This window comes from Pseudomonas sp. Pseusp15, from assembly GCF_059492165.1.
Genome location: NZ_CP168523.1, coordinates 59733 through 175075 on the forward strand (window position 1 = coordinate 59733; position 115343 = coordinate 175075).

Below are 115343 nucleotides of genomic sequence, written 5' to 3' on the forward strand. Positions count from 1 at the left end.
ACCGTGACCCTGATTCACCGTCGCGAAACGTTCCGCGCCGAGAAGATCCTGATCGACAAGCTCAATGCCCGGGTTGCCGAAGGCAAGATCATCCTGAAGCTGAACGCGACCCTGGACGAAGTGTTGGGCGACAACATGGGCGTGACCGGTGCTCGCCTGAAGAACAACGATGGCAGCTTCGACGAAATCAAAGTCGACGGCGTGTTCATCGCCATTGGCCACACCCCGAACACGTCGTTGTTCGAAGGTCAGCTGACGTTGAAAGACGGCTACCTGGTTGTACAGGGCGGCCGTGACGGCAACGCCACTGCCACCAGCGTCGAAGGTATCTTTGCTGCCGGTGACGTGGCCGACCACGTTTATCGTCAAGCCATCACCTCGGCCGGCGCCGGCTGCATGGCGGCACTGGACACTGAGCGTTACCTCGACGGCCTGCAGAACGTTTCGTTCTGATTCCTTAGAAAACAAAAAAACCGGCTTCGGCCGGTTTTTTTGTGGGCAGACGATTCTGCCTCAGGACAATTTCGCCAGGCACGCCTCAAGAATATCCAGCCCTTCTTCCAGCACGGCGGCCTCAGTGGTCAATGGCGCGAGCAGCCGAATGATGTGGCGCGACTTGCCGCTGGGCATCAGCAGCAAGCCCGAGTCTCGGGCCAGCGCCAGCAGTTGTGTCAATTGCGCCGAAGCCGGTGTGCCGTCGGCGTTGATCAGTTCGATGCCGCGCATCGCACCCACGCCGGTCAAACGGCCCAGATACGGTGACAGTCCGCGTGCCCGCCAGGCTTCGTAGCGGCTGACAATCGCTTCTTCCTGCTGCGTGCCCCAGGCATGCAGATGTGCATCACTCATTTCGTCCAGGGTCGCCAGCGCGGCGGCGCAGGCGATGGGATTGCCTGAGTAGGTGCCGCCCAATCCGCCCTTGGGCAAGTTGTCGACTAGCGACTTGCGCCCGACAACCGCACCCAGCGGCACGCCACCGGCAATGCTTTTACCCAGCAGGATCAGGTCCGGCTCAATGCCCAGTCGCGAAAACGCAAACCGCTGGCCGGTGCGGCCGAAGCCGGACTGGATTTCATCGGCAATCAGCAAAATGCCTTTGTCATCACAGAAACGCCGCAGCGCCTGGGCGAATTTCACATCCATCGCCAGAAACCCGCCTTCGCCCTGTACCGGTTCGACGATAAAACAGGCCACGTCATTCACGTCGATCTCGACGCTGAACAGCCGATCCATCGCCTTCAGGGCCTCGGCGCAGGTCACGTCATTGTCTTTGCTGGGGAAGGGCAGGTGGTACACCGGCCCCGGCAGCACGCCGACTTTCTGCTTGTAAGGCGCGACCTTGCCGTTGAGGTTGAGAGTGGCCAGCGTGCGGCCGTGGAAGGCGCCGTCAAAGGCAATGATCGCGGTGCGGCCGGTGGCGCCGCGGACGATCTTCAGGGCGTTTTCCGCCGCTTCCGCGCCGCTGTTGGTGAGCATGCCGCTGACCGGGTAATCCACTGGAATAAACGCGGCCAGGCGATCCATGAGTTCGATGTAAGGCACATGGGGAGCCGCGTTGAACGCGTAGTGGGTCAGGCGGGTGGCTTGTTCACGAATGGCCTCGACGATGCGTGGATGGCAATGGCCGAGGTTCAGTACGCCGATTCCCCCGACAAAGTCGATGTAGCGCTTGCCATCGGTGTCCCAGACTTCGGCATTTTTGCCGTGGCTGAGACTGATGGGGTGAACAATGGAAATCGACTGACTGATGGTTTCGCTGCGCATGAATGGCTGACTCTGAAGAAGGGATGCTTCTTTTTATCTAAGCCGCGAGCAGAGGTGTCCGGCAAACGAAATAAAGTTGCCGGGTCAATCTTAAAAGTCGGGATGTGCCCTGATACCGATCGATGGCGACGCATAATCTGTGGCGAGGGAGCAAGCCCCCTCGCCACAGGTTTAGCGACGAGTCAGTGGCTGCTGAGCGAACTTCACACCCGCCAAGCCATGGGCAATCAACGCCCGGATATTGCCGTGGTCGCTGCCTTCGGGCGTAGCTACCACCGAGCGATAATGCTCGCCAAACGCCAACAGCGCTTCTTCATCGCTCAGACCTTCCAGCAGCGCCAGGCCCAGTGTCTTGCACGAGCCTTCGTTCTGCCCGGCTGCGTTTTCCACGCCACCGTTGTTGAAAGCCTGGGGCTGGTAGTCATAACCGGCGGCAATGAACGCCAGGGTGTCGGCGAAAACGTGTTCGCCACTCTTGAGGCTGGCGCGCAGGGTGTTCAAATCACTCATTGGGTTTTCCTTTGGCGAACGCCGCTTGTTGGTCGGCGCTGGCTTCTTTCTGGTATTGGGCTTTCCACTCGGCGTACGGCATGCCGTAAACCACTTCGCGGGCTTCATCGAGGCTGACGTCGATCTGGCGTTCGTCAGCGGCGGCCTTGTACCACTTGGACAGGCAGTTGCGGCAGAAACCCGAGAGGTTCATCAGGTCGATGTTCTGCACGTCCTTGCGGCTGTCCAGGTGGGCAACCAGCCGGCGAAAGGCGGCGGCTTCAAGTTCCAGGCGTTGTTGATCGTTCATGATGGGCTCTGTGCAATCAAATCGTGGCGCGGATGATAAAAGCCTGGCGAGCGATACGCCAGACGCGGTCAGCGGCTGGCAGCCAGGGTAATCGACACCGACTCGGCGAAGCGCAGGGCGTGGGGCTTGTCGACTTCGACTTCGGCATACAGCACCGACTCGTTGGTCATGATCAGGTCCAGCAGCTCCTGGGTCAGGCGCTCGAGCAGGGCAAAGCGATTGCCTTCCACGTGGGCAATGATCGCCTTGGTGATGGTGCGGTAGTTCAGCGCGTGATCGATGTCGTTGTCACGCACGGCGTCCTGAGCGGCATACAGGATGGTCAGGTTGATCAGCACATCCTGCTTGTTGAGGATTTCGTCCTCGTTGATCCCGATGAAAGTTCGCAAACACAGGTCCTTGACCCGGATGCGTGCCATTCCTGGTTGAAGTTGTGGCATTGCTACTTGCTCCGTCCAATCAATTGCAGGAACTCCTGGCGGGTGTTGCTCGACTCGCGGAAGGCACCGAGCATCACCGAGGTGTTCATGGTCGAATTCTGTTTCTCGACGCCGCGCATCATCATGCACATGTGCTGGGCTTCGATGACCACCGCGACACCGGCGGCATCGGTCACTTGCTGCACGGCCTCGGCGATTTGCCGGGTGAGGTTCTCCTGGATTTGCAGGCGGCGGGCGAACATATCCACAAGCCGTGCAATCTTCGACAGGCCCAGCACCTTGCCCGTTGGAATATAAGCCACATGCGCCTTGCCGATGAAGGGCAACATGTGATGTTCACACAGCGAGTACAACTCGATGTTGTCGACAATGATCATTTCATCGTTGTCGGAGGCGAACAGTGCGCCGTTGACGATCTCTTCGACGCTCTGTTCGTAACCGTGACACAGGTATTGCATGGCCTTGGCGGCGCGCAACGGGGTGTCTTGCAGCCCTTCGCGGTCGGGGTTTTCACCCAGGCCGATAAGGATCTCGCGATAGCTCTGGGACAGGGCGCTGTGGGGCAGGGATAACGTCATGGGGACATCCTCGCGGGGGCGGCTTATTTGACGTGCCGTCCGCCATTGACGGTCAGGGTCGTGCCGGTGACATAAGGGTTGTCGAGCAAATAGCGCAGGCTCTGGTAGATCACTTCGCTGCCGGGCTCGATGCCCAGTGCGGATTTGGCCAGGACCCTGGCGCGGTACGCCGCGTCGTCGTCGGGATTGAACAGTAGCAGGGCTGGCGCGATACCGTTGACCTTGATGTCTGGCGCGTACTTGGCGGCAAAGGACAGGGTCAGGCTGTCGAGCCCGGCTTTGCTGGCGCAGTAGCCGATGTGCTTGCTGCTGCCCTTGCGGGTCACGTCATCGCTGATGTGCACGATGTCGGCGGGGCTTGAGCGTCTGAGTAAATCGGCACAGTGCAGGTTGATCAGGTAGGGCGCCAGCATGTGCACGCTGAACATGCGGGTGAAGGCATCGGCTTCGGCGCCCGGGTTTTCGGCCAGCCATTCGGAGGCGTTGTGGACTATCGCCCGCAGGCTGTCGGTGTGGTTCTTCAATTCACCGATGAACGCGAGAATCCCGGCCTCGCTGGAAAAGTCCGCGAACACCGCTGTTGCTCCCAGATCGCGCAGGGTCTTTACGCCGGGGCGTTCGCTGCGGTAGCTGAAAATGACCGGATGGCCGTCTTCGAGCAAACGCTGCGCACAGTGCAGGCCGACACGCTGGCCGGCACCGGTGATGAGGATGGGGGCTGCGGAAGAGGTCATGAACGGCTCGCGTCGCGGTTAGAGCAAAACTATACCAGCGACGGGAGTCGTGCACCTACGCTCCTGCAAGAGTTACTGATTTTGGGTAGTAGGCGTTGCGGGCAACGGTTGTTGCGGTGCGGTGTTCAGCCAGCCGGCCAACAGATGGGTCGACAATGGAATGAAGAAATAAACCATCAGTGGTGTCAGGCACAGGGTGCTGACGAACACCCGGGCCAGCAATCCCGTTTCAGCCAATAACGGTCCCAGCACAAAGTTGAACAGCAGGGACACCGGAAAGAACGCCAGCCAGATCGCCACGGCCTGCTTCCAGCGTGGCGGGCGTTGCCCTACCGCACCGAACCAGCCATCGATGCCACTGACCCGATGCTCCGAAGGATGGGCAAACAGATTGCTGCCGCGTCCCAGCCAAGCGGTACGCGACGCGGAATGCTCCCAGGCGTGCAGGGTCTGCTCGTCGGCGAAGCGGAAAATAATCTGGAATTCGTCATCCTCGGGCGGCGGAGCGAGCACGCCAGAACCGAGATAGCCGGGGAAGTCGGTGGCCAGTTGCTCGCCTTCGCGCAACCAGGCCATCAGGTCCTGATAACGCCCATCGGCGACACGACGCGCAACCATCAGCGTGACGGGTGAAGTAGACATTGTGTATCTCCGTAAGGCAAACGCGTCGCTCCGGATAGGAGTTTCGCCAGGCACAGCGCCGGGGTAGTGGGCTGCGTCTTGGGACAAGCAAGGATTATTCCTGATTGCGTCTGGAACTTTCGTTCCAATTAGTTCAGCGACGTGTTGAATATCACTGGGGTATGAGAGTAAAAATGTATCAAAATATTAATATGGATCCAAAATCCCTGTGCTGACCGACATTGCGCCTGGCTTGCCCCCCATTACCTCCCTGATTCGAGAAGAGCTGTTCCCGATTCGTGAGGTCGCGCGGATGACAGGGGTCAACCCGGTCACGCTCCGAGCCTGGGAGCGACGCTACGGGCTGATACAGCCCACCCGCACCGAAAGCGGGCACCGCTTGTATTCGATGACCGATATCGAGCGTGTCCGCAGCATCCTCGGCTGGATCGAGCGCGGTGTCGCGGTAAGCAAGGTTGGCAAGATACTGGCCAAGACCGAACCGCTCCAGGTGCTGGAGCGGATCATTCCCGACGAGCTCGTTCAAGCCGACTACAGCCAATGGCAGCAGCAGGTCAAGGCGGCAGTGAGTGTTTTTGACGAAGTTCAGCTGGAACACGTCTACGGTCAGATCTTTTCCAGTTATCCGCTGACAGTTGTGTTTCAGGACATCCTGGTTCCGATCTGGAAGCTATTGCTACAACGCCAAGATGCGTTCGGTCAGACCAGCGAGTGGCTTTTTCTGGATGGCTTTCTGCGGTCTCGAGTATTGCAACGCCTGCTGCTGGTGCGTGTCATGCAGCCGCGACGAGTGATTGTCTGCGCCTTGGCCGACCAATGTCGTGAGCTCGAAGTATTGGTCACGGCGCTCTATCTGAGCAGCATCGATTCGGCTATTCAGTTGTTGGCGATCGGGCAGCCCTTTGATGAGTTGATCTTGGTTTGTGAGAAGATCAAGCCCAGGGCGCTGGTGCTGATTTCCAATCACGCGCCGGCTGCCGAACTGCCTCGACGTTTGAACCGTCTGGCCATGGGCCTGGATTGTCAGCTGTTTCTGGCCGGGGATGCGTCCGACCTGGCGCAAGAAAGTCTGGCCGGGTCGTCGGTGGGTTGCCTTGGAAACGAGGGAGGGGTGATGCGCCAGCGTCTGAAACAGTTCCTGGCGGGAAACCTGGATACCTGAGATTCAAATATGCAAAGCAGGATGGGTCAGGCGATGTTGCTGAAGGATGTACTGACGCAGACGCTCGGTTTCGTCCTTGTCACTCTGGCTCAGCTCGTAGGCGTAGAAACCTTGCTCGGTCTCACGCTCCAGGGTGCCGCGCAACGCAATCCGCTCATAGCCTGACGGGCTGAACCACAGCGCGAAGTGCTTTGGCGCTTTGGTCTTGTTGCGAACTTCCAGCAAAACCCCTTTGAACGATATTTCGTGCACCCACATCGTGCCGGGTTGCCCCTTGGCATTTTCCAGCGCCACTGGCTCTTCGAGCGCCAGGCGCCATGGCCGAATCATTGGCCCGTCTTCATAAATGCTGGGGACACCGAGGCGTAGATGCATTGCGTGAAACTCATCTTCCACCAGGTGCAGCGGGAAGGTCATTTGCTGATTTTCGAAAGTGGCCTGGATGGTGACTTGCTCATGAGCGGCCAGGCGTGTGAGCAAATCACGGATCTGCGAGCCGCCATTGACCAGCAAACTCGACGTCGCATCCCGCACATTGAGTTGCGGGTTGTGTTGCATGGTCTGGATAAAGTCCAGCTCATCCTGGGTCAGGAGTGCGTCGCGCTGCATGATTTGCTCGAAAGAAATAATTACAAAGTCATCGGTGATTGTAGTAAATGACCACTAATTCGCAGATTGGTTTGATCCGTTCGTCGACTTGAGATCAGCAAGTTCTGCCTGTACCTCGGCCAATTGCGCTTCCAGCTGTGCAACTCGCTGCTGTGCCTTGACCTGAACCGTGACGTCTTTCTGCACACCGACAAAATAGGTTTGTCCGTCGTGCGGGTTTTTTACCGTGGAAAGCGACAGTTCGTTCCAGAACGGGGTGCCGTCCTTGCGGTAATTCCTGAGAATTTCCCGGCAGGAACCGCCATTGCCCAACGCCTGGCGAATCAATGCGAGGGCGGGCTGATCCCGGTCTCCTGCCTGCAAAAAGCGGCAATCCTGATAGAGGATTTCTTCACTGGTATAGCCCGTCAGGCGTTCGAACGCCGGGTTTACGTAAATCAGGATGTTGTCCTGTTCGCCTTCCTTTTCGGCAATCACGATGCCGTCGTTCGACGCGTCGATCACCATTTGCAGCAGTGAGGCATTGATCATCGCAGAGTCCTTTGCGTATTGATGGGGACGCTGCATTCTAAAAGATCAATGAGGGCTGTGCTGTTAATATCTTGGCCTTTTACTCAGCTTCAGGATCAGATTGATGAAAGTCGCCATCCTTTCCGGCTCGGTGTACGGCACGGCTGAAGAAGTCGCCCGCCACGCCGCAAGTCTATTGAACGCCGCCGGTTTCGAAACCTGGCACAACCCGCGCGCGACACTTGCCGATGTTCAGGCCTTTGGCCCAGAAGCATTTCTGGCGGTGACTTCGACCACCGGCATGGGTGAGTTGCCGGACAACCTGCAACCATTGTATTCGATGATCCGCGATCAATTGCCCGCCGCCTGGCGTGGCTTGCCGGGTGCCGTTATCGGGTTGGGCGACTCGAGTTACGGCGATACGTTCTGCGGTGGCGGTGAGCAAATGCGTGAGTTGTTCGGCGAACTGGGCGTGCATGAAGTGCTGCCGATGTTGCGTCTGGACGCCAGTGAAACGGTAACGCCGGAAACCGACGCCGAGCCTTGGCTGGCGGACCTGGTCAACGCTCTGCGGGGCTGACCGGCTTTTATTGGCGGCAGTGTTCTGACATGGATCCAGGCTCCCCCGCGCACTGACTCGCTCGGCCACCAAGCTGGCTGCCAATGCAACTAGCCGATCTCCGGGGGCTGACTAGACTGCTGTAACGTCAGTGAACATTAAGAACCCAGAACAATAAAAAGAGATCCTTGCCGTGAGCGTAACCCCCATCCAGTCGCCACACAGTCTCCAGGATAAAGTCAGTGCCGCCGAGTGGCAGACCCGCGTCGACCTGGCGGCCTGTTATCGTCTGGTCGCCCTCCACGGCTGGGACGATCTGATCTTCACGCACATTTCAGCCAAGGTGCCAGGCACTGAAGACTTCCTGATCAACCCGTTCGGGATGATGTTCCATGAAATCACCGCGTCGAGCCTGGTCAAGGTCGATCAGGCCGGCAACAAATTGATGGACAGCCCCTACGAGATCAACCCGGCGGGTTACACCATCCACAGCGCGGTGCATGAAGTCCGGCATGACGTCGTGTGTGTACTGCATACCCACACGGCGGCCGGCGTGGCGGTATCGGCGCAGAAACAGGGCATTTTGCCGATCAGTCAGCAGTCATTGTTCGTGCTGTCCAGCCTGGCTTATCACGCCTACGAAGGCGTGGCACTGAACCATGAAGAGAAGGCGCGGCTGCAAGCCGACCTGGGTGAAAACAACTTTCTGATGCTGCACAACCACGGTCTGCTGACCTGTGGCGGCACCATCGCCGACACGTTCCTGATGATGTTTACCTTTCAGCGCGCCTGCGAGATTCAGGTGCTGGCGCAGAACGGTGGCGCGGAGCTGATTGCCATTGAACCGCAGATTCTGGCGGGCGCCAAGGCGATGATCGCCGGCGTCACCAAAAGTGCTCAAGGGATGGGTGGCGCGCTGGCCTGGCCGGCGCTGCTGCGCAAACTCGATAAACAAGACCCGGGTTATAAACTCTAAATGGCACTCGCCGAAATTCCTCTGTGTGTCTGGCGTAAGCGCGGCCAGACGTTCGTCTTCCGCGATCAGACCATCCGCTATTGGGTAGCGGGGCAGGGCGAGCCGCTGTTGTTGATCCATGGCTTCCCGACCGCCAGTTGGGACTGGCATTACCTGTGGCAGCCGCTGGCGCAGCGCTATCGGGTGATTGCCTGCGACATGCTTGGCTTCGGCGATTCGGCCAAACCGGTGAACCACAACTACAGCCTGCTGGAGCAGGCCGATCTGCAACAAGCGTTATTGGCGCACTTGAACGTCGAGCAACCCGTTCACGTGTTGGCACACGATTATGGCGACAGCGTGGCCCAGGAGCTCTTGGCCCGGCACTACGAAGCACGCGCTCATATCGCCAGTTGCGTGTTCCTCAATGGCGGGTTGTTTCCCGAAACCCATCGCCCGGTGTTGATGCAAAAACTCCTGCTAAGCCCCTTGGGCTGGATGATCGGGCTAGCTTTTACCCGTGACGCTCTGGTGAAGAGTTTCAAGCAGATTTTCGGTCCGCAGACCCGGCCCACCGAAAGTGAGCTGGATGATTTCTGGAGCCTGGTCGATAGCAATCACGGGCAGCGGATCATGCATAAATTGATCGGTTATATCCCGCAGCGGCGGGTCCAGCGTGAGCGTTGGGTCAGCGCCATGCAGCGCGGCGAGGTGCCGCTGCGCGTTATCGATGGTGAGGTCGATCCGGTTTCCGGTGCGCACATGGTGGCGCGCTATCGGCAACTGATTCCCACCCCGGACACTGTCCTGCTGTCCGAGATCGGCCATTACCCACAGATCGAAGCGCCGGCGCAGGTGCTCAAGCACTATCTGGAATTTCGCGATCAGTTGATTTCACCGCCGCTCAAGTTGGCGTGTTCCTGACTATCCCGCTGCCTTATCGCGCACCATTCAGCCGCCCCCGTGTTCATTGTGACCGGCAGCCCCGTGCCCGACACTCGCACTAATAGTCCCTGGCCTGCTGGAGTTCCCCATGAATGAGTCTGTGCGCTTCGAAGATAAAGTCGTGATTGTCACCGGTGCAGGCGGCGGCTTGGGGCGAGCGCATGCATTGCTGTTCGCCAAACAGGGTGCCAGAGTGCTGGTCAATGATCTCGGCGGCTCGGCTCAGGGTGAAGGCGCCAATGCATCGGCGGCTGATCGGGTGGTGGCGGAAATTCGTGAAGCGGGTGGCATCGCCGAGGCTAATCATGACTCTGTCACCGACGGAGACAAAATCGTCCAGCATGCCCTTGATACGTTCGGTCGTATCGATGTCGTGGTGAACAACGCCGGCATCCTGCGCGACAAGACCTTTCACAAAATGGACGACAGCGATTGGGACCTGGTTTACCGCGTTCACGTCGAAGGCGCCTACAAGGTCACTCGCGCCGCCTGGCCACACATGCGTGAGCAAAACTATGGCCGCGTGATCTTCACCGCGTCGACCTCGGGCATCTATGGCAACTTCGGGCAGTCAAACTATGGCATGGCCAAACTCGGCCTCTACGGCCTGACCCGCACACTGGCTATCGAGGGCCGCAAGAACAATATCCTGGTCAATGCCATCGCCCCCACGGGTGGCACCCGCATGACCGAAGGCCTGATCCCGCCGCAAGTATTCGAGCAACTCAAACCGGAACTGGTCAGCCCATTGGTGGTATACCTGGCCAGCGCGCAATGCCAGGAAACGTCGGGGCTGTTCGAGGTCGGTGGCGGCTGGATGGGCAAGGTGCGCTGGGAGCGCAGCCTGGGCGCCGGGTTCGATCCGCGGGTCGGTTTCTCGCCGGAGGATGTGGCGGCGCATTGGCAGCAGATCTGCGATTTCGAAGGCGCGGCGCATCCGAAGGACAACATTGAGGCGCTGAAGGAAATGATGGAGAACTTGCAGAAGTATTCCCTCTGACGCTGATTGCGCGACATCTGGCGGGGCTTGCCTGAGCCCCGTCATCTCCTCCCGACTACTCCCTGCCTGAAAACCTTTCGCCCATAAAAAAGGCCGCTGCAAACGCAGCGGCCAAAGTAAGACGTGGATCCAGGAGCTACAAATCAACGTCAGTGAACACAGGGCGATGAGTCGAAAAAATACGCTTCAAATCATCTGGATTCTGTCGCCAACGGGGTGGTCTATCATCCCCGTTCTTTGTGCTTTCGGGCCGTTTTCCGTGAAAGCCAGGCAAGAATAAGGTATTGATCACAAAGGAAAAATAGCGATTTCTGACATGCACTGTTACAGTCTTGGCAACAGTCTTCGGCTGACCTTTTGTAACAGCTGCCGCTAGCTGCGCCAGCTGTTACACATCCAACTTCAACCATGTCCCATGCACTGCACTGATAACCCTCCATCCAGCCCATCCATACCCCGCGCAAAACCCCGCCCCATGCGGGCCTTCATCCTTTGGAGGTACATCGCGAATACCTCCTTGGTGCGCTTATCGCTCCCGGCGAGCGGCAGTAGGGTGGGGTCTTCTGTCACTCACCGGGGAAGACGCATGACAAAAACAACAATGCGCGCCATCTTCAAACCGCAAGCGCTGGCCGCTGCGGTGGCCTTGGGCTGCTGTGCCCAGGCGCAGGCTGTTTCATTCAACATCGGCGAAATCGAGGGGCAGTTCGATTCCTCGTTGTCCGTCGGCGCGAGCTGGGGCATGCGCGATGCCGACAAGTCGCTGGTGGGTACCGTCAATGGCGGGACAGGCCAGTCTTCGACCGGTGATGACGGACGCCTGAACTTCAAGAAAGGCGAAACCTTCTCCAAGATCTTCAAGGGCATCCACGACCTCGAATTGAAGTACGGCGACACGGGCGTTTTCGTCCGTGGCAAGTACTGGTACGACTTCGAGCTCAAAGACGAAGACCGCGAGTTCAAGCAGATCAGCGACAGCGGTCGCAAGGAAGGCGCCAAGTCTTCCGGGGCGGAGCTTCTCGATGCCTTCGTTTATCACAACTATTCCATCGCCGATCTGCCGGGCACCGTGCGTGCCGGTAAACAGGTGGTCAGCTGGGGTGAAAGCACCTTCATCGGTAACTCGATCAACAGCATCAACCCGGTCGACGTTTCGGCGTTCCGGCGTCCCGGCGCTGAGATCAAGGAAGGCCTGATTCCGGTCAACATGTTGTTCGCTTCCCAGGGCTTGACCGATCAACTCACGGTGGAAGGTTTCTACCAACTGGAGTGGGACCAGACCGTCGTAGACAACTGCGGCACCTTCTTCGGTAACGACGTGGTGGCGGACGGTTGCAACAACAACTACACCGTCGGCAGCCCGGCGATTGCACCGCTTGCACCACTGGCGGCAGCCTTTGGCCAACCTATCCAGGTCACCCGTGAGGGCGTGATCGTGCCCCGTGGCGGTGACCGCGATGCACGGGATTCGGGGCAGTGGGGCGCGGCTTTGCGCTGGCTCGGTGACGACACCGAATACGGCCTCTACTTCATGAACTACCACAGTCGCACACCGACCGTCGGCACCACCACCGCCGGGCTGTCCACATTGGCCAGCCTGCCGGGTATGGTCAGCACTGCCAACCGTCTGGCCCCGGGCAGCGGTTCGGGCCTGGCGCAAAGCGTAATGCTCGGGCGCGGCCAGTACTACCTCGAATACCCGGAAGACATTCGCCTGTACGGTGCGAGTTTTTCCACCACGTTGCCCACCGGCACTGCCTGGACCGGTGAAATCAGCTACCGGCCTAACGCTCCAGTGCAGGTCAACACCAACGACCTGACCCTGGCGTTGCTCAACCCGATCGCCGGCGGCGCGGCATCGCCTGTTGCGACCCGGCCTGGCGCCGACAATACCGGTTACCGCCGCAAGGAAGTGACCCAGGTGCAAAGCACCCTGACGCACTTCTTCGATCAAGTGCTGGGCGCCCAACGGCTGACCCTGGTCGGTGAAGCGGCGATGGTCCATGTCGGTGGTCTGGAACCGCGGAGCAAGCTGCGTTACGGCCGTGATTCGGTCTACGGCCAGTACGGTTTCGGTGGCGATACCGACGGCTTCGTCACCTCGACCTCCTGGGGCTATCGCGCCCGGGCGATCCTCGATTACGCCAACGTGATTGGCGGGATCAACCTCAAACCCAACCTGTCCTGGTCCCATGACGTCGCCGGCTACGGCCCCAACGGGCTGTTCAACGAAGGCGCCAAGGCGATCAGCGTCGGTGTCGATGCCGACTACCGCAACACCTATACCGCAAGCTTGAGTTACACCGACTTTTTCGGCGGGAATTACAACACCCTGACCGACCGCGACTTCCTGGCGCTGAGCTTCGGCGTGAACTTCTGATCTGGCTGAGAAGGATGATGTTAATGCGCAAGATGATTCTGCAATGCGGCGCTCTGGCACTGAGTCTGTTGGCCGCCAACGTGATGGCTGCGGTCTCGCCGGAAGAGGCCAATAAGCTCGGCACCACCCTCACGCCGCTGGGCGCCGAGAAGGCCGGCAACGCCGATGGGTCGATCCCGGCCTGGACCGGTGGCATCCCGAAAAACGCTGGTGCGGTCGACAACAAAGGCTTCCTGGCTGACCCGTTCGCCAGTGAAAAGCCGCTGTTCACCATCACCGCCGCAACGGTCGACAAGTACAAGGACAAGCTTTCGGACGGTCAGGTGGCGATGTTCAAGCGCTACCCGGAAACCTACAAGATTCCGGTCTACCCAACCCATCGCACCGTGGCCGTGCCGCCGGAAATCTACGAGTCGGCCAAGCGCAGCGCGCTGAACGTAACCAGCATCAACGACGGTAACGGCCTGGCCAATTTCACCGGCAATCGCTATTACGCGTTCCCGATTCCGAAGAATGGCGTCGAAGTGCTGTGGAACCACATCACCCGTTACCACGGCGGTAATCTGCGACGGATCATCACCCAGGTGACCCCGCAGACCAACGGCAGCTACACGCCGATTCGCTTCGAGGAAGAGATCGCCGTACCGCAACTGATGAAGGACCTGGACCCGGACAAAGCCGCCAATGTGCTGACCTTCTTCAAACAGTCGGTAACCGCGCCGGCGCGGCTGGCGGGTAACGTATTGCTGGTGCATGAAACCCTCGACCAGGTGAAAGAGCCGCGACTGGCGTGGATCTACAACGCCGGTCAACGTCGAGTGCGCCGTGCACCGCAAGTGGCCTACGACGGACCAGGCACCGCCGCTGACGGCCTGCGGACTTCGGATAACTTCGATATGTTCTCCGGTGCGCCAGATCGCTACGACTGGAAACTGATCGGCAAAAAGGAAATGTACATTCCCTACAACAGCTACAAACTCGATTCGCCGAGCCTCAAGTACGATGACGTGGTGAAAGCCGGGCACATCAACCAGGACCTGACCCGCTACGAGTTGCACCGGGTCTGGGAAGTGGTCGGCACGGTCAAGCCGAGTGAGCGGCACATCTACGCCAAACGCCACATGTACCTCGACGAAGACAGCTGGCAAGTGGCGCTGGTGGACCACTACGACGGTCGCGGCCAACTGTGGCGAGTGGCCGAAGGTCACGCCCAGTACTACTACGATCACCAGACTCCGGCCTACACCCTCGAGGCGCTCTACGACATCATCGCTGGCCGATACATTGCCCTGGGAATGAAGAACGAAGAGAAGCACAGTTTCATATTTGGCTTTGACGCCAAGGCTGCCGACTACACACCGTCGGCTCTGCGCGCCGAGGGCGTTCGGTAAGGGTTTTGATACATTGGCATCACAAAGGCGACCGCTGGGTCGCCTTTTTTATGGGCGCCAATCAGCGCGCTGAATACCTCTCAACAAGCGGGTTGGAGAGGGTTAGGGTTGTCGGACAATTATAAAAAGGCACGCTGCAATGACCGCCATGACCCCGTGTCTGGACCGTTCTGGATTCCTGCCCCGCCTGTCCTCTCATCACCTGTCGCGGGCTCGCTTGACCGAGCCGCTACTGACCTCAACGGCCCGGGTGAAATTACTCTGCGCCCCCGCCGGCAGCGGCAAGAGTGCGCTGCTCGCCGAGTGCCTGTTGCGGGCGCCATCCCGGTGCCGGGTGCATTGGCTGCCCTTGTCTGGCGTGGTGTCGAGCGCGGCCGATTTTCGTCATCGTCTGGCTGAGGTGCTGGGGTTGGCCTCGTCGGGTGAAACCGAATTGCTGAGCAATCTGGCGCGATTGCAGGCGCCGACCTGGCTGTTCCTCGATGACTACTGCCGTCTGCCGAACCCGGAGCTGGACTCGTTGCTGGATCGCATGTTGGCGATCGGCAGCCCGATGCTGACCTGGTGGCTCGGCACTCGCCGCCGGCCGCAATGCAACTGGCCACGGCTGTTGCTTGATGATGAATTGTACGAGTGCGAGAGCGCTTCGCTGGCTTTTACTTCAGGTGAAGTGGAGCAGCTGTTGCGTCCCTGGGTGCCGGATCAGGCCAACAAGGTGGTCAGTCGGGTCATCCAGCGCACCGGCGGCTGGTGTGCCGGTGTGCGGATCGCACTGTTGCAGAAGTGCGACTGGTCGCGTCAGGACACTCCCCAGGGACGGGCGGACACTTTGCTCGATTATCTGGAGCACGAGTTGTTCAGCTCGCTGACGCCTGAGTTGAGCGAGGCCTGGCGCGTGCTGGCCCACTTGCCACGCTTCAATGCCCGACTGTGCGATCACCTGTTTGGGGCCGGGGAGGGCGCGCAGTACCTGAGGACCTTGCAAGCACTGGGTTGTTTTATCGAACCCTGGCGCGACTCCACCGACTGGCTGCAGGTTTTCACCCCGTTCACCCAATTGCTGCGCGATGAGCAATGGCCGGCCGGACGCTCCTGGCATCGGCGGGCCTGCCAGTGGTTCTGCGCCGAGCAGGACTGGAAATCAGCCTTCGAACAGGCATTGCTCGCCGAGGAATACGAAGTGGCGGTCAGCCTGTTGCAGCACTTCAGTTTCGAGCATCTGTTCGAGGAGCAGACAGTGGTGCTGTTGTTGCGTCTGCATGAGCAACAAGGCGAGGAGCTGATGCTCGGCTCGCCGCAACTGATCGGGCTGATCACGGCGGCATCGCTGTTTGCGGGGCGGTTTGAGCAAGCCGGAGCCTGTATCGAGCAGTTGTCGCGATTCGTCCCGCAGCCGTCGGCGATTCTGCAACGGCAGCTGATCGCACGGTGGCAGGCCCAGCAGGGTTGGCTGTTGCATTTGCAGGGGCGGATGGAGGGCTCGCGTGCGCATTTTCTCGATGCGCTGAAGGACCTTGGTCCCGAACTCTGGACTGTACGTGTGATGTGCTTGTCGGGGCTGACCCAGCAAGCATTGCTGCGTGGGGAGCTGGAAGTCGCCCAGGCAATGAATCGTGAAGCGTTGTGCCTGGCGCGTGCGCAAGGTTCACTGGTTTTCGAAGGACTGCTGGAACTGGACCATGCGCAATTGCTGGAGCAGCGTGGTGCTCTCCAACGTGCCGAGGACTTGCTTGCCAATGTTCACGCCATGTTCACCAGGCAGCAACGCGATGCCGAACCTTTGCTCGGACGACTGGCGTTGCAGCGTGGCCGTTTGAATCTGTCCCTGGGACGCGATGCACAGGCGAGCGAGTTGTTTGAAAGTGGCTTGCGGATCTGCCTGCGCAATCACGACAAGCGGGTGCTGTACGGTTTTCTGGGGCTTGCGCAATTGGCGGCCAATCAACGTGACTATGACTTGGCATTTGCTCATCTGCGCGATGCTGAACGGTTGATGCAGCAGCGGCAGAGTCCTGACACCGTTTATCGTGGCGTACTGCTGCAAGTCAGCAGCCATTTCTGGCTGCAGCAGGGCCGGCCAGAACTCGCCTGTGAGGCGCTGAGTCGCGTCTTGCGCCACTATCTGGGCCAGGCGCGGCAAGCACCTCCGGCAACTTTGCTGCTGATTGCCCGGATTGAGTACCTACTGGTGTTGGCCCAAGTCTATTTGCACCGGAGCGAGGCCCCATTGAACATCCTCGCTCGCCTGCTTGATCAGTCGAAGCGCTCCGCTCAGTTGACGCTGGAGGTGGAACTGTTGTTCGCCAGGGCCGAAGTCGCCTGGTTGAATAGTGACCTGGTCAGTGCCAACGAGTTTTTACGCAGTGGATTAAATCTGGTGGAGCGATGTGGTTTGCGGCAGGCGCTGCGCGAACTTCAATTACGCCAGCCTGACCTGCTGTTGGCACTGGGAATGACGGAGCCGAACATTGAAGGCGTGGCATATACAGGAGGTAATAATCCGCTTAGTCAGCGCGAGGTCGAAGTACTAAAGTTGATTGCGTTGGGTAATTCGAATCAACAGATTGCCGAGCAATTATTCATCTCGTTACATACGGTCAAAACGCATGCTCGACGCATTCACGGTAAGTTGGGCGTTGAGCGCAGAACTCACGCAGTTGCCCAAGCACGATTGCTTGGGTTGTTGGCGTGATGTAACAATTGATTGGCTGTTTGTGGCACGACATTGTTGTCGCTGCAACATAAGTCGAAAAGAAATTCGACTGTGATGTTGGTTTTTTTTGATTTAGTTTCGCTGAAAGTTGGTGTGTGCAAAGTGCGCCGCTTTCAATTGACTAAATCAGGATTGTGTATTTATGGAAGGTAATAAACTCGAATCGGTTTCAAATAAATTTATCGGCGTAAACGAGGCCGTTGAACAATTGTCCGAGCAATTGAGCCTCATCCCGTCATTTGCGTCTTTGCTACAAGATTGTCTGGCGGAGGACATGTGGCGGTTGGTGCCGGAACTCTATGTTTCCAGGGTGTTTATCAATTATCGCGGTGCTGCGACTGCCCAAGAGCCGACAGGCTCACTGAATAATGTATTGATGGAGTGTCTGCTGCGCGGAAGTGCACCGAATTATAATCCAGACCAATATGGTGTGTACGATTGGCTGAACGATACGGACGAAAGCGCCCGACACGCTGATCTGGATATTGGGACAGTGAGTCAATTTATCGCCGAATTGCTCCGGACGTTGCCTGCAAAGTTTGTCGTGGCGCTGGATCAGTACTGGGCACGTAATATGGGCAACAACGTGATGCGTAAAGGCCTTCTGCGAAGTTATGCAGTCAAACTCTTCTGGCAGGAATTGAATAGCGTAACGCAAGAGGGCGGTGTCACACCGGAAGACGAAAAAAAGATTTTCGCGTTGACCGGTCCTCTGGTTCCCAGCGCATTTTATGGCGTTGCTGTCCAACTGCACGATGGCGTCTTCAAAACATTGGCTTCGGCTTTTGTCATGCGTCTGGATGGTCAGTCGTCAGGGGCGATTGTTCCTGCGGCGGACAGTGCCATGATTTTATATACGGCAAATGCAGGGGTGGAAAAGTTCGCTACGTCGGCAGCGCTGCATCAAGAAGTCCGGAAACGCCTGAGTACGCCAGCGAGTCGTGGCGAATTGCTGAAGGACTTGGCAGTTGAAGACGCGCAGAAGGTCGAGGCTGATCCAGAGATTCGTTATCCACGAATTGATACGGATATATTCGGTTTTGGCACAGACGCGCTGTTGGCAAAAAAACGTGCTGACATCAGTCGTCAACTCAAGGGGTTGAGTGGCTCGCGCACGGACAAGGAGAATGTGATCCGAGAAGTTAACGCCCTCCTGCCCTTGAAGGAGCTGCTTGAAAATGCGAAACATCGCACCGCCGCGCTGATCAAGTTGATCAGTAAAAATGCGTGGCCTGAATGGTTGAAGCGCAGTAGCGAAAGGGACCAGAAGATTTATGTCGATCTGGAGCGCACCCTGCTTCAAAGTGAAGTAGATCTGCATCAACGAGTGGGTCATGTCGCGTCGCTGAAAGCCTATACACGAAACAGTGTTCAAGACTTTATTTTTCGGCGTGCTGCACTGCATGTCGATCCTGATTTTGTCCTCGTGACCTTGAACTACAATTTCCGTATGGGCGTGAAGGAAATCAGGCATCAAGAAACGAAAACGTTAACCGAACTTTTTATGTACGGTTTGCATGATAAAGCCGCCCGCTATCAGCTCAAGATCAACGGCGAACATGCGCGGGATTTGACCCCTTCATTCATCGAGTCGGCCATCGAAACGCTCGATGTGCGGATGAAGTACGCAGCGCTGCGGAACGCTGCCTATAAAGAGCCAGAAGTACAAGACGCTATCCATGAAAACCTGGCAAGAGTGACGGCCTTGTCGGTATTCGCCGCCGGGCTGCAAGGTCATTTGAAGGCGCAAAGTCTGGATATGGTGAAACGTTGCAATCTCGGCGATACATCATTGACCACTCATGGTCTTTCTTTTCGTGATGATTATCAGGCATTCAAGGAACTCACCGTTTATACGTCTAAAAGCAATGGTGCGCTTGTTCCTTGTGTGTTATATGCGCCAGGCGCGCCGGGAGGTAAAGACTGGTTTGAGTTCGATAATGTTTGGTTGCTCAAGGAGCACGTTGCGAAATGGGTGCTTGTTCCGGGCGGTAAGGATTACTTGATCGATCAATGCCATTTGAAGGATCGCAGCAAGCTGGTTGACGAAATAGATAAATCTGGAGCAGCGGCCATAGCTGGTCAAGGGTCAAGAATCAATACTGTTACATGGCTGTCTCTTCCCCAAAGACGCTTCGAAGACAGTGTCAGGCAGTTACTGGCATGGGCGCAGTACGAGGTCGAATTTGTTACGCCTGGTTGGTTCAGGCAAGCGAAGCTGTCTGAACGGCAATGCCTGGCTCGACTGACTACTGAACAAAGCGCCATTTATGAACTGGCGAAAGATAAGGTGAATGTACAGCCGTTTCAGGTGTTTGCTCGGGAATTGGTGAAAAAGCAAGTCAATGACTATTTACGCCGCTCGGGGCCACACCCGGAAATCGATCCGGACCAGGTTGAGATCACAATTGCAGGTCATCAGCCAATGACCCTGACTCAACTGTTTATTAATTGGGAAATCTGGCGCAGCGACACCAGTTCTTTTGTAAAGGCTCTTGCGTGGTTTGACACGGTGGTCAAAAGTCTGGTCAATGTTCGTGATCAATTGAGAACGGCTACGTTCAGGTCAAGAGACGGCACCTCGGTGGGAAGGCTGAGTGCAACAGTGATCAACGACTTGATTGGAGTGTTGCCAGGGGATCAATACATCGATTATTTGAAGCGCACTTTCCTCAATCCCGGGGTCGGAGATCTGTCAACAAGACCTGAGGTGTATGGCAAGCTCAAGCAAAACAAACTCCAGTTCGATGCTCTGACTCAGAGAATGCAAGGCAATTTGAGCGTGGAGCAATATACCTGGCTGAATGCGGTGCTCGAAGAGTTGCACATTACTGCAAATACTGCCAATGGCGAAGTCTACAGGTTTGTCGTCAACGGCAAGCGCGTTGAAGGTGGGTACGTCTTTGCTCGCAAAGGCACAACTGAAAAGATTATTTATCTGCCAGCGGCTTACGATGGCAAGAACTTTGTTTCACTGGAATCTTATGCCGCGGAACTGAAGATGCACGCGCGATGGGATATTGTTAAAAGTGTCCGAAGTAGAGATCAAGAGGTTGTGCGCGCTTATTTGTTCGAGGTTCTGAAGGGATACCATGATTTCACGCTAACACCCGGACGGCCTATCCGCTTATCGGATGACTACGCGCCGATGATCGAGCTTTTCATCGCCGAGACGGATGACCAGACGACCAGTCTTTCCGAAGCATTCTGGCGCGACACGCTAATTGTTGCCGAATTTGCGGTGGACATTGTTTCGCTCTTCATTCCACCGGTCGGGGTCGCAGCCACGTTATTGAAGGCAACGCGATCAATTGTGCTAGGGGTAATCGCTCACCACAACGGGTATGAAAAACAGGCAAACGGGCATTTTTCAGCTGCATGGGTCGGGTTGATTTCTCTCTATGTGGGTACCGTTGCGGGCATTGGCGGTGCAAATGCCGGCCTGAGTCTCCTTTCCAGAATCAACGATTTTGCCGGAATCGTTTCAACCGTTACCGGTGTTGAGGTCGGCGTAAATTATCTGACCTATGTGGCGGGTCGGTCTCTCGCGAATACAACCGGTTCGGTAACAACCTCTATTCGCTGAGCAGGGAAAAGAGTGGATTAATAGCGGGCGGTGATATTTCCGCTTTATTACGTCACGTTTCAACCTGGTAACCCATCCGCCAACTCACGGCCCGCGTCGCTGCCAGCAATCGCTGCGCCGCCGGGCCGTTTTCGTCGGCATGGAACAACGAGGTCGGGCCGACGATGGTCATCACCGCCGCCACCTGGCCGACAGCGTTGAACACCGGTGCCGACAACGCATCCACTCCCGGCATCAGCAACCCATGCACATGATGCAGGCCGCGTTCGCGGATCTGTTCGCATAAGGCTGCATAGGTCTGATCGTCTGCCAAGATGTGGTCAGTGGCGTTGTGAAGTTCCTGATCGCGCAAGTCCACGGTTTCCCGCTTTGGTAGGTAAGCGCCAAATACCAGGCCAGTGGATGAACTGAGTAACGGCAATACCGAGCCCAATTGCGTGACCACCGTCACCGCTCGCACCGCCGGCTCGATGTGCACCACCGTCGCGCCCTGATTGCCCCACACCGCTAAAAAACAGGTTTCATTCAAGTCATCACGCAACTCGGCCAGAGGCAGAGCGGCGACTTTCAGCACGTCCATACTGTTCAGGGCAGCCAGGCCGACTCGCAGCGCTTCACGGCCCAGGCCGTAATGGTTGGTGGCGGGGTTCTGTTCGGCAAAACCGCTGGCGATCAGCGCTTGTAGATAACGGTGAACCTTGCTCGCCGGCATCTGCACGTGTTCGGCCAGACGCGACAGCGAGGTCGAGGGCGATAGCTCGGCCAGTGCCTTGAGAATGTCAGTACCGACCTCGGCCGAGCGGACTTTCTGTTTATCGTTATTGCGCGGCGTTTCCATGAAGGCGGTCTGATCCCGGGACGAATGGGCGTCTTTATATCTTGACGGTCAATACCAATCAAATTACGTTATGCGTAATTGAATTACGATAAAAATAACTTCCCGTTCAGGAGGCTCCATGAACCTCGATTCAACGGCGCCAGCGCTGGCTTATCAGTCAGGCTTTGGCAACGAATTCAGCAGCGAAGCGTTGCCCGGCGCACTGCCCATCGGCCAGAACTCCCCGCAAAAAGCCCCTTACGGCCTGTACACCGAGCTGTTCTCCGGCACTGCGTTCACCATGGCCCGCAGCGAAGCACGCCGGACCTGGATGTACCGCATTCAGCCGTCGGCCAATCACCCGGCATTCGTCAAACTGGATCGGCAACTGGCCGGTGGTCCGTTGGGTGAAGTGACCCCCAATCGCCTGCGCTGGAACCCCTTGGACATTCCGACCGAGCCCACCGATTTCATCGACGGGCTGGTGAGCATGGCCGCCAATTCGGGCGCGGATAAACCGGCCGGGATCAGCATCTACAACTACCGCGCCAACCGTTCCATGGAGCGAGTGTTCTTCAACGCCGACGGCGAACTGCTGCTGGTACCGGAACTGGGCCGCCTGCGCATCGCCACCGAACTGGGCGTGCTGGAACTGGAGCCGCTGGAAATCGCCGTGTTGCCTCGCGGGCTGAAATTCCGCATCGAACTGCTCGATCCGCAAGCGCGGGGCTACGTGGCCGAAAACCACGGCGCGCCACTGCGCCTGCCGGACCTGGGGCCGATCGGCAGCAACGGTCTGGCCAACCCTCGCGACTTCCTGACCCCGGTGGCGCATTACGAAAACCTCAAGCAACCGACCACCCTGGTGCAGAAATTCCTCGGCCAGTTGTGGGGCTGCGAGCTCGATCATTCGCCGCTGAACGTGGTCGCCTGGCACGGCAATAACGTGCCGTACAAATATGACCTGCGTCGCTTCAACACCATTGGCACGGTGAGTTTCGATCACCCGGATCCGTCGATTTTCACCGTCCTGACCTCGCCGACCAGCGTGCACGGTCTGGCCAACCTCGACTTCGTGATCTTCCCGCCACGCTGGATGGTGGCCGAGAAAACCTTCCGTCCGCCGTGGTTCCACCGCAACCTGATGAACGAATACATGGGCCTGATCAAGGGCGAGTACGATGCCAAAGCCGAAGGTTTCGTGCCGGGCGGCGCCTCGTTGCACAGCTGCATGAGCGCCCACGGCCCCGATGGCGAGACCTGCACCAAGGCAATCAACGCGGAACTGGCGCCGGCTAAAATCGACAACACCATGGCTTTCATGTTCGAGACCAGCCAGGTGCTGCGCCCGAGCCGATTCGCCCTGGATTGCCCGCAACTGCAAAACAATTACGACGCCTGCTGGGCCTCGCTGCCCGCCACTTTTGACCCGACCCGGAGATAACCCATGACTCAGACTTCCATCACTCGTAGCTGGGTTGCCTCCGCCAACGGCCACGCGGATTTCCCGCTGCAAAACCTGCCGTTGGGCGTGTTCAGCGTGAAGGGCGGGGCGCCGCGCAGTGGCGTGGCGATCGGCGACCATATCTTTGATCTGGGAGCGGCACTCGATGCCGGGCTGTTCGACGACGGTGCCGCGCGAACCGCCGTCGAAGCCACCCGTGGCGGCCAGTTGAATGCGTTTTTCGAGCTGGGTCGCGAGGCTCGCGTCGCCCTGCGTGAACGCTTGATCGAGTTGTTCAAGGAAGGCAGCACCCTGCACGGCAAGATCGAAGCCCAAGGCGCAAAACTGCTGCCGCTGGCGGCGGATTGCCAGATGCACCTGCCGGCGAAGATCAACGACTACACCGACTTCTACGTCGGCATCGAGCACGCGCAGAATGTCGGCAAACTGTTCCGCCCGGATAACCCGTTGCTGCCGAACTACAAGTACGTGCCGATCGGTTATCACGGCCGCGCCTCGACCATTCGCCCGTCCGGCACCGACGTGCGGCGTCCGAAAGGCCAGACCCTGCCGGCCGGTCAGACCGAGCCGACGTTTGGCCCGTGCGCACGCCTGGATTACGAACTGGAACTGGGTATCTGGATTGGCCCGGGCAATGCCATGGGCGACTCGATCGCCATCGGTGACGCCGCCGATCACATCGCCGGTTTCTGCCTGCTCAACGACTGGTCGGCGCGGGACATCCAGGCCTGGGAATACCAGCCGCTGGGGCCGTTCCTGTCCAAGAGTTTCATCACCAGCATTTCGCCGTGGGTGGTGACGGCCGAAGCGTTGGAACCGTTCCGTCGTGCGCAGCCGGCGCGCCCGGAAGGCGACCCGCAGCCGCTGCCTTACCTGTTCGACAAACGTGATCAGGCGGCCGGTGCCTTCGACATCGAACTCGAAGTGCTGCTGCTGACCGAATCGATGCGCGAACAGAATCTGCCGGCCCATCGCCTGACCCTCAGCAACACCCAACACATGTACTGGACCGTTGCGCAGATGGTGGCGCATCACAGCGTCAACGGCTGCCAGTTGCAGGCCGGCGACCTGTTCGGTTCGGGCACGTTGTCCGGCCCTGAAAGCGGTCAGTTCGGCAGCCTGCTGGAAATCACCGAGGGCGGTAAAAAGCCGATCGAACTGGCCTCGGGTGAGGTGCGTAAATTCCTCGAGGATGGCGACGAAATCATCCTGCGGGGACGTTGCAGCCGTGAGGGTTTTGCTTCCATCGGTTTCGGCGAGTGCCGCGGCAAAGTGCTGCCGGCGCGCTAAGAGGATCGGCCCATGGAACTCTATACCTATTACCGTTCGACCTCGTCTTTCCGGGTACGCATTGCGCTGGCGTTGAAGGGGCTGGATTACCAGGCACTGCCGGTCAACCTGATCGCGCCGCAGGGGGGCGAACATCGCCAGCCGGCGTATCTGGGCATCAACCCGCAAGGCCGGGTGCCGGCCTTGCGCACCGATGAAGGCGAATTGCTGATCCAGTCACCGGCGATCATCGAGTACCTGGAGGAACGTTATCCACAGGTGCGGCTGCTGTCCAAAGACCTCGCCGCCCGCGCCCACGAGCGTGGAGTGGCGGCGGTGATCGGCTGCGACGTTCACCCACTGCACAACGTCAGCGTGCTCAATAAGCTGCGGCAGTTGGGGCACGATGAGCCGCAAGTGGTCGAGTGGATCGGTCACTGGATCAGTCAAGGGTTGGCGACGGTGGAGCAGTTGATCGGTGACGCCGGTTATTGCTTCGGCGATCAACCGGGGCTGGCGGACGTTTACCTGATCCCGCAGCTGTATGCGGCCGAGCGTTTCAATATTTCACTGGACGCCTACCCGCGTATTCGTCGAGTGGCAGCGTTGGCGGCGCAACATCCGGCGTTCATCAAGGCGCATCCGGCGAATCAGCCCGATACCCCTTGATGGCTTCACAGTGACCCCTGTGGGATCAGTGGACGATGGCGTTGGGCGGCAAGTGCCCCAACCGTTCGGTCAGGCGAATCCGCTGGATCGGGTCGTCGCAGAGCAGCAGCGCGTGTTCCAGGTCAAAACGCTCGGCATTCGGGCAATCCAGCCGTTGATAGAGGCTGGCCCGGGCCAGGTAGTCGGAGGCGTTGGCGTTGCCCAGCTCCAGCACGCGCTCGGCGTCGATCAGGGCGTCGATGTAGTCATCGTTCGTGAGGTACAACTGGCGCAGGTTGCGTGACAGCCGTTGCAGCATCTGCGCAGGTTCGGCGGTCTGCAAATGCTCGGCGCTGAGCTGCATGTTCGGGCCGTACTGGCGTTGCAGCAGTTCACGGCAATCGTTGGGGTACAGCCGGCGCCCGCCGCACGGGTCGAGCAGGTGATCGGCGCCTTGCACCCGCAGCAGGAAATGCCCGGGGAAGTTGACCCCGACCATGGGGATTTCCAGTCTTCTGGCCAGCTCCAGGGCAATCAGGCCCAGCGCCAATGGCTGACCGCGCCGGCGTTCCAGCACTTTATGGAGCAACGCCACTTGCGGGCGCAAGGGCGTGAAGTCGTCCTGGGCGAACCCCAGGTCATTCATGCGCCGCAACAACGGTTGCGCCAACTCATTTACCGGCAGCATCGGTAATCCGTAGCTGACCCGCTGTTGCAGGTCCTTGAAGTCCGCCAGCACAGCTTCGGGATTCAGCTCTTTATCGTGTTCGGCGGCGATCCACAACGCCGCCTCGAACAGCGCGGGCGGTGATCGTTGCAGACAGTCGAAAAAGCGTTGGCGCGGGGTCATCAAAATCTCCGGGGAATGCCTCGTTTTAGCCCCGTCGCAGGCTTTCGTCCAGTGCTGAACACAGGCCGTAACAGGTTATGTCCGAAAACCTTTAAAGCCGCGCTGCTTATTCCTGTGCGCTTCTGCAATTTTTGTGCGCAAGCCTATACTGGCGACTACAAGAAGTGATTCGGGAGCCCTACGATGTTCGCTCTCATGCAAAGCACTCGCCTTGAATCGCTGCACCTGAGCGTCGATCCGGTCACCGGGTTGAAGGCGGTGATTGCCATCCATAACAGCCGCCTGGGACCTGCCTTGGGCGGGTGTCGTTACCTTGCCTACCCCAGCGATGAATCCGCGATCGAGGATGCTGTGCGCCTCGCCCAAGGCATGAGTTACAAGGCGGCCCTGGCTGGCCTGGCTCAGGGCGGTGGCGTTGCGGTGATTATTCGCCCGGCCCATGTGGAAAACCGCGCCGCAGTATTCGAAGCGTTCGGGCGCTGGATCAATCAGCTCGACGGTCGCTACATCACCGCCATCGACGCCGGCACCTCGGTGGCGGACATGGACTGCATCGCCCAACATACGCAATTCGTCACCAGCACCACCGCTGCGGGGGACCCAGCACCGCATGCCGCCATGGGCGTATTCGCCGGCATCCGCAGCACCGCCATGGCCCGCTTGGGCAGCGATAATCTGGAAGGGCTGCGCATTGCCGTTCAAGGCCTGGGCAATGTTGGTTATGCCCTGGCCGAGCAGCTGCACGCTGCCGGCGCCGAGCTGCTGGTCAGCGACATCGATCACGGCAAAGTACAACTGGCCATGGAGCAGTTGGGCGCTCATCCGATCGCCAACGAAGCGCTGCTCAGCACCCCTTGCGACATTCTCGCGCCTTGTGGCTTGGGCGGTGTGCTTAACAGGACCAGCGTGACGCAGTTGCGTTGCTCGGCGGTCGCAGGTTCGGCCAACAACCAACTGACCCATCTGGAAGTCGCCGATCAGCTGGAACGCCGGGGCATTCTGTATGCGCCGGATTACGTGATCAACGCCGGCGGGCTGATCTACGTGTCGCTCAAACACCGTGGGGAAGAGCTGACGACCATCACCGCGCACCTGTCGAAAATCAGTTCACGGCTGACCGAAGTCTTTGCCCATGCCCAGGCGGAAAAACGTTCTCCGGCCAGGGTAGCGGATGAGTTGGCAGAGAAAGTGCTGTACCGGTAAACGTTTGAATCGATAAAGGAGTGAGTACCTATCCGGCCAACTTGCTCCCCAAGCCCTGCGCCACAAACGTCGGGCCTGACAATCGCACGCCGACCCCGCGTGCCAGGAGCCCTGTGATGCTTCACAAGGTTGAGCTGCCCTACACCCGTTTTTTATCCCCTGACGGCCAGGTGCTCTGCGATCTCCCTCCCTGGGCCGACGACTTCAATCTGTTGACGCGCTTGTATCGGCAGATGGTCCTGACCCGCCTTTTTGACCAGAAAGCGGTCGCCCTGCAACGCACCGGGCGCATCGGTACCTACGCGCCGACCCTGGGCCAGGAAGCCATTGGCGTTGCGGTCGGCAGCCTGATGCACGCCGAAGACGTGCTGATCCCGTATTACCGCGACACCGCCGTGCAACTGATGCGTGGCGTGCGCATGGAAGAAATCCTGTTGTATTGGGGCGGCGATGAGCGTGGCAGCGACTTTGTCGACCCGGCGGTGGCGCAGGATTTCCCGATCTGTGTGCCGATTGCCACCCAGGCCCTGCATGCCTGCGGCGTCGCCAGCGCATTCAAGATCCGTGGCGAGCATCGGGTTGCCGTCACCACCTGCGGCGATGGCGGCACCAGCAAAGGTGATTTTCTCGAGGCCCTCAATGTCGCTGGCGCCTGGCAGTTGCCGGTGGTGTTCATGGTCAACAACAACCAATGGGCGATTTCGGTACCGCGACGAATTCAGTGCGGCGCTCCCACGTTGGCGCAGAAAGCCATTGGCGCCGGGTTCCACGGTGAGCAGGTCGACGGCAACGACATACTCGCCGTGTATGACCGCGTGCAAGCGGCCCTCGAACGGGCGCGCCACGGCAAAGGCCCGGTGTTGCTCGAATGCCTGAGTTATCGCCTCGGCGATCACACCACGGCCGACGATGCCACACGCTACCGGTCGGCGGACGAAGTCAAGCAAGCCTGGCTCGAAGAACCGATCAAACGTCTGCAGCGTTTTATGGTCGGGCAGGGCGTGTGGGATGAAAGTCGCGAGCAGGCGCTGATCAGCGAATGCCAGGGGTTGGTGCAGGTTGCTGTGGATAACTTCGAAGCGGCGGGCGTGCAGGCGCCGGCATCAGTGATCGATCATGTGTACGCCCAGTGGCCGCCAGCCCTGGCCGAGCAGCGTGAAGACTTTCTCGAACGAGTGGCGCGCCGGACGGGAGGTTCGGGCCATGAGTAACGGCAAGGTAACGCTGCTGGAGGCGGTGAATCTGGCGTTGCATCGGGCCATGCGCGAGGACGAGAACGTTATCGTCCTCGGTGAAGACGTCGGGGTGAACGGTGGCGTGTTTCGCGCCACGCTGGGCCTGCGCGACAGCTTTGGTTTCAAGCGGGTAATCGATTCACCGCTGGCCGAAACCATGATCGGCGGGCTGGCAGTGGGCATGGCGGCCCAAGGCTTGAAACCGGTGGTGGAAATCCAGTTCATGGGGTTTATCTACGCCACCATGGAGCACCTGGTGTCCCACGCCAGTCGCATGCGCAACCGCACGCGCGGGCGGCTCACCTGCCCGATGGTGCTGCGCTCGCCGATGGGCGCAGGGATTCGTGCGCCGGAACATCACAGCGAAAGCACCGAAGCACTGTTCGCGCACATTCCGGGGTTGCGGGTGGTGATCCCGTCCTCGCCGGCTCGGGCCTATGGTTTGTTGCTCGCGGCCATCGACGACCCGGACCCGGTGATCTTTCTCGAACCGACCCGACTCTATCGCATGAACCCGCAACCGTTGTTGGATGACGGTAAACGCTTGCCGCTGGACAGCTGCTTCACCCTGCGCGAAGGCAGCGACATCACCTTGATCAGTTGGGGCGCCAGTGTGATGGAAACCCTGCAAGCTGCCACGGCGTTGGCCGAGCAGGGCATCTCGGCGGAAGTGATCGATGTCGCCAGTATCAAACCGTTGGACCTCGACACGATGGAGGCCTCGGTGCGCAAGACCGGTCGCTGCGTGATCGTGCATGAGGCGCCGCGCTCCTGCGGGGTCGGCGCGGAAATCGCCGCCAGTCTCTACGAACGGGTGTTTCTGCAGTTGCAGGCACCGATCCAGCGAGTCACCGCGCCGGACATCCCGCCACCGCTGTATCGACTGGAATCGCTGTACATGCCCGGCGTCGAGGACATTCTTCACGCCTGTGACACCGTGCTGCGCCACGCCTGAAGAAGCCCTTGAAGAAACGCCAGAGGCCGAGGAGATTGCGATGAAATATTTCAAACTGCCGGATCTGGGCGAAGGCTTGCAGGAGGCGGAAATCGTCCGCTGGCACGTCAAGGTCGGCGATACCGTCAAGGCTGACCAATTGCTGGTGTCGGTGGAAACCGCCAAGGCGCTGGTGGACATTCCCGCGCCTTACGACGGCGTGGTGGCGAAAACCTTCGGCGGCGAGGGCGACATCCTGCATGTGGGGGAGCCGTTGCTCGGTTACGAAGGCGAAGCGGATGCGGGCACCGTGGTCGGACGGCTTGAGGGCGGCGGCACGAATCAGGAGGATGCCTTTTTTATCGGCACCGCACCTTCGACCCGCGAATACCTGGCGAACCGCGCCACGCCAGCAGTGCGTCAATTGGCGCGACAACTGGGCGTTGAACTGAGCGCCTTGGTCGGCTCCGGCCAGGACGGTCAGATCACCCGCAGCGATGTGGAAAATGCGGCCCAGACGGAGCGTGAGCGTTTCGGCGGTGAGAAGCTGCGCGGTGTGCGGCGCAGCATGGCGCTGAACATGGCCAGGTCCCATGCCGAAGTGGTGCCGGTGACGATTTTCGGCGATGCCGATCTGCATCGCTGGGGGCAGGCGCGAGAACCACTGATTCGTCTGGCCAAAGCCATGGCGGCGGCCTGCGCGGTGGAGCCAGTGCTCAATAGCGGCTTCGATGGCAAAACCCTGTCGCTCAAACAACACGAACGGCTCGACCTGGGCATTGCCGTGGATACACCGGACGGTTTGTTCGTGCCGGTGCTGCGCGATGTCGGCAATCGCACGTCGGCGGATTTGAAAGAAGGTGTGATGCGCCTGCGCGCCGATGTGCAGGCGCGTTCGATTCCGCCCAAGGAAATGATGGGTGCGACCCTGACTCTGTCGAATTTCGGCACCTTGTTCGGTCGCTACGCCAACCCGGTGGTGGTGCCGCCACAAGTGGCGATCCTCGCCGCCGGGGCGATCCGCGATGAACCGGTGGCGGTCGAGGGGGCGGTGGCGGTGCATCCGATCCTGCCGCTGTCCCTGACCTTCGATCACCGCGTGGTCACCGGCGGCGAGGCGGCGCGGTTCTTCAAGGCGTTGGTCGACGCACTGGAGCAGCCTGACGCCTGATTTTCTGCGAGCATGAAAAAGGCCCTGAGCCATTGGACTCAGGGCCTATTCAATTCGGGCATTGCTTACTTCGGCGTCTTGGCGGCTTTGGCTGGCTTGGTCGGCTCAGCTTGCTCCACTTCAACAGGTGCAGCCACTTCAACAGGTTTAGCGACTTCAGCCGGCACGTTGAGCAATTCGGACAGTGCGTCCGGCTGGCTCTTGAACGCCTTGGCGAACACGTCGCGGTTCTTCGCCATGTAGATCCCGGCTTCTTCCACTTGCTGCTCGGTCAGGGACGGAACGGCTTTTTGCAACACTTCAGCCAGCAATTCGGCCAGTTCGAGCATTTTGTCATGACGGTCAGCTTCGGCTTTATCCATGAACAAGCGCTCCAGATCTCGGCTGCTGCGGTATACCACTTCGACGGCCATTCACCACCTCACATGCCTTCACATTTAGTTGTCTTTGCGACTACTGTATCTATATACAGCGAAAAGGATAAGCGAATCCCTGAGCTTTGGGTAGTGGCTTTTTAATGTAGACCGGATTCGGGGTTTGTCAGGTGAACGATGGCGCTCCATTCGCGGCTACAGGTTTGGTGTTGACCTGCGACCAAACGCCACGGAGCGTGTTTTAAAGCACCTCGCCATCATGTGGCAGGCAACCCCTGGCCTTTTTTCTGCATGCAGAACAACCGTCACGTCCAACCCGCATCATCCGCTCGAACCGAGCTAAGGAACAATCATCGTGAAAATCAACTGGGCCGAGAACCTGCGGCAGAACGTGCACCAACTGGCCGAGTCCCTGGGCAACCTGTTCGTCGAGACCTTCCACTACCTGGCGCTGTTCGCCATCGGTGCGGTGACTGCCTGGGCGGCGGTCATGGAGTTCATCGGGATGCTGGAGCAGGGGCACATCAAGATCGATGACATCCTGTTGCTGTTCATCTACCTGGAACTGGGGGCGATGGTCGGGATTTACTTCAAAACCAATCACATGCCGGTGCGGTTCCTGATCTACGTGGCGATCACCGCGCTGACACGGCTACTGATCTCCAACGTCTCGCACCACAATCCGCCGGACCTGGGGATCATCTACCTGTGCGGCGGGATCCTGCTGCTGGCGTTTTCGATTCTGGTGGTGCGTTATGCCTCGTCGCAATTTCCTTCGGTGAAGATCGAACACCCGCAACGCAAGATCGGTGCGGGTTCCGGTGAACATCCCGAAGTGGAGAAGGGCGAACTTTAATACCCGATTTCAGGTCGGGGCCGGGCTTTGGCCTGTGGCGGCGGTAGCTTACGGTTGTCGCCGTCGGTCATGGCTTCGAGGATGGCCACGGCGCATTGACCCTGTTCGATGGCGATGCCGAATTGAATGCTTTGCACCAGGCGTTTGAGGCGCTTGGGGTCATTGCGTTGTTCGGCGCTGATCATCCGTTTAGCCACCACGCGGCCAGCGTTGGAGAGGGTCAGCATGATGCTGCCGTCCAGGCCCTGGATGCTCAGGTTGATTTGATAATCCGCTGCAAAAGCATCGGTAATGAGCTGAAAAGGGTTGTCCATAATGCGTCACCGCCTGATTGAACGTGCAGTTGTTGACGGCTGTGATCGGGATTAGTTCGCAATACCAGACCACCGGCCTTCCATGTTCATGCGCTTTCTTCCGTGCCGCACAAGGGAGATAGCAAGGGGCATGCCGGAAAAACTGTCGGACAATGTTTACGGCAAAAAAACGGCGGGCACTCTGGCCCGCCTGCTTTTTGCCTGCCCGTTTCAGGGCATAAATGAATAGATGATCGCAGACAGTGCAATCAGACCGACCAACACCACGAACACGTTCGAGGCCTGGCCCGAGTACTGGCGCAAGGCCGGTACACGGCGGATGGCGTACATCGGCATCAGGAACAACAGGCAGGCGATGATCGGCCCGCCGAGGGTTTCGATCATGCCCAGGATGCTCGGGTTGAAGGTCGCCACGGCCCAGCAACTGAGGATCATGAACAGCGCAGTGAGGCGGTTCAGCCAGCCGGCGGAGACGACTCGACCACGGCCACGCAGGCTTTTCACGATCAGGCCCTGAAAGCCTTCGCTGGCGCCGATGTAATGGCCCAGGAAGGATTTGGTGATTGCCACCAGCGCAATCAGCGGCGCGGCGTAAGCGATGACCGGTGTCTGGAAGTGGTTGGCCAGGTACGACAGGATCGAAATGTTCTGCGCCTTCGCCGCGGCCAAATCAGCCGGGGACAACGCCAGCACGCAGCTGAAGCAAAAGAACATCACCGTGACGACCATCATGGCGTGAGCGATCGCCAGAATGCCGCTGCTTTTGCGTTCGGCTTGCTTGCCGTAACGCTGCTTCTGATCGACGGCGAAAGCGGAAATGATCGGCGAATGGTTGAACGAGAACACCATCACCGGGATCGCCAGCCACAAGGTCTTGAAGAACAGCGGCAGCGGCATGCCTTCACTGGCGGTGGCGAAGAACGCGCCGTTCCAGTTCGGGATCAGGCTGATGCCCAGTAGCAGCAATGCCGCGACGAACGGGTAAACCAGCACACTCATGCACTTGACGATGACGCCCTGACCACAACGGACGATGGCCATCAGGCCGAGAATCAACCCCAGTGACAGGATCGCCCGAGGCGGTGGCGTCATGTGCAACTGGTGCTCCATGAGGCTGCTCAGGGTATTGGTCAGCGCTACGCTGTACACCAGCAGAATCGGGAAAATCGCGAAGAAATACAGCAGCGTGATCAGCTTGCCGGCACCGATGCCGAAGTGTTCTTCCACCACTTCAGTGATGTCCCCGGAACGGCCGGACAACACGAAACGAGTCAGACCGCGGTGTGCAAAGAATGTCATCGGAAACGCCAGCACTGCCAGGATCAGCAGCGGCCAGAAACCACCCACGCCGGCGTTGATCGGCAAAAACAGCGTGCCGGCGCCAATCGCTGTGCCATAGAGGCCAAGCATCCAGGTGGTGTCGTGTTTACTCCAGCCTTTGTGGGTTATTTCGTTATTGCGTGTGAGGTCTACAGCGGGATTATCGGCAGCAGGTGTACGTACATCGGTCATCGTTTTCGCCTCGTTATTATTATTACTCGGGCTCACGTGTTGCGAACGGTCAGGAAATGCTCCTCAGCACTCCACCCAGCTAACCGCCAGGCCGCCCCGTGAAGTTTCTTTGTATTTGTCGTGCATGTCGGCGCCGGTATCGCGCATGGTGCGGATCACCCGGTCCAGGGAAATGAAGTGTTTGCCGTCACCGCGCAGGGCCATTTGCGTGGCGTTGATCGCCTTCACCGCGGCAATCGCGTTGCGCTCGATGCACGGCACTTGCACCAGACCACCGACCGGATCGCAGGTCAGGCCGAGGTTGTGTTCCAGGCCGATTTCAGCGGCGTTTTCCAGTTGTTCCGGGGTGGCGCCGAGCACGTCGGCCAAACCGGCGGCGGCCATGGCACAGGCGGAGCCGACCTCGCCTTGGCAGCCGACTTCGGCGCCAGAAATCGAGGCGTTTTTCTTACAAAGAATGCCTACGGCAGCCGCGCCCAAAAAGAACGCCACGACGTCATCGTCCGACGCGTCCGGGTTGAATTTCATGTAGTAGTGCAGCACGGCCGGAATGATCCCCGCCGCCCCGTTTGTAGGCGCGGTGACCATCCGTCCGCCCGCGGCGTTTTCTTCGTTCACGGCGAGGGCGAACAGGTTCACCCACTCCATGGCCGACAGGGTGGAGCTGATGACGTTCGGTTTGCCGATTTCCAACAGGCTGCGATGCAATTTCGCGGCGCGGCGGGGAACATTCAGACCGCCGGGAAGGATGCCTTCGTGACGCAAGCCTTGCTCGACGCACTCGCGCATTACCGACCAGATGTGCAACAGGCCCTGACGGACTTCGGCTTCGCTGCGCCAGGCCAATTCATTGGCCATCATCAATTCGGACACCCGTAGACCGTGCTGTTTGCAGAGCTTGAGCAATTCGGCGGCGCTGGAGAAATCGTACGGCAGCACAACGTCGCTGGCCGGCGCAATGCCGGACTCGGCTTCGGCCGCGTCGATGATGAAACCGCCGCCCACCGAGTAGTACGTCTGCTCGAACAGCTCACCGGTTTCGCCGAAGGCTGTCAGGGACATGGCGTTAGGGTGGTAGGGCAGGCTCTCGTCGAGCAGCAGGAGATCGTGCTGCCAGTTGAAGGCGATGGTCGCTTTGCCGGCCAGGGACAGCTTGCCGGTTTCCCGCAGGTGCTGGATACGCGAATCGATGGTGGTCGGGTCGATGCTATCCGGCCATTCGCCCATCAGGCCCATGACACAGGCGCGGTCGGTGGCATGGCCGACGCCGGTGGCTGAAAGCGAACCGTAAAGGCGGATTTCGACCCGACGGACGGCGGCCAGCAAATTCTGCTCAATCAGTGCTTGGGCAAAGGTCGCTGCAGCGCGCATCGGGCCGACGGTGTGGGAACTGGACGGACCGATGCCGACTTTGAAGAGATCGAAAACACTGATAGCCATGCTAAAGCCTATACAAGCAATGGAAGAGAAATCGCCGCCATTTTTGTAGGCCAAGCGCAATGTCGGCGATACTGCCTACCTCGGTCCTACGTGACCAACGAAACTTCCTAAGACAGCCTTTAGCAGGACTAAACGATGAGTCGTCAATTGCACGCCCAGACTTATGTCTGGCTGCACGTGTTTTCCTGTGCCGCGCGGCACCTGTCGTTTACCCGTTGTGCCGAAGAACTGCACATCACGCCGGGTGCGGTCAGTCAGCAAATTCGGCAACTGGAAGAGCGGCTGGGTTTTCGCCTGTTCCACCGTCGCGCTCGTGGCGTGGAATTGAGTGCGCAAGGCCAGCGCCTGGCCATTACGGTCAACGAGGCTTACGGCAGCATCGACGCAGAATTGCGACGACTGGATGCGGGAATGATCAGCGGGATTTTGCGGGTGCGTTCGATTCCCTCGTTCCTGAGCAAATGGCTGACCCCGCGTTTGCCGCGTTTGCAGCAGCGTTTTCCGGACATTCAATTGCGCCTGGTGGCGGAGGACAGCAGCGTGCCGTTGCACGAGGGAGATTTCGACCTGGCGATCGATCTGAATGACGGCAGCTATCCCGGATTGTTATCCACAGCCTTGCTCGACGAGCAGATATTTCCGGTGTGCGCCCCGAGCCTGTTGCGAGGGCGGCCGCCGCTGCACGGCCCGGCAGACTTGATGCACTTTCCGTTGTTGCACGACATCACCGCCTGGCGCGGCAGTTACGAATACGCGGAATGGGAGTTTTACCTCAATGCCATCGGTTTCGAAGGCGCGGACGTGCGGCGCGGGCACACCTTCAACCGCAATCACCTGACCATCGAAGCGGCGATTGCCGGGATGGGCGTGGCGATTGCGCGGCGAACGCTGCTTAACGATGAGCTGGAACGGGGCACGCTGATCGTGCCGTTTGGCCTGGCAGTGCCTAATCACAAGCGCTACGTGCTGCTCTACGCGCCGGGTGCGCTGAGCCATCCGGGCGTACGCGCGGTGCATGACTGGCTGGTGGAAGAGGCGGGGATTTTTCGTGACCTGCATCCGTTGGGGGGAGCGGCAGATGTGACCATTTGTGACTGAAGACAGGGCCGACCCAACTCCCGACATTAACAGCGCTTTTGCTCGTTGTCCGGCTTTTTTTGCGTATGAATATTTATCTTTTTTTAGGGCTTGAAATGTTCCGCGCACACACCGATTGTGTAACCAAGAGGTTGCGGTGATGACGCCCAAGGGCCAGCCGATGCGCCTCTTGCGAGCTAGCTGAAATAAGGGAAGAACTATGCAAATCCAAGTCAATAGCGATAACCATATTCAAAGCAGTAAACGACTGGAGGAGTGGGTACGTACTACCATTGAGAGCACGCTCGAACGTTATGAAGAGGACCTGACCCGCGTCGAGGTCCATCTGCGGGACGAGAACGGCGACAAGCCTGGTCCCCATGACATGCGCTGCCAGCTGGAAGCGCGGCCAAAAGGCCATCAACCGATTTCCGTCACCCATAAAGCTGACTCCCTGGAACAGGCGATCGACGGGGCAGCCGAAAAACTTGAACATGCGCTGGAGCATATGTTTGGCAAATTACGCGGCAAACCACGCGCCGCTGTGGTGCCGTTCGATAGGGGCGCTCATGCCGATGCGCTGCTTGAGGATGAGTTTCTCGAGAACGAACAGGCTGCGCTCAATGGCTGAGGCCTGATTCACCTTTTACCTTCCTGATTAAAACGGGCCTGCGATTGCAGGCCCGTTTTGTTTCTGGCGCGAGAGCTGCCGAAGGCTGTGATCTTTTACTCTTTGTTCTAGCGTAAAAACGCCTGCCGATACTCCCCAGGCGTCCCACCCAACGCCTGTCGAAACCGGTTGGTGAAATGGCTCGCACTGGCAAACCCGCACGCCAGCGCAATCTCCCCCAACGGCTGCGACGATGCGCGCAACAACTCCCGCGCGCGGCTCAGACGCCGCGCCAACACATACTGATGCGGCGGCAAGCCGAAGCTCACACGAAACATCCGCGCAAAGTGATATTCCGACAGCGCGCACAAGCTCGCCAATTGCCCAAGGCTGATCGCCTCCGCCAACTGACTGTCGATGAACTCCACCAGTTGCCGCCGCTGATGCGCCGCCAATCCACCCTTGAGGCGCAGGCCCTGACGCACACCGACCTGGCTGAGCAAGGCGTGGCTGAGCATCTCGTGGGCCAGGCTGCTGGTGAGCAGGCGTTCGCCGGGTTCGTCCCAGTTGAGGCTGATCAACTGCCGAAAGTGCCGTACTTGCTGCGGGTCTTCGAGGAACGTGCGCTCGCGCAACTGCAATTCCCGTGGCTCGCGATCCAGCAACGTGACGCAACCAAGGGCAAATTGTTCGGGGCTGAAATACAGGTGGGCCAGGCGAATGTCGCCGTTGATCACCCAGCCTGACTGATGGTCGGCCGGCAGAATGCACAGCTTGTCCGGGCCGCCCTTGGTGCCGGGCTGGTCGCGGCGAAAGGTGCCGGTGCCGCCGGCGATGTAGCACGACAAAGTGTGATGGCTCGGCGCTTCGTAGTCCTGGGCGTCATGGTGGTTGCTCCACAAAGCCGCAGCCATGCCGTCACCGAGCTCGGCGCTGTGCTCCAGGCGAGCATTGGGCGAGCGGTTGAGGGCTTGAAAGACTTGCAACGTTTCCAGTGCGGCCATGATCGGTTCTCTCCAACGCCTTGCATCCTACTCCGTAGACGCTGGCCTGCCAGCCTGCCGACCGACAAAAGCGCAAGTTTATGCAAGTGCAAAAGGGTGTCGCGCCGGACACTGAAGGCCTATTCAGGAGCCTTCACCATGAACCTCTCGTTATACCTGCTGACCGTATTGATCTGGGGCACCACCTGGATTGCCTTGAAATGGCAATTGGGCGTGGTGGCGATTCCGGTGTCGATCGTCTATCGCTTCGGCCTCGCCGCGCTGGTGCTGTTCGTGATGTTGTTGCTTAGCCGGCGTCTGCAAGTGATGAACCGTCGTGGGCATCTGATTTGCCTGGCGCAGGGGCTGTGCCTGTTCTGTATCAATTTCATGTGCTTCCTCACCGCCAGCCAGTGGATCCCCAGCGGTCTGGTCGCCGTGGTGTTTTCCACCGCCACGTTGTGGAATGCCTTCAATGCGCGGGTGTTCTTCGGCCAGAAAATCGCCCGCAACGTGTTGATGGGCGGCGCGTTGGGCTTGCTCGGCTTGGGTCTGTTGTTCTGGCCGGAGCTGGCCGGTCATACCGCCAGCCCGGAAACCTTGCTCGGGTTGGCTCTGGCGTTGCTCGGAACCTTGTGCTTCTCGGCGGGCAACATGCTGTCGAGTCTGCAGCAGAGGGCCGGCCTGAAACCCCTGACCACCAATGCCTGGGGCATGGCTTATGGCGCAGCGATGTTGTCGGTGTGGTGCCTGGTCAAAGGTATCCCGTTCGACATGGAATGGAACGCCCGTTACATCGGCTCGTTGCTGTACCTGGTGATTCCGGGCTCGGTGATCGGCTTCACCGCCTACCTGACGCTGGTCGGGCGCATGGGGCCGGAGCGGGCGGCGTATTGCACCGTGTTATTCCCGGTGGTGGCGCTGAATGTGTCGGCGTTTGCCGAGGGCTATCAATGGACGGCGCCGGCATTGGTGGGGTTGGTGCTGGTGATGTTGGGCAATGTACTGGTGTTTCGTAAGCCCAAGGCACCGATGGTGCAGGGAAGCGGCAAATTGGCCTGATGCTTTGACCGAGCGCTGAACAACTCAGCGCTCGATTCTGATAGCGATATAAATCAGCAACGGCAATATGAAGTCGACAATATGCCGAGAACGGGCAGGTGTTTAAAACACCCGCCCTTTTTGATCAGCCTTTCCACACTTGTGGGTTCACCAGATCCTGCGGTCTTTCACCCAACAAGGCACTGCGCAAGTTAGCCAACGCACGGTTGGCCATGGCTTCGCGGGTTTCGTGCGTGGCCGAGCCGATATGCGGCAGGGTCACGGCGTTTTTCAGTTGGAACAGCGGTGATTCAGCCAGTGGTTCTTTCTCGTAAACGTCCAGCCCGGCGCCACGAATCCGGTTGTTTTGCAGTGCTTCGACCAGCGCCGGCTCGTCTACCACCGGGCCACGGGCGATGTTCACCAGAATGGCGCTCGGTTTCATCAGTGCCAGTTCGCGGTGGCTGATCAGGTGCCTGGTTTTTTCGCTGAGCGGCACCACCAGGCAGACGAAATCGGCTTCGGCCAGCAGTTGATCCAGGCTACGGAACTGTGCGCCGAGTTCCTGTTCCAGTGCGGTCTTGCGGCTGTTGCCGCTGTAGATGACCGGCATGTTGAAGCCCAGTCGACCACGACGGGCAATGGCCGCGCCGATGTTGCCCATGCCGACTATCCCTAAGGTTTTGCCATGCACATCGCTACCGAATAACGGTGCACCGACGGTGGCTTGCCATTGGCCAGCCTTGGTCCAGGCGTCCAGTTCGGCGACGCGGCGGGCGCTGCTCATGAGCAGGGCGAAGGCCAGGTCGGCGGTGCTTTCGGTGAGCACGTCGGGGGTGTTGGTGAGCATGATCCCGCGTTCGTTGAAGTAGGCGAGGTCATAGTTGTCGTAGCCGACGGAGACGCTGGACACCACTTCCAGTTTGCTGGCGTTCTCCAGTTGCGCCCGGCCGAGTTTGCGACCAACGCCGATCAGGCCGTGGGCGTGGGGCAGGGCTTCGTTGAACTGGGCGGCGATGTCGCCGTTTTTCGGATTCGGCACGATCACGTCGAAATCCTGTTGCAGGCGTTCGATCATGGGCGGAGTGATGCGGCTGAAGGCGAGGACGGTTTTTTTCATTGGAGAGGGGCTCGTCGGGCGTGGAGATTGCCAAGCAAGCTAACATTCTTCGCGGACATTATGCGAGGGTGTACGCCATCCAAAACTGTAGGAACGACCTGTGGCGAGGGGGCTTGCCCCCGTTGGGCTGCGAAGCAGCCCCAAAATCTCTGGTGGTCCAAAGATATTGTGAGTGCTACGCACTCAAACGGGGGCAAGCCCCCTCGCCACAGGTCATTCCTACAATGCGTCAGCTATGTGGCGCAGGCTTCGGTACGTCGACGTTATCCAGCACCCGGTTCACCGCCAGTTCGGCCAGCATGATGACCTGCTGAATCGCCAGGATCGTATGGCGCTGCGGGGCGTCGACATAGGCTGCAATGTCGCTGGTCATGACGCTGGCCGAGGCCAGGGATTCGCAGACATGGGCCAGCAGGCTCTCGTTGTCCATGTCCGGCGCGACCTGAAACATCCTGCTTGGCTTGCGGTCTTCTGGTTTTTTCGGAGTGGGCTTGAGGTAGTGATCGAGCGCTCGTTCGGCGGCTTCGTTGAGTTTTTTCGAATCGAGAGATTCGTAGGGGGAAACGTCGTCGGTTTCCGGAGGGTTCGGTGTTTCTTTAATCATGCGGAAGTTACTCATTGGCAGATGAAGTGGAACTGCCATCTTTCGTTTTCCAGACGAAAGGGTGGCAGCTGTGCGCGGACTGGAAAAACCGGAACACCCACCAAAACCCGGCAGACCCGAAGGTCTCCCGCGCACAGCCGCCATAACAAGGATTGCGTGCAGTAAAAAGCGCCGCAGTATGCCATGGGGTGTGGTCAGTGTTCGCCAGGTTTTCCAGACCTGATCGCTGATTTTGCAGCGACCCACAAAGCCTACCCACTTCGCTTCCGACCCAACAACCGACAGAACTCGTCGGAAACATCCCCCAAAATCACCGTGTCTGTAGGACCGTGAAATCAGTTCGCCAGCCGAGCCCCGCCCAAGCTGCCGCTCAATTCATACGCCGCCAATTCCGCCTGATGCGCCGCCAGAATCTCCGGCAACGATCCACGCAAGTATTCGACCCAGGTCTTGATCTTCGCGTCCAGATACTGCCGCGACGGGTAAATCGCATACAGATTCAATTCCTGCGAGCGGTACTTTGGCATCACCCGCACCAGCGTACCGTTGCGCAGCCCTTCAATCGCCGCATACACCGGCAACACCCCAACCCCCATGCCGCTGGTGATCGCTGTCTTCATCGCGTCAGCGGAGTTCACCAAGAACGGTGAGCTGTTGATGGTGACCATTTCCTGGCCTTCGGGGCCATCGAAAGCCCACTTTTCCAGCGGGATCACCGGGCTCACCAGGCGCAAGCACATGTGATTGAGCAAATCGCTGGGCTTCTGCGCGCAGCCGTTGGCTTTTACATAGGCGGGGGATGCGCAAACGATGCTGTAGGTGATGCCCAAACGCTGGGAGACGAAGCCCGAGTCGGGCAGTTCGCTGGCGAGCACGATGGACACGTCGTAGCCCTCGTCGAGCAAGTCCGGCACACGGTTGGCCATGGTCAGGTCGAAGGTCACGTCGGGGTGGGTCTTGCGGTAGCGAGCGATGGCGTCGATGACGAAGTGCTGACCGATGCCGGTCATGGTGTGCACCTTGAGTTGCCCGGCCGGGCGCGCGTGGGCGTCGCTGGCCTCGGCTTCGGCTTCTTCGACATAGGCCAGGATCTGCTCGCAGCGCAACAGATAGCGCTTGCCCGCTTCGGTCAAGGCAATGCGCCGGGTGGTGCGGTTGAGCAGGCGGGTTTGCAGGTGGGCCTCCAGGTTGGAGACCGCGCGCGAGACGTTGGCCGTGGTGGTGTCCAGTTGTACGGCGGCGGCGGTGAAGCTGCCGGCCTCGGCCACGTAACTGAAGGCGCGCATGTTTTGCAAAGTGTCCATGGGGTGCTCTCTTGGCGGATGGCAAATTGTGACACGAAGTTTCAGAGACTGAGACCCCGACCAAGGGATTATCTCGTTAACGGTAACAAAGATTCACAAGAATCCCGGCTTATCGCCAACAAGGCCCACCCCTAGAATTGCGCCGGCTCCTACAGGATCTCGTGACTCTCCCCCCTTTCAGGAATTTGCAGCAGTGCCGCGTCGCATCAACAGAGCGCTCAAGACGCTCAGTGTTTTGGCTTTAACCCTGGCAATCAGCGGCTGCATCGGAACCGGCGGTATTGCCCCACAAGGCAAGGCACTGGAGGCCAATTCACTGGCCACCGACGAAGCCATCCAGAGCGCCGCCCGGGACGCTCACTGGCCCACCGCCCAATGGTGGCAGGCCTACGGCGACCCGCAACTGAACCGCTGGATCTCCCTCGCCCTGCAAGACAGTCCGAACATGGCCATGGCCGCCGCGCGAGTGCGTCAGGCCCGTTCCATGGCGGGTATCGCCGAGTCCGCCGAGTCGCTGCAGATCAATGGCCAGTCGACCCTCAAACGCCACAACTGGCCCACCGATCAGTTCTACGGCCCCGGTGAGTTGGCCAACACCACCACTTGGGACAACAACGCCGCGCTGGGCTTCAGCTATGCCCTCGACCTCTGGGGACGCGAAAGCAACGCCACCGAGCGAGCGGTGGACATGGCGCACATGAGCGCTGCCGAAGCACGGCAGGCCCAGCTCGAATTGCAGAACAACATCGTGCGCGCCTACATCGAACTCTCGTTGCATTACGCGCAACGGGACATCGTCGCGGCCACCTTGAAGCAGCAACAACAAATCCTCGACCTGGCGCAAAAACGCCTGGACGGTGGCATCGGCACGCACTTCGAAGTCAGCCAGGCCGAAACGCCGCTACCGGAAACCCATCGCCAGCTTGATGCGCTGGATGAAGAAATCGCCCTCAGCCGTAACCAGCTCGCGGCCTTGGCCGGCAAGGGACCGGGGGAGGGCGCGCAGTTGCAACGGCCGACGCTGTCGTTGGGGACGGCGCTGAAGTTACCGTCGTCGCTGCCGGCGCAATTGCTCGGGCAACGCCCGGACGTGGTTGCCAGTCGCTGGCAAGTGGCGGCCCAGGCGCGGGGCATCGATGTCGCTCACGCAGGTTTCTACCCCAACGTCGATCTGGTGGGCAGCCTCGGTTACATGGCCACTGGCGGCGGTGCGCTGGAGTTCCTGACCGGCAAGAAGCTCAACTACAGCGTGGGGCCTGCGATCTCGCTGCCGATTTTCGATGGCGGCCGCTTGCGTTCCGAGCTGGGTGAAGCCTCGGCCGGTTATGACATTGCCGTGGGCAAATACAACCAGACGCTGGTCAATGCGCTGAAGAACATCTCCGACCAGTTGATCCGCCGCGAGTCGATGGACAAGCAGCAAACGTTCGCCGCCGAATCGGTGGCCACGGCGCAGAAGACCTACGACATCGCGATGATCGCCTATCAACGTGGGCTCACCGATTACCTCAACGTACTCAATGCGCAGACTTTGCTGTTCAAGCAACAGCAAGTGCAGCAGCAGGTTCAGGCTGCGCGGTTGAGTGCTCATGCTGAGCTGGTGACTGCTTTGGGCGGAGGCCTTGGCGCTGGCAACGACGTCCCGAGTGCCGAGAAAACCCTGCCCCCGAAAACCCCGAGCCTTTTGAAGTGAGCACGACGTTTCAGGCACACCCACAGTTCCTCAAGCCCTAGACCATTGAGCACGATTTCATGACTCCCTTGCCCGCACCTTTGCGCTGGCTGTATTCCCTTGAATGGCGCCGGGGTTTCTTCGACTGGGCGCGCAGCGACGGCGTGACCTGGGTCTACATTTTCAAGGTGCTGTTCGCCGCATTCCTCACGCTGTGGCTGGCCATGCGCCTTGAATTGCCGCAACCACGCACCGCGATGATCACCGTGTTCATCGTCATGCAACCGCAAAGCGGCCAGGTGTTCGCCAAGAGTTTCTATCGCTTTCTCGGCACGTTGGCCGGGTCGGCGGTGATGGTCGCGCTGATTGCCTTGTTCGCGCAGAACACCGAACTGTTCCTCGGCTCGCTGGCGATCTGGGTCGGCCTGTGCACGGCTGGCGCAGCGCGTTGTCGCAACTTTCGCGCCTATGGATTTGTGCTCGCCGGTTATACGGCGGCGATGGTTGGGCTGCCCGCTCTGGCTCACCCGGACGGCGCATTCATGGCTGCGGTCTGGCGAGTGCTGGAAATCTCTCTGGGGATTCTCTGCTCGACGCTGGTCAGCGCCGCGATCCTGCCGCAAACCGCCAGTGCGGCGATGCGCAATGCGTTGTATCAGCGCTTCGGCGTGTTCGCGTTGTTCGTCACCGATGGCTTGCGCGGTCGCAGTCGGCGCGAAGCGTTTGAAGCTAGTAATGTTCGGTTCATCGCCGAGGCGGTGGGCCTGGAAGGACTGCGCAGCGTCACGGTGTTCGAAGACCCGCACATGCGTCGGCGCAATGGCCGGCTCAGTCGCTTGAACAGCGAATTCATGGGCATCACCACGCGCTTCAATGCCCTGCATCAGTTGCTCGAGCGCCTGCGCAGCAGTGGCGCCGATCATGTTGTCGCGGCGATCAAACCAGGGTTGCAGGACTTGGCCGAAGTGCTCGACGGTTTCAGCGGCCGTGCGCTGACCAGCCCTGATGCCGCTCGCCTGACCAGCGCCTTGGCGACCTATAAGGACAACTTGCCGGCGCGGGTGCGCAAGCTGCGGGCGAGCTTTCAGGAGAACGATCCGAGCGACGCCGAGCAGTTGGATTTTCACACCGCTTACGAACTGCTTTATCGCTTCGTCGACGACTTGCACAGTTATGCACAGACCCACGCGTCCCTGGCCGATCACAGCCACGAACGGGAGCGTTGGGACGAACCCTTCACCCCGCAAACCAATTGGCTGGCCTCGGCCGCGTCGGGGATTCGCGCCGCGTTCATCCTTGTGGTGCTCGGCAGCTATTGGGTGGCCACCGCGTGGCCGAGCGGGGCGACCATGACCCTGATCGCCGCCGCCACAGTCGGCCTGTCAGCCGCGACGCCAAACCCCAAGCGCATGGCGTTTCAGATGGCCTGCGGGACGTTGCTCGGGGCACTGATCGGCTTCGTCGAGATGTTTTTCATCTTTCCCTGGATCGACGGTTTTCCATTGCTTTGCGTGATGCTCGCGCCGGTGATCGTGCTCGGCTCGTTCCTCACTTCTCGGCCGCAATACGCCGGTGTCGGCCTGGGGTTGCTGATCTTCTTCAGCACCGGTTCGGTGCCGGACAACCTTACGGTCTACAACCCTTACGCCTTTATCAACGACTACATCGCCATGGTCATGGGCATGCTGGTGTGCGCGGCGGCCGGGGCAATCATTCTGCCGCCCAACAGCCGCTGGCTGTGGCGGCGGCTGGAGCAGGACTTGCGCGGGCAAGTGGTGTACGCCATCAGCGGCAAACTCAAAGGGCTGGCGTCGAGTTTCGAAAGCCGTACGCGGGACTTGCTGCATCAGGCCTATGGCCTCGCCGCAGGACAGCCGCAGGTGCAGCGGGACTTGTTGCGCTGGATGTTGGTGGTGCTGGAAGTCGGCCACGCGATTATCGAACTGCGTAAGGAACAAGCGATTCTGCCGGTGCACCCGGCGTATGCCGAATCCCAGCCGTGGCGCCAGTCCATCCGGGTAATGGGGCGTTCGCTGGTACGGCTGTTTCTGCAACCGGGCCAGAGCAATCTGGAGCGGGCGCTGGTCGCCGTCGACCACGCGATCGGTCGCGTGCAGGCCACCGACGAACCCTTTGCGCCGCACTTTGATACCTCCGCATTACGCCGGGTGAAGAGTTACCTGCACTTCATCCGCACCTCGTTGCTCGACCCGCAATCGCCGCTGGCCTCATACACCACTGCCAAGCCCCAAGGACTTGAACATGCCTCGTGAAATCGCCTTCCACGGCGTGTACATGCCGACCATGACCCTGATGTTTTTCATTGCGGCGGCGCTGGCCTGGGCCCTTGACCGATTCTTGTCCGGGTTCGATCTGTACCGTTTCTTCTGGCACCCGGCGCTGCTGCGCCTGAGCCTGTTTACCTGTCTGTTCGGCGCCTTGGCGCTGACTGTCTACCGTTGACTCTCTATCACTGAAGAAGGCCTTGATGAAAAAGCTTTTCAGCCTGCTCGCGACCCTGCTGGTGCTGGCCCTTGCCCTGTGGATTGGCCGGACCTTGTGGGTGCATTACATGAACACGCCCTGGACCCGTGACGGCCGGGTGCGCGCCGACATCATCAACGTCGCCGCCGACGTGACCGGTGAGGTGGTGGAGGTGCCGGTACGCGACAACCAGTTGGTGAAAAAGGGCGACTTGCTGATGCGCATCGACCCCGAGCATTACCGCCTCGCGGTGAAACAGGCGCAGAGCCTGGTGGCCTCACGTAAGGCCACGTGGGAGATGCGCAAGGTCAACGCCCATCGCCGCGCCGACCTCGACAACCTGGTGATCTCCAGGGAAAACCGCGACGACGCCACCAACATCGCCGACTCGGCCCTGGCCGATTACCAGAACGCACAAGCGCAACTGGAAGCCGCCGAACTGAACCTCCAACGCACCGAAGTGCGGGCGGCGGTGGACGGCTACGTCACCAACCTCAACGTCCATCGCGGTGACTATGCGCGCATCGGCGAAGCGAAAATGGCGGTGGTCGACATGAATTCGTTCTGGGTTTATGGCTTCTTCGAAGAAACCAAACTGCCGCATGTTCGCGTGGGCGATAAAGCCGACATGCAATTGATGAGTGGCGAAGTGCTCAAGGGCCACGTGGAAAGTATTTCTCGCGGCATCTACGACCGCGATAACCCGGAGAGTCGCGAGCTGATCGCTGATGTGAACCCGACCTTTAACTGGGTGCGTCTGGCGCAGCGGGTGCCAGTAAGGATTCACATTGATGAAGTGCCGGAGGGCGTGCTGTTGGCGGCGGGGATTACGTGTACGGTGGTGGTGAACCCCCCGGCTGGCGAATAACCTGTGGCGAGGGGGCAAGCCCCCTCGCCACAAAAAGTGGCCGTGTCAGTCTTGGCAAAACGTCTCATGCAAATGCCGCCAAACCACCTTGCCATCGGCCTGTTTCTCAAACACCGCCGAGGACCGCCGATCAGAATGCAGCCCCGTCGCATCGGTCTGTTGCTCGCGGTAACTGACCACTGCGCCACCGTCATACAGCGCGACACCTCGCAGCTCGCTGAGCTCAATCCTGAACCCGAGCTTCTTCCCGCCCGCCAACAGAAACAATTCATTCAACGCCTCGAAATCCAGCACCCGGCCCAACGGCGAGACCATGGAAAACTGCGGCGAAAAACGCGTCAGCAATTGCTCAAGCTCGGCCTCGTCCCGTTCCTCGGCCAACCATTGCTCGATGGCTACGTGGGCCTGGATCACTTCGTCAAAGTATTCGGTGTAGTCGGTCATGCTGTTTCCTGAAAGTCTGAAAGTGTGTTTTGACGCCTTCGCGGTCTCAGAGCTGCCCGCGCAACCCGAACCGCTTCATCAACCCCGACTCCAGCAACCCTTTTGGCAATAACCCCGCCATCAATGGCAACGCCCGGCTGCCGTTACCCAAACGCACCAGACGCGGCGTTTTACTCTGCTGCACAGCCTTGAGCAAACCGGCGGCAAATTCACTGGCCGGCGTTGGTTTATCTTGAGAGGCCTTGGCCCGTGCACGAATACCTTCACGCAGCGGAAACCACGGTGATTGTTCGGTGATCAGTTGCTCGGCTTCGTGGCCGGCATTTTTCGCGAAGCTGGAGGCGATAGCACCGGGCTGAACTTCCATGACCCGCACGCCGAACGGCGCCAGTTCCATGCGCAACGCATCGCTCAAGGCATGCACGGCGGCTTTCGAGGCGCAGTAGGCACCGGCAAACGGCGTGACCAGAACCCCGGAAACGCTGCCGATGTTTATCACCAGCCCCCGGGCGCGACGCAGTACCGGGAACATCGCGCGAGTGACGCCGACAATCGCAAACACGTTAGTTTCGAACTGGCGCTGCATGGCCGGCACGCCGCCATCGAGCAGCGGCCCCATGGCGCCATAACCGGCATTGTTGATCAGCACGTCGAGGCCGCCGCGTTGCTGGTTGATCCGCTCGCTCAACTGTTCGAGGGCCGGGCCATCGTTAACGTCCAGCTGCACGGCGGTGAAACCGGCAGCAGTCAGAGCCGCGACGTCTTCAGCCTTGCGAGCACTGGCCCAGACTTCGTAACCGGCATTTTTGAAGGTGTCGGCAAGTGCGCGGCCAATGCCGCTGGAGCAACCGGTAATCAACGCAACAGGCATGGCGCGGTCCTTGTGCAAAAGAAAAAGGGGGATCAGTCGGAGAAACTACCCTGCAACCGTTCAGCGCGAAATTCCAGGGTTTGCGGGCGGTAGCCGGGGCGCAAGGGCGGTAGCGGCAAGCAGTCTTCCCAACTGCCGCCGGCCTGCAATTCGCCGGGGCCGCGATAACGTGGCGCGGCGTATTGATTGTCGGCCAGGTTCACCGTATCGCCCGGCGCATACGCCGCGATGCGCCAGCGCAACTCGATCAGTGGCACGTCGTTGCCGTTTTTCATCGTGAGCTTCAATGGCCGATCTGCCGGGCAGTGCTCGGGTGCGTAAGTGATGCGCAGCTCAAGGCGTGCCAGTTGCTTGATTTCGCGGTTGTCCATCCAGAACACCCACGTCGCCACCAGGCCCAATCCGACAGCGGCCGCCACGGAAACCGGCACGGCCTTGGCCGGGTAGCGCAGCAGCAGGATCAGCCAGGTGATGACCAGCAGGACGCCGATGAACATGTTTGAACGCTCCATGAACGGATAACCGACATCCTACCGAAGGGGCACGAGAATGGATATTCGGTGAGCAAGGGGTTGTACCGTTGGTCGGTACTGTAATTTCTGACAGTAGCCAGCCATGTTCTTGAAACGTTAGAAGACATTGGCCGACGGGGCTGTTATTCGATGGACAGAGGCGATGGAAATGCACCACAAGACGCCCACACTGAGGATCTTCGATCCGCGCGGCCTGTCGATTCGCTTGGTAGATTACTGGCGCGCCATCGAAAACCTGCCCGCTGAGGTCCGCATCAATCGCACTGCTCACAATGGCGCAGGACGTGCAGTCAAACAGTGGGATCCGCGGTTATGGGCGCTGCAAGAAGGCGATCCCCTGACCCCTCCCAATCTGATCACGGTGTATTCGCTGTCCGGGAACGCGTTGCGCACGGACAGCGTTGATGCCGGAACGCAGATCACCCTGCGTGGTCTGGCCGACGAAGTGTTGTCGGACTGGGACAGCCGCCAAACACGTCGCGAGGTCGAATATGACGATTTGCTGCGGCCCGTGGCGGTGTTCGAACAGGGCGCCGTGGAGCCCCGTCGCTGTGTCGAGCGCTTTACTTATGGCTACCCGGGCCAGGGTCATCAGGACCTTAACCAGTACGGCAAACTGATTCGCCATGACGACCCGGCGGGCAGCGTACTGTTCGACTCGTTTGCGATCAGCGGTGAAGGCATCGAAAACACCCGCCACTTCACCCTTGATCCGGTAACCCCCGATTGGCCGGAATCGATTGATGATCGCCGACGGCTGCTCGAACCGGGGACTGGGGCGACGTCCAGGTGGCGTTTCGGCCCGTTGGGTGATGTGCTGGAACAGACCGATGCCAAGGGTAATCGTCAGACTTTCGCTCTGACCGTCGATGGCCGATTGCGCGAAAGCCGACTGCAATTGAAGGATCAATCCATTTGGCAAACGTTGGTCAGCGAGATCCGCTACAGCGCCCAAGGGCAAGTCGAAGAGGAGGTCGCGGGTAACGGGGTGCGGACGACGCTGGCCTATCGACCCGAAGACGGTTTGTTGATGGAGCGTCGGGCACAGGATGCCAGTGCCCGAATGTTGCAGCATCTGATCTACGACTATGACCGGATGGGCAATGTCTTGAGCATCGAGGACAAGGCCCTGCCCGTGCGCTACTTCGCCAACCAGCGCATCGACCCGATCAGTCGCTTCATCTACAACAGCCTGTACCAGTTGATCGAAGCCTTTGGCTGGGAAGCGGGCGGTCCCGATCAAGGACCCGAGTCGGTTGGTCGCACCGATCCGGCGGCGGTTAGCAACTATCGGCAGATTTACCACTATGACGAGGGCAGCAATCTGCTGAAGGTGACCCACATCGGCGCGCAAAAACATGGGCGCGATTTGAAAGCTGCCCGCTACAGCAATCGCTGCCTGCCCTGGCGCAACGGCGTGCCGCCCACGGAAGAGGACATCGCCGCCGCATTCGACGCCAAAGGTAATTTGCTGGAGTTGGACCAGGGACGGTTGTTGACCTGGGATCTGCGCAATCAATTGCGCTCGGTCAGCCCGGTGGAACGCGCCTCCCGACGCAATGACGGTGAGTGCTATTTTTACGATGGCGCTGGCCAGCGGGTGCGCAAAATCCGCGCGTTGCAGACCAGGGCTCGCACCGTGATAGCTGAAGTGCGTTACTTGCAGGGTTTGGAACTTCGTACCGACAGTGGCACCGGGGTGGTGTTGCAGGTCATCACCGCGCAGGCTGGCCTCAACACCGTGCGGGTGTTGCATTGGGACAGCGAGCCACCGTCCGGTGTCAACGATCAGTACCGCTACACCCTGGTCGATCACCTGAGCTCCTGCACCGTGGAACTGGCCGATGACGCGCAAATCATCAGCCGGGAAATTTTTTATCCCTTTGGCGAGACCGCGTGGTACGACGCGATTGAAGTGGACTATAAAACCATTCGTTATTCGGGCAAGGAACAGGATGCCACGGGGCTTTATTGCTATGGCTTCCGGTACTACATACCGTGGTTGCGGCGATGGGCGAGTACCGATCCGGCAGGCGCTGTGGATGGCTTGAACCTGTATCGGATGGTTCGAAACAACCCGTTAACGTTCTTTGACGAGCAGGGTGAAAACTCAAAATCCAACTCGGCAGTGCGTACCGCGATCGAGATTTTTGAATCGTATAAGGACAATTACAGCGATACGGACAGAGTGACTCCTTACAACATGATGAACACAATCACTCAGGGCAAACTGAAGTTCAAAACAGCAAAGGCAACACCTGCGGTGCTTGAAAAGACCAAGCCCCAGAACTTTACCTTACGCCATTACACGGTCTACGGGAGCAGCGGCGAAACACCTCCCTTTATGGAAATCGCGTCTAACTTTTCTTTGGTTCACCAGAACTTGAAGACGTTGGGCGGAAAGGGCGGCAATACCAATGAAAAGGATTGGACCAAGGCCGGGAACATGGGCTTCACCTTCTTTCTTCTGGCGATAAATGGAGAAGTGAATGAACGCAAGTTTCTCGGCTCGATGACACACTTTACCGAATACGATCTTGAGGATGACAAGGTGCTGGAGGCAGCCTTGGGTAAAGATTTCGATAAGGTAGAGTTTTTTGCTTCTCCCGATGTACTCGATCCCAAACACTCTTCGGACCTGGGCGCGGTGCCAATGGTTAAAGGCCCACTGAAAGAATTGAAGGCGCTGCTGTTAGGCAACTCGGGAATCAGTCCGGTTCAGGTGGGAAGAATGAGTTCACGAGCATTACTTGACAGTATCGATAGTGCGTTTCATGGAACACTTGAGATCAAAATACCAGGATCAATAAAGGTCAGTGGCTGGCATAGAAAACCAGCCACAACCCGTAAGGCTGCATGAATGTGTAAAAAAGCCCCCGCCCAACCCGCTGCGGATAGGGAACGCAGCGGGCTGGACGAGGGCTTTTTGATTTGCTGATTGATTACTGCGCGATGGTTTTCACCGACACGCCGCGCTCGATCGGGGTGGAGCGACCGTAGATATCTTCAAACCGCTCGATATCGTCTTCGCCCAGGTAGCTGCCCGATTGCACTTCGATGATCTCGAGTGGAATCTTGCCCGGGTTGCGCAGACGGTGAACCGAGGCGATCGGGATGTAGGTCGACTGGTTTTCACAGAGCAGGAACACGTTTTCGTCGCAGGTCACTTCAGCGGTGCCGCTGACCACGATCCAGTGTTCGGCGCGGTGATGGTGCATCTGCAGCGACAGGCACGCGCCCGGCTTGACCGAGATGTGCTTGACCTGGAAACGACCGCCCATATCCACCGAGTCGTAGGAACCCCACGGACGATAGACTTCGCAGTGGTTCTGGGTTTCGCTGCGGCCCTGTTCGTTGAGGGTGTTGACCATCTGTTTGACGCCTTGGACCTTGTCCTTGTGGACGATCATCATGGCGTCCTTGGTTTCGACCACCACGATGTTTTCCAGGCCGATCACCGACACCAGTTTGCCGTTGCCGTGGATCATGCAGTTTTTGCTGTCCTGGATGACCACGTCGCCTTTGGTGACGTTGCCGTTGGCGTCCTTTTCATTGACTTCCCACAGCGACGACCAGCAACCGACATCGCTCCAGCCCGCGGTCAGCGGTACGACGCAGGCGCGCTGGGTTTTTTCCATCACCGAATAGTCAATGGAATTGTCCGGGCAGCAGGCAAAGGTGGCGGAGTCGATGTCGATGGTGTCGGCATCCTGCACGCTACGTTCCAGGGTCAGTACGCAGGTGTCGTAGATGTCCGGATCGTGCTTTTTCAGCTCTTCGAGGAAGCGGCTGGCGCGGAACAGGAACATGCCGCTGTTCCAGAAATAACCGCCGGACTGGACGAACTCGGTGGCGCGTTTCACGTCGGGTTTTTCGACGAAGTGCGAGACACGGCTGACGCCTTCCGGCAGCAGGGCATCGTTGGTGGATTTGATGTAGCCGTAACCGGTTTCCGGTTTGGTCGCCGGCACGCCGAACAGCACCATTTCGCCACGCTCGGCCGCCACAGTGGCCAGGGCCAGGGCGCGTTGCAGGGCTTTCTGGTCTTCCAGGACGTGGTCGGCCGGCAGCACCAGCATCAACTCGTCGCGACCTTCATTGACCAGCATCATCGCGGTCAGGGCCACGGCCGGCGCGGTGTTACGGCCGAACGGTTCCATCAGGATGCGCTGGGTTTCCAGTTTACGGGCGCTCAGCTGCTCGTTGACGATGAAGCGGTGATCCTTGTTGCAGACCACGATCGGGGTATCCATGCCTTCGAACACCAGGCGTTCCAGGGTTTGCTGGAACAGCGTGTGTTCGCCGGTCAGGGCGAGGAATTGCTTGGGGAATTGCTTTCGGGAAAGCGGCCAAAGACGTGAGCCGCTACCACCTGACAAGATCACCGGAATCATGTTGTTACTCCCTTAAATCGATTGGTTAGAGCCACGAACGTTCTGTCGTTTCACTCTTGTTTTTGTTCCGTAATCAGATCAGCTCACCGATTCTGTAGCAGCTGCCGAGCCTGCGAGGCTGCGTTCGGCGACGTAGTCGTCGTGAATCCCGTCAATGCGGTCATTCAGAAAGACCGAGTTGCTTGGATTGCGACTGCTTCGCAGTCGGACGCAGGCTTCGCCAGCTGCTACAGGGTGATCACCGTCCTGATGAATTAATCAGCGCGTCGACACCGGGCGCTTGACCCAGACTGGCGACAGGCTGCTGCCGTTGCCGGTGACGTACAGCACCGCCGCTTCACCGCGCTCCAGGGCAACCGGCTTCACGTCGCCGACTTTCTTGTCGCCTTCGTACAGCGCCAGGCTGACTTTCACCGGGTTGATTTCACGCTCGCCACGGCCCTTGGCGGCCACGTTCGGCACCACATCGGTCTTGCCGTCGGCGGTTTTCAGAGTCAGGGCCTTGTCGCTGAGGTTCTGCACGCGTACCAGGGATTTCTGTTTGTTCTTGAACGGCGGCTCTTCGATCAGTTGTGGCGCGCCGCTGGCGTTGTTGACCAGAGTGTAATAGTGATCGCCGGCCAGTTTCACCGGCAAGGTCTGGCTACCGACCTTGGCGCTGTAGTCGCCGCCCGGCATGAAGCTGAAGTCAGTGCTGGAAAGTGGCGCGACTTCGTTCAGGTTGGTGGTGCCGACTGTAGCACTGACTTCAGCGTTACCGGCGTTGTAGACCCGCACGAAGGTGGAGCCTTTCGGTGCGGTCGGGCCGTAGAGGGCGGCGTCGCCACCGGCAAAAGCCTGCATCGAGAGCACGCTCATGCCGGCAACGAGAGCGAAGGTCTTGGCGAGACGGCGAGGAGTAGTAGTGAAAGTCATGGGTGTACCTCTCTTTCAGTTTTGCGCCCGGTCGGGCGTCTCGGATTTGGTGTTTACAGCTACGTTTTGTTGGCGCGCGCCGGCTTGTTTAAGCTCTGCGACCCACTGCGGGTCGGCGTCACCGATTTCGTTGTTCACAGGCAGATATCGTTCAGGGAATTCCCAGATCAGCACTTGTGGCGGGCTGTTCTTGAAGGCATCGCTTTTCAGGTAGCTGAGCATCGGCAGAATCGGGCCATGGCCGTCTTCGGCGTAATTGACCACGTCGCTGTGCAGCGCTTCTTTCAGCGCACCGACGAAGTTCCAGTTAGGGTTGGCGCTGTAGCTGGTGCCGATCAGGGCCACCGGCACTTCCGTGTTGGCGAACAACGCGTCATCACCGGTCGGTTGATCCTGGGCCGCCACGGTGTTGCGCTTCTGCAAAGGTTCTGGCGCTGGCATCAGGTTTTCGAACAGCGGGTCCAGCGGCAGGAACAACCGCAGGTCGCCCTTGTGCGTCACCTTCTCCGCCGGTTCAGTGACGAAGTTTTGCGGTTCGCCGCTGAGCGGAGCCTTGTCGGCGATGGTTTTGGCCAAGGTCTGGGCAGCGACTTGTGCGCCTTCCGGGGTCCAGTGGGTGTCGGTACGCAGGAACACTTGCTGACCGTTGCGCTTGGCTTGTTGCAGCGGGCCGAGCAGGTCAGGGGCGAGGATCTTGTCGGCCGCCACGCGAGCGTGGAAGTCCTTGTACAGATTGGTGTGGATACTCGCCGGCTTCACTTCACCCAGGTGTTCCGGGTACAGACGCGTCTTGGCCGGCACGATCGCCATTACCAGTTGCACGCCTCGCTTTTTCAGTTCCTGGCGCACGCCTTCGACCAGCGCGTAGTTGCCTTGCAGGTTCAACTCTTCGTTGACGATCGGGTGGAACTCTTCATCGCTGTAGAGCCACTGATCGCGACCGAGCACCACGCCCGGACGACCTTCGTTGAACAGTTTGAAATCCAGCGCGGCCCAAAGGTTGGTGCCCAGGCGCTTGATCGGGAACTCGTCGTCATAGTGCGTCTCGACGGCTTTGGTCCAGCGCCCGTTGAGCACGGTGGCATCGGCGTTGGTACTGAAGCCGAAGAAGCTGCGTACCGACCACACGCCCAGGACCAGCAAGGTCACCAGGAACAGCGCGATGTAGAAGATGCGTAATGAGCGGGTCATGGTCAGATCCCTCAGAACTGGAAGTAAAGGAACGGCGAAAAGCTTTGCGCCGAGAGTTTGAGAATCGAGGCAATGAACAGCAGCAGTACCAGGGCGCGCATCACGTAACGGGACCAGTCGGCGGTCCAATAGGCCGGTTGCACAGTCGCTTCAACGCCAACGGTGTAACCCGGCTCGTGGATGCTGGCCGGGTTGTCGCCCGGTACGGCTTTGATCATTCCAGGCGTCGCCGCGGCCGGGCCGTCGGTTTCGATGTTCACCGCAGGTTTGGTCTTGACCGGCGGCTGGTTGGTGTAGAAATCACGCAGGCCGAAGAACGCCAGGGTCACGTAAGCCACCACCAGGGTTGCCACTTGCAGACCGGTGAGGCTGGCCTGGTTGAGTTCCGACAGCGACCATTCGCCGAAGCTGAACATTGCGCCGTACATGCGACCGGCGACGTGCAGGTTCTCTGCGCGGAAGATCACCCAGCCCATCACCACCAGCAGGAAGGTCAGGACCCAGCGGATCGGGTTGAAGCTGCGCGGCGAAGTGTTCAGGCCGATGGCTTTTTCGATTGCCAGCCACATGCCGTGCCAGGCGCCCCAGACGATGTAGGTGATGTTCGCGCCGTGCCACAGACCACCGAGCAGCATGGTCAGGAACAGGTTGCGATAGGTCATCAGCGTGCCTTTACGGTTACCGCCGAGGGTGATGTACAGGTAATCACGCAGCCAGGTGGAGAGGCTGATGTGCCAGCGCCGCCAGAACTCGGTGATCGACTGGCTGACGTACGGCTGTTTGAAGTTTTCCATGAAGCGGAAGCCCATCATCAAGCCCAGGCCAATCGCCATGTCGCTATAGCCGGAGAAGTCGAAGTACAGCTGCGCGGTGTAGGCCAGGGCGCCGAGCCAGGCATCGCCCGTGGTCGGGTTCTGCAAGGCGAAGCAATGGTCGGCGACCACCGCCAGGGTGTCGGCGATGAACACCTTCTTGATGAAACCCTGCATGAACCGCGTGGCACCTTCGGAGAACTTGTCGAGGGTGTGGGTGCGGTTGTTGAACTGGTCGGCCAGGTCGCGGAAACGCAGCACGGGGCCCGCGATCAAGTGCGGGAAGATCGCTACGAATGCGGCAAAGTCGATCAGGTTGCGGGTGGCCGGGGTATCGCCGCGGTAAACGTCGATGATGTAGCTGATGGACTCGAAGATGTAGAACGAGATCCCGATCGGCAACAGTACGTGGGTCAGGATGAACGGCGACAGACCGACCGAGGTCATCATCGCGTTGATGCTCTCCACGCCGAAGTTGGCGTACTTGAAGTAGCCCAGGATGCACAAGTCCACCGCGACGCCGAGCAGCAGCCAGCGCTGGGCCGGTTTGGTCCGGACACCAGCGGCGCCAACTTTCAGGCCGATCCAGTAGTTCCACAGCGTGACGGCTGCGAACAACGCAAGGAAGTCCACACGCCACCAGGCGTAGAACACGTAGCTGGCGATCAGCAGCAGCAAGTTGCGATAGCGTTGCCCGCTCAAGTAGTACAAGCCGAGAAAGATCGGCAAGAACAGAAACAGGAACACGTTGGATGAAAATACCATCCTGATCTCTCCATGTTTAACCAACAGTCAAGGGCCAACGGCCCCCCCAAACCCCCCACTGAAAACCGGGGTGGTTGTATTGCATGCTGTGCACTTACCTGTGGCGAGGGAGCTTGCTCCCGCTGGGGTGCGAAGCGCCCCTGAAACCTGATGACGCGGTGTCTCAATCAATCCGCGTTCACTGGGTTACGACTGCTTCGCAGCCGAGCGGGAGCAAGCTCCCTCGCCACAGGGGAATACAGTCAGCTTTAAGAACCTTTGCCTTTCTCGTTGGCCGGGTCGTAGACCTTGGTCAAGTCCCCGCCGAGGCGGAAAGACTTGAACGGCTGCATCTTGTGCTTGAGTTCCAGCACATTCGGCGCGCAGGTGTAGAGCGAGCAGAACGGTTCGAGCCAGGCGAATTTCGAGTCGATCTTGAGATCGGTCATGTCCTGGCCTTTACCGTTTTTCTTCTCGAATTGATCCGGGTCGTCCACGCCGGCCAGCACGCGATCACCCAGGCGTTTCAAGGCACCGTTGTTTTCCTGACGCAAATCCACACCGTTGGCCTGGGCGAAACTGGCGATCATCGCCAGCGGCGGCAGGGCATAGTTGTGGTAGGCGAGGGCGCGTTGCTGGCGCTTGAGTTCGTTAGGCAGGAAGCCTTGGGCATCGATCTGATTGGCGCCGACCTTGAATTCCTTCACGGCCCAGTCGAACAGGTCGCGGCGGTTGATGGCGACCGACGTGGCCATCACCGACCAGGCGGCCCAATACGAGTGGTTGTTGGTCTGTTCAAGCGGCAGGTTGTCCCAATCGCTGACCACCTGATCGGCCATTTTGCTGAACCAGGCTTCAATCACCTGCGCTTGTTCCTGGTGGGTGGCCAGGGGATGCGAGTCAGAGAATTTCAGGCGGATATAGGACGAAGCCATGCTGCCCAATGCCCATTTGCGCATGGACTTGCCGGTGTGGTTGAAGTCCTTGGACATCAATGCATCGGCCTTGGCCCAGGCGGTCAACCAGTCGAGGGTGCATTCCAGTTGTTCCGGGCGACCGTCACGCATGAACTGCATCACTCGCTTGCTGGTGCCGCGCTCGATCTTGGTGATGTCGGCGGTGGTGTCGCGGAAGGCCTTTTCCGACTCCTCGTTCAGAGTCGAACGGGCCTTGTCGGAGCCTTCGTATTTGCTGCGAAACTGCAGGGCGCCGGTGTAGGGCGTCGGCATTGCGTCGCAGCCTTCGCTCTTGTCGCCGGTCTTGAATTTATCCACTGGCGCAAAATACCCCTGAGGCGGGCGCAGTGGCGCGGCGGCCTGGGTGGCGCCAGCGAACATCGCCAGAGCCAGCAGGGAAGGCGCGAGTAACTGTTTCAAAGCTCGGGTTTGCATGCAGTTCATAAGAGGTAGCCTCATTGCCCGGCTTGAGCAGTACGCTGCCCGGTGCCGGAGAACACGTTACGTTTGCAGATTTTCGCTTCGACTTTCTGCGGCGCGGCACCTGGTGTTTCAGGCCCCTGGACTTCAACGGCCAGCAGATTCTGCGAGGCCCAGTCTTCGTCCGTGCGCAACTCGAAGGCGAAACGCCCGTCGGTTTCGGAGGTTTCCGGTTTCTCGATCTTGATGTCCTCATGACGCCCATTCATGTACCAGAGGGTGGCATGCAAGGTTTTCACCGACGTATCGGCGAAGCGGATGTCGACCTGGTGGTCGCTGTTGCGCAGGTCCAGGTTCTTGCTGTTGACCAACAGTTCGTTTTTGCCCGGCTTCACCATGGCGCTGCTGCTCATCTGTGCATCCTTGCCTTCGCAACCGTTGTCGAGCAGCGCCATCATCTGGCGGTAGATGGTTTCCTGGTCGAGGCGATAAAGCGGCGAGAATTCCCAGATGAGAATTTTCGGAGGCTTGGTCTGGAACTCCTGGCTGCCCAGGTACTGCAGCATCGAACCTTCCAGGCCACCGCCGGGGAATGCCACGTTGAGGATGTCGGCGCCGATGGCCTCTTCGAGGAAACCGGCGAAGTTGTAGTTCTTGCCACTGTGGCTGGTGCCGACCAGGGTGATTTCCGGGTTGCCGGATTCACCGAACAGATCGCCATCCGCTGCTTCGCCCTTGGGCTCGGTGGTGAACTGATCCATGTACTGGATCGCGTAGCTGGTGCCACAGAGTTGACCCGCCATGTTGTGTAACGTTCCGGTCTTGCCCATGCGACCCGACTTATGGGTCTCGAATTCACGCTTGGGAATGTCGGCGAAGGCCGGCAACTGCTTGACCTTCTCGGCGACGATCTTCGCGGTGCGCTGGGCGCCATACGGGGTCCAGTGCTGGTCGCCGCGGAAGTAGAAATCGTGGGCGGGCAGGGTGTCGGGCAGCGATTCGTTGGTCAGTGGTGACAGGTCGGGGACCACGTAGCCCATCTGCGCGAAGCGCCCGAGCATGGTCTTGTAGTTGGTCAGGGCCTTGTCGAAATCGTATTTGGCTTTTTCTTCCGGGTTCAGCTTGTTGCGGTTCACCAGGCCACGGGTCGGCTGGTAAACGATGACCAGCTCCACGCCTTTGCTCTTGAACGCATCGTGCAGTTGTTTCAGGCGTTTGTAGCCGGCGGGTGTGGTATCGAATTCGGTGCGCAGGTCTTCTTGGGTACGGAACAGCCAGTCGCCCTGGGCCTGCACCAGCGTGGTGAAGTTCTGCTGATAGCGGGTGGTGTAGTTCTTCGGGTCGTGGGCTGCCGGGCACAGGCTGCAGCACGGCTCGGCGCTGAAGCTCGGTGCCTTGGCGTCTTCGGCACGCACGCCAGTGCTGGCCGCGAGAATACCCGCGGTCAGGGCCGACAGGCTGAGTAATTTGATCAAGTGTGGGTGCATAAAATTATCCTCAGTCCCGCATTTCGGTCTGGCGTTCGACAGGGTCGATCAGCACGGCTTTCTGCTGGCGCACCAGCAGGTCGAGAATTTCATCCTGACGCTCGCCGAGAATTCCCGAGAAGCTGATGCCGCTGGTTTTGGTCGGTGCGAGCATCGACACGCGATACAACTCCACGCTCAGCGGCGAGTCGATCGACAGCGGTCCGCTGCCGTTGGCAGCCAGTTCACCACCGACCACGATCAGCGACACTTCGGCATCGAACGGGTCGAGCTTGATGTCCCGGTCGGTGTCGCTCAGGTCTTTGATGTGCCCGTAGACACCGGTCAGGCCGTTGGCCATCGAGACGTTTTCGTACAGGCGAATGTTCACGCTGTTACGAATCCGGATGCCGTGACGCTTATTGCTGATCACCTTGTTGCCCCACAACAGGTTGTCGGCACTCTCGTAGAGGGTGATGCCGTCGGTGTGGTTCTTGTAGATCTCGTTGTAGGCGATCAGGTTGTTCACGCTGTTACGGTCGATCACCAGGCCTGACAGGTGGTTGTCGTAGCTGCGGTTGTTGAAGATGAAGCTGTCGTTGACCTCACGGGAAATAATGATCCCGTGCTTCTTCTTGGTACCGTACACCGTGTTGTCGGCGATGATCAGACCGTGGGAACGGTCATGGGGGTCGATGCCGTAGACGATGTTGTCTTTGTAGGTGTTGCCCTTGACCACGAAGTCGCGGGTTTCGTAGCAGTAGAAGCCGTACCACATGTCCGAGAACTCGGAGCCGACGATCCAGCCGGTCGGTTCAGGGCGCTTGAGCACCTTGGCCATGTTCGGCGTGTACTGGGAAATACTCACGCCGTAGGACTTACTGTTGGCGTAACCGAAACTGGCGATCTTGCTGTTGGCGATGTAGGTCTCGGTGCCGCCCCAGGACAACAGGAACGGCCGGAATTCCTTGGGCGACGAGAAGGCCGCCGGGCCGTTGGCCTTCTCGCTCCAACCGGTGATCTTGGTATCACGCACAAACAGCTGACCGTCGTTGACCAGGAACGAGCCGGCCTCCTGGGACAGGCGCAGTTCCTGGGTCTGTTTGTCGATTTCCAGAATGCCGTGTCTGCCCACCACGATCGGCAACTTCGCCAGGAACACACCTGGCGACGTTTCGCTGAGGTACTGCTTGGGCAGCTTCTTGGTCAGGTCCTTGAGGTTCATGTAGCCGTCGTCGACGAAGATCGCCTGCGGGATGCCGTGCTGACGCACCACCCACTCGGCCATCTTGTTGTCGCCGCCGATGAAGTCCTTCAAGGCGTCTTCCTGCATCATCCGGCGTATGCTGATCTTGCCGGGCTTGGTGCGCACGATTTTCGCGGCAATGGCTTCGGCGGTGTAGCCAGAAGTGTCCGGCAGTTTCGGCTTGGCCAGGTCCAGCGGCGCAGTTGGCGCGCTGCTGACGGTGTAGGTCTTGGCCTGTTGCAGCCCCTTGGCTATGGTCGTCGATTTGCCCTGTTGCACAGACTTGGCCGGTTCGACGGTGGCGAAGGCGGCTGCGCTGGCCAGCAGCAGCGCGCCGGCCAGCAGGCTGATCGAGCCTTTCTTGGCGCTGTTCATGTCGGGCACTCCCTTCGCGGTTTGCATCAGAAGCGCCAGATCACGTCGATAAACGCACGGTGCATGTACGAGTCGACTTCTTTGCCATAGGCATCGCCGGGCTTGAACACACCGCCACGGAACCGCACCAGGGCCGAAGGCTCATCGATCGACTGGCTCAACGCTGCCGGCAACAGGCCTTGCTTGAAGTACTTGGTGACCACCAGATCCATTTCCTGACCGAGGTCCTTGTTGCCATCTTCCAGCGGCAAGGAGGTGCTGGAGAGGATCGCGCCGGTCGCGTCGTCGGTGTTGTTTTCAACAGCGTTGATGCCGTTGTTGCCCACCGGCTTGTTGCCGTCGACACGCCAGAACTTGTGGTAGATCAGGCTGGCGTCGTATTCGTCGTTGAGCATCCAGGAGCCGAACAGCGTAGCGGTCTGCATGTTGTTCATTTCGCCACGGAAGGCTTCGCCGAAACGGTGAACCCGCGAGCGAGTACCGGTGTAGTTCGAGCGGTTGCTTTCCAGGCCGTTCTGTTGGTACTCGGCGCTGGCGCGGGCATAGGCTGCACCGACTTGCCACTGCGGATCGAGACGCAGACGAACACCCAGGTCGGTAGCCCAGCCGTTCAGGTCTTCACCACGCTTGGCTTCTGCCGGGCGAGTGCCGTCGGCATTCAACGGGTTGACCGTGTCACGGTCGCCGTTCATGCCGGTGATGCTGCCCCAGTAATTGACGGTGTTGGTGTTGCGCCAGTTGTAGGCATCACTGTCGGCGGTGAGGCCGAGCCAGCTGATGTCGCCGTTCTGTTTCTTGTCCAGAGTATCGCCAGCCACGCCCGGCTCCGGATAGTCGAGCTTGCCGTTATCGTGGGTGTGATGACCGCGAATGCCGACCCAGTTACCGGGTGTCCACTGATACGCCGCATCGGCGTAGGCGTGCAGGCGATCCTTGTCTTTGGGGGACAGTTCTTTCAGGTCGGTGCGGTATTCGCTGAAGCGTTCGGCGATACCGACGTTGGCGCGCAACAGGGTGGTGTCGAAGGTCCAGTTCAGGGCTTCGATGTTGGTGTCGCGCCATTGGCCGTCGTCGTTTCGCAGGCGTTGGCGACCGAACTTGAGGATCTCGCCAGGGTAAGGCGTGAGGCCCTGGTAACCGACCCAGAACTCGCGCATCGCCAGGTAGTTTTTCCTGGTCTTGCGATCACCGCTGTCGGTGGTCTGGGTGCCGCTGTTGTCGGACTGCTGCAGGGTGTCGGTTTCGATGATGTCGGTGGACGTCACGGCCTGACCCATCGCGTAGGCGCTCCACGCGCCGCTTTCGCCATAGACCCAAGGGCGCAGGTCGAGGCCGACGCCGTTAACGTCGCCGCCACCGGCGGTGCCCAGGTCACTGTCGTTTTCGGACTGGCCGGTAACTTTGACTTCGAGACCGAAGTTCTTGTCTTCGGTCAGGGCCGCCAGGGTCGGGCACGACCACAGCAGGGCGAATGTCAGGCCAATACCGGCCTGCACGAATGGATTGAGTTTCATAGGGATTCCTCGCCGTCTTCTTCTTGCAAAGCGTGCAGTTCCAGCGTGTCCGGACTCACGGTGCTACGAATGGCTTGCTCTTGTTTGAGCAGGCGTTGGGCCTCGGCCAGCCGGTCAGGCGGCAGTTGCGCTTCGAGTGTTTGCGCAAGCTCAGTGGCTTGCGGGGTGTCTTGAGCCTTGGCCAATTGGCTGAAGACGTAAGCGTTGACCGGGTCGGGCCGGGTGCCCTTGCCTTGGGAGAACAGTTGGGCGATGGCGAAATCGGCGCTGTTCTGGCCGTTGCGCGCAGCGGTCAGCAGGTGATCCAGGGCTTTCTGCGGATAGACCTTGCCCAGGTAACCGCGACGGTAAATCTGGCCGAGGTAGTAATCGGCGGCGACTTCCCGGCCGAGGGCTTTCTTGAAGTGCTCTTCGGCGACCTTGGCGTCGGCCGGCACCATCTTGCCTTCGTAGTAGAGCTTGCCCAGCAACAGTTCGGCGCGCGGCTGGTCGGCGGCGCGGCCGTTGTCCAGGTACTTCATCATCGTGTCGACGTCGCCCAGTTCAGGGAAGTCGTAGAGCAACTGCGCCAGGCTGACCCAGGACGCCGGGTAGCCCGGGGCGATGCCTTCGAGCAGCGACTGAGCGGTTTTTTCGTCGGTCTTGCCCAGGCTCGCATCGCCCAGCACGCGGGCCACGCTGTCGACCCGTTGCGCGGAGACGGTGCCACGGCTGTGAGCGGCCTGCATCTGCTTGATCAGCTCGGCCTGTTGCTCGGGCTGGCCACGTTTCTGATAGACCGTGGCCAGTTCGACGTAGCAGATGTCGGTGGTGTTCAACGCCGCTTTGCAGATCTTTTCCACGTCATTCAGGTGTTGGTCGTAAGTGCCCTGGGTGCGATAGAGCAGCACCTGGGCCAGACCTGCTTCCGGTTTGCCTTCGGCGCGCCATTGGCTGATCTGCTGCTGTGCGTTGACGTTGGGGAAGCTGTGCGGGAATTGCAGATACAGCATCGCCAACGGGATCAGGGTGTTGCCTTCGCCATTGGTCGCGGCTTTCTTCAACAGTGCCTCGGCTTCGTGGTGTTCGGCTTCGGTGGCGCCAGGTTTGGCCACCAGCAGGCGACCCAGGCGAGCCTGAGCCCGCGGCGAGACGCTGGCTGCGGCGCGGTAAGTCGCCTCGGCCTTTTTGATCTGTGCCGGGTCGCGGCTGTCGACCTGAATGTCGGCCAGCCCAACCTGGGCTTCGCTGTAACCCAGGTCGGCCAGTTGCTGATAGTTCTGCGCCGCCAGCGTGGTATCACCGCGCTTGAGGGCTTCATTGGCCAGGCGCTGGTCGGGCAGGCCGGCGCAACCGGCCAGGCTTACGGCCAGTGCAACTGCACACAGTGATCCTATGTGGGTGCGCGGTGTTCTGAGGATTTGTGGAGTCGTCACGGGCATGTCCTCTGTTTAAAGACCGGCGGCCATGGCTTTGTTGATCAGCCAGTTCAGGTTCGGGCCACGGGTGCTGTTCACTTCCGCCGGGCGACCGGCGAGTGCGCTGTCCAGCGGCTCGTCAGGTTTGATCTGCACGCGGATATCGGATGACAGGTCTTCGCTTTTCAGGCTGGTGCTGCTGACGATCTTGCCGGTACGGGTCTGGTCTTCGCCGGCGATCTGGAAGCTGACCGTGGTGCCTGGGCGCACGTCGCCGAACTGGCGATAGGAGAAGCGTGCTTCAACGTTGGCTTCGGTATTGCGTGGCACCAGTTGGAAGATCACGTCACCTTTGTTGGCGTATTGACCGTTAGCCACCAGTTGCTGGGCCACGGTGCAATCGCACGGAGAGGTCAGGGTGCCGGTCATTTGCTTGCCGAAGAGCTCTTCAACCTTGGACGGTTGCAGTTGGTTTTCGTCCAGATGGCCTTTGAGTACGTCGAGCATGCTGGTGCTGAAGGTCGCCAGCGGGGCGCCTTTGGCGGCAACGCCGTCAGCCTTGATCAGGCTCTGCACGGTGCCGTCGCGCGGCATGGTGATGTTCATGCCTTGCACGCTGACCAGGCCAGCCTGGGCGTGGCTGACGAAGTACATGCCGTACACCGATTTGAAGATAAAACCGAACGCCACCAGGCCGACCACGAAGATACCGGCGCTGAAGGTCACCGCTTTCAGACGGCCGAGCGCGGTCATGCCATGACCGCCGTCCTTGACCTTGCGCGCCTTGGTGAAGTTGTCGCGTTGCAGGGTTGCGAGCATTTCACCCACGCTGACGATGTCACCGGCCAGGTGCGAAGTAATCAGGTGGCGCAGGGTGGAAATGTCCCGGGGTTCCAGGTTCTGGAACTGGCAACCTACGCGGCCGGTCTGGCGGTCGACGGAGCGGATCTGCAACTCCACGTCCATGGCCAGACCGAGGTTGTCGATGACGAATTGCAGGCGGGCCTTGTGCACATCGCCGACCTTCAGCGGCAACTGACCGGCGTTGAACGCCAGGCCGCCGGCGGAAAGGTCGATGACCCGGGCTTCGACCGGGGTCCGGTCAGGGCCGAAGAAACGCAGCTTGGCCGGAATTTTCACGCGGGCGTGTTGGCGCTGGGCTTCGGATTCGTGCACTACGTTGCTGTTGACGGCGGTATTCATATGGGCGATTTCCTAGTTAATTCAGGCGAGTTCGGTCAGACCATCATCAGCAGCACGGCGACAAAGATGCTGCCGGCGGAGAAGGTCATGGTCCGAGACGACCAGGTGTTGAACCAACGTTGAAAGCTGGCGAGATCACGGGTCAGAGAAGTGGGCTGGCGAGTCCAGGATTGTTGATCGAGGCGGAAGAACACGTAGATCTTCACCAGCGCGCCGACGATCTGGTTGTAATAGAGAATGGCCGGGTATGCCGGGCCGATCCGGTGACCGGAACAGGACAGCAACAGGGTCAGGATCAGGCGGGTGATGCCGATCCACAGCAGGTAAACCAGGATGAACGCGGTGCCGTACTTGAAGGTGGCGATGAGCGCCACCGTCAGGCCCAGCAGGGACGTCCACATCGACACGCGCTGATCGAACAGCACCACTGACGTGAACAGGCCGAGGCGTTTCATCCCCAGGCCCAGGGCGCGGGAGTTCTGCCGCAGGTTGTTGCCGTACCAACGGAACATCAGTTTGCGACTGGCCTTGATGAAGCTCTTTTCCGGCGGGTGTTCCACGGTATGGATCGCGGCGTCGGGCACGTAGAACGTGTCGTAACCCAGGCGCATCAGGCTGAACCAGCTCGACTTGTCGTCACCGGTCAGGAACTTGAAGCGGCCCAGGCGCCAGTGTTGCAGCGAGTCGCTTTCCACGTCGGCGATGAAGTCCGGGTTGGTGACCACGGTGGCGCGGAACACCGACATCCGGCCAGTCATGGTCAGCACGCGCTTGGACAGGGCCATGGAGCACATGTTGATGTGGCGCTGGGCGAATCGCAGTTTGTGCCATTCGCTCATGATGTAGCCGCCGCGCACTTCGCAGAACTCGTTGGTGGTCAGGCCGCCGACATTGCCGAACAGCTGGAACCACGGCACGGTCTTGAGCACGACGCCTTCGGCCAGCACGGTGTCGCCATCGATCACGGCAACCACGGCACGGTCGTCCGGCAGGTGGCGGGAGATGGCGCGGAAACCATAGGCCAGGCCGTCGCGCTTGCCGGTGCCGGGAATGCGCACGAAGTCGAGCTTGACCCGTGTCGGTGGGTTCATGCGTTTCCAGAGGCTCTTGACCAGCAGCTCATCGGACATTTCGACGATGGAGCACACCACGGTGGTCGGCAGGCCGCAGTCAATGGCCTCGCGGATCACCGAGCTGTAGACCTGCGCGGTGGTCAGCGCGTCGATACGGAAGCTGGTGACCATCAGGAACACGTGGGACGGGTCTGCCTCTTTGCCCAGCTTGCGCACTTTGCGCCGCAGGTGCGGGTAGACCACGTACAGAAACAGCATGCCGCGCAAAAAGTGCGTGGCACCCATCGAGTAGCGCCAGATACCGACGATACCGATCAGGAAGATGAAGTCCTTCGACTCGGAGTCGAATGTGGACGGAGGCAACGCCAGGGCGATGCCCATTAATAAACTTAGGTAAAACAGCCAACCGGCGGCCTGAAGTAGGCCGTGCTTTAGCCTGTGCATAATCTGCATCCGTCTCGATCTCGGGCGGAGCCCGATTGGGTTAAGGCAGGCTTGTGAAAACTGGCGCCACCCGGTTTGGATAACGCCAGAATCCCTGTAGGAGCTGGCGAAGCCTGCGATCTTTTGATCTTTCGCTTGGGATTCAAGTGAGCTGGGAAAGATCGCAGCCTCGTTTCACTCGACAGCTCCTACAGGCGTGTTACCAGCAGATACCTTCGGTGCGCTTGCTGACGCTGGTGGCTTGAGACATGAAGCCGACCAGGTCGACCACTTGCTTGCCGTGCGGTGCTTCCTGCGCCAGGGCGCGGAATTTCTCGTCACGGTTACCGAGGATGATCACGTCGGAGTTGTTGATCACGTCCTCGAAGTTCGAGTTGAGCAAGGAGGAGACGTGAGGGATCTTCGACTCGATGTAATCCTTGTTCGCACCGTGGACACGGGCGTACTCGACGTTGCTGTCGTAGATGCTCAGGTCGTAGCCCTTGCCGATCAGCATTTCCGCCAGATCGACCAGCGGGCTTTCGCGCAGGTCGTCGGTGCCGGCCTTGAAGCTCAGGCCCAGCAGGGCGACTTTGCGTTTGTCGTGGCTGGAGACGATGTCGAACGCGTTCTGTACCTGGGACTCGTTACTGCGCATCAGCGAGTTGAGCAGCGGTGCTTCGACGTCCAGGGAACCGGCGCGGTAGGTCAGGGCGCGCACATCTTTCGGCAGGCAGGAGCCGCCGAACGCGAAGCCAGGACGCATGTAGTACTGGGACAGGTTCAGTGTCTTGTCCTGGCAGACCACTTCCATCACTTCACGACCATCGACGCCGACAGCCTTGGCGATGTTGCCGATCTCGTTGGCGAAGGTCACCTTGGTGGCGTGCCACACGTTGCAGGTGTACTTGATCATCTCGGCAACGGCGATGTCCTTGCGGATGATCGGTGCGTCGAGTTCTTCGTACAGCGATTGCAGGACGTCGCCCGAAGCCTTGTCGAACTCGCCGATGACGGTCATTGGCGGCTGGTCGTAGTCGGCGATTGCGGTGCTTTCGCGCAGGAACTCAGGGTTCACGGCAACACCGAAGTCGACGCCGGCTTTCTTGCCGGAGCAGTCTTCGAGAATCGGGATGACCACGTTTGCCACGGTGCCCGGCAATACGGTGCTGCGCACGACGATGGTGTGGCGGGTGGTTTTGTCACGCAGAACAAAACCGATTTCGCGGCACACGGCCTCGATGTAGTTCAGTTCCAGGTCGCCGTTCTTTTTGCTCGGCGTGCCGACGCAGATCATCGACAGGTCGGTGTCGCGAATCGCCTCGGCGAAGTTGGTCGTGCCGCGCAGACGGCCAGTCTCGATGCCCTGTTTCAGAAGTTCGCCCAGACCGGGTTCAACGATCGGCGAACGACCGGCGTTGATCATATCGATCTTGTCTTTGGCAACATCGACGCCAACGACGTCATGGCCCCGTGCAGACAGGCAACCGGCACAGACTGCACCGACGTAACCCAAACCAAATATGCTGATGCGCATCGCATTTACCTCTCAGTTAATCAAGACTGTGTTCAACAAGCCATTACATGGCCGGAGTTAATGGTGTTCAGCGGTCATAATGCACTCGCAAGTGCGGCCTTAAAGGCGTCACAATGCCGGGTGCAGGCATACTAAGTTCCGAGTGTCTAAATAAGTGCACTCAAGAAGTGCGCAACCAGGCCTTATTGTTATGACGTGCCCTGTTATGCAGCCGACCCTCTAATCAGAGGACGTTCGTGCAAAGGTCTTGCGCGCTCAATGCCAGGCCAGAAGCCCGTAAATCAAGCGGTTGGGTGCTCGGGTGAGCACGTTTATAGGGGCGCAGCCGTGGCCTTGTAGGGGATATTAATGATGCGTTATCTCCTGTCCTTCATGTGTTGCCCAAACAAGTGATCCATAAGTTCAAGTTAATATGACAACTTCGCTATCGGGACCGCTTCTCTGTGTAAGTTATCTCGTACGTTCGCCGAGAGAATCGTTACGGGTGGTATGAGCGACGCATTTGGACATAGTTCCAGTCCACCCATCGCGATTTCTGGAATTTCTTGAAATATTGAAAAAGATGGCACTGCTTTCATATTGATAGCACTTGCCGTTTCGCCCTTTATATATAGGGTGATTATTGCCTTGGGTACTTTTTTGCCACTACTCACAAAAATTTTCAGTGCCACTACTGAAAAAAATCAGCAAAGTCGAGTGAAACAAAAGTTAGAAAATCGAGTGCTTGTTTTTTGGCGCCAATAAGTCGGCGAAAAGGGCGGGGATTGTTCGAGGATCGAAGGGGTAGCGCACGACGAAGTTGTTGGTGTCGTGCGCGAATTGAGTGCGGGTCTGGTTACTCCGGTGCGTGATCGCGCAGGAATACCAGATTGTCCGGTTTAGACTGTTCGTTGCTGTAGCGATAACCCTGAACATCGAACTGCTTGAGGGCGACCGGGTCATTGATGCGTTCTTCGATGACGAAGCGGCTCATCATCCCGCGGGCCTTTTTCGCGTAGAAGCTGATGATTTTGTACTGGCCGTTCTTCAAATCCTTGAACTCGGTATTGATGATGCGCGCGTTCAAGGCGCTGCGTTTGACCGCCGAGAAGTATTCGTTGGAGGCCAGGTTCAGCAGTACATCGTCGCCCTGATCGGCCAGCGCTTCGTTCAGCCATTCGCTGATCCGCGTGCCCCAGAAGGCATACAGATCCTTGCCACGGGCATTGGCCAGCTTGGTGCCCATCTCCAGCCGATAGGGCTGCATCAGGTCCAGAGGGCGAAGCAGGCCGTACAGGCCGGAGAGCATGCGCAAGTGCTGCTGGGCGTAATCGAAGTCGGCTTCGCTGAAGGTTTGTGCATTCAGGCCGGTGTACACGTCACCCTTGAATGCCAGCAAGGCCTGCTTGGCGTTGGCTGGGGTGAAGGCCGGGGTCCAGCTGCCGAAACGTGCGGCATTGAGGCCGCCAATCTTGTCGGAGACGTGCATCAGCTCGCTGATCTGCGCCGGTGTCAGGTCGCGCAGTTGCAGGATCAGTTCCTGGGAGTGGTCGAGGTATTGCGGCTGAGTGAAGCGCTGGGTCGCCGGCGGTGTTTCGTAATCGAGGGTCTTGGCGGGGGAAATCACCATCAGCATGAAGTCGGCTCCTTTAATCGTGGGGGCGATTCTAGGGGGTTGTCTGTGTTGACTCCAGCTATGGGTGTCATAGGTGATCGGTGGTGTCGCCAGGTTTTGTGGCAGAAGGCGATCCTGTGGCGAGGGAGCTTGCTCCCGCTTGAGCGCGAAGCGGTCGCAATACAGGCGCATGGATTTATCCAGAGAAAGTATTTGTCGGTTTGGGTCTGCTTCGCAGCCCTGCGGGAGCAAGCTCCCTCGCCACAATGAGTTCGGCGCAGATGCGGGAATTTGAACGCTATCGGCTATAGTGCCGCGCGGGTTTTGTTATGGAGACATCCCATTGCGTATCGTTTTTCTATTCTTCGCCTCGCTGTTGAGTTTCGTCGCCCAGGCGGCGCCGGGCGATGTGGCGACGCTGGATCGCAGCACCTGGCCTGAGCGGCTCAGCAACCCGACCCTGTTCGACGTTGCCTCCCGGGCCGAAATCCTCATGTTCGCCCGCGTCCTGCTCGCCAGCGAATCGCTCGATGAAGCAAGCCTGGCTCAACGCCTGGGCCTGCGCACCGTCAATCTGGAGTCGGTCAACCAGCTGCGCCAGCGCATGTGGCAGCGGTTGCTGAGCAACTACAACTTCGCCCAGCAGAGTTGCGATCAGGATGCCTCTTTCTGTTTCCTCGTCGAGGACATGGATACCTTGCGTGAGCAAGCGGCCAAGTTTCAGATCAGCAACGACAGCTACTACATCAAGTGGGCCGAGCCGAGCCGGTTGTTCCACGCCCAGTATCTGGACGAGCAATTGCGCAAGGCCGCGCTGTTCCCGCAGACCAGCAGCGAAGTCGATCGTTTTGGCGACTATGAGCGCAATGGCGATGCCATGAATGATCGCCTGTTCCTGCTGACTTTCGACAGCGCTGCCAATGCCGTGCCGGATAACACTGCCTGGGTCACCGAGTACCTGCGCAAATCGAACATGAGCGCGACGTTCTTCGTCCTCGGCAAGGACATCCAGGCCCGTCTGGCTGAAGGTTCGGCGACCAGTCTGCAAGGGACCTATTCGCAGCAATGCGTTGGTGTGCAGGGTTGGGAGTTCCGTTCCCACAGCCACTGGCAAGACTGGCAGGACTCGGTGCGGCGCAGCGCCGAGCTGGTCAAGGGCAAGCTGCCGGAGAATTACGTGCCGCTGTTTCGTCCGCCCGATGGCCAGCGTCGGTCCGATGCTGAAGGCTTCTTCAGGTCTCAGGGTTTGCAGGTGGCACTGTGGGACATCGATGCCCAGGACGGCGCCGGCAAGCTCAAGGGCAGCCAGAGTGCGCAACGGGTGCTGACCCTGATGCTGCTGTGGCGGCACGGGGTGATCAACTTCAATGTGAAGCAGGACGCGCTGAAAACCGCGATGCCCTGGCTCATCACGCAAACGGCGCCAAGCGGGATCGGTTGGGAAAACTGTCAGGACGCGTTTCGCTGAAACGGGGAAAGCCCGTAAACATTGGGGCAGGGACGTTTTTGGAGGAGATTTCGATGCAGGCGGACTTCCGACTTTAGCGGGGTGCTGGCAGTCCGCCAAGTGCTATTGGTCATTCTGAAAAATAAACTTCAAAAAAACGTCAAAGTGCTTTTTTCTGTCATGTGTTTTGGAGTATTACGAAGACAGACCGCCGAAACCTGCAACACAGGTGGCGTCTTCCAAGACTCCGTTTGGGTTGCAATCACTTGAGTCTGAGCAGGTGATTTCGGTGGCCACTTCGAGGCGCAGCACTGTCATGGTATTGCGTCGACTGGCTCCCACAAAGGTGACCGAGTATGGATGATCACGGACGTAGCCCTTCCAACCAGCCAATCCTTTATGTACTCGATACCAACGTATTGATTCACGATCCAAACGCCCTGCTTAACTTCGAAGAACACCACGTCGCGATCCCAATGACCGTGCTTGAAGAGCTGGACAAGCTCAAGAGCGGGCCTCACAGCGTTGCAGCGGAATGCCGCCAGGCCATTCGGCTGATCGACAAGACCCTGGGCGATGCCAGCCCTGAAGACGTCGAACTCGGCGTTCCGATCCAGCGTGGCAAGGGCGGGCCCAAGGGCTTGCTGTCAATTCTGATGAGCAAGCGTGCCGAGCCGAACATCATTCTGCCCGAGCACCTGAACGACAACATCATCATCAACCAGCTGATCGACCTGCGCGCGCGTGATGCAAAACTGCCCGTGGTGCTGGTCACAAAAGACATCAACATGCGCCTCAAGGCCCGGGCTTGTGGGATCGCGGCCGAGGACTACAGTACCGACCAACTGGTCGACGACGTTTCGTTGCTGCCCAACGGTTACCACAACATGACCGGCTCCTTCTGGGACCGGGTGAGTAAAGTCGAAACCCGGCAGGATCATGGTCGCACCTGGCATCAGGTGCAGCTGATCGACAACCTGCCTGCCGTGCACGTTAACGAGTTCATCATCGACGAACAGGGCTTTGTCGGCTGGATCAAGGAAATCCAGGTCGACAAATTGTTGATCCTCGACCTGCATCAGGAGCCTCTGTTGCACCAGGAAGCCTGGGGCCTGAAACCGCGTGACATCTATCAAAGCCTGGCGCTGTACGCCTTGCTCGATCCGGACATTCATCTGGTGAACCTGTCCGGCGCGGCCGGTTCCGGTAAAACCATCCTGGCCCTGGCGGCGGCCATCGAGCAGACCATGGTCAGCAAACGCTACCGGCGCATCATTGCCACCCGCAGCGTGCAGGGGCTCGACCAGGAAATCGGTTTCCTGCCCGGCACCGAAGCGGAAAAGATGGAGCCTTGGCTGGGCGCCATCACCGACAACCTCGAAGCCTTGCACATGGATGACGAAAACACCCATGGCAGCGTCGACTACATCCTCAGCAAAGTGCCGTTGCAGTTCAAATCCCTCAACTACATTCGAGGCCGTAGCTTCCAGCAGAGTCTGATCCTGATCGATGAATGCCAGAACCTCACGCCGCACCAGATGAAAACCATCATCACCCGTGCTGGCGCCGGTTCCAAAGTGGTGTGCCTGGGCAACCTGGCGCAAATCGACACCCCTTACCTGTCCGCGACCAGCTCCGGGCTGACGTACCTGACCGAACGCTTCAAAGACTTCCCCAACGGTGTACACATCACCCTGCAAGGGGTGCCACGTTCGATTCTGGCCGAATACGCCGAATCGCATCTGTAACCTTGAACCACAAAAACGGGGCGACCTCACGGGTCGCCCCGTTTTTTGTGTCCCGCATTTCCTCTGTAGGAGCGAGGCATGTCGATCGGATAATCGTGCGTGCGGAAAATTGACCCGCAGGTTTACAATCGATGCTCCTGATCAGGAGTAACGCTGTGCTGACTCATCTCGATTCCCAAGGTCGCGCCAATATGGTCGACGTCACCGAAAAAGCCGTGACGTTCCGCGAAGCGACGGCCCAAGCGCTGGTGCGCATGCTGCCCGAAACCCTGCAGTTGATCGTCAGCGGCGGTCATCCCAAGGGTGATGTGTTCGCCGTGGCGCGGATCGCCGGTATCCAGGCGGCGAAGAAAACCAGCGATCTGATTCCTCTGTGCCATCCGTTGATGCTCACCGGCGTCAAGGTCGAACTCAGTGCCGAAGGCGACGACACCGTGCGCATCGTGGCGCGCTGCAAGTTGTCCGGGCAGACCGGTGTCGAGATGGAAGCACTGACCGCCGCCAGTGTCGCGGCGTTGACCATCTATGACATGTGCAAGGCCGTGGACCGCGGCATGACCATCGAGAGCGTGCGGCTGCTGGAAAAACTCGGCGGCAAGAGCGGCCATTTTCAGGCGGAGCAGCCATGAACGTGACCGTGAAGTTTTTTGCCCGTTACCGTGAGGCGCTCGGCGTGGATTCAGTGAAGGTTGAAGGTGATTTCGCCACGGTTGACGATGTGCGTGCACTGCTGGCCCAACGTGAAGGCGCCGAAGTGTTGAGCGAGCAGAACCTGATGTGCGCCCGCAATGAAGACCTCTGCCAGCTCGATGAACCGGTCGGCGATGGCGATGAAGTGGCTTTCTTTCCAACCGTGACCGGGGGCTGAGCCATGGCGATTCGTGTGCAGCCCACGCCGTTCGACCCGGGCGCTGAGGTCAACGCCATGCACGCGGCCAATGTGGGCGTCGGTGCGGTGGTGAGTTTTGTCGGCTATGTACGCGACTTCAATGACGGCCTCGACGTCGCCGGGATGTTTCTGGAGCACTACCCGGGCATGACCGAAAAAGCCCTGGGCAAGATTGCCGCGGAGGCCGAGCAGCGCTGGCCGCTGTTGAAGCTGGAAGTGCTGCATCGCATCGGCGCGCTGGAGCCGGGCGAGCCGATCGTCTTCGTCGGTGCCGCCAGCGCCCATCGTCAGGCAGCGTTCGATGCCTGCGCCTTTGTCATGGACTACCTGAAAACCCGCGCGCCATTCTGGAAGAAAGAAAACACTAGTGATGGCGCGCGCTGGGTTGAAGGGCGCGACAGCGATCATGCGGCGGCGGATCGCTGGAAGCAGTAATTCCTCCAGTGCTTTCGAATACGCCTTCGCGGTCCGACCTGTCCGCGAAGAGGCCTTCTGCACCCAAAAATCCACTGATTCCCCTCCCGACCAGAGGCTGGAAGATCTGTATGCGCCCGATTGACGGGTAATACATAAAAGTCCAGTATGGATTTATAAGTACAAAAAAGGCGTTCCCTGTTTCAGCTTTTTCTTCTGTCTTGCCAAACCAACAACAACCCGCGAGAGAACGAACATGAAGAAATTCCCCCTCATCACCGGTCTGGCCCTGAGCCTGTTGGCGTGCAGTAGCGTGTTCGCTGCCGAGAAAAGCCTGCGTATCGGTATTGAAGCGGCTTATCCGCCGTTCGCATCGAAAACCGACAAAGGTGAAATTGTCGGTTTCGACTACGACATCGGCAACGCCCTGTGCGCGCAGATGAAGGTCAAGTGTGTATGGGTCGAAGGCGAATTCGACGGTCTGATTCCTTCCCTCAAAGTGAAGAAAATCGACATGGCGCTGTCGTCCATGACCATCAATGAAGACCGTAAGAAGTCGGTGGATTTCACCCACAAGTACTACTTCACCTCATCGCGACTGGTGATGAAGGAAGGCGCGGCGGTCGATGACCAGTACGCCAGCCTCAAGGGCAAGACAGTCGGCGTTCAACGCGCAACCACTACCGACCGTTACGCCACCGAGGTTTTCGAACCGAAGGGCATCAACGTCAAGCGTTACGGCAACAACGAAGAAATCTACATGGACCTGGCGGCAGGTCGCCTCGATGCCATTTTTGCCGACACCATTCCATTGAGTGATTTCCTGTCCATGCCGCGCGGCAAGGGTTACGCCTTTGTCGGGCCGGAACTCAAGGATCCGAAATACGTGGGTGAGGGCGCCGGGATTGCCGTGCGCAAGGGCAACACCGAGTTGGTCAGTGAACTGAACGCGGCCATCGACGGCATTCGCGCCAATGGCGAATACCAGAAGATTTCGGAGAAGTACTTCAAGTCCGACATCTACGGCGATTGATCGGAAAAAGATCGCAGCCTTCGGCAGCTCCTAAAGAGGACCACATTTCTCTGTAGGAGCTGGCGCAGCCTGCGATCTTTTGATTTTCAGCCCTTCAATTCCTTCAAATGCTTGTACACCGTCGCCCGGCCCATGTTCAGCACATTGGCCACGTAGTTGGAGGCGCTTTTGCCTTTGAAGGCGCCTTCGGCGTGCAGCGCCAGCACCAGTTCGCGTTTGTGGTCGCGGGTCAGCACATTAAGGCTCAACTGGCGCTCGCGCAGCCAGGCATGCAGAAAAGTGTTGATCCGTTCCTGCCAGTCATCGCGAAACAGTGAGTCCGGTTGCGGAATCAGCTTGGTCGGCGACAGGAACAAATCCAGCGCCGCCTTCGCGTTCTCGAACAACGAGATATTCAGGTTGATGCACAGCACTGCCAGCGGTTGCCCTTCGCTGTCGCGCAGCACGCTGCTGAGGCTGCGAATCTTCTGGCCGTCCCAGTTGAGCTTTTCGTACGGCCCGATGTTTCGTTCACTGACCTCTTCGCTGAGCATGTCCTCCAGCGACGAGTCGTCTCCAATTTCCCGTTTGGACAGGTTGTTGGCGATGTAGTCGACCTTTTGTGTGCGCAGGTCGTGCAGCACCACCTCGGCGTGAGGGAAGAACAACGTGGCGATGGCATCGGCAATCGCGCGGAAGTTGTCCATGGACACATTGTCCAGGGCCGAGTTTTTTTCAGGTGCGTTCATACAGTGGAGCTCCAGGCCAGCGTCAGTGCCCCTTTAAAAAGGGGCACTGGAAGTTTGCCGCAATCGTGTGGGCACGTCACCTGAGGATCAGGATCAACCCAGGCGGGCGGGGGAGAGCATCGCGGCGTCCAGACCGAAACGGGTGAGCTGTTCGGGCAAGGCTTCGCCGCGTACCAGTGCAGCACTGGCCTGGCCCATGGCCGGTGACGTCTGGATGCCGTAGCCGCCTTGTCCCGCCACCCAGAACAGGCCCGATACGTGTTGATCGAAGCCGGACAGCAAATCCCCGTCGTGCACGAAACTGCGCAAGCCGGCCCAGGTGCGGGTCGGGCGGCGGATGGTCAGGGTGGTGGCCTCTTCGATCTGGTAGATGCCCATGGCGATGTCCAGTTCTTCGGGCTGCACGTCGTGCGGTTCCACCGGGTCGGCGTTGGCCGGTGAGCCGAGGAACATGCCGGCGTCGGGTTTCATGTAGAACGATTCATCGAGACTGACCAGCATTGGCCAGTCATGGCTATCCAGGCCCTCGGGGCCGGCGAAGATAAAGGCTGTCCGGCGCTTGGGTTGCAGGCCCAGAGGCTGTGCGCCGGCCAGCTCGCCAACCTTGTCGGCCCAGGCGCCGGCGGCGTTGATGATGATCGGGGCGCTGAAGGTCTGAGTGGCGGTTTGAACCTGCCATAGCCCTTCGGTATCCCGGGCCAGGCTCAGCACTTCACTGTCGGTATGCACCTCGCCTTTATTGCGCCGGATACTGCGCAGATAGCCTTGGTGCAGGGCATCGGTATCGATGTCGCTGGCGGTTGGGTCGTAGATCGCGCCATGGACTTTTTCCCGACGCAGGATCGGCAGACGCGCACAGGCTTCGTCGGCGCTGAGCAGTTGCATCTGCGGCACGGTGGCTTTGGCGCTCAGGTATTGATTGTTCAACTCGGCCGGATCGCCAGTGAAGTCGACGGTCATCTCACCGCGCGGGGTCAGCAGCGGGTGTTCGCAGAAACCGGGCGGTGGTGCATCGAAGAAATCGCGGCTGGCCAGGGTCAATGCCCGAACCTGGGGCGTGCCGTAGGCGGCGGTGTAGAGCGCCGCCGAGCGTCCGGTGGAGTGATAGGCCGGATGGGATTCGCGCTCGAGCACAATCACCCGTCCGTGCTGCGACAGCCAGAAACCGGTGGAAGCACCGGCAATCCCGCCGCCGATAATGATGAAATCTGCCTGGCTCATGAACGTCTCCTGATGGGGCGTAAATGCCGAAATTGTTGGGGATCCCTGTGGGAGCGGGTGTTAGCCCAGTAGGCGGTAAATGGCATTGGCCAGTGCGATGTCTTCCAGGCCCAGGCCGATGGAGCGGAAAAACACAGGTCGGTCGTAGTCCGGGCGCTGCACTTTTTCGCTGAGCAAGTCGGGCAGGTCGCCGACTATCGAGCGCTTGTCCCAGCCATGCTGTTCACCGGCGATCAGCATTTCGCCGGCCGAGCCCGGGGTCGTCTGGCGATAGTCGCAGAATACCTGCATGTCATTGAGGCTCTGCGGCGGCACTTCATGGGCACGCGGAGCATTGGTGCTGATGGACGTGATCAGCGCCGGTTTGCTCAGAATAGACGGGTCGATCACCGGTCCGGCGGACGAAGTGCAAAGCATGATTACGTCAGCGTCTTGTATCGCGTTGTCGCAACTGTCGGCGAGGGTCAGCCGTGGATCGAGGCTTTCGAGTTGCGCCAGCGTTTCGGCGTTCTTGCCGCGCAAGCTCGGTGAATACAGGCTGATGCTTTGCCAGTCTCGCAGGTTCTTCACATAGTGCAGGTGCGCCTGGGCCACTTTGCCGCTGCCGATGATCGCCAGGCGTTGGACCTTCAGCGGTGCGAGGGCATCGACCGCCACCGCCGTCGTCGCCGCGGTGCGTGCGGTGGTCAGTTCACCGGCATCGCAGAGCAGCAGCGGCTGGCCGGTCTGCATCGACATCAGCAGCGTCCAGGCGGTCACCAATGGGCCTTGCTCACGCACGATGTAGGGCGACGTCTTGACGCCATACACGCCGTCTTCGGCCAGCACGCCCAAGTAGTTGATGAAGTCCCCGGCACCTTTCGGGAATTCCACCAACTGCTGGGCCGGTTGCACGGCTTGCCCGGCGGCCAGGTCGCGGAACAGCTTGCGCAGGATCTGCGGCACGTCGACTTGCGCCAACAGTTCGCGGGCCTGGGGTTGGGTGATCACGTAAGGCGTGCTGGGCATGGTCGACTCCGGGTGCTGAAAGTAAACTAATTTGTCCATTATGGACTTTTAGTTGTCTCGAGCAAGCTCCTGTTGAAAAAACCGGACGAAAAAAAAGCGCAGTCCGTCTCCGGCTGCGCCTTTTATTCTGCGACCTTTGTTATGGGCGCTTGCGCTCAACCGCCCGCAGCAGATGCGTCGGTGGCGTTTCACAACTGATCTTGCGACCCAGCAGCGCCTCGATGGACGGTAGCTGGTAGGAGTCGTCTTCACCGGCAAAGCTGATGGACACACCATCGGCGCCGGCACGGCCAGTACGACCGATGCGGTGCACGTAGTCGTCCGGGACTTCCGGCAGGGTGAAGTTGATCACGTGGCTGATGCCGTCGATGTGAATGCCGCGACCGGCCACGTCGGTGGCGACCAAAACCCGGATCTTGCCTTCGCGGAAACCTTCCAGGGTCTTGATACGCTTGTGCTGCGGCACATCGCCGGACAGTTGCGCGGCGTTGACGCCATCGCGCACCAGGCGTTCTTCGATGCGCCGCACTTCGTCCTTGCGGTTGGCGAAGACCATCACCCGTTCCCAGCCGTTATCGTTGACCAGGTTATAGAGCAGTTTGTACTTGTCGGCGCCGGCCACTGCGTAGATGTGTTGCTCGACGTTTTCGCTGGCCACGTTCTGCGCTTCGATCTCGACGATCGACGGGTCGGTGGTCCATTGCTTGGCCAGGTTCATCACGTCGTCGGTGAAGGTCGCGGAGAACAGCAGCGTCTGACGCTCGTTCTTCGGTGGAGTCTGGCGAATGATCTGACGCACCTGCGGGATGAAACCCATGTCGAGCATCCGGTCGGCTTCGTCCAGCACCATGACTTCGACCATGTCCAGGTGCACGTCGCCGCGCTGGTTGAAGTCGAGCAAGCGGCCCGGAGTGGCCACGAGGATGTCGCAGTGACGGGCTTCGAGGTGCTTGAGCTGCTTGTCGAAGTCCATGCCGCCGACAAACGTCATGACGTTGAGGCCGGTGTACTTGGTCAGGTCGGCCGCGTCCTTGGCGATTTGCACCACCAGTTCCCGGGTCGGGGCGATGATCAATGCTCGCGGTTCACCCATGTAGCGTTCTTTGGGTGGCGGGGTTTGCAGCAGCTGCGTGATGATCGAAATCAGGAACGCGGCGGTTTTGCCGGTACCGGTCTGGGCGCGACCGATGGCGTCTTTGCCCGCGAGGGTGAAGCCAAGCACCTGTGCCTGGATCGGCGTGCAATAAGGAAAGCCCAGGTCCTGAATGGCGTGCATCAGTTCGGGGGCGAGTTTGAAATCGTGGAAGCGGGTTTTGCCTTCCTGGGGTTCGACGACGAAGTCTTCGAGTTTCCAGGGGATGACCGGCGCCTTTGGCTTCGGTTCGCGGCGTGGTTTTGCCGGTTTCGGGGCTTCGCTGCGCGGCTGTTCAGAGGCAATGGCCGGAGCAGAGGGGGCGGTCGGTGTGGTCACCGGCTCGTGTTTCGGTGCCGCTACGGTTGCGGTCCGGCCAGGCTGATTACCGTCGGTACGGTGGCTGGGGGTATGAGAAGGAGCGCTGGAGCCTGGCGCGAGCTGCTCAGCCTCGCTTTTACCGAACATTTTCTTGAGTGCTTTGAGCACGGTCATCTCATCAATTGGTTAAGGAATGTACGCCGGCCAGTGTAATGCAAGAATCGGGCGCGGCGTAGTGCGATGGATCAAAGGGTAGCTTTTAGCGCAAACGCTCGGCGAGCCAGACGCCGATGTCGCGAATTTCTTCGGGTAACACTTCGTGGCCCATTGGGTATTCCTGCCATGTCACGGTGACACCATGCTGCTTTAAATACTCGTAGGCGGTCCGGCCCATGGAGTTTTGCACGACGTCATCATACTGACCATGCAACGACAACACGGGAATGCGCTGCTGGCTGGCGGAAAGCTCCAGTTCATCGCTGAATGTCGGGGCATAAGTCGAGAGCGCAAGTACACCGCCCAACGGTCCCTGCCATTTCAGGAAGGCTGTGTGCAAAACCACGGCGCCGCCCTGGGAAAAACCGGCGAGAAAGATCCGCGAGGCGTCTATTCCGCCGGCCTTCTGCACTTCAATCAAATTCACGACCCGTTGCGCGGACTCCTCCAACTGCTCGCGGCTGATGGCGCGTGCCGGGCTCATGGCCAATATGTCGTACCAGCTTGGCATCTCGTAGCCACCATTAATGGTGACGGCGCGGGTCGGAGCCTGGGGCAAAACGAAACGGGTAGTGAGCAGGTTTTCCTGTAACGCTTCAGCTACCGGCAAAAAATCGTAGCGGTCGGCACCCAGCCCATGCAGCCAGATTACGCAGGCGTCTGCGGGCTTGACGGGTTGAAGAATCAGGGGCTCGGTCATGTCTGCTCCATTGTTGTGCGTGCGCTCTCATTGTGTGCGAGGTTCGAGTGCGCCATCGGTTGATCAGTTAAGAAGATGTCGCAAGGTTGAAAGTTTTGCTATTGACCTGTCGCTGAATCGCTTTAGCGAGCGGTCTGGTACGGGCTTTGCTATGGGGAACCCTGTGCAACCAATCTCGTGCCTGGCGGTAACACTATCAGTGTATGGCTAGTCGTGGGATAGCAAAGAATCCGGTGATGGATGTTCGCCAGTGGCCGCTACGGGCTTCGCGAACGTGAAAGGGCTACAGCCCGTTCGGCCGATTGGTGAGAAGTGAGTTATCCATGATGTGGATTTTCTCCTACTAGACTCATAGCGACGGTCCTTACGTCGGTTGACCCTAAAAAAAGCCAACAAGGGTCAGCAACGCCTCAAAAGGGTGCGACAGGGCTCAAGCTCCGACACAACAAGAGCAAAACTGGAGGTTTGAATGAAGATGTTGAAATCCACCCTGGCCGTCGTGACTGCAGCTGCAGTGCTCGGTGTCAGTGGGTTCGCTCAGGCGGGTGCAACCCTGGATGCAGTGCAGAAGAAAGGTTTTGTACAGTGCGGTGTGAGTGACGGTTTGCCGGGTTTCTCGGTTCCGGACTCTACCGGCAAGATCGTTGGCATCGATGCTGACTTCTGCCGCGCTGTAGCTGCTGCAGTGTTTGGTGATGCGACCAAGGTCAAATTCAGCCAGTTGAATGCCAAGGAGCGTTTCACTGCTCTGCAATCCGGCGAAATCGACATGCTGTCGCGCAACTCCACCATGACCAGCTCCCGTGATGCGGGCATGGGCCTGAAGTTTCCTGGCTTCATCACCTATTACGACGGCGTAGGCTTCCTGGCCAACAGCAAGCTGGGCGTGAAAAGTGCCAAGGAACTGGATGGCGCGACCATCTGTATTCAAGCCGGTACCACCACCGAGCTGAACGTGTCCGACTACTTCCGCGCCAACGGCCTGAAGTACACCCCGATCACCTTCGACACTTCCGATGAAAGCGCCAAGTCGCTGGAATCCGGTCGTTGCGACGTGCTGACCTCCGACAAGTCCCAGTTGTATGCACAGCGCAGCAAACTGGCCTCGCCGAAAGATTACATCGTTCTGCCTGAAACCATCTCCAAAGAGCCTTTGGGGCCGGTCGTGCGTAACGGCGACGATGAGTGGCTGGCAATCGTTCGTTGGGTTGGCTACGCGATGCTCAACGCAGAAGAAGCCGGTATCTCTTCGAAGAACGTCGAGGCAGAAGCCAAGTCGACCAAGAACCCGGACGTTGCTCGTCTGCTGGGCGCCGACGGTGAGTACGGCAAGGATCTGAAGCTGCCGAAAGACTGGGTGGTGAAAATCGTCAAGCAGGTCGGTAACTACGGCGAAGTCTTCGAGAGAAACCTCGGCAAGGGCACTCCGCTGGAAATCGATCGTGGCTTGAACGCCCTGTGGACCAACGGCGGCATTCAATACGCACCACCAGTGCGCTGATGGTTCTATCGCCCGGTGGGCCAACCACCGGGTGATGTTCTGTTCCATTATTTCCGGGGCACTTCATGCAAAATTCAATCGGCGCACCAAAGCAGAGGTTCAGCCTCAGCGATCCGCGAGTGCGTGCGTGGCTGTTTCAGATCATTACGGTTCTCGCCGTGGTCGGGATGGGTTGGTACCTGTTCGACAACACTCAAACCAACCTGCAACACCGGGGCATTACCTCCGGTTTTAGCTTTCTTGAGCGCAGCGCCGGTTTCGGCATCGCTCAGCACCTGATCGACTACACCGAATCGGACAGTTATGCCCGGGTGTTTGTCATCGGCCTGCTCAACACCTTGCTGGTGACGTTCATCGGCGTGATCCTGGCGACGATCCTCGGTTTCATCGTCGGTGTGGCACGACTCTCGAAGAACTGGATCATTGCCAAGATGGCGACGGTTTATGTCGAGGTCTTCCGTAACATTCCGCCGCTGCTGCAAATCCTGTTCTGGTACTTCGCGGTGTTTCTCACCATGCCAGGGCCGCGCAATAGCCATAACTTCGGCGACACCTTCTTCGTCAGCAGCCGCGGCCTGAACATGCCGGCAGCGTTGACAGCGAACGGTTTCTGGCCGTTTGTGGTGAGCATCGTCGTGGCCATTGTCGCGATCGTGCTGATGTGCCGCTGGGCCAACAAGCGTTTCGAAGAGACCGGCGTACCGTTCCACAAATTCTGGGTAGGCCTGGCAATGTTCCTGGTGATCCCTGCGTTGTGCGCATTGATCTTCGGTGCGCCGCTGCATTGGGAAATGCCACAGCTGCAAGGTTTCAACTTTGTAGGCGGCTGGGTGCTGATCCCTGAACTGCTGGCACTGACCCTGGCCCTGACGGTGTACACCGCGGCGTTCATCGCCGAAATCGTGCGTTCGGGCATCAAGTCGGTCAGCCACGGCCAGACCGAAGCGGCTCACTCGCTGGGGCTGCGCAACGGTCCGACCCTGCGCAAGGTGATCATCCCGCAAGCCCTGCGTGTGATCATTCCGCCGCTGACCAGCCAATACCTGAACCTGGCGAAAAACTCCTCGCTGGCGGCCGGTATCGGTTATCCGGAGATGGTGTCGTTGTTTGCCGGTACGGTGCTGAACCAGACCGGACAGGCGATCGAAGTCATTGCCATCACCATGAGCGTGTACCTGGCGATCAGTATCAGCATTTCCCTGCTGATGAACTGGTACAACAAGCGCATTGCGCTGATCGAGCGGTAAGGAAGAGCGCATGACGACTCATACTTTCAAACCCGACATGCCTCCACCGAGCAGCAGCATCGGTGTCGTGGCGTGGATGCGGGCGCACATGTTTTCCAGCTGGATCAACACCCTGCTGACGTTGTTCGCGTTCTATCTGATTTACCTGATAGTTCCGCCTCTCGTGAGCTGGGCGATCCTCGACGCCAATTGGGTCGGCACCACCCGTGCCGATTGCACCAAGGCCGGCGCTTGCTGGGTGTTCATTGAGCAGCGCTTCGGCCAGTTCATGTATGGCTACTACCCGGTGGACTTGCGCTGGCGCGTGGACCTGACCGTGTGGCTGGCAGTTATCGGCGTGGCGCCGTTGTTCATCGCACGTGTTCCGCACAAGGCAATCTACGGCCTGAGCTTTCTGGTGCTCTATCCGATCATTGCCTACCTCCTGCTGCACGGTGGTGTATTCGGTCTGAGCCAGGTGGCGACCAGCCAGTGGGGCGGCCTGATGCTGACCCTGGTGATCGCTACCGTCGGTATCGTCGGCGCACTGCCGCTGGGTATCGTGCTGGCCCTGGGCCGTCGTTCGAACATGCCGGCGATTCGGGTGGTCTGCGTGACCTTCATCGAGTTCTGGCGCGGTGTGCCGTTGATCACGGTGCTGTTCATGTCGTCGGTGATGTTGCCGTTGTTCCTGCCCGAAGGCATGAACTTCGACAAATTGCTGCGGGCGTTGATCGGCGTGATCCTGTTCCAGTCGGCGTACATCGCCGAGGTGGTGCGTGGCGGTCTGCAAGCGATCCCTAAAGGTCAGTACGAAGCGGCTGCGGCAATGGGCCTCGGTTACTGGCGCAGTATGGGCCTGGTGATTTTGCCGCAAGCCCTGAAGCTGGTAATCCCTGGCATCGTCAACACCTTCATTGCGCTGTTCAAGGACACGAGCCTGGTGATCATCATCGGCCTGTTCGACTTGCTCAACAGCGTCAAGCAAGCCGCCGCCGACCCGAAATGGTTGGGCATGGCCACTGAAGGCTATGTGTTCGCGGCCCTGGTGTTCTGGATTTTCTGTTTTGGTATGTCCCGCTATTCCATGCATTTGGAACGCAAGCTGGACACTGGCCACAAGCGTTAGGAGCGTAGTTTATGAGTGAAGCGATCAAACAGCCTGTGAGTCCTCAAGGCATTATTCAGATGCAGGGCGTAAACAAGTGGTACGGCCAGTTCCACGTGTTGAAAGACATCAACCTGAACGTCAAGCAGGGCGAGCGTATCGTGCTGTGCGGCCCGTCGGGTTCCGGCAAATCCACCACCATCCGTTGCCTCAATCGCCTGGAAGAACACCAGCAGGGCCGTATCGTGGTCGATGGCGTGGAACTGACCAACGACCTCAAGCAGATCGAAGCGATCCGTCGTGAAGTCGGCATGGTGTTCCAGCACTTCAACCTGTTCCCGCACCTGACCATTCTGCAGAACTGCACCTTGGCGCCGATGTGGGTACGCAAGATGCCCAAGCGCAAGGCCGAAGAAATCGCCATGCATTACCTGGAGCGCGTACGCATTCCAGAGCAGGCGCATAAATACCCGGGGCAACTGTCCGGTGGTCAGCAACAGCGTGTGGCGATTGCCCGTGCCCTGTGCATGAAACCGAAAATCATGCTGTTCGACGAACCGACGTCGGCACTCGACCCGGAGATGGTGAAAGAGGTGTTGGACACCATGATCGGCCTGGCCGAAGACGGCATGACCATGCTCTGCGTGACCCACGAAATGGGCTTCGCCCGTACCGTGGCCAACCGCGTGATCTTCATGGACAAGGGTGAAATCGTCGAGCAGGCCGCGCCGAACGACTTTTTCGACAACCCGCAGAACGAGCGGACGAAGTTGTTCCTGAGCCAGATCCTGCATTGATAGGCGCTTGGCAGTGAAATAAACCCGGACTCTGTTCCGGGTTTTTTTTGCTCCAATGAAACGCTCCACCTGCTGACCGCGAACCCTGTAGGAGCCGGCTTGCTGGCGATGGCGGCATACCAGACGCCACCGAGTATCCCGGCTATAGCCATTTGGCATCCCACAATGGGTAATCGTGCACACGTGTGACAAGCCCCGCACGCAATGGATTGGCAACGATGTATCGGGCGACCGCTTGCAGATCCGCTTCACGGCGAATCGCGCGATCATGGAAACCTCTCTGCCATACCATCCCTCTGCGCTCCAGTCGCGCGTTTACCGCCCGCGCGCTGCGCGATTTGGTTGCCAGCACCAACGCCGACAACGAGTTGTTCTTCAGTTCGACCAGCCAATGAAAATGGCCGGGCATCACCACCCAGGCGAGGGAATCGACCCATTCTTCTGTCTGCGCCTGACGAAAGTGGTCTACCACCAGACGTCCTGCCCGCCAGTCAGTAAAAAACGGGGTGCGATTCCAGGTGACAGCTGTCAGCAGGTAGATTTGGCCGGTTTGGGAATAACGTCCGGCGCGTAAGCGATTGGCATGGGGAAGATCGGGCATTCCATTGCCCTCCTGTGTTTTGAGAGAAACAGAAGGCTAGTACGCAATAGTGAGGGGCATTGCCAAAGTTCAGTTCTGAATGTGTCGGTACGATCGCCATCGCCAGCAAGCCGGCTCCTACAGGGTTTGCGTGAGCCCGTTGCCTTGTCGGACGAAGCTGACTAACATGTCAGAAAATTCATCCTATGATTGGATGAAAGGGCGAATTCTATGTCAGATATTTCTCCATTAATTAAACGGTCCTTGGTCGATCAGGCCCTGGACCAGTTGCGCCTGCGCATTAATCAAGGTGTCTGGACGGTCGGCCAGCGCTTGCCCACCGAGCCGGAATTGGCGACGGAGCTGGGCATCAGTCGCAACACCGTGCGCGAAGCCATGCGCGTGTTGGCGTTTTCCGGGTTGATCGAGATCCGCCAGGGCGACGGCAGCTACGTGCGGGCGGTAGTCGATCCTTTGGATACGATGAAGGCGCTGTCCCGCTGCTCTCAGGAACAGGCTCGGGAAACCCGGCACATTCTGGAAGTCGAAGCCATCGGTCTGGCTGCATTACGCCGCACCGATGAAGACCTGGTGGCGTTGCGCGAGGCGCTGGGCGTCAGCGGCAGTCACTACCACGGCGATCTCGACACCTACATCGCCTGTGACCTAGTGTTCCACCGTCGTCTGGTGGACGCGGCGCACAACCCGACCCTCAGCGAGCTGTATCGCTATTTCTCCAGCGTCGTGGGCGCGCAGTTGCGTCAGACCCTGAACGTCACCCCCCGACGCCAAGCGGTGTTCGACCTGCATATCGAGCTGCTCGATGCCGTCGAACAACGCGACCCGGAACGGGCCAAAGCCCTGATGAGGCAATTGATCAATGAACCTTGAAACCGAGAATCCGATGTCCAGTCAGCAGGCGAGCCACAGCCGCACCACTGAGCTCAAGCGGACGGCGGAGCTCGAAGAGCTGTTGATCGATGCCGAGGCCGATGATGCAGAGGTTCAGCGAAGTCACCCGCTCCTGCGGCGTCCGTGGCTGTTGCTGCTGGGGCTGATTCTGGTGGCGCTGAACTTGCGTCCGGCGCTGTCGAGCATGGCGCCGATGCTCAGCGAGGTCTCGAAAACACTGGGGCTATCGGCTGCCCAGGCCGGTTTGCTGACCACCTTGCCGGTGCTTTGCCTTGGTCTGTTCGCGCCGTTGGCGCCGGTGCTTGCGCGACGTTTTGGTGCCGAGCGGGTGGTGCTGGGGATTCTCCTGATGCTGGCCAGCGGGATCATTTTGCGCAGTTCGTTCGGCGAGGTCGGCCTGTTCGCCGGTAGCGTGCTGGCTGGCGCCAGCATTGGGGTGATCGGCGTGCTGCTGCCCGGTATCGTCAAGCGCGACTTCCCGAAACAGGCCGGCACCATGACCGGCGTCTACACCATGGCCCTGTGCCTGGGCGCGGCCATGGCGGCTGGCGCGACCGTGCCGTTGAGCGAACATTTCGACAAGAGTTGGGCGCTGGGCCTTGGCTTCTGGGTGGTTCCGGCCTTGGTCGCGGCGATGTTCTGGCTGCCGCAAGTCGGTCAGAAACACGGCGCACATAACGTTGCCTATCGGGTCCGAGGCCTGTTGCGCGATCCGCTGGCCTGGCAAGTGACCTTGTACATGGGCCTGCAATCGTCTCTGGCTTACATCGTATTCGGTTGGCTGCCGTCGATTCTGATCGGTCGCGGTCTGACGCCAACCCAGGCCGGTCTGGTGCTGTCGGGGTCGGTGATTGTCCAGTTGATCAGCTCGTTGGCGGCACCGTGGCTGGCGACCCGTGGCAAGGATCAGCGACTGGCGATCGTGATCGTCATGGCAATGACCCTCGGCGGCTTGTTCGGTTGCCTGTATGCGCCGATCGAAGGTCTGTGGGGCTGGGCAATCCTGCTGGGACTGGGGCAGGGTGCTACGTTCAGCCTGGCATTGACCCTGATCGTGCTGCGCTCGAGGGATGCCCATGTCGCCGCCAACCTGTCGAGCATGGCCCAGGGTTTCGGCTACACCCTGGCATCCATGGGGCCGTTCGCAGTCGGTGTGGTGCATGACTGGACTGGCGGCTGGAGCGCCCTGGGCTGGATCTTCGGTGTCATTGGTCTCGGCGCGATCATCGCCGGCCTCGGCGCAGGGCGTTCGCTGTATGTGCAGGTCGAAAGCGAAAAGATCTGATTCGCACACACTGTCGGTATTCGGGGGGCGAATGCTGATGGTGTTTCGTCCGTTTGCAGATTATCGTGCTGGCAATCTGCCTATTTTCCGGAGCCTGCCCATGAGTGACGCCCACGACGCCTTGATCACCCGGTTCTATCAAGCCTTCCAGCGGCTGGATGCCGAGGCCATGAGCGCCTGCTACACCGACGACGTGGTGTTCAGTGATCCGGCGTTCGGCGAACTGCGCGGGCGCGATGCCGGCGATATGTGGCGCATGCTCACCACCCGCGCCAAGGACTTCTCCCTGACCTTCGATAACGTGCGCAGCGATGAGCGCACTGGTGGCGCCCATTGGGTGGCGACGTACCTGTTCAGCCAGACCGGCAATATCGTGGTCAATGACATTCAGGCGCGATTCGTGTTCCGCGACGGCAAGATCTGCGAGCACCACGACAGTTTTGATCTGTGGCGCTGGTCGCGTCAGGCACTGGGTTTCAAAGGGCTGTTGTTAGGCTGGACCCCGCTGGTAGGTAACGCCGTGCGTGCTCAGGCCTTGAAGGGGTTGAAGGCATTCCAGGCCAGTCGCTGATAAGATCGCAGCTTGTTTTCTTTCAAGCCTTGATCGTCACGTGAGCACCTCGAGCGAATCTTCCGTCATTGCCGCCGAACCGTCGGTGCCTGTCAGCAAACCCTGGTTCGTCTACCTCGTTCGCGCGGCCAATGGTTCGCTCTACTGCGGGATCAGCGACGATCCCGTACGTCGCTTCGCCACCCATCAGAGTGGCAAGGGCGCGCGCTTCTTCCTGTCGAGCCCGGCCGTGGCGCTGGTTTATACCGAGCGCTGCCGCGATAAAGGCGAAGCGCTGCGCCAGGAGCGTTTGATCAAGAAACTCAAGAAAAGCGCCAAGGAATGTCTGGTGGCGAGTGCGGCTGCGGGCTTATCAATCTGACTGATAGGCGCCCATCAGGCAGATGGGTAGGCTGCCTGCCGATTGCGCGTTAAGCTGCGGGCTCCTTATCCGAGCGGCGGAGCCGAGCATGTCCGAGTTGATTCTGCATCATTACCCGACGTCCCCTTTCGCCGAAAAGGCCCGCTTGCTGCTGGGCTTCAAGGGGTTGTCCTGGCGCTCTGTGATGATCTCGCCGGTGATGCCAAAACCCGACCTGACGGCCCTGACCGGCGGCTACCGCAAGACGCCGGTGTTGCAGATCGGTGCTGATGTCTATTGCGACACCGCGTTGATCGCTCGTCGTCTGGAGCAGGAAAAAGCTTCACCGGCGTTTTTCCCGGAAGGCCAGGAAATGGTCACGGCGACCTTTGCGGCGTGGGCCGATTCGGTGGTGTTCCAGCATGCGGTCAGTCTGGTGTTCCAGCCAGAATCGGTAGCGGTGCGCTTCGGCAAATTGTCGCCGGAAGCGATCAAGGCATTTCTGGCCGATCGCTCCGGCTTGTTCAGCGGTGGCAGTGCCACTCGGTTGTCGGCCGAGCAGGCAAAGCATCAGTGGCCAACGATCATGGCGCGTCTGGAGCAGCAGCTTGAGCGTGAGCAGGGGGACTTCCTGTTCGGCGAACCGTCGATTGCCGACTTTGCCCTGGCTCACTCGCTGTGGTTCCTCAAGGCGACGCACGTGACGTCACCGTTAGTGGATGCTTATCCGGCCGTTTCGGCGTGGTTTGGCCGCGTGATGGGTTTTGGTCATGGCGCATTCAGCGAGATGACGGCCGAGCAAGCGCTAGAGATTGCCCGCAATGCCACACCGGCCCCGTTGCCGGATGAGCAGTTCGATGAGCCGAACGGGTTCGAGGTTGGCCAGCAGGTGGTGATTGCAGCGACCGATTACGGGGTTGATCCGGTGGCGGGTGAGTTGATGTTTGCCGGCAGCGAAGAGTTGATTCTGCGCCGTGAAGACGAGCGGGCCGGTGTGGTGCATGTGCACTTTCCGCGGTTCGGGTTTCGTATCGAAGCGCAGTAACCTGGCATCACCGAAGATGGGATTGGTTACGATCTGTGGCGAGGGAGCAAGCCCCCTCGCCACAGGATTGTTTGAAGCTGATGGTTATTTCAGCGCCGCAAGCACCTGGTCCGGGTCATACCCGCGAATCAACGTTCCATTCACATCGATGATCGGAATCCCGCGTCCGCCGAGTGCCTCATAGGCTTTGCGCGCCACGGCATCCTTCTCGATATCGAATTCCTTGTACGGAATACCTTTCTGATCGAGGAAGCGCCGGGTCAGCTTGCAGTAGCCGCACCAGTCAGTGGCGTAGAGCACGACGTTGGCCTTGGCCTGGGTCTGCTCGGACACCACCTGCGAGGGGTGAAGCACCCGCTCGATCTTGCCCCAGTTCTGGTAAACCACGACCACCAGCAGGATCAGCAGGAATTTTTTCAACACGCCACCGAGCATCAGTTGCGTCGCTTGAGCTGGTCGGTCAGTTGGGTCGGCAGGCCTTTGATGATCAGCGTGCCGGCCTCCTCGTCGTATTCGATCTTCGAACCCAACAGGTGCGCTTCGAAGCTGATCGACAGGCCTTCGGCGCGGCCGGTGAAGCGGCGGAACTGGTTCAGGGTGCGCTTGTCCGCCGGGATCTCCGGGGACAGGCCGTAGTCCTTGTTGCGGATGTGATCGTAGAAGGCTTTCGGGCGATCTTCGTCGATCAGTTCGGACAACTCTTCCAGGCCCATGGGCTCGCCCATTTTGGCCTGGCTGCTGGCGTAATCCACCAGGGTCTTGGTCTTCTCACGCGCGGACTCTTCCGGCAAGTCTTCGCTTTCGACGAAGTCACTGAACGCCTTGAGCAGAGTGCGGGTTTCACCGGGGCCGTCGACGCCTTCCTGGCAGCCGATGAAGTCGCGGAAGTACTCCGAAACCTTTTTGCCATTCTTGCCTTTGATGAACGAGATGTACTGCTTGGACTGTTTGTTGTTCTGCCACTCGGAGACGTTTATCCGCGCTGCGAGGTGCAACTGGCCAAGGTCCAGATGTCGCGAAGGGGTCACGTCCAGCTGATCGGTCACCGCCACGCCTTCGCTGTGGTGCAGCAGGGCGATGGCCAGGTAATCGGTCATGCCTTGCTGGTAATGCGCGAACAGCACATGGCCACCGACCGAGAGGTTGGATTCTTCCATCAGCTTTTGCAGATGCTCGACCGCCACCCGGCTGAAGGCCGTGAAATCACGACCACCGTCGAGGTATTCCTTCAGCCAGCCGCTGAATGGAAACGCACCGGACTCCGGATGGAACAGCCCCCAGGCTTTGCCCTGTTTGGCGTTATAGCTTTCGTTCAAGTCGGCGAGCATGTTCTCGATGGCCGCGGACTCAGCCAGTTCAGAGTCGCGGGCGTGAAGAACTGCGGGTGTGCCGTCGGGTTTTTTGTCGATCAGGTGGACGATGCAATGACGGATCGGCATGGGCTTCTCGGCTGATTGGAGAGAGGAGGGCGTGCTCCCCCGAAAAAGCGCCCAGTGTACCGCAACCACTGGTTTTGGCGTGGTCCGAAGGGCAATTCGAAGCTCTGCGGCGACCCTGATGTGATTTTTTCCCGATTTAGAGCAATAAAGCTGACCAAATGGGTAGCTAGAGGCGGATATTTCCCCGTCTCTGTGCTAGTTTTGCCCGGTCTTACGCGAAGTCACTGCGTTAAGCGTGCATTCAGCATTTGTCAGGTCGAACCAAACCCTGATTTCGGTATCTATAACCCCGACTCGTCGTGGTTATGGCCGAGGGTGCCAGATCCAGAAGATCGGGCTCGATGGCTGACACTGCACTCTGCAATCCATATGAATTTGATAGGGAAGGAACACTACAATGGCTCTTACTAAAGACCAACTGATCGCCGACATCGCTGAAGCTATCGACGCGCCAAAAACCACCGCGCGTAACGCTCTGGACCAACTGGGCCAAATCGTTGCCGATCAGCTGGAAAACGGCGGCGAAATCACTCTGCCAGGTATCGGCAAGCTGAAAGTGACTGAGCGTCCTGCCCGTACCGGCCGCAACCCTTCGACTGGCGCTGCCATCGAAATCGCTGCCAAGAAAGTGATCAAGCTGGTTGTGGCCAAAGGCCTGACCGACGCTGTCAACAAGTAAGACTTGTTAAAAAAACCGTGCTCCGGAGCAATCCGGGCACGGTTTTTTTGTGTCTGCGATTCAGCGATTGATCAGGCTCAATCGCTGTCTCGGTTGTTACTCAGCTTTTGCGGGCCCAGCGCTCGCGCCAGACCTGTTGCTCGGATTTGGTCTGGAAGGTCCAGGCGACGAAGCGACTTTGCTTCTGCCCTTGGGACATTTCCACGACCTGGCTTTCCAATACGCCGGCCTTTTTCAGCGCCGTCTGGATCGCCGGCAGGTTCGAGGCTTTCGAGACCAGGGTGCTGAACCAAAGCACTTTGTGTTGAAAGTGCGCGCTCTCGGCGATCAGTTGCGTCACAAACCGTGCCTCGCCACCTTCACACCACAGTTCGGCCGATTGCCCACCAAAGTTCAGCACCGGCAGTTTGCGTTTTGGGTCGGCGCGGCCCAGCGCGCGCCATTTACGCACGCTACCCTTGGTCGCCTCGTCCATCGAGGCGTGGAACGGCGGGTTGCACATCGTCAGGTCAAAGCGTTCGCCGGGTTCGAGCAAGCCCAACAGAATGTGCTTGGGATTAGTTTGCTGGCGAAGCTGGATGGCTTTGTTCAGCCCGTTGGACTGCACGATGGCTTTGGCTGAGGCTACGGCTATCGGGTCGATTTCCGAGCCGAGGAAGTGCCAACGGTAGTCGCTGTAGCCGATCAGCGGATAGACGCAGTTGGCGCCCATGCCGATATCGAGCACCTTGACCGGCGCGCCGCGAGGGATCTCGCCGTCGTTGACGCTGGCCAGCAGGTCGGCCAGGAAGTGCACGTAGTCGGCACGGCCCGGAACCGGCGGGCACAGGTAGTCGGCCGGGATGTCCCAATGGGCGATGCCATAGAACGCCTTGAGCAGCGCCCGGTTGAACACTCGCACCGCGTCCGGGCTGGCGAAGTCGATGCTCTCCTTGCCGTACGGATTGATGATCACGAACTTCGCCAGTTCCGGCGTGCTCTTGATCAGCGCCGGGAAGTCGTAACGACCCTGATGGCGATTGCGCGGGTGCAGGCTGGCCTTCTCGCGTGGCTCCACGGCTTTGGCCGGGGTCGCGGGTTTAGGCTTTTTGCGCGCAGGTTTGGGTGTGCTGGGGGCGGTCATGGGCGAGGTCGATTCGGGTATGGCTAAAAGTGGCGGGTATTGTCCCACATCCAGCTGCTGCTCACCCAATTGTGAAGATCGCTGTATGTCCCTGTGGCAGCGGGTGTTTGGGAGTATGTGGCGGGCATAAAAAAGGGAGGCCGCTGGGGCCTCCCTGTTTTATTGCGATGTGCCGTTACAAACTGGCAATCCGCGCATGTTGCTCCGCCAGCTTGCCCAAAGCCTGTTCAGCTTCAGCCAGTTTGGCGCGTTCCTTCTCGATGACTTCGGCCGGGGCCTTGTCGACGAAACCGGCGTTGGACAGCTTGCCGCCGACGCGCTGAACCTCGCCCTGCAAACGCAGGATTTCCTTGTCCAGGCGCGCCAGTTCGGCGTCCTTGTCGATCAGGCCGGCCATCGGTACCAGCACTTCCATCTCGCCAACCAGTGCGGTGGCGGACAGTGGTGCTTCTTCGCCAGCCTTCAGAACAGTGATCGATTCCAGACGCGCCAGCTTCTTCAGCAGGGCTTCGTTCTCGGTGAGTCGACGCTGATCTTCGGCGCTGACGTTTTTCAGGAACAGGTTCAGCGGCTTGCCTGGACCGATGTTCATTTCACCGCGGATGTTACGGGTGCCGAGCATCAGACCCTTGAGCCATTCGATGTCGTCTTCGGCGGCCGGATCGATGCGTTCCTCGTTAGCCACTGGCCACGGTTGCAGCATGATCGTCTTGCCTTGGATACCGGCCAGCGGTGCGACGCGTTGCCAGATTTCTTCGGTGATGAATGGCATGAACGGGTGAGCCAGGCGCAAAGCGACTTCCAGCACTCGAACCAGGGTGCGACGGGTGCCGCGCTGACGCTCGACCGGCGCGTTTTCGTCCCACAGCACAGGCTTGGACAGTTCCAGGTACCAGTCGCAATACTGGTTCCAGATGAACTCGTACAAGGCTTGTGCCGCCAGGTCGAAACGGAACTGATCGAGTTGACGGGTCACTTCGACTTCGGTGCGTTGCAACTGCGAGATGATCCAGCGATCCGCCAGCGAGAGCTCGTAGGCTTCGCCGTTCTGGCCGCAGTCTTCGCCCTTGTCCAGTACGTAGCGCGCGGCGTTCCAGATCTTGTTGCAGAAGTTGCGATAGCCTTCGACGCGGCCCATGTCGAACTTGATGTCACGACCGGTGGACGCTAGCGAGCAGAAGGTGAAGCGCAGGGCGTCGGTGCCATAGCTGGCGATGCCTTCGGCGAACTCGTCGCGGGTCTGCTTCTCGATCTTCTTCGCCAGTTTCGGCTGCATCATGCCGGAGGTGCGTTTCTGCACCAGCTCTTCCAGCTCGATACCGTCGATGATGTCCAGGGGGTCCAGGACGTTGCCCTTGGACTTGGACATCTTCTGGCCCTGGCCGTCACGCACCAGGCCGTGCACATAAACAGTCTTGAACGGAACCTGCGGCGTGCCGTCTTCGTTTTTCACCAGGTGCATGGTGAGCATGATCATCCGGGCAACCCAGAAGAAAATGATGTCGAAACCGGTCACCAGCACGTCGGTGGAGTGGAATTTCTTCAGGAATTCGGTCTGCTCCGGCCAGCCAAGGGTGGAGAAGGTCCACAGGCCCGAACTGAACCAGGTATCCAGAACGTCGTTGTCTTGTTGCAGCGCAACGTCCGGCCCGAGGTTGTGCTTGGCACGCACTTCGGCTTCGTCGCGACCGACGTAGACCTTGCCCGACTCGTCGTACCAGGCCGGAATCCGGTGGCCCCACCACAGCTGACGGCTGATGCACCAGTCCTGGATATCGCGCATCCACGAGAAGTACATGTTTTCGTACTGCTTTGGCACGAACTGAATGCGGCCGTCTTCAACCGCGGCGATGGCCGGCTCGGCCAATGGCTTGGTGGACACGTACCACTGGTCGGTCAGCCACGGCTCGATGATGGTGCCGGAGCGGTCGCCTTTAGGCACTTTCAGGGCGTGGTCGTCGACGCTGACCAGCAGGCCGGCGGCTTCGAACGCTGCCACGATCTGCTTGCGCGCTTCGAAGCGGTCGAGGCCGGCGTATTCGGCCGGGATCTTGCCGTCGATGCTCTCGTTCAGTGTGCCGTCGAGATTGAACACCTGGGCCGCAGGCAGCACATGGGCGTTTTTGTCGAAGATGTTCAGCAGCGGCAGGTTGTGGCGCTTGCCGACTTCGTAGTCGTTGAAATCGTGGGCCGGGGTGATTTTCACGCAGCCGGTGCCGAATTCAGGGTCGCAGTAATCGTCGGCGATGATCGGGATGCGGCGGCCAACCAGCGGCAGCTCGACAAATTTGCCGATCAGGGCTTTGTAGCGTTCATCGTTCGGGTTAACGGCCACGGCGGCGTCGCCGAGCATGGTTTCCGGACGCGTGGTCGCGACGATCAGGTAGTCGTTGCCTTCAGCGGTTTTGGCGCCATCGGCCAGCGGGTACTTCAGGTTCCACAGGAAACCTTTCTCGTCGTGGTTTTCCACTTCAAGGTCGGAAATCGCCGTGTGCAGCTTGGTGTCCCAGTTGACCAGACGCTTGCCGCGATAGATCAGACCGTCTTCGTGCAGGCGCACGAAGGCTTCTTTCACCGCCTCCGAGAGGCCGTCGTCCATGGTGAAGCGCTCACGGCTCCAATCCACGGACGAGCCGAGGCGGCGGATCTGACGGCTGATGTTGCCGCCGGACTGATCCTTCCATTCCCAGACTTTCTCGAGGAATTTCTCACGGCCCAGATCGTGGCGATTCTGGCCCTGAGCTTCGAGTTGACGCTCCACCAGCATTTGCGTGGCGATACCGGCGTGGTCGGTGCCTGGCTGCCACAGGGTGTTGCGACCCTGCATACGGCGGAAACGGATCAGGGCGTCCATGATCGCGTTGTTGAAGCCGTGACCCATGTGCAGGCTGCCGGTGACGTTCGGCGGCGGGATCATGATGGTGTAGGACTCGCCCTCGCCTTGAGGGGCGAAGTAGTTCTCGGACTCCCAGGTGTTGTACCAGGAAGTTTCAATGGCGTGCGGCTGGTAGGTCTTATCCATGCGCGGCGGGACCCTATTGGCATTTATTCAGGAAAAGCCGGGAAGTATAGCGGGGCACGGGGCGTAGGGCGAGCAGGGGCGGACAGGGCGCAGATCAAATTGTGAAAGGGACTCGTGGCGAGGGAGCTTGCTCCCGTTGGGGCGCGAAGCGGCCCCGGACCATCAAGTCAGGTGTATCAGGTACACCGAGTGTTCGGGTTTTGCGGCTGCTTCGCAGCCGAGCGGGAGCAAGCTCCCTCGCCACAGAAGCCCGCTCGGCTCAGGGTTACTCGTACTGGCTAAGCAACCGTTCCATCCGTGCATCAAGGCGGCGTTTGATTTCGGTTTCGATGTGCGGGGCGAAGTCGTCGATCACGTCTTGCATGATCAATTGCGCGGCGGCGCGCAGCTCGCTATCCAGGTGCAACAGGGCATCGGGGCCCTTGTTGGCGGCAGGAGCCGGCTGGGCGGCCGGGGCGGGTGGTGGCGGTTCGGCCTGGGGCGCATGGCCGACGGTGTCGAACAGCATGGGAATCTGTTCCTGGTCGCCTTCAATGACGGCGTCGGTCAGCAACGGCGGTTGCAGGTTGTCATCGCCGAGCAGTTGGCGGATCGACTCAAGGTCTTCCAGCAGGTGCACGGACTTTTGCGGTGGTTTTGGAGTGTCCATCGGAATGCTCAGAGTCGCTGTAAACGGTGATCTTGCAGAGGATAGCCCTGTTCGCGGTAGAAACGAAAACTCTCCCGCGCAGCCGCACGAATCGCCGGGTCTTCCACCACCACTTCCGCCACGCGGGCGAATTGTCTGGCAAAGGCCGGGACTTTCAGGTCGAGATTGACCAGCAGATCCTGATGCTGACCGCAGTCATCGCCAAGACCCAACACAATCAAACCGTCCGGCTCGCTTTCGGCAGGACCGTGGGGCACGAAGCTTTCGCCCTTGAACGCCCACAACCGCGCATCGAGCGCATCACGCTGGGCGGCATCGCTGCAATGCAGGTAAATGCGGTGGCCCATGCGCCAGGCTTTTTCGGTGAGCTTGCAGGCGAAATCCAGCCGCGCCGAAGGATCGGCGCTGGGCAGGATATAGAAGTCGACTTTGGTCATTGCGGTTCCTGAGTTGCAAGCGGCGTCACCCCAGAGTGACGCCGCTGCAAGTCATCGGTTTCAGGCTTTGGCGCGGTCCAGCAGGTATTGGGTCAGCAGGGGAACCGGACGGCCAGTGGCGCCCTTGTCCTTGCCGCCGCTGGTCCAGGCTGTGCCGGCGATGTCCAGGTGTGCCCAGTTCAGGTTCTTGGTGAAGCGCGACAGGAAGCAGGCGGCGGTGATGGTGCCGGCTTTCGGGCCGCCGATGTTGGCGATGTCGGCGAACGGGCTGTCCAGCTGCTCTTGATACTCATCGAACAGCGGCAGTTGCCAGGCGCGGTCGTCGGCGGCTTGGCCGGCGCTCAGCAGCTGGCCGATCAGTTCGTCGTTGTTGCCCAGCAGGCCCGAGGTGTGGGCGCCCAGTGCCACGACACAAGCACCGGTCAGGGTGGCGATGTCGATCACCGCTTGCGGCTTGAAGCGTTGGGAGTAGGTCAGGGCATCGCACAGCACCAGACGGCCTTCGGCGTCGGTATTGAGGATTTCAACTGTCTGGCCGCTCATGGTGGTGACGATGTCGCCCGGACGCGAAGCGTTGCCGCTCGGCATGTTCTCGGCGCAGGCCAGGATGCACACCAGGTTGATCGGCAGTTTCAGCTCAAGCACGGCACGCAGGGTGCCGAACACGCTGGCGGCGCCGCCCATGTCGTACTTCATCTCATCCATGCCGGCGCCTGGCTTGAGGCTGATGCCGCCGGTGTCGAAGGTGATGCCTTTGCCGACGAGGGCGTACGGCTTCTCGGATTTCTTGCCGCCGTTGTATTGCATGACGATCAGGCGCGGTGGCTGGGCGCTGCCCTGGCCAACGGCGTAGAACGAACCCATGCCCAGGTCCTTGATCTTCTTCTCATCGAGGACTTCGACCTTCAGGCTTTTAAACTCTTTGCCCAGGTTCTTGGCTTGTTCGCCAAGGAACGTCGGGTGGCAGATGTTCGGCGGCAGGTTGCCCAGGTCACGGGTGAAGGCCATGCCGTTGGCGATCGCGGTGGCGTGGGCCACGGCGCGTTCGACTTCAGCCTGTGCCGCCTTGATGGTCACCAGAGTGACTTTCTTCAGGGAGCGCGGGTCAGCTTTCTGGCTCTTGAACTGTTCGAAGATGTACTCGCCGTCCACCAGTGTTTCGGCCAGCAGGCGGGTCTTGCCATAGCTGTCACGGCCCTTGACCACCACTTCGTCCAGGGCCAGCACTGCATCGCTGCCGCCCAGGCCTTTCAGGGTATTGAGGATGCCGGCGATGATTTTGCGGAACGGGCGATCGCCCAGTTCTTCATCCTTGCCCACGCCCACCAGCAGCACGCGTTCGGCCTTGAGGTTGGGCAGGCTGTGCAGCAACAGGCTTTGGCCGACTTTGCCGGCCAGGTCGCCGCGCTTGAGCACTGCGCTGATAGCGCCGCCGCTCAGTTCGTCGAGTTGTTTGGCAACGGTGCCAAGTTTGCGGCCTTCGCGGACGGAGACCACCAACGTGGCGGTCTTCAACGTTTCCGGGCTAACGCTTTTTACAACCAGTTCCATGTCCGGGTCCCTGAATTAATGGTCAAACTGCGCGACGCGCAGAGGCTTGCCTATAAGTAGAAAGGCGCCGGTGTGTTGCCAGCGACAAAGGCCGCAGTTTGAACCTCGCTGCCTGCGCCTGACAACCCTCGGTTATGCGAACTTCAGCGGTTCAGGTACCTGCTTGAGCATGCGCAGTGACAGGCGCACTCAATCACAGGATAATGCGCCATCTTTTTCGGCGGCCCTGCCCTGCGGGCCGGCTGATACGTTTGTTTGTTTGGCCGCTTAGCCTGACAACCCTGGAGTGTCTGGTTTGATTGTCTTCCGTTATCTATCCCGCGAAGTCCTGTTGACCTTGAGCGCCGTCAGCGCCGTGCTGCTGGTCATCATCATGAGCGGACGCTTCATCAAATACCTCGCCCAGGCGGCCTCTGGGCTCCTGGACCCGGGCTCGCTGTTCCTGATCATGGGCTTTCGTCTGCCGGGCTTCCTGCAGCTGATTCTGCCTTTGGGGCTGTTTCTCGGGATCCTGCTGGCCTATGGTCGTCTGTACCTTGAAAGCGAAATGACCGTGTTGTCTGCCACTGGCATGAGCCAGCAGCGTCTGTTTGCCATGACTCTTTTTCCGGCGACCCTGGTTGCCCTGATCGTGGCATGGCTGAGCCTGAGCCTGGCGCCACAAGGTGCCAACCAGTTCCAGCTGCTGCTGAACAAACAGGATGCACTGACCGAGTTCGACACCCTCGAGCCGGGTCGCTTCCAGGCCTTGCGCGACGGCACTCGGGTGACCTACACCGAGCAACTGTCGGATGACCGCATCAATCTGGGCGGCGTGTTCATTTCGCAAAAGAATGTCAGTTCCGACAACAAGGATCGGGGGATTTCCGTACTGGTGGCCGAGAAGGGCCGTCAGGAAATCAGGCCTGATGGCAACCGCTACCTGATTCTCGACAACGGCTACCGCTACGACGGTAATCCGGGTCTGGCCGACTACCGCGCCATCAAGTACGACGAGTACGGTGTATTGCTGCCAAAACCGGACGTCAGCGACGAAGTGACTGACCGTGATGCGATGACCACCAGTTCCTTGCTGGCCAGCGACGACATCCGTTCGCGTACCGAACTGCAATGGCGCCTGTCCTTGCCGTTGCTGGTCTTCATCGTGACCCTGATGGCGGTGCCGCTGTCGCGGGTCAATCCGCGCCAGGGCCGTTTCCTCAAGCTGCTGCCGGCGATTCTTCTTTATATGGCTTACCTGACCATCCTGATTGCCGCTCGCGGCGCCCTTGAAAAGGGCAAGATCCCGCCGGCATTGGGTTTGTGGTGGGTGCATGCAATCTTCCTGGCCATCGGTCTGGGCTTGCTGTACTGGGAGTCGCTGAACTTGAAGATGGCGAGTCGCCGCAGCGCGCTGGAGGTGGCCCGTGGATAAGCTCGATCGCTATATTGGTAGCAGCGTGTTCATCGCGATCCTGGCGGTGCTGGGGATCATTCTGGGCTTGGCAACGCTGTTCGCCTTCATCGATGAGATGAGCGAAGTCAGCGATACCTACACGCTGATGGATGTCCTGAGTTACGTGTTGCTGACCGCGCCGCGCCGCCTGTACGACATGTTACCGATGGCAGCGCTGATCGGTTGCCTGATTGGTCTCGGCAGTCTGGCCAGTCACAGCGAGCTGACCATCATGCGTGCCGCCGGTGTGTCCATTGGTCGGATCGTCTGGGCCGTGATGAAGCCGATGCTGATCCTGATGGTGGTAGGGCTGGTGATTGGCGAGTACGTCGCGCCGGCCACGGAAATCACCGCTCAAGCCAACCGCTCGCTGGCCCAGGGCAGTGGCGATGCGCAAAGCGCCAAGCACGGTTTGTGGCACCGTCAGGGTGATGAGTTCATTCACGTCAACTCCGTGCAGCCCAACGGTCTGTTGTACGGCGTGACCCGTTATCGTTTTGACGATCAACGCCACATGCTGTCTTCGAGCTTCGCCAAACGTGCGGAATTCGATACCGATCACTGGCAACTGACCGATGTCACGACCACGCTGTTCCATGACAAAAGTACCGAAGTGGTTACTGCCCCTGTGGAACGCTGGGAAATCGCCCTGAGCCCGCAACTGCTGAGTACCGTGGTGATGGCGCCCGAGTCGTTGTCGATCAGCGGTCTGTGGAATTACATCCACTACCTGGCTGACCAGGGCCTGAGCAACGGTCGTTACTGGCTGGCGTTTTGGGTAAAGGTGTTGCAGCCGCTGGTGACCGCTGCATTGGTGTTGATGGCGATTTCCTTCATCTTCGGTCCGCTGCGTTCGGTGACCCTCGGTCAGCGGGTCTTCACTGGCGTACTGGTGGGCTTCACTTTCCGTATCGTCCAGGATTTGCTCGGGCCTTCGAGCCTGGTGTTCGGTTTCTCGCCGCTGTTTGCGGTGCTGGTGCCGGCCGGTGTCTGCGCCCTGGCCGGGGTCTGGTTGCTGCGCCGGGCCGGTTGATTGTAGGAGCCGGCTTGCTGGCGATTGCATCGCTGCGGTCATCCAGACCCACCGCGGCGTCCCCATCGCCAGCAAGCCGGCTCCTACAAAAGTCGCCAAAAACGCCCCTGTCGCAAGACTGGGGCGTTTTTGTAGGCGCCGTCTGACCTGCAAACGTGACGCTTGCGCCGTGGATCAGGTACAATTCCCGGCTATTTTTCGGCGGGCTATGCCTGCAGCCTTTTTGAGTGTTGATCCGTGAGTGATTTGAGTCATATCCGCAATTTCTCCATCATCGCCCACATTGACCATGGCAAGTCGACGCTGGCCGATCGCTTCATCCAGATGTGCGGCGGCCTTGCCGAGCGCGAAATGGAAGCCCAGGTGCTGGATTCCATGGACCTGGAACGTGAACGCGGGATCACCATCAAGGCCCACAGCGTCACCCTGTATTACAAAGCCCGCGATGGCATTAACTACCAGCTGAACTTCATTGATACCCCGGGCCACGTCGACTTCACCTATGAAGTCAGCCGGTCGCTGGCGGCTTGTGAAGGTGCGTTGCTGGTGGTCGATGCCGGTCAGGGCGTCGAGGCGCAGTCGGTTGCCAACTGCTACACGGCGATCGAACAGGGCCTGGAAGTCATGCCGGTGCTGAACAAGATCGACCTGCCACAGGCCGATCCGGAGCGCGTCAAGGAAGAAATCGAAAAAATCATCGGCATCGATGCCACCGACGCGGTCGAGTGCAGTGCCAAGACCGGCCTGGGCGTCGATGAAGTGCTCGAGCGTCTGGTTCACACCATTCCCGCGCCGACCGGCAACATCGAAGATCCGTTGCAAGCGTTGATCATCGACTCCTGGTTCGACAACTACCTTGGCGTTGTTTCCCTGGTTCGTGTGCGCCACGGTCGGGTGAAGAAGGGCGACAAGATTCTGGTCAAGTCCACCGGCAAGATCCACCTGGTGGACAGCGTCGGTGTATTCAACCCGAAGCACACCCCTACCGTCGACCTGAAGGCCGGTGAAGTAGGCTTCATCATCGCCAGCATCAAGGACATTCACGGTGCGCCAGTGGGCGATACCCTGACCTTGAGCTCGACGCCGGACGTCGATGTGCTGCCAGGCTTCAAACGCATTCAGCCGCAGGTGTACGCCGGCCTGTTCCCGGTCAGCTCCGACGACTTCGAAGACTTCCGCGAGGCGCTGCAAAAGCTCACCCTCAACGATTCGTCGCTGCAATACACACCGGAAAGCTCAGACGCACTGGGTTTCGGCTTCCGTTGCGGCTTCCTCGGCATGCTGCACATGGAAATCATCCAGGAGCGCCTGGAGCGCGAATACAACCTGGACCTGATTACCACGGCGCCGACGGTAATCTTCGAGCTGCTGCTCAAGACCGGCGAGACGATCTACGTCGATAACCCGTCCAAGCTGCCAGACCTGTCTGCCATCGAAGACATGCGCGAGCCAATCGTGCGCGCCAATATTCTTGTGCCGCAAGAGCACTTGGGTAACGTCATTACCCTGTGTATCGAAAAACGTGGCGTACAGGTCGATATGCTGTTCCTCGGCTCCCAGGTACAAGTGACCTACGACCTGCCGATGAACGAAGTGGTGCTGGACTTCTTTGATCGTTTGAAATCCACCAGTCGCGGCTATGCTTCTCTGGACTACCATTTCGATCGTTACCAATCGGCCAGCCTGGTGAAACTGGACGTGCTGATCAACGGCGACAAGGTCGACGCTCTGGCGCTGATCGTGCACCGTGACAACTCGCACTACAAAGGTCGCCAGTTGACCGAGAAGATGAAAGACCTGATTCCGCGGCAGATGTTCGACGTGGCAATCCAGGCCGCCATTGGCGGTCAGATTGTGGCGCGTACAACCGTCAAGGCACTCAGAAAGAACGTATTGGCCAAATGCTACGGTGGTGACGTCAGCCGTAAGAAAAAGCTGCTGGAAAAGCAAAAGGCCGGTAAAAAACGCATGAAGCAGGTCGGTAACGTGGAAATTCCACAAGAAGCCTTCCTTGCCGTGCTCAGGTTGGATAGTTAGGTCCTATGTCACTAAATTTCCCGCTGTTGCTGGTCATCGCCGTGTTCGTCTGCGGCCTGTTGGCGTTGCTCGATCTGCTGTTCCTGGCGCCACGGCGCCGGGCTGCCATCAACTCCTATCAGGGGAGCGTCAGCCAGGCTGACATGGTAGTGATCGAGAAACTGAACAAAGAGCCGCTGCTGGTCGAATACGGCAAGTCGTTCTTCCCGGTGTTGTTCATCGTGCTGGTGCTGCGTTCGTTCCTGGTGGAACCGTTCCAGATTCCTTCCGGCTCGATGAAGCCAACCCTGGATGTCGGTGACTTCATTCTGGTGAACAAGTTTTCTTACGGGATCCGCTTGCCGGTGATCGACAAGAAAGTCATCGAAGTCGGTGATCCGCAGCGCGGCGATGTGATGGTGTTCCGCTACCCGAGCGACCCGAACGTCAACTACATCAAGCGTGTAGTGGGCCTGCCGGGCGATCAGATTCGCTACACCGCCGACAAGCGCCTGTTCGTCAATGGTGAGTCGATTGCCGAACAACTGGTCGGCTCCGAGCCGGGCACGTTGGGTAGCGCTGAGCTCTACAAGGAAAAACTTGGCGCCGCCGAGCACCTGATCCGCAAGGAAATGAGCCGCTACCGCGCAACGCCGGACCATTCGTGGACCGTGCCGGCCGGGCACTACTTCATGATGGGCGACAACCGCGACAACTCGAACGACAGTCGCTACTGGGATGATCCGAGCATTCCCAAGGATCTGCTGGGCATGGTTCCCGACAAGAATATCGTCGGCAAGGCCTTCGCAGTCTGGATGAGCTGGCCGGAACCCAAACTCGGTCACCTGCCGAATTTCTCGCGGGTTGGTCTGATCAAGTAATCACACACGGCGCTGTTGAACACAGCGCCGAATGCATTTCTGGAGTCGGCACAATCGGCGACAGGAGCATGAAAACAACGATATTCAGGACGTTATTTTTGAACACAGCGTTAATTGTCCCAAGCCTGCGCCGCATCAAGGCCCTGGCGGTGGAATCCAACCACGAACTCAGCGTGGGTAAACCGTGAGCGTCTCCTTAAGCCGTCTCGAGCGTCAGCTCGGTTACACCTTCAAGGATCAGGAACTGATGGTCCTGGCCCTGACTCACCGCAGTTTTGCCGGGCGCAACAACGAACGCCTGGAATTCCTCGGCGATGCCATCCTCAATTTCGTCGCCGGCGAGGCGTTGTTCGATCGCTTCCCGCTGGCCCGTGAAGGCCAGTTGTCGCGTTTGCGCGCACGCCTGGTGAAAGGTGAGACCCTGGCCGTACTGGCTCGTGGTTTCGACCTGGGTGAATACCTGCGCCTGGGCTCCGGCGAATTGAAAAGCGGCGGTTTCCGTCGCGAGTCGATTCTGGCCGATGCCCTCGAAGCGCTGATCGGTGCGATCTACCTGGACGCCGGCATGGAGGTGGCGCGCGAACGCGTGCTGGCCTGGCTGGCCGGAGAGTTCGAAGGCCTGACGCTGGTCGACACCAACAAAGATCCGAAAACCCGCCTGCAGGAATTCCTGCAGTCCCGTGGTTGTGAGCTGCCGCGTTACGAAGTGGTGGATATCCAGGGTGAGCCGCATTGCCGGACGTTCTTCGTCGAATGTGAAATCATCTTACTGAATGAAAAAAGCCGAGGTCAGGGTGTGAGTCGTCGTATTGCCGAACAGGTAGCGGCCGCCGCAGCACTGATTGCCCTGGGTGTGGAGAATGGCAATGACTGATTCAACCGCAACTCGCTGTGGCTATGTTGCCATCGTCGGTCGTCCCAACGTGGGCAAGTCCACGCTGCTGAACCACATTCTGGGTCAGAAACTGGCGATCACCTCACGCAAGCCGCAGACCACCCGCCACAACATGCTCGGCATCAAGACCGAGGGCGACGTTCAGGCGATCTACGTCGACACCCCGGGTATGCACAAGGGCGGCGAAAAGGCCCTGAACCGTTACATGAACAAGACCGCTTCGGCGGCGTTGAAAGACGTCGACGTGGTGATCTTCGTGGTTGACCGTACCAAGTGGACCGACGAAGACCAGATGGTCCTCGAGCGCGTTCAGTACGTGACCGGTCCGCTGATTGTGGCGCTGAACAAGACCGACCGCATCGAAGACAAATCCGAGCTGATGCCGCACCTGACCTGGTTGCAGGAACAGCTGCCGAACGCGCAGATCATGCCGATCTCTGCCCAGCACGGGCACAACCTTGACACGCTGGAGCGAGTGATCGCCGAGCACCTGCCGGAAAACGATCACTTCTTCCCGGAAGATCAGATCACCGACCGCAGCAGCCGCTTCCTTGCGGCTGAACTGGTACGCGAAAAAATCATGCGTCAGATGGGCGCCGAGCTGCCGTACCAGATCACCGTGGAAATCGAAGAGTTCAAGCAGCAGGGCAAAACCCTGCACATTCACGCTTTGATCCTCGTTGAACGTGACGGTCAGAAGAAAATCATCATTGGCGACAAGGGCGAGCGCATCAAGCGCATCGGCACCGAAGCGCGCAAGGACATGGAGCTGCTGTTCGACTCCAAGATCATGCTCAATCTGTGGGTCAAGGTGAAAGGTGGCTGGTCTGACGACGAGCGCGCCTTGCGTTCGCTGGGTTACGGCGACCTGTAAATCGTCCAGCAGCACATCGATTCAATTGCAAGAGCGAGCTTTTGTGGCGAGGGAGCAAGTTCCCTCGCCACAGTGGATCTCCAGAGATTCGGAAACTGATGTCATCCAGCCCGCCCATCGGCCAACCCGCCTACGTGCTCCATTCCCGCGCCTACCGCGAAAGCAGTGCGCTGGTGGATTTCCTCACGCCGCAAGGTCGGCTGCGGGCGGTGTTGCGCAGTGCGCGGGGCAAGGCCGGGACGTTGGCGCGGCCGTTCGTGCCGCTGGAAGTCGAGTTCCGTGGCCGGGGCGAACTGAAGAATGTCGGCCGCATGGAAAGCGCCGGCGTTTCCACCTGGCTCAATGGCGAAGCGCTGTTCAGTGGTCTCTACCTCAACGAATTGCTGATCCGCTTGCTGCCCGCCGAAGATCCTCATCCCGCGGTTTTCGATCACTACGCCGCGACCTTGCTTGCCCTGGCCGAAGGTCGACCACTGGAACCATTGCTGCGCTCCTTCGAATGGCGACTGCTCGATGATCTCGGTTATGGCTTCGCGCTGAATACCGACATCCATGGCGACCCCATTGCGCCGGACGGTCTCTACCGCTTGCAGGTGGATGCGGGTCTTGAGCGGGTTTACTTGTTGCAACCAGGCCTGTTCAACGGTACCGAACTGCTGGCCATGGCCGATGCCGACTGGTCCGCGCCCGGTGCGCTGTCCGCCGCCAAGCGCTTGATGCGTCAGGCGTTGGCCGTTCACTTGGGTGGACGTCCATTGGTTAGTCGTGAGTTGTTTCGAAAGCCGTAGTCTCCCCGTATGCTGTGCACCGAACTTCCCCCTTCTTCAGGAGCGCTTCCGTGACCACCAGCAATCGCATTCTTCTTGGCGTGAACATCGACCACGTTGCCACCCTGCGTCAGGCCCGGGGTACTCGTTACCCGGATCCGGTCAAGGCAGCGCTGGACGCGGAAGAGGCGGGCGCTGACGGCATCACCGTGCACCTGCGTGAAGACCGCCGGCACATTCAGGAGCGCGATGTCCTGCTGCTCAAGGACGTGCTGCAAACCCGCATGAATTTCGAAATGGGCGTCACCGAAGAAATGATGGCGTTCGCCGAGCGTATCCGCCCGGCGCACGTTTGCCTGGTGCCGGAAACCCGTCAGGAACTGACCACTGAAGGCGGTCTGGACGTAGCGGGGCAGGAAGCGCGGATCAAGGCGGCGGTGGATCGCCTGGCGAAGATTGGCTGCGAAGTGTCGCTGTTCATCGACGCTGACGAGCGGCAGATTGAGGCGTCCCGTCGTGTCGGCGCGCCGGCCATTGAATTGCACACCGGGCGTTACGCGGACGCCGAGACGCCAACCGAAGTTGCTGAAGAGCTCAAGCGTGTGGCCGATGGCGTGGCATTCGGTCTGGCCCAAGGCCTGATCGTCAACGCCGGCCATGGTTTGCACTATCACAACGTCGAGGCTGTTGCGGCAATCAAGGGCATCAACGAACTGAACATCGGCCATGCGCTGGTGGCCCATGCGTTGTTCGTCGGGTTCAAGTCGGCAGTGTCGGAGATGAAGGCGCTGATTCTGGCTGCTGCACTAAAGGGTTGAGATCGGCGGTGCTGCCTTCGCGGGCAAGCCTCGCTCCTACAGTTTCGTGTCGATACGCAATTGTGTGTTCGACGCAAACCTGTAGGAGCGAGGCTTGCCCGCGAAGGCGTCATCGGAGACAACAATAATTTAAAGCGGTGGGGTTTCCTGGCTCGGCTTGGTCTTGTCGACCCCCGGCACATGCAGGTTGCCCTCGGCGACCTGGGTGCCTTCGAGCTGCGGCTGCGTGACCCACGTCAGGATGTCGTAGTAGCGACGGATGTTCGCCACGAAATGCACCGGTTCGCCGCCACGGGCGTAGCCATAACGAGTCTTGCTGTACCACTGCTTCTGCGAAAGGCGGGGCAGTATTTTCTTCACGTCCAGCCATTTGTCCGGATTCAACCCTTCCTTGGCCGCCAGTTTTCGCGCGTCATCCAAGTGACCGCTGCCCACGTTGTAGGCGGCCAGCGCGAACCACGTACGATCCGGCTCCTGGATCGACTCGTCCAGTTGATCCTTCATGTAGACCAGGTATTTCGCGCCGCCCATGATGCTCTGCTTGGGGTCTAGGCGATTGGAAACGCCCATGGCTTGCGCCGTGTTCTGGGTCAGCATCATCAATCCGCGCACGCCGGTCTTGGACGTGACCGCCGCTTGCCACAGCGATTCCTGATAACCGATCGCCGCCAGCAGGCGCCAGTCGACTTTTTCTTTCTTGGCGGACGCCTTGAAGTGCTGTTCGTATTTGGGCAGTCGTTGCTGCAAGTGCTGGGCGAAGGTGGTGGCGCCCATATAGCCGAGTACGTCGACATGCCCGTAGTAGCGGTCTTTGAGGCGTTGCAGGGTGCCGTTTTGCTTTACTTTGTCGAGGTAGGTGTTGATTTCGTTGAGCAGGCTGTTGTCATCGCCGGCGGCCACGGCCCAGCTCTGGTTGCTGGCATCACCGAGGTCGAAGGCGACCCGCACGTTGGGGAAGTAGACCTGGTTCATCGCCACTTCGTTGGAGTCGACCAGGGTCAGGTCGATCTGACCTTCGTCGACCATGCGCAGCAGGTCGACGACTTCAACCGCGTCGGACTCTTCGTATTCAATGCCGGGATATTTCTTTTTCAGCTCTGCCAATTGCTCGGCGTGGGTGCTGCCCTTGAGCACGATGATCTTCTTGCCGACCAGATCGCCTGCGTCGGTCGGCCGCGACTGGCCGTTGCGATAGATGATCTGCGGGGTGACTTCGAGGTAGGAATGGGAAAACCGCACCTGCTTTTTGCGGTCCTCGCTGCTGACCAGGCCGGCAGCGGCCAGCACCGGGCCATTTGGCTTGCCCACCTGATTGAACAGGTCGTCGAGATTGTCGGCGGTTTCGATCTTGAGTTCGACCCCCAGATCGTCGGCGAAGCGCTTCACCAGCTCGTATTCGAAGCCGGTTTCACCATTGCGATCCTGAAAGTAGGTGGCGGGGCTGTTCCGGGTAACCACCCGCAGCACGCCATCCTCCTTTACGCGCTCCAGCGTGTTGGGTTTATCAACACAGCCACTGAGCATCAGGAAGAGTCCGGTTGCGATCAGCCATTTGGCGTACCGCGGACGCAAAGCCGTTGGGAAAAACATCTGCGCAGTATACGCAAAGGACCACGAGCGCCATATCTCGACAGAGAAGGGCTTGTCTGCTAGGGCTTCAAAAACCCGCTTGGAGCCCACAGGAATGGGCCCGAACAGCATTTTGTGACAGAAAAAATAACCCCCGGCGCGCACCTGTTCAGGGCCCGAATACCCGGCCCGACGTTCGGGTGCAACCGCGTGCACCGTTTCGGGTGATGTCGCGGGCGGTTTAGGCTAGAATGCACGGCCTCAAAGCACACCCCTTCCCGAGGCTGTCCCGAAGATGTTGATCCTGCGCGGCGCTCCTGCCCTTTCTGCCTTTCGCCACAGCAAACTCCTTGAGCAACTGAGCCAGAAGGTTCCAGCTGTCAGCGGCTTGTATGCTGAATTCGCTCACTTCGCCGAAGTTACCGGCGTCCTGACCGGCGACGAACAGCAGGTGCTCGCGCGCCTTCTGAAGTACGGCCCTAGCGTTCCGGTACAAGAGCCCACTGGTCGTCTGTTCCTGGTATTGCCGCGTTTCGGCACCATTTCGCCGTGGTCCAGTAAAGCCAGCGATATCGCTCGCAACTGCGGCCTGACCAAGATCCAGCGCCTGGAGCGCGGCATCGCGTTCTATGTCGCCGGCCAGTTCAGCGACGCCGAAGCGCAGCTGATTGCAGACGCGCTGCACGACCGCATGACCCAGATTGTGCTGGGCAACCTCGAACAAGCCTCCGGCCTGTTCAGCCACGCCGAACCCAAGCCCCTGACCGCGATCGACGTGCTGGGTGGCGGCCGCGCCGCGCTGGAAAAAGCCAACACCGAGCTGGGCCTGGCCCTGGCCGAAGACGAAATCGACTACCTGGTCAACGCCTTCCTTGGTTTGAAGCGCAACCCGCACGACATCGAACTGATGATGTTCGCCCAGGCGAACTCCGAGCACTGCCGTCACAAGATCTTCAACGCCAGTTGGGACATCGACGGTCAGAGCCAGGAAAAAAGCCTGTTCGGCATGATCAAGAACACCTATCAGATGCACAGCGAAGGTGTTCTGTCGGCTTATAAAGACAACGCATCGGTGATCGTCGGCTCCGTGGCCGGTCGTTTCTTCCCGGACCCTGAAACCCGCCAGTACGGCGCGGTGCAGGAACCGGTGCACATCCTGATGAAAGTCGAAACGCACAACCACCCAACCGCGATTGCCCCGTTCCCGGGCGCATCCACCGGTAGCGGCGGCGAGATTCGCGACGAAGGCGCCACCGGTCGCGGTGCCAAGCCAAAGGCTGGCCTGACCGGTTTCACCGTGTCGAACCTGCAGATCCCGGGCTTCGAACAGCCGTGGGAAGTGCCATACGGCAAGCCCGAGCGCATCGTTACCGCGCTGGACATCATGATCGAAGGCCCGTTGGGCGGCGCTGCATTCAACAATGAATTCGGCCGTCCGGCGCTGACGGGTTACTTCCGTACCTTCGAACAGTCGATCACCACCCCTCATGGTGACGAAGTTCGCGGTTACCACAAGCCGATCATGCTGGCTGGCGGCATGGGCAACATCCGTGAAGAACACGTCAAGAAAGGCGAAATCGTCGTTGGCTCCAAGCTGATCGTACTTGGCGGCCCGGCGATGCTGATCGGTCTGGGTGGCGGCGCGGCTTCCTCCATGGCCACCGGCACCAGCTCGGCGGACCTGGACTTCGCTTCCGTACAACGTGAAAACCCCGAGATGGAGCGTCGTTGCCAGGAAGTCATCGACCGTTGCTGGCAACTGGGCGACAAAAACCCGATCAGCTTCATCCACGACGTCGGCGCGGGCGGTCTGTCCAACGCCTTCCCGGAACTGGTCAACGATGGCGACCGTGGTGGCCGTTTCGAACTGCGCAACATTCCAAACGACGAGCCGGGCATGGCCCCGCACGAAATCTGGAGTAACGAATCCCAGGAACGCTACGTTCTGGCAGTCGGCCCGGCGGACTTCGAACGCTTCAAGGCGATCTGCGAGCGTGAGCGTTGCCCATTCGCGGTAGTCGGCGAAGCCACTGCCGAGCCGCAACTGACCGTGACCGACAGCCACTTCGGCAACAGCCCGGTGGACATGCCGCTCGAAGTGCTGCTGGGCAAAGCCCCGCGCATGCACCGTTCGGTGGTTCGTGAAAACGAGCTGGGCGACGATTTCGATCCGTCGACCCTCGACATCGCCAACTGCGTCGAGCGCGTCCTGCATCACCCGGCCGTGGCCAGCAAGAGCTTCCTGATCACCATCGGCGACCGCACCATCACCGGCCTCGTGGCCCGTGACCAGATGGTTGGCCCGTGGCAGGTTCCGGTGGCCGACGTTGCCGTTACCGCCACCAGCTTCGACGTTTATACCGGTGAAGCCATGGCCATGGGCGAGCGCACTCCGCTGGCCCTGCTGGACGCTCCGGCGTCGGGCCGCATGGCCATCGGCGAAACCCTGACCAACATCGCCGCCTCGCGCATCGCCAAGATCTCCGACATCAAACTGTCGGCGAACTGGATGTCCGCTGCCGGTCACCCAGGTGAAGACGCACGTCTGTATGACACCGTGAAAGCGGTCGGCATGGAACTGTGCCCTGAGCTGGGCATCACCATTCCGGTGGGCAAGGACTCCATGTCCATGGCCACTCGCTGGAACGACGAAGGTGTCGATAAGGCGGTCACTTCGCCGATGTCGCTGATCGTGACCGGTTTCGCGCCAGTGGCTGACATCCGTCAGACCCTGACTCCGCAACTGCGCATGGACAAGGGCACCACCGACCTGATCCTGATCGACCTCGGTCGCGGCCAGAACCGCATGGGTGCCTCGATCCTCGCGCAGGTTCACGGCAAGCTCGGCAAACAAGCCCCGGACGTCGATGACGCCGAAGACCTGAAAGCCTTCTTCGCGGTGATCCAGGGCCTCAACGCCGACGGTCACCTGCTGGCTTACCACGACCGTTCCGACGGTGGTCTGCTGACCAGCGTGGTGGAAATGGCGTTTGCCGGCCACTGCGGTCTGAGCCTGAACCTCGACGGTCTGGCAGAGACTTCCGCCGATATCGCCGCGATCCTGTTCAACGAAGAACTGGGCGCCGTGATTCAGGTTCGCCAGGACGCCACCGCGGATATCCTCGCGCAGTTCAGCGCTGCTGGCCTGGGCGACTGCGTATCGGTGATCGGTCAGCCGATGAACAACGGCGAGATCAGCATCACGTTTAACGGCGATACCGTATTCGAAGGTCAGCGTCGTCTGCTGCAACGTCAGTGGGCTGAAACCAGCTACCAGATCCAGCGTCTGCGTGATAACGCCGACTGCGCCGAACAAGAGTTCGACGTGCTGCTGGAAGAAGACAACCCGGGCCTGAGCGTCAAGCTCAGCTATGACGTCAACCAGGACGTCGCCGCGCCTTACATCAAGAAAGGCATTCGCCCACAGGTTGCCGTGCTGCGTGAGCAGGGCGTCAACGGTCAGGTGGAAATGGCGGCCGCGTTCGACCGTGCCGGTTTCAACGCGATCGACGTGCACATGAGCGACATCCTGGCTGGCCGTGTCGACCTGAACGACTTCAAGGGCATGGTCGCTTGCGGCGGTTTCTCCTACGGCGACGTACTGGGTGCCGGCGAAGGCTGGGCCAAGTCCGCGCTGTTCAACAGTCGCGCTCGCGATGCCTTCCAGGGCTTCTTCGAACGTACCGACAGCTTCACCCTCGGCGTGTGCAACGGTTGCCAGATGATGTCCAACCTGCACGAACTGATCCCGGGCAGCGAGTTCTGGCCGCACTTCGTGCGTAACCGTTCCGAGCAGTTCGAAGCCCGCGTGGCCATGGTTCAGATCCAGGAGTCGAACTCGATCTTCCTGCAGGGCATGGCCGGTTCGCGCATGCCGATCGCCATCGCCCACGGTGAAGGCCATGCCGAATTCGCCAGCGAAGAAGCGTTGCTGCAAGCCGATCTGTCGGGTTGCGTGGCGATGCGTTTCGTCGACAACCACGGTAAGGTCACCGAGAAATACCCGGCCAACCCGAACGGCTCGCCGCGCGGGATCACCGGTTTGACCAGTCGCGACGGTCGCGTGACCATCATGATGCCGCACCCGGAGCGTGTGTTCCGCGCGGTGCAGAACTCGTGGCGTTCGGAAGACTGGAACGAAGACGCACCTTGGATGCGTATGTTCCGTAACGCTCGCGTCTGGGTGAACTAAGAGCGGGGAGCTGATTGCCGTGTACAAGCTTTGCTTTTTTGTTCCGGCCAGTCATGTTGAAGTGGTCAAAAGCGCTGTATTCGCCGCCGGTGGCGGGCGGATCGGGGCTTATGACCACTGTGCGTGGCAGGTGTTTGGCTTGGGTCAGTTTCGTCCGCTGGAGGGCAGTCAGCCGTTCATTGGCGAGGCTGGGCAGGTCGAGCAGGTTGAGGAATGGAAGGTTGAGCTTGTGGTCAGCGATGAGTTGATCCGGGCGGTGGTGGTGGCTCTGAAAGAGAGCCATCCCTATGAGACGCCGGCTTACGAGGTATGGCGGTTAGAGGATTTTTGATTCTCTGGCCGCTGCAATGAGAAACCCGCTGATTCTTCAGCGGGTTTTTTATTGCTCGGGATTTAACCTCTGACCTGATCCGTGATCTTCTGATCTATTTTTTCGAAGCCGACCGAAGGTAGCAGCCAGAACACACTTGATCATTCCCACGCTCTGCGTGGGAGTGATCATTATGGGGGGAAGTTACGGGCGGATTTCGATCATCGTGCCGTCCGGTACCAGACCCCAGACTTCGCGCATGTCCATGTTGCGCATGGCGATGCAGCCATCGGTCCAGTCCAGCGTGTGGAACAAGTCTTCCGGATTGTCTTCGGTGTCCGGGGTACCGTGGATCATGATCATGCCGCCAGGCTCGACGCCTTCGCGTCGGGCGCGGGCGGAGTCGCTGATGTTGGGGTAGGAGATGTGCATCGCCAGGTTGAAACGGTCGCTGGTCTTGCGCCAGTCCAGCCAGTAAAGGCCTTCGGGGGTGCGTTTATCACCTTCCATCAGTTTTGGGCCAGTGGGGCGTTTGCCCAATGAAATGCGATAGGTCTTGAACGGCTTGCCGTCGTTGATCAACTGCAACTGATGGGCAGATTTGAGGACCAGAACTTTTTCGATGACTTTGCCGTCCGGGGCGGCCGCGACGGAAGCCTGGGAGACTGCGACGAACGATAAGCAAAACAGGGCAAGCAACCAGCGCATTGAAACGATATCCCTAAGAGGTGTCGCGACTATTTTATTTATAGATGGTTTTTTACTAACAAGTGCTTAGATGATGGCAGGCTGAGCGAGTGGCGGGATCGATTCGGACCGCACGGGGTAGACCTCGGCCCGCCGGTCAGCGAAGAAGCATTCTAATGTACGGCCCACCGTGCGGAAAGCCAGTTCGCCCCAAGGAATATCGGCCTCTTCGAACAGCTGCACTTCCAGGCTCTCGGGGCCTGCGCGAAAATCCAGATCCACAAGCTCGGCGCGAAAGAACACATGCACCTGACTGATGTGCGGCACATCGATCAGCGTATAGATGCTCAGGTTGCGTACCCGGGCGCAAGCTTCTTCGGCGGTCTCGCGAATGGCGGCCTGTTCGATGGTCTCACCATTTTCCATGAAACCGGCGGGCAGGGTCCAATAACCGAGCCGTGGCTCGATGGCGCGACGGCACAGCAATATCTTCGAACCCCAGGTCGGCACGCAACCGGCGACGATATTGGGGTTCTGGTAATGAATGGTATGACAGCTGTCGCAGACAAAACGCAGGCGCGAATCGCCTTCGGGAATGCGCTGGGTTACCGGGTTGCCGCATTGACTGCAATATTTCATGCTTGGGTTCCTGAATGCTGCGCCTATCTTGGCGTGCAGCGGTGTCGGTCGGCAAGTTGTCGTTTCGCGACATGAGGCTTTTCGGGGGTTGGGCGGCCGGTGCGATTGGTGCATGATGCAGGGTAAGGCACAGATCGAGAAGACTCATGCTGGACGAGCTACTGCACCGGGTAAGCAATCACACACCGCGTACGCTGGAAACCGACCGACGTTTCCCCGAAGCCGCGGTATTGGTGCCCATCACGCGCAGTGACGAACCTGAACTGGTCCTGACCCTTCGCGCCAGCGGGCTCTCGACCCATGGCGGTGAAGTCGCTTTTCCCGGCGGTCGACGCGACCCTGAAGACCCTGATCTGATCTTTACCGCTCTGCGCGAGGC

Annotated in this window: 103 protein-coding genes and 1 pseudogene (2 of these 104 cut by a window edge); 53 read left to right on the forward strand and 51 right to left on the reverse strand. The window is 59.4% G+C overall.

What is annotated here, in order from left to right; all coding sequences use genetic code 11:
* A protein-coding gene (gene trxB / locus ACEN8R_RS00295; RefSeq protein ID WP_018927182.1) for a thioredoxin-disulfide reductase crosses the window boundary here: on the forward strand, positions 1–453 show its 3' portion. It extends 510 nt beyond the left edge of the window; 453 of the gene's 963 nt are visible here — the last part of the coding sequence; its start codon lies beyond the left edge, outside the window; it ends in the stop codon at positions 451–453.
* 60 nt (positions 454–513) lie between these two features.
* Here the strand turns inward: trxB and ACEN8R_RS00300 are convergent, their stop codons facing one another.
* From ACEN8R_RS00300 to ACEN8R_RS00330, 7 genes are all read right to left on the reverse strand, one after another.
* Positions 514–1764 (reverse strand): 2-aminoadipate transaminase, encoded by a 1251-nt coding sequence (locus tag ACEN8R_RS00300; RefSeq protein ID WP_495624517.1) that lies wholly within the window; start codon positions 1762–1764, stop codon positions 514–516.
* A gap of 171 nt (positions 1765–1935) precedes the next feature.
* Entirely contained in the window at positions 1936–2274 is a 339-nt protein-coding gene (locus ACEN8R_RS00305) for a HopJ type III effector protein (protein ID WP_018927180.1), read from the reverse strand.
* Positions 2267–2563, reverse strand: coding sequence for a DUF1244 domain-containing protein (locus tag ACEN8R_RS00310; RefSeq protein WP_018927179.1), 297 nt, complete (start codon positions 2561–2563; stop codon positions 2267–2269). The genes ACEN8R_RS00305 and ACEN8R_RS00310 overlap by 8 nt, the downstream gene beginning before the upstream one ends.
* A 68-nt stretch (positions 2564–2631) precedes the next feature.
* The gene (gene folX / locus ACEN8R_RS00315; RefSeq protein WP_086944710.1) at positions 2632–3003 is read right to left on the reverse strand and encodes a dihydroneopterin triphosphate 2'-epimerase; all 372 of its coding nucleotides are present in this window, start codon (positions 3001–3003) and stop codon (positions 2632–2634) included.
* Positions 3004–3005: 2 nt separating this feature from the next.
* The gene (gene folE, locus ACEN8R_RS00320; protein WP_018927177.1) at positions 3006–3581 is read right to left on the reverse strand and encodes a GTP cyclohydrolase I FolE; all 576 of its coding nucleotides are present in this window, start codon (positions 3579–3581) and stop codon (positions 3006–3008) included.
* Positions 3582–3604: 23 nt separating this feature from the next.
* The gene (gene folM / locus ACEN8R_RS00325) at positions 3605–4315 is read right to left on the reverse strand and encodes a dihydromonapterin reductase (RefSeq protein ID WP_258612679.1); all 711 of its coding nucleotides are present in this window, start codon (positions 4313–4315) and stop codon (positions 3605–3607) included.
* A 72-nt stretch (positions 4316–4387) separates the two neighbouring features.
* A complete protein-coding gene (locus ACEN8R_RS00330) occupies positions 4388–4957 on the reverse strand; it encodes an antibiotic biosynthesis monooxygenase (RefSeq protein WP_019647675.1) in 570 nt (189 codons plus the stop codon).
* Between the two features lie 202 nt (positions 4958–5159).
* Here ACEN8R_RS00330 and ACEN8R_RS00335 point away from each other — a divergent pair, with 202 nt between their 5' ends.
* Positions 5160–6119, forward strand: coding sequence for a MerR family transcriptional regulator (locus ACEN8R_RS00335; RefSeq protein ID WP_258614505.1), 960 nt, complete (start codon positions 5160–5162; stop codon positions 6117–6119).
* Positions 6120–6122: 3 nt separating this feature from the next.
* On the opposite strand, the gene ACEN8R_RS00340 is transcribed toward ACEN8R_RS00335, so the two are convergent.
* Both ACEN8R_RS00340 and ACEN8R_RS00345 read right to left on the reverse strand, forming a co-directional pair.
* Positions 6123–6728: a hypothetical protein gene (locus ACEN8R_RS00340; protein WP_018927173.1), complete on the reverse strand. Its 606-nt coding sequence runs from the start codon at positions 6726–6728 to the stop codon at positions 6123–6125.
* A 54-nt stretch (positions 6729–6782) separates the two neighbouring features.
* Positions 6783–7259 carry a PAS domain-containing protein gene (locus ACEN8R_RS00345; RefSeq protein WP_111454334.1) on the reverse strand — a complete coding sequence of 159 codons (477 nt, stop codon included), beginning with the start codon at positions 7257–7259 and terminating at the stop codon, positions 6783–6785.
* A gap of 103 nt (positions 7260–7362) precedes the next feature.
* Between ACEN8R_RS00345 and ACEN8R_RS00350 the strand changes: the two genes are divergently transcribed.
* The 8 genes from ACEN8R_RS00350 (at position 7363) to ACEN8R_RS00385 (ending at position 20767) form a co-directional block, all read left to right on the forward strand.
* Entirely contained in the window at positions 7363–7818 is a 456-nt protein-coding gene (locus ACEN8R_RS00350) for a flavodoxin (RefSeq protein WP_018927171.1), read from the forward strand.
* 172 nt (positions 7819–7990) lie between these two features.
* Complete coding sequence (locus ACEN8R_RS00355) at positions 7991–8773, forward strand: class II aldolase/adducin family protein (protein ID WP_018927170.1); 783 nt, start codon at positions 7991–7993, stop codon at positions 8771–8773.
* Positions 8774–9676, forward strand: a complete 903-nt coding sequence (locus ACEN8R_RS00360; RefSeq protein ID WP_495624518.1) for an alpha/beta fold hydrolase — start codon at positions 8774–8776, stop codon at positions 9674–9676.
* A 109-nt stretch (positions 9677–9785) separates the two neighbouring features.
* Positions 9786–10697, forward strand: coding sequence for an SDR family oxidoreductase (locus ACEN8R_RS00365; RefSeq protein ID WP_477746474.1), 912 nt, complete (start codon positions 9786–9788; stop codon positions 10695–10697).
* A gap of 586 nt (positions 10698–11283) precedes the next feature.
* Positions 11284–13077, forward strand: a complete 1794-nt coding sequence (locus ACEN8R_RS00370; protein WP_026286500.1) for a DUF1302 domain-containing protein — start codon at positions 11284–11286, stop codon at positions 13075–13077.
* 23 nt (positions 13078–13100) lie between these two features.
* Positions 13101–14468, forward strand: coding sequence for a DUF1329 domain-containing protein (locus tag ACEN8R_RS00375; RefSeq protein ID WP_258612677.1), 1368 nt, complete (start codon positions 13101–13103; stop codon positions 14466–14468).
* Positions 14469–14607: 139 nt separating this feature from the next.
* Positions 14608–17160 (forward strand): LuxR C-terminal-related transcriptional regulator, encoded by a 2553-nt coding sequence (locus ACEN8R_RS00380; protein WP_495624519.1) that lies wholly within the window; start codon positions 14608–14610, stop codon positions 17158–17160.
* Between the two features lie 163 nt (positions 17161–17323).
* Positions 17324–20767, forward strand: a complete 3444-nt coding sequence (locus ACEN8R_RS00385; RefSeq protein WP_495624520.1) for a dermonecrotic toxin domain-containing protein — start codon at positions 17324–17326, stop codon at positions 20765–20767.
* A gap of 52 nt (positions 20768–20819) precedes the next feature.
* Here the strand turns inward: ACEN8R_RS00385 and ACEN8R_RS00390 are convergent, their stop codons facing one another.
* Positions 20820–21605 carry an IclR family transcriptional regulator gene (locus ACEN8R_RS00390; RefSeq protein ID WP_018927162.1) on the reverse strand — a complete coding sequence of 262 codons (786 nt, stop codon included), beginning with the start codon at positions 21603–21605 and terminating at the stop codon, positions 20820–20822.
* Positions 21606–21723: 118 nt separating this feature from the next.
* Here ACEN8R_RS00390 and hmgA point away from each other — a divergent pair, with 118 nt between their 5' ends.
* From hmgA to maiA, 3 genes are read left to right on the forward strand one after another with little or no spacing between them, the layout of a single operon-like run.
* The gene (hmgA, locus tag ACEN8R_RS00395) at positions 21724–23028 is read left to right on the forward strand and encodes a homogentisate 1,2-dioxygenase (RefSeq protein WP_018927161.1); all 1305 of its coding nucleotides are present in this window, start codon (positions 21724–21726) and stop codon (positions 23026–23028) included.
* Between the two features lie 3 nt (positions 23029–23031).
* The gene (gene fahA, locus ACEN8R_RS00400; protein ID WP_018927160.1) at positions 23032–24339 is read left to right on the forward strand and encodes a fumarylacetoacetase; all 1308 of its coding nucleotides are present in this window, start codon (positions 23032–23034) and stop codon (positions 24337–24339) included.
* A gap of 12 nt (positions 24340–24351) precedes the next feature.
* Positions 24352–24987, forward strand: a complete 636-nt coding sequence (gene maiA, locus ACEN8R_RS00405) for a maleylacetoacetate isomerase (protein WP_495624521.1) — start codon at positions 24352–24354, stop codon at positions 24985–24987.
* Between the two features lie 25 nt (positions 24988–25012).
* Here the strand turns inward: maiA and ACEN8R_RS00410 are convergent, their stop codons facing one another.
* Entirely contained in the window at positions 25013–25816 is an 804-nt protein-coding gene (locus ACEN8R_RS00410; RefSeq protein ID WP_018927158.1) for a SirB1 family protein, read from the reverse strand.
* 183 nt (positions 25817–25999) lie between these two features.
* On the opposite strand from ACEN8R_RS00410, the gene ACEN8R_RS00415 reads away from it, so the two are divergent.
* The 4 genes from ACEN8R_RS00415 to ACEN8R_RS00430 all read left to right on the forward strand — a co-directional run bounded on the left by ACEN8R_RS00415 (position 26000) and on the right by ACEN8R_RS00430 (position 30359).
* Positions 26000–27019: a Glu/Leu/Phe/Val dehydrogenase family protein gene (locus ACEN8R_RS00415; RefSeq protein WP_018927157.1), complete on the forward strand. Its 1020-nt coding sequence runs from the start codon at positions 26000–26002 to the stop codon at positions 27017–27019.
* A 116-nt stretch (positions 27020–27135) separates the two neighbouring features.
* Positions 27136–28230, forward strand: a complete 1095-nt coding sequence (gene pdhA, locus ACEN8R_RS00420) for a pyruvate dehydrogenase (acetyl-transferring) E1 component subunit alpha (RefSeq protein WP_258612671.1) — start codon at positions 27136–27138, stop codon at positions 28228–28230.
* The gene (locus tag ACEN8R_RS00425; RefSeq protein ID WP_086944719.1) at positions 28223–29209 is read left to right on the forward strand and encodes an alpha-ketoacid dehydrogenase subunit beta; all 987 of its coding nucleotides are present in this window, start codon (positions 28223–28225) and stop codon (positions 29207–29209) included. Before pdhA ends, ACEN8R_RS00425 begins: the two co-directional genes overlap by 8 nt.
* A gap of 40 nt (positions 29210–29249) precedes the next feature.
* Entirely contained in the window at positions 29250–30359 is a 1110-nt protein-coding gene (locus ACEN8R_RS00430) for a dihydrolipoamide acetyltransferase family protein (RefSeq protein WP_018927154.1), read from the forward strand.
* Between the two features lie 173 nt (positions 30360–30532).
* On the opposite strand, the pseudogene ACEN8R_RS00435 reads toward ACEN8R_RS00430, so the two are convergent.
* A pseudogene (locus tag ACEN8R_RS00435) lies at positions 30533–30772 on the reverse strand (YebG family protein); the annotation flags it as partial.
* A gap of 316 nt (positions 30773–31088) precedes the next feature.
* Between ACEN8R_RS00435 and ACEN8R_RS00440 the strand changes: the two are divergent.
* The gene (locus ACEN8R_RS00440; protein WP_018927152.1) at positions 31089–31589 is read left to right on the forward strand and encodes a phosphate-starvation-inducible protein PsiE; all 501 of its coding nucleotides are present in this window, start codon (positions 31089–31091) and stop codon (positions 31587–31589) included.
* On the opposite strand, the gene ACEN8R_RS00445 is transcribed toward ACEN8R_RS00440, so the two are convergent.
* From ACEN8R_RS00445 to ACEN8R_RS00455, 3 genes are all read right to left on the reverse strand, one after another.
* Entirely contained in the window at positions 31586–31903 is a 318-nt protein-coding gene (locus ACEN8R_RS00445; protein WP_018927151.1) for a DUF3509 domain-containing protein, read from the reverse strand. The two genes, ACEN8R_RS00440 and ACEN8R_RS00445, sit on opposite strands and share 4 nt — an antisense overlap.
* A gap of 210 nt (positions 31904–32113) precedes the next feature.
* Positions 32114–33415: a serine/threonine transporter gene (locus tag ACEN8R_RS00450; protein ID WP_086944720.1), complete on the reverse strand. Its 1302-nt coding sequence runs from the start codon at positions 33413–33415 to the stop codon at positions 32114–32116.
* 63 nt (positions 33416–33478) lie between these two features.
* Positions 33479–34855: an L-serine ammonia-lyase gene (locus ACEN8R_RS00455; RefSeq protein ID WP_018927149.1), complete on the reverse strand. Its 1377-nt coding sequence runs from the start codon at positions 34853–34855 to the stop codon at positions 33479–33481.
* Between the two features lie 135 nt (positions 34856–34990).
* On the opposite strand from ACEN8R_RS00455, the gene ACEN8R_RS00460 reads away from it, so the two are divergent.
* Both ACEN8R_RS00460 and ACEN8R_RS00465 read left to right on the forward strand, forming a co-directional pair.
* On the forward strand, positions 34991–35953 hold the full coding sequence (locus ACEN8R_RS00460; protein ID WP_018927148.1) for a LysR substrate-binding domain-containing protein: 963 nt from the start codon (positions 34991–34993) through the stop codon (positions 35951–35953).
* A 199-nt stretch (positions 35954–36152) separates the two neighbouring features.
* The gene (locus ACEN8R_RS00465) at positions 36153–36563 is read left to right on the forward strand and encodes an HPF/RaiA family ribosome-associated protein (RefSeq protein WP_018927147.1); all 411 of its coding nucleotides are present in this window, start codon (positions 36153–36155) and stop codon (positions 36561–36563) included.
* Between the two features lie 107 nt (positions 36564–36670).
* On the opposite strand, the gene ACEN8R_RS00470 is transcribed toward ACEN8R_RS00465, so the two are convergent.
* Positions 36671–37546, reverse strand: a complete 876-nt coding sequence (locus ACEN8R_RS00470) for a helix-turn-helix domain-containing protein (protein WP_111454323.1) — start codon at positions 37544–37546, stop codon at positions 36671–36673.
* A 138-nt stretch (positions 37547–37684) separates the two neighbouring features.
* On the opposite strand from ACEN8R_RS00470, the gene ACEN8R_RS00475 reads away from it, so the two are divergent.
* On the forward strand, positions 37685–38587 hold the full coding sequence (locus tag ACEN8R_RS00475; protein ID WP_018927145.1) for a DMT family transporter: 903 nt from the start codon (positions 37685–37687) through the stop codon (positions 38585–38587).
* 124 nt (positions 38588–38711) lie between these two features.
* Here ACEN8R_RS00475 and ACEN8R_RS00480 read toward each other — a convergent pair whose 3' ends face one another.
* The 3 genes from ACEN8R_RS00480 to ACEN8R_RS00490 form a co-directional block, all read right to left on the reverse strand.
* A complete protein-coding gene (locus ACEN8R_RS00480) occupies positions 38712–39686 on the reverse strand; it encodes a 2-hydroxyacid dehydrogenase (protein WP_018927144.1) in 975 nt (324 codons plus the stop codon).
* Between the two features lie 229 nt (positions 39687–39915).
* The gene (locus ACEN8R_RS00485; RefSeq protein WP_495624996.1) at positions 39916–40290 is read right to left on the reverse strand and encodes a DUF6124 family protein; all 375 of its coding nucleotides are present in this window, start codon (positions 40288–40290) and stop codon (positions 39916–39918) included.
* A 335-nt stretch (positions 40291–40625) separates the two neighbouring features.
* On the reverse strand, positions 40626–41594 hold the full coding sequence (locus tag ACEN8R_RS00490) for a LysR family transcriptional regulator (protein ID WP_018927142.1): 969 nt from the start codon (positions 41592–41594) through the stop codon (positions 40626–40628).
* A 193-nt stretch (positions 41595–41787) separates the two neighbouring features.
* Between ACEN8R_RS00490 and ACEN8R_RS00495 the strand changes: the two genes are divergently transcribed.
* The 4 genes from ACEN8R_RS00495 to ACEN8R_RS00510 are packed head-to-tail and all read left to right on the forward strand — an operon-like array spanning position 41788 to position 46618.
* Positions 41788–43287: an efflux transporter outer membrane subunit gene (locus tag ACEN8R_RS00495; protein WP_495624522.1), complete on the forward strand. Its 1500-nt coding sequence runs from the start codon at positions 41788–41790 to the stop codon at positions 43285–43287.
* A gap of 59 nt (positions 43288–43346) precedes the next feature.
* A complete protein-coding gene (locus ACEN8R_RS00500) occupies positions 43347–45539 on the forward strand; it encodes an FUSC family protein (protein WP_495624523.1) in 2193 nt (730 codons plus the stop codon).
* A complete protein-coding gene (locus ACEN8R_RS00505; protein WP_007896379.1) occupies positions 45529–45729 on the forward strand; it encodes a DUF1656 domain-containing protein in 201 nt (66 codons plus the stop codon). The genes ACEN8R_RS00500 and ACEN8R_RS00505 overlap by 11 nt, the downstream gene beginning before the upstream one ends.
* A 25-nt stretch (positions 45730–45754) precedes the next feature.
* Positions 45755–46618: an efflux RND transporter periplasmic adaptor subunit gene (locus tag ACEN8R_RS00510; RefSeq protein ID WP_018927139.1), complete on the forward strand. Its 864-nt coding sequence runs from the start codon at positions 45755–45757 to the stop codon at positions 46616–46618.
* A gap of 45 nt (positions 46619–46663) precedes the next feature.
* Here the strand turns inward: ACEN8R_RS00510 and ACEN8R_RS00515 are convergent, their stop codons facing one another.
* From ACEN8R_RS00515 to ACEN8R_RS00525, 3 genes are read right to left on the reverse strand one after another with little or no spacing between them, the layout of a single operon-like run.
* Complete coding sequence (locus ACEN8R_RS00515) at positions 46664–47062, reverse strand: DUF4440 domain-containing protein (RefSeq protein WP_495624524.1); 399 nt, start codon at positions 47060–47062, stop codon at positions 46664–46666.
* 46 nt (positions 47063–47108) lie between these two features.
* Positions 47109–47933 carry an SDR family oxidoreductase gene (locus tag ACEN8R_RS00520; RefSeq protein ID WP_019581119.1) on the reverse strand — a complete coding sequence of 275 codons (825 nt, stop codon included), beginning with the start codon at positions 47931–47933 and terminating at the stop codon, positions 47109–47111.
* A gap of 32 nt (positions 47934–47965) precedes the next feature.
* Positions 47966–48430 carry a hypothetical protein gene (locus tag ACEN8R_RS00525; RefSeq protein ID WP_018927136.1) on the reverse strand — a complete coding sequence of 155 codons (465 nt, stop codon included), beginning with the start codon at positions 48428–48430 and terminating at the stop codon, positions 47966–47968.
* A 178-nt stretch (positions 48431–48608) separates the two neighbouring features.
* Between ACEN8R_RS00525 and ACEN8R_RS00530 the strand changes: the two genes are divergently transcribed.
* Positions 48609–51326 (forward strand): RHS repeat-associated core domain-containing protein, encoded by a 2718-nt coding sequence (locus ACEN8R_RS00530; RefSeq protein WP_495624525.1) that lies wholly within the window; start codon positions 48609–48611, stop codon positions 51324–51326.
* 82 nt (positions 51327–51408) lie between these two features.
* Here ACEN8R_RS00530 and ACEN8R_RS00535 read toward each other — a convergent pair whose 3' ends face one another.
* The 13 genes from ACEN8R_RS00535 to yaaA all read right to left on the reverse strand — a co-directional run bounded on the left by ACEN8R_RS00535 (position 51409) and on the right by yaaA (position 69747).
* Complete coding sequence (locus tag ACEN8R_RS00535) at positions 51409–52860, reverse strand: mannose-1-phosphate guanylyltransferase/mannose-6-phosphate isomerase (RefSeq protein WP_064620199.1); 1452 nt, start codon at positions 52858–52860, stop codon at positions 51409–51411.
* Positions 52861–53118: 258 nt separating this feature from the next.
* Complete coding sequence (locus tag ACEN8R_RS00540; RefSeq protein ID WP_019581115.1) at positions 53119–53775, reverse strand: alginate O-acetyltransferase AlgF; 657 nt, start codon at positions 53773–53775, stop codon at positions 53119–53121.
* Positions 53776–53790: 15 nt separating this feature from the next.
* Complete coding sequence (locus ACEN8R_RS00545) at positions 53791–54966, reverse strand: alginate O-acetyltransferase (RefSeq protein ID WP_086944727.1); 1176 nt, start codon at positions 54964–54966, stop codon at positions 53791–53793.
* Between the two features lie 11 nt (positions 54967–54977).
* Positions 54978–56543: an MBOAT family O-acyltransferase gene (locus ACEN8R_RS00550; protein ID WP_018927131.1), complete on the reverse strand. Its 1566-nt coding sequence runs from the start codon at positions 56541–56543 to the stop codon at positions 54978–54980.
* A gap of 248 nt (positions 56544–56791) precedes the next feature.
* Positions 56792–57922: a mannuronate-specific alginate lyase gene (locus ACEN8R_RS00555; protein WP_305887970.1), complete on the reverse strand. Its 1131-nt coding sequence runs from the start codon at positions 57920–57922 to the stop codon at positions 56792–56794.
* 11 nt (positions 57923–57933) lie between these two features.
* Positions 57934–59385, reverse strand: a complete 1452-nt coding sequence (locus ACEN8R_RS00560) for an alginate O-acetyltransferase (protein ID WP_018927129.1) — start codon at positions 59383–59385, stop codon at positions 57934–57936.
* A 10-nt stretch (positions 59386–59395) separates the two neighbouring features.
* The gene (gene algG, locus ACEN8R_RS00565; RefSeq protein ID WP_018927128.1) at positions 59396–60985 is read right to left on the reverse strand and encodes a mannuronan 5-epimerase AlgG; all 1590 of its coding nucleotides are present in this window, start codon (positions 60983–60985) and stop codon (positions 59396–59398) included.
* Positions 60986–61011: 26 nt separating this feature from the next.
* Positions 61012–62499, reverse strand: a complete 1488-nt coding sequence (locus ACEN8R_RS00570; protein ID WP_018927127.1) for an alginate export family protein — start codon at positions 62497–62499, stop codon at positions 61012–61014.
* Positions 62496–63920 carry an alginate biosynthesis TPR repeat lipoprotein AlgK gene (algK, locus tag ACEN8R_RS00575; protein ID WP_018927126.1) on the reverse strand — a complete coding sequence of 475 codons (1425 nt, stop codon included), beginning with the start codon at positions 63918–63920 and terminating at the stop codon, positions 62496–62498. The genes ACEN8R_RS00570 and algK overlap by 4 nt, the downstream gene beginning before the upstream one ends.
* 9 nt (positions 63921–63929) lie before the next feature.
* Positions 63930–65099, reverse strand: coding sequence for an alginate biosynthesis protein Alg44 (locus ACEN8R_RS00580; RefSeq protein WP_018927125.1), 1170 nt, complete (start codon positions 65097–65099; stop codon positions 63930–63932).
* A gap of 35 nt (positions 65100–65134) precedes the next feature.
* Positions 65135–66616, reverse strand: coding sequence for a mannuronan synthase (alg8, locus tag ACEN8R_RS00585; RefSeq protein ID WP_370741111.1), 1482 nt, complete (start codon positions 66614–66616; stop codon positions 65135–65137).
* Between the two features lie 199 nt (positions 66617–66815).
* Positions 66816–68132: a nucleotide sugar dehydrogenase gene (locus ACEN8R_RS00590; RefSeq protein ID WP_018927123.1), complete on the reverse strand. Its 1317-nt coding sequence runs from the start codon at positions 68130–68132 to the stop codon at positions 66816–66818.
* Positions 68133–68967: 835 nt separating this feature from the next.
* A complete protein-coding gene (gene yaaA, locus ACEN8R_RS00595; RefSeq protein ID WP_111454313.1) occupies positions 68968–69747 on the reverse strand; it encodes a peroxide stress protein YaaA in 780 nt (259 codons plus the stop codon).
* Between the two features lie 322 nt (positions 69748–70069).
* Between yaaA and ACEN8R_RS00600 the strand changes: the two genes are divergently transcribed.
* The 6 genes from ACEN8R_RS00600 to ACEN8R_RS00625 all read left to right on the forward strand — a co-directional run bounded on the left by ACEN8R_RS00600 (position 70070) and on the right by ACEN8R_RS00625 (position 75257).
* Positions 70070–71194 (forward strand): polysaccharide deacetylase family protein, encoded by a 1125-nt coding sequence (locus ACEN8R_RS00600; RefSeq protein ID WP_018927121.1) that lies wholly within the window; start codon positions 70070–70072, stop codon positions 71192–71194.
* A 335-nt stretch (positions 71195–71529) separates the two neighbouring features.
* Complete coding sequence (locus tag ACEN8R_RS00605; protein WP_018927120.1) at positions 71530–72921, forward strand: PhoH family protein; 1392 nt, start codon at positions 71530–71532, stop codon at positions 72919–72921.
* A 155-nt stretch (positions 72922–73076) separates the two neighbouring features.
* Positions 73077–73550, forward strand: a complete 474-nt coding sequence (moaC, locus tag ACEN8R_RS00610) for a cyclic pyranopterin monophosphate synthase MoaC (protein WP_028940343.1) — start codon at positions 73077–73079, stop codon at positions 73548–73550.
* Positions 73547–73789, forward strand: coding sequence for a molybdopterin converting factor subunit 1 (gene moaD, locus ACEN8R_RS00615; RefSeq protein ID WP_018927118.1), 243 nt, complete (start codon positions 73547–73549; stop codon positions 73787–73789). Before moaC ends, moaD begins: the two co-directional genes overlap by 4 nt.
* 3 nt (positions 73790–73792) lie before the next feature.
* Positions 73793–74245, forward strand: coding sequence for a molybdopterin synthase catalytic subunit MoaE (moaE, locus tag ACEN8R_RS00620; RefSeq protein WP_018927117.1), 453 nt, complete (start codon positions 73793–73795; stop codon positions 74243–74245).
* A gap of 235 nt (positions 74246–74480) precedes the next feature.
* Positions 74481–75257: an ABC transporter substrate-binding protein gene (locus ACEN8R_RS00625; RefSeq protein WP_064620181.1), complete on the forward strand. Its 777-nt coding sequence runs from the start codon at positions 74481–74483 to the stop codon at positions 75255–75257.
* An 86-nt stretch (positions 75258–75343) separates the two neighbouring features.
* Here ACEN8R_RS00625 and ACEN8R_RS00630 read toward each other — a convergent pair whose 3' ends face one another.
* From ACEN8R_RS00630 to ACEN8R_RS00650, 5 genes are all read right to left on the reverse strand, one after another.
* Positions 75344–75985: a helix-turn-helix transcriptional regulator gene (locus tag ACEN8R_RS00630; RefSeq protein ID WP_018927115.1), complete on the reverse strand. Its 642-nt coding sequence runs from the start codon at positions 75983–75985 to the stop codon at positions 75344–75346.
* A 93-nt stretch (positions 75986–76078) separates the two neighbouring features.
* Complete coding sequence (locus ACEN8R_RS00635; protein ID WP_495624526.1) at positions 76079–77206, reverse strand: NAD(P)/FAD-dependent oxidoreductase; 1128 nt, start codon at positions 77204–77206, stop codon at positions 76079–76081.
* A gap of 60 nt (positions 77207–77266) precedes the next feature.
* The gene (locus ACEN8R_RS00640; protein WP_495624527.1) at positions 77267–78214 is read right to left on the reverse strand and encodes an ornithine cyclodeaminase family protein; all 948 of its coding nucleotides are present in this window, start codon (positions 78212–78214) and stop codon (positions 77267–77269) included.
* A gap of 139 nt (positions 78215–78353) precedes the next feature.
* Positions 78354–79841 carry an ATP-dependent RNA helicase RhlB gene (gene rhlB, locus ACEN8R_RS00645; protein WP_018927112.1) on the reverse strand — a complete coding sequence of 496 codons (1488 nt, stop codon included), beginning with the start codon at positions 79839–79841 and terminating at the stop codon, positions 78354–78356.
* 85 nt (positions 79842–79926) lie between these two features.
* Positions 79927–80583 (reverse strand): alpha/beta hydrolase, encoded by a 657-nt coding sequence (locus ACEN8R_RS00650; protein ID WP_018927111.1) that lies wholly within the window; start codon positions 80581–80583, stop codon positions 79927–79929.
* A 469-nt stretch (positions 80584–81052) separates the two neighbouring features.
* Between ACEN8R_RS00650 and ACEN8R_RS00655 the strand changes: the two genes are divergently transcribed.
* From ACEN8R_RS00655 to ACEN8R_RS00670, 4 genes are all read left to right on the forward strand, one after another.
* Positions 81053–82084, forward strand: a complete 1032-nt coding sequence (locus ACEN8R_RS00655; protein WP_018927110.1) for an amino acid ABC transporter substrate-binding protein — start codon at positions 81053–81055, stop codon at positions 82082–82084.
* Positions 82085–82149: 65 nt separating this feature from the next.
* Complete coding sequence (locus tag ACEN8R_RS00660; RefSeq protein ID WP_019581093.1) at positions 82150–83331, forward strand: amino acid ABC transporter permease; 1182 nt, start codon at positions 82150–82152, stop codon at positions 83329–83331.
* Positions 83332–83341: 10 nt separating this feature from the next.
* The gene (locus tag ACEN8R_RS00665) at positions 83342–84439 is read left to right on the forward strand and encodes an amino acid ABC transporter permease (RefSeq protein WP_018927108.1); all 1098 of its coding nucleotides are present in this window, start codon (positions 83342–83344) and stop codon (positions 84437–84439) included.
* An 11-nt stretch (positions 84440–84450) separates the two neighbouring features.
* Entirely contained in the window at positions 84451–85215 is a 765-nt protein-coding gene (locus tag ACEN8R_RS00670; protein ID WP_007936266.1) for an amino acid ABC transporter ATP-binding protein, read from the forward strand.
* Positions 85216–85357: 142 nt separating this feature from the next.
* Here ACEN8R_RS00670 and ACEN8R_RS00675 read toward each other — a convergent pair whose 3' ends face one another.
* Positions 85358–85816, reverse strand: a complete 459-nt coding sequence (locus ACEN8R_RS00675; RefSeq protein ID WP_258612662.1) for an REP-associated tyrosine transposase — start codon at positions 85814–85816, stop codon at positions 85358–85360.
* 210 nt (positions 85817–86026) lie between these two features.
* Between ACEN8R_RS00675 and ACEN8R_RS00680 the strand changes: the two genes are divergently transcribed.
* The 5 genes from ACEN8R_RS00680 to ACEN8R_RS00700 all read left to right on the forward strand — a co-directional run bounded on the left by ACEN8R_RS00680 (position 86027) and on the right by ACEN8R_RS00700 (position 89948).
* On the forward strand, positions 86027–86686 hold the full coding sequence (locus ACEN8R_RS00680) for a FadR/GntR family transcriptional regulator (RefSeq protein WP_028940339.1): 660 nt from the start codon (positions 86027–86029) through the stop codon (positions 86684–86686).
* Positions 86676–87992, forward strand: a complete 1317-nt coding sequence (locus ACEN8R_RS00685) for a CynX/NimT family MFS transporter (protein ID WP_495624528.1) — start codon at positions 86676–86678, stop codon at positions 87990–87992. Before ACEN8R_RS00680 ends, ACEN8R_RS00685 begins: the two co-directional genes overlap by 11 nt.
* A 100-nt stretch (positions 87993–88092) precedes the next feature.
* A complete protein-coding gene (locus tag ACEN8R_RS00690; RefSeq protein WP_495624529.1) occupies positions 88093–88563 on the forward strand; it encodes a nuclear transport factor 2 family protein in 471 nt (156 codons plus the stop codon).
* 40 nt (positions 88564–88603) lie between these two features.
* Complete coding sequence (locus ACEN8R_RS00695; protein WP_018927103.1) at positions 88604–88924, forward strand: GIY-YIG nuclease family protein; 321 nt, start codon at positions 88604–88606, stop codon at positions 88922–88924.
* Between the two features lie 88 nt (positions 88925–89012).
* Positions 89013–89948 carry a glutathione S-transferase family protein gene (locus ACEN8R_RS00700; protein WP_018927102.1) on the forward strand — a complete coding sequence of 312 codons (936 nt, stop codon included), beginning with the start codon at positions 89013–89015 and terminating at the stop codon, positions 89946–89948.
* 84 nt (positions 89949–90032) lie between these two features.
* Here ACEN8R_RS00700 and ACEN8R_RS00705 read toward each other — a convergent pair whose 3' ends face one another.
* Together ACEN8R_RS00705 and yejK are read right to left on the reverse strand one after the other, a co-directional pair.
* Positions 90033–90383 (reverse strand): glutaredoxin family protein, encoded by a 351-nt coding sequence (locus ACEN8R_RS00705; RefSeq protein WP_018927101.1) that lies wholly within the window; start codon positions 90381–90383, stop codon positions 90033–90035.
* Positions 90383–91387 carry a nucleoid-associated protein YejK gene (gene yejK / locus ACEN8R_RS00710; protein WP_018927100.1) on the reverse strand — a complete coding sequence of 335 codons (1005 nt, stop codon included), beginning with the start codon at positions 91385–91387 and terminating at the stop codon, positions 90383–90385. The genes ACEN8R_RS00705 and yejK overlap by 1 nt, the downstream gene beginning before the upstream one ends.
* Before the next feature lie 397 nt (positions 91388–91784).
* Here yejK and ACEN8R_RS00715 point away from each other — a divergent pair, with 397 nt between their 5' ends.
* Complete coding sequence (locus ACEN8R_RS00715) at positions 91785–92066, forward strand: HU family DNA-binding protein (RefSeq protein WP_007905514.1); 282 nt, start codon at positions 91785–91787, stop codon at positions 92064–92066.
* 100 nt (positions 92067–92166) lie between these two features.
* On the opposite strand, the gene rlmF is transcribed toward ACEN8R_RS00715, so the two are convergent.
* The 5 genes from rlmF to ACEN8R_RS00740 form a co-directional block, all read right to left on the reverse strand.
* Positions 92167–93189 (reverse strand): 23S rRNA (adenine(1618)-N(6))-methyltransferase RlmF, encoded by a 1023-nt coding sequence (rlmF, locus tag ACEN8R_RS00720; RefSeq protein WP_018927099.1) that lies wholly within the window; start codon positions 93187–93189, stop codon positions 92167–92169.
* 175 nt (positions 93190–93364) lie between these two features.
* The gene (locus ACEN8R_RS00725) at positions 93365–96211 is read right to left on the reverse strand and encodes a valine--tRNA ligase (RefSeq protein WP_495624530.1); all 2847 of its coding nucleotides are present in this window, start codon (positions 96209–96211) and stop codon (positions 93365–93367) included.
* A 265-nt stretch (positions 96212–96476) separates the two neighbouring features.
* Positions 96477–96860: a hypothetical protein gene (locus ACEN8R_RS00730; protein ID WP_028940332.1), complete on the reverse strand. Its 384-nt coding sequence runs from the start codon at positions 96858–96860 to the stop codon at positions 96477–96479.
* Between the two features lie 8 nt (positions 96861–96868).
* Complete coding sequence (locus ACEN8R_RS00735; protein WP_018927096.1) at positions 96869–97297, reverse strand: DNA polymerase III subunit chi; 429 nt, start codon at positions 97295–97297, stop codon at positions 96869–96871.
* Between the two features lie 60 nt (positions 97298–97357).
* Entirely contained in the window at positions 97358–98848 is a 1491-nt protein-coding gene (locus tag ACEN8R_RS00740) for a leucyl aminopeptidase (protein ID WP_495624531.1), read from the reverse strand.
* Between the two features lie 295 nt (positions 98849–99143).
* Here ACEN8R_RS00740 and lptF point away from each other — a divergent pair, with 295 nt between their 5' ends.
* From lptF to pdxJ, 8 genes are all read left to right on the forward strand, one after another.
* Positions 99144–100262, forward strand: coding sequence for an LPS export ABC transporter permease LptF (lptF, locus tag ACEN8R_RS00745; RefSeq protein WP_258612657.1), 1119 nt, complete (start codon positions 99144–99146; stop codon positions 100260–100262).
* Positions 100255–101316: an LPS export ABC transporter permease LptG gene (gene lptG, locus ACEN8R_RS00750; RefSeq protein WP_018927093.1), complete on the forward strand. Its 1062-nt coding sequence runs from the start codon at positions 100255–100257 to the stop codon at positions 101314–101316. Before lptF ends, lptG begins: the two co-directional genes overlap by 8 nt.
* Positions 101317–101553: 237 nt before the next feature.
* Positions 101554–103353: a translation elongation factor 4 gene (gene lepA / locus ACEN8R_RS00755; RefSeq protein WP_018927092.1), complete on the forward strand. Its 1800-nt coding sequence runs from the start codon at positions 101554–101556 to the stop codon at positions 103351–103353.
* 5 nt (positions 103354–103358) lie between these two features.
* Positions 103359–104213 (forward strand): signal peptidase I, encoded by an 855-nt coding sequence (gene lepB / locus ACEN8R_RS00760; protein ID WP_018927091.1) that lies wholly within the window; start codon positions 103359–103361, stop codon positions 104211–104213.
* Positions 104214–104397: 184 nt separating this feature from the next.
* Positions 104398–105087, forward strand: a complete 690-nt coding sequence (rnc, locus tag ACEN8R_RS00765; protein ID WP_018927089.1) for a ribonuclease III — start codon at positions 104398–104400, stop codon at positions 105085–105087.
* Positions 105080–105982, forward strand: a complete 903-nt coding sequence (gene era / locus ACEN8R_RS00770) for a GTPase Era (protein ID WP_018927088.1) — start codon at positions 105080–105082, stop codon at positions 105980–105982. Before rnc ends, era begins: the two co-directional genes overlap by 8 nt.
* Positions 105983–106080: 98 nt before the next feature.
* Positions 106081–106770 (forward strand): DNA repair protein RecO, encoded by a 690-nt coding sequence (recO, locus tag ACEN8R_RS00775; RefSeq protein WP_018927087.1) that lies wholly within the window; start codon positions 106081–106083, stop codon positions 106768–106770.
* A gap of 50 nt (positions 106771–106820) precedes the next feature.
* Entirely contained in the window at positions 106821–107567 is a 747-nt protein-coding gene (gene pdxJ / locus ACEN8R_RS00780; protein ID WP_007936221.1) for a pyridoxine 5'-phosphate synthase, read from the forward strand.
* 129 nt (positions 107568–107696) lie between these two features.
* Here the strand turns inward: pdxJ and mltF are convergent, their stop codons facing one another.
* Entirely contained in the window at positions 107697–109157 is a 1461-nt protein-coding gene (mltF, locus tag ACEN8R_RS00785) for a membrane-bound lytic murein transglycosylase MltF (RefSeq protein ID WP_018927086.1), read from the reverse strand.
* A 274-nt stretch (positions 109158–109431) separates the two neighbouring features.
* On the opposite strand from mltF, the gene purL reads away from it, so the two are divergent.
* A complete protein-coding gene (gene purL / locus ACEN8R_RS00790; RefSeq protein ID WP_018927085.1) occupies positions 109432–113328 on the forward strand; it encodes a phosphoribosylformylglycinamidine synthase in 3897 nt (1298 codons plus the stop codon).
* Positions 113329–113347: 19 nt separating this feature from the next.
* The gene (locus ACEN8R_RS00795; RefSeq protein WP_018927084.1) at positions 113348–113659 is read left to right on the forward strand and encodes a YqfO family protein; all 312 of its coding nucleotides are present in this window, start codon (positions 113348–113350) and stop codon (positions 113657–113659) included.
* Between the two features lie 183 nt (positions 113660–113842).
* Here the strand turns inward: ACEN8R_RS00795 and ACEN8R_RS00800 are convergent, their stop codons facing one another.
* Positions 113843–114346, reverse strand: coding sequence for a L,D-transpeptidase family protein (locus ACEN8R_RS00800; protein WP_495624532.1), 504 nt, complete (start codon positions 114344–114346; stop codon positions 113843–113845).
* Between the two features lie 66 nt (positions 114347–114412).
* On the reverse strand, positions 114413–114964 hold the full coding sequence (locus ACEN8R_RS00805) for an NUDIX hydrolase (RefSeq protein WP_495624533.1): 552 nt from the start codon (positions 114962–114964) through the stop codon (positions 114413–114415).
* Between the two features lie 146 nt (positions 114965–115110).
* On the opposite strand from ACEN8R_RS00805, the gene ACEN8R_RS00810 reads away from it, so the two are divergent.
* A protein-coding gene (locus tag ACEN8R_RS00810; protein WP_018927081.1) for a CoA pyrophosphatase crosses the window boundary here: on the forward strand, positions 115111–115343 show its 5' portion. 367 nt of this gene lie beyond the right edge of the window; only the first 233 of its 600 coding nucleotides appear in the window; the start codon lies at positions 115111–115113; its stop codon lies beyond the right edge, outside the window.

Bases quoted from the DNA above. Each gene is read 5' to 3' on its own strand.
- ACEN8R_RS00475 (WP_018927145.1), top strand. From the start codon at position 37,685: ATGAACCTCTCGTTATACCTGCTGACCGTATTGATCTGGGGCACCACC.
- ACEN8R_RS00515 (WP_495624524.1), bottom strand. From the start codon at position 47,062: ATGACCGACTACACCGAATACTTTGACGAAGTGATCCAGGCCCACGTA.
- ACEN8R_RS00385 (WP_495624520.1), top strand. From the start codon at position 17,324: ATGGAAGGTAATAAACTCGAATCGGTTTCAAATAAATTTATCGGCGTA.
- ACEN8R_RS00300 (WP_495624517.1), bottom strand. From the start codon at position 1,764: ATGCGCAGCGAAACCATCAGTCAGTCGATTTCCATTGTTCACCCCATC.
- ACEN8R_RS00380 (WP_495624519.1), top strand. From the start codon at position 14,608: ATGACCGCCATGACCCCGTGTCTGGACCGTTCTGGATTCCTGCCCCGC.
- ACEN8R_RS00805 (WP_495624533.1), bottom strand. From the start codon at position 114,964: ATGAAATATTGCAGTCAATGCGGCAACCCGGTAACCCAGCGCATTCCC.
- ACEN8R_RS00560 (WP_018927129.1), bottom strand. From the start codon at position 59,385: ATGCACCCACACTTGATCAAATTACTCAGCCTGTCGGCCCTGACCGCG.
- moaD (WP_018927118.1), top strand. From the start codon at position 73,547: ATGAACGTGACCGTGAAGTTTTTTGCCCGTTACCGTGAGGCGCTCGGC.
- ACEN8R_RS00545 (WP_086944727.1), bottom strand. From the start codon at position 54,966: ATGACCCGCTCATTACGCATCTTCTACATCGCGCTGTTCCTGGTGACC.
- ACEN8R_RS00450 (WP_086944720.1), bottom strand. From the start codon at position 33,415: ATGACCGATGTACGTACACCTGCTGCCGATAATCCCGCTGTAGACCTC.
- ACEN8R_RS00580 (WP_018927125.1), bottom strand. From the start codon at position 65,099: ATGAATACCGCCGTCAACAGCAACGTAGTGCACGAATCCGAAGCCCAG.
- ACEN8R_RS00800 (WP_495624532.1), bottom strand. From the start codon at position 114,346: ATGCGCTGGTTGCTTGCCCTGTTTTGCTTATCGTTCGTCGCAGTCTCC.
- ACEN8R_RS00375 (WP_258612677.1), top strand. From the start codon at position 13,101: ATGCGCAAGATGATTCTGCAATGCGGCGCTCTGGCACTGAGTCTGTTG.
- ACEN8R_RS00530 (WP_495624525.1), top strand. From the start codon at position 48,609: ATGGAAATGCACCACAAGACGCCCACACTGAGGATCTTCGATCCGCGC.
- purL (WP_018927085.1), top strand. From the start codon at position 109,432: ATGTTGATCCTGCGCGGCGCTCCTGCCCTTTCTGCCTTTCGCCACAGC.
- alg8 (WP_370741111.1), bottom strand. From the start codon at position 66,616: ATGCACAGGCTAAAGCACGGCCTACTTCAGGCCGCCGGTTGGCTGTTT.
- ACEN8R_RS00650 (WP_018927111.1), bottom strand. From the start codon at position 80,583: ATGACCGAGCCCCTGATTCTTCAACCCGTCAAGCCCGCAGACGCCTGC.
- ACEN8R_RS00670 (WP_007936266.1), top strand. From the start codon at position 84,451: ATGAGTGAAGCGATCAAACAGCCTGTGAGTCCTCAAGGCATTATTCAG.
- ACEN8R_RS00685 (WP_495624528.1), top strand. From the start codon at position 86,676: ATGAACCTTGAAACCGAGAATCCGATGTCCAGTCAGCAGGCGAGCCAC.
- algK (WP_018927126.1), bottom strand. From the start codon at position 63,920: ATGCCCGTGACGACTCCACAAATCCTCAGAACACCGCGCACCCACATA.
- ACEN8R_RS00390 (WP_018927162.1), bottom strand. From the start codon at position 21,605: ATGGAAACGCCGCGCAATAACGATAAACAGAAAGTCCGCTCGGCCGAG.
- ACEN8R_RS00640 (WP_495624527.1), bottom strand. From the start codon at position 78,214: ATGCCCAGCACGCCTTACGTGATCACCCAACCCCAGGCCCGCGAACTG.
- ACEN8R_RS00465 (WP_018927147.1), top strand. From the start codon at position 36,153: ATGCAAATCCAAGTCAATAGCGATAACCATATTCAAAGCAGTAAACGA.
- ACEN8R_RS00705 (WP_018927101.1), bottom strand. From the start codon at position 90,383: ATGCTCGGTGGCGTGTTGAAAAAATTCCTGCTGATCCTGCTGGTGGTC.
- ACEN8R_RS00725 (WP_495624530.1), bottom strand. From the start codon at position 96,211: ATGGATAAGACCTACCAGCCGCACGCCATTGAAACTTCCTGGTACAAC.
- recO (WP_018927087.1), top strand. From the start codon at position 106,081: ATGTCATCCAGCCCGCCCATCGGCCAACCCGCCTACGTGCTCCATTCC.
- ACEN8R_RS00555 (WP_305887970.1), bottom strand. From the start codon at position 57,922: ATGAACTGCATGCAAACCCGAGCTTTGAAACAGTTACTCGCGCCTTCC.
- ACEN8R_RS00540 (WP_019581115.1), bottom strand. From the start codon at position 53,775: ATGACTTTCACTACTACTCCTCGCCGTCTCGCCAAGACCTTCGCTCTC.
- ACEN8R_RS00500 (WP_495624523.1), top strand. From the start codon at position 43,347: ATGACTCCCTTGCCCGCACCTTTGCGCTGGCTGTATTCCCTTGAATGG.
- ACEN8R_RS00370 (WP_026286500.1), top strand. From the start codon at position 11,284: ATGACAAAAACAACAATGCGCGCCATCTTCAAACCGCAAGCGCTGGCC.
- ACEN8R_RS00345 (WP_111454334.1), bottom strand. From the start codon at position 7,259: ATGATCAATGCCTCACTGCTGCAAATGGTGATCGACGCGTCGAACGAC.
- ACEN8R_RS00510 (WP_018927139.1), top strand. From the start codon at position 45,755: ATGAAAAAGCTTTTCAGCCTGCTCGCGACCCTGCTGGTGCTGGCCCTT.
- maiA (WP_495624521.1), top strand. From the start codon at position 24,352: ATGGAACTCTATACCTATTACCGTTCGACCTCGTCTTTCCGGGTACGC.
- ACEN8R_RS00660 (WP_019581093.1), top strand. From the start codon at position 82,150: ATGCAAAATTCAATCGGCGCACCAAAGCAGAGGTTCAGCCTCAGCGAT.
- ACEN8R_RS00480 (WP_018927144.1), bottom strand. From the start codon at position 39,686: ATGAAAAAAACCGTCCTCGCCTTCAGCCGCATCACTCCGCCCATGATC.
- ACEN8R_RS00505 (WP_007896379.1), top strand. From the start codon at position 45,529: ATGCCTCGTGAAATCGCCTTCCACGGCGTGTACATGCCGACCATGACC.
- ACEN8R_RS00455 (WP_018927149.1), bottom strand. From the start codon at position 34,855: ATGGCTATCAGTGTTTTCGATCTCTTCAAAGTCGGCATCGGTCCGTCC.
- lepB (WP_018927091.1), top strand. From the start codon at position 103,359: ATGTCACTAAATTTCCCGCTGTTGCTGGTCATCGCCGTGTTCGTCTGC.
- ACEN8R_RS00665 (WP_018927108.1), top strand. From the start codon at position 83,342: ATGACGACTCATACTTTCAAACCCGACATGCCTCCACCGAGCAGCAGC.
- ACEN8R_RS00730 (WP_028940332.1), bottom strand. From the start codon at position 96,860: ATGGACACTCCAAAACCACCGCAAAAGTCCGTGCACCTGCTGGAAGAC.
- algG (WP_018927128.1), bottom strand. From the start codon at position 60,985: ATGAACAGCGCCAAGAAAGGCTCGATCAGCCTGCTGGCCGGCGCGCTG.
- ACEN8R_RS00590 (WP_018927123.1), bottom strand. From the start codon at position 68,132: ATGCGCATCAGCATATTTGGTTTGGGTTACGTCGGTGCAGTCTGTGCC.
- folX (WP_086944710.1), bottom strand. From the start codon at position 3,003: ATGCCACAACTTCAACCAGGAATGGCACGCATCCGGGTCAAGGACCTG.
- ACEN8R_RS00625 (WP_064620181.1), top strand. From the start codon at position 74,481: ATGAAGAAATTCCCCCTCATCACCGGTCTGGCCCTGAGCCTGTTGGCG.
- ACEN8R_RS00340 (WP_018927173.1), bottom strand. From the start codon at position 6,728: ATGCAGCGCGACGCACTCCTGACCCAGGATGAGCTGGACTTTATCCAG.
- ACEN8R_RS00550 (WP_018927131.1), bottom strand. From the start codon at position 56,543: ATGGTATTTTCATCCAACGTGTTCCTGTTTCTGTTCTTGCCGATCTTT.
- ACEN8R_RS00735 (WP_018927096.1), bottom strand. From the start codon at position 97,297: ATGACCAAAGTCGACTTCTATATCCTGCCCAGCGCCGATCCTTCGGCG.
- ACEN8R_RS00425 (WP_086944719.1), top strand. From the start codon at position 28,223: ATGAGTAACGGCAAGGTAACGCTGCTGGAGGCGGTGAATCTGGCGTTG.
- ACEN8R_RS00310 (WP_018927179.1), bottom strand. From the start codon at position 2,563: ATGAACGATCAACAACGCCTGGAACTTGAAGCCGCCGCCTTTCGCCGG.
- ACEN8R_RS00635 (WP_495624526.1), bottom strand. From the start codon at position 77,206: ATGAGCCAGGCAGATTTCATCATTATCGGCGGCGGGATTGCCGGTGCT.
- ACEN8R_RS00715 (WP_007905514.1), top strand. From the start codon at position 91,785: ATGGCTCTTACTAAAGACCAACTGATCGCCGACATCGCTGAAGCTATC.
- ACEN8R_RS00740 (WP_495624531.1), bottom strand. From the start codon at position 98,848: ATGGAACTGGTTGTAAAAAGCGTTAGCCCGGAAACGTTGAAGACCGCC.
- ACEN8R_RS00700 (WP_018927102.1), top strand. From the start codon at position 89,013: ATGTCCGAGTTGATTCTGCATCATTACCCGACGTCCCCTTTCGCCGAA.
- ACEN8R_RS00430 (WP_018927154.1), top strand. From the start codon at position 29,250: ATGAAATATTTCAAACTGCCGGATCTGGGCGAAGGCTTGCAGGAGGCG.
- folM (WP_258612679.1), bottom strand. From the start codon at position 4,315: ATGACCTCTTCCGCAGCCCCCATCCTCATCACCGGTGCCGGCCAGCGT.
- ACEN8R_RS00410 (WP_018927158.1), bottom strand. From the start codon at position 25,816: ATGACCCCGCGCCAACGCTTTTTCGACTGTCTGCAACGATCACCGCCC.
- ACEN8R_RS00605 (WP_018927120.1), top strand. From the start codon at position 71,530: ATGGATGATCACGGACGTAGCCCTTCCAACCAGCCAATCCTTTATGTA.
- moaE (WP_018927117.1), top strand. From the start codon at position 73,793: ATGGCGATTCGTGTGCAGCCCACGCCGTTCGACCCGGGCGCTGAGGTC.
- ACEN8R_RS00305 (WP_018927180.1), bottom strand. From the start codon at position 2,274: ATGAGTGATTTGAACACCCTGCGCGCCAGCCTCAAGAGTGGCGAACAC.
- ACEN8R_RS00470 (WP_111454323.1), bottom strand. From the start codon at position 37,546: ATGGCCGCACTGGAAACGTTGCAAGTCTTTCAAGCCCTCAACCGCTCG.
- ACEN8R_RS00460 (WP_018927148.1), top strand. From the start codon at position 34,991: ATGAGTCGTCAATTGCACGCCCAGACTTATGTCTGGCTGCACGTGTTT.
- ACEN8R_RS00520 (WP_019581119.1), bottom strand. From the start codon at position 47,933: ATGCCTGTTGCGTTGATTACCGGTTGCTCCAGCGGCATTGGCCGCGCA.
- era (WP_018927088.1), top strand. From the start codon at position 105,080: ATGACTGATTCAACCGCAACTCGCTGTGGCTATGTTGCCATCGTCGGT.
- ACEN8R_RS00680 (WP_028940339.1), top strand. From the start codon at position 86,027: ATGTCAGATATTTCTCCATTAATTAAACGGTCCTTGGTCGATCAGGCC.
- ACEN8R_RS00350 (WP_018927171.1), top strand. From the start codon at position 7,363: ATGAAAGTCGCCATCCTTTCCGGCTCGGTGTACGGCACGGCTGAAGAA.
- rlmF (WP_018927099.1), bottom strand. From the start codon at position 93,189: ATGACCGCCCCCAGCACACCCAAACCTGCGCGCAAAAAGCCTAAACCC.
- ACEN8R_RS00630 (WP_018927115.1), bottom strand. From the start codon at position 75,985: ATGAACGCACCTGAAAAAAACTCGGCCCTGGACAATGTGTCCATGGAC.
- ACEN8R_RS00570 (WP_018927127.1), bottom strand. From the start codon at position 62,499: ATGAAACTCAATCCATTCGTGCAGGCCGGTATTGGCCTGACATTCGCC.
- folE (WP_018927177.1), bottom strand. From the start codon at position 3,581: ATGACGTTATCCCTGCCCCACAGCGCCCTGTCCCAGAGCTATCGCGAG.
- ACEN8R_RS00535 (WP_064620199.1), bottom strand. From the start codon at position 52,860: ATGATTCCGGTGATCTTGTCAGGTGGTAGCGGCTCACGTCTTTGGCCG.
- ACEN8R_RS00525 (WP_018927136.1), bottom strand. From the start codon at position 48,430: ATGTTCATCGGCGTCCTGCTGGTCATCACCTGGCTGATCCTGCTGCTG.
- ACEN8R_RS00690 (WP_495624529.1), top strand. From the start codon at position 88,093: ATGAGTGACGCCCACGACGCCTTGATCACCCGGTTCTATCAAGCCTTC.
- pdhA (WP_258612671.1), top strand. From the start codon at position 27,136: ATGCTTCACAAGGTTGAGCTGCCCTACACCCGTTTTTTATCCCCTGAC.
- ACEN8R_RS00655 (WP_018927110.1), top strand. From the start codon at position 81,053: ATGAAGATGTTGAAATCCACCCTGGCCGTCGTGACTGCAGCTGCAGTG.
- ACEN8R_RS00330 (WP_019647675.1), bottom strand. From the start codon at position 4,957: ATGTCTACTTCACCCGTCACGCTGATGGTTGCGCGTCGTGTCGCCGAT.
- ACEN8R_RS00360 (WP_495624518.1), top strand. From the start codon at position 8,774: ATGGCACTCGCCGAAATTCCTCTGTGTGTCTGGCGTAAGCGCGGCCAG.
- ACEN8R_RS00485 (WP_495624996.1), bottom strand. From the start codon at position 40,290: ATGATTAAAGAAACACCGAACCCTCCGGAAACCGACGACGTTTCCCCC.
- ACEN8R_RS00490 (WP_018927142.1), bottom strand. From the start codon at position 41,594: ATGGACACTTTGCAAAACATGCGCGCCTTCAGTTACGTGGCCGAGGCC.
- ACEN8R_RS00445 (WP_018927151.1), bottom strand. From the start codon at position 31,903: ATGGACAACCCTTTTCAGCTCATTACCGATGCTTTTGCAGCGGATTAT.
- yejK (WP_018927100.1), bottom strand. From the start codon at position 91,387: ATGCCGATCCGTCATTGCATCGTCCACCTGATCGACAAAAAACCCGAC.
- mltF (WP_018927086.1), bottom strand. From the start codon at position 109,157: ATGTTTTTCCCAACGGCTTTGCGTCCGCGGTACGCCAAATGGCTGATC.
- ACEN8R_RS00365 (WP_477746474.1), top strand. From the start codon at position 9,786: ATGAATGAGTCTGTGCGCTTCGAAGATAAAGTCGTGATTGTCACCGGT.
- fahA (WP_018927160.1), top strand. From the start codon at position 23,032: ATGACTCAGACTTCCATCACTCGTAGCTGGGTTGCCTCCGCCAACGGC.
- ACEN8R_RS00415 (WP_018927157.1), top strand. From the start codon at position 26,000: ATGTTCGCTCTCATGCAAAGCACTCGCCTTGAATCGCTGCACCTGAGC.
- hmgA (WP_018927161.1), top strand. From the start codon at position 21,724: ATGAACCTCGATTCAACGGCGCCAGCGCTGGCTTATCAGTCAGGCTTT.
- ACEN8R_RS00675 (WP_258612662.1), bottom strand. From the start codon at position 85,816: ATGCCCGATCTTCCCCATGCCAATCGCTTACGCGCCGGACGTTATTCC.
- rhlB (WP_018927112.1), bottom strand. From the start codon at position 79,841: ATGACCGTGCTCAAAGCACTCAAGAAAATGTTCGGTAAAAGCGAGGCT.
- yaaA (WP_111454313.1), bottom strand. From the start codon at position 69,747: ATGCTGATGGTGATTTCCCCCGCCAAGACCCTCGATTACGAAACACCG.